This is a genomic window from Azospirillum aestuarii (assembly GCF_016632405.1).
Taxonomy (GTDB): Bacteria; Pseudomonadota; Alphaproteobacteria; order Azospirillales; family Azospirillaceae; genus Azospirillum; species Azospirillum aestuarii.
In genome coordinates this window covers 146,493-261,835 of sequence record NZ_JAEPIV010000004.1, presented here as the reverse complement: position 1 = coordinate 261,835, position 115,343 = coordinate 146,493, and the positions used below count along the sequence as shown (strand labels likewise).

General features: G+C 69.2%; 91 protein-coding genes and 2 pseudogenes (2 of these 93 cut by a window edge). 57 read left to right on the top strand and 36 right to left on the bottom strand.

Annotated elements, in window-relative coordinates; genetic code table 11:
- Positions 1-949, bottom strand: the 5' portion of a protein-coding gene (locus JJL56_RS12245; RefSeq protein ID WP_145624292.1) for a serine hydrolase domain-containing protein. It extends 110 nt beyond the left edge of the window; only the first 949 of its 1,059 coding nucleotides appear in the window; its start codon is at positions 947-949; its stop codon lies beyond the left edge, outside the window.
- A gap of 237 nt (positions 950-1,186) precedes the next feature.
- Positions 1,187-1,336, bottom strand: a pseudogene (locus tag JJL56_RS12240) (IS256 family transposase); the annotation flags it as partial.
- A gap of 393 nt (positions 1,337-1,729) precedes the next feature.
- Here JJL56_RS12240 and JJL56_RS12235 point away from each other — a divergent pair.
- On the top strand, positions 1,730-2,335 hold the full coding sequence (locus JJL56_RS12235; protein WP_145624294.1) for a DedA family protein: 606 nt from the start codon (positions 1,730-1,732) through the stop codon (positions 2,333-2,335).
- 39 nt (positions 2,336-2,374) lie between these two features.
- Here JJL56_RS12235 and JJL56_RS12230 read toward each other — a convergent pair whose 3' ends face one another.
- Positions 2,375-2,578, bottom strand: coding sequence for a DUF3008 family protein (locus JJL56_RS12230; RefSeq protein ID WP_145624296.1), 204 nt, complete (start codon positions 2,576-2,578; stop codon positions 2,375-2,377).
- A gap of 368 nt (positions 2,579-2,946) precedes the next feature.
- Between JJL56_RS12230 and JJL56_RS12225 the strand changes: the two genes are divergently transcribed.
- From JJL56_RS12225 to JJL56_RS12190, 8 genes are all read left to right on the top strand, one after another.
- Positions 2,947-15,552, top strand: coding sequence for a non-ribosomal peptide synthetase (locus JJL56_RS12225; RefSeq protein WP_200485252.1), 12,606 nt, complete (start codon positions 2,947-2,949; stop codon positions 15,550-15,552).
- A gap of 17 nt (positions 15,553-15,569) precedes the next feature.
- Entirely contained in the window at positions 15,570-16,550 is a 981-nt protein-coding gene (locus JJL56_RS12220) for a TauD/TfdA family dioxygenase (protein ID WP_247891044.1), read from the top strand.
- The gene (locus tag JJL56_RS12215; protein ID WP_145624302.1) at positions 16,547-18,196 is read left to right on the top strand and encodes an ATP-binding cassette domain-containing protein; all 1,650 of its coding nucleotides are present in this window, start codon (positions 16,547-16,549) and stop codon (positions 18,194-18,196) included. Before JJL56_RS12220 ends, JJL56_RS12215 begins: the two co-directional genes overlap by 4 nt.
- Positions 18,193-19,845: a cyclic peptide export ABC transporter gene (locus tag JJL56_RS12210; protein WP_145624304.1), complete on the top strand. Its 1,653-nt coding sequence runs from the start codon at positions 18,193-18,195 to the stop codon at positions 19,843-19,845. Before JJL56_RS12215 ends, JJL56_RS12210 begins: the two co-directional genes overlap by 4 nt.
- Positions 19,845-20,606, top strand: coding sequence for a thioesterase II family protein (locus JJL56_RS12205; RefSeq protein WP_211111841.1), 762 nt, complete (start codon positions 19,845-19,847; stop codon positions 20,604-20,606). The genes JJL56_RS12210 and JJL56_RS12205 overlap by 1 nt, the downstream gene beginning before the upstream one ends.
- Before the next feature lie 370 nt (positions 20,607-20,976).
- Positions 20,977-21,627 carry a YcjF family protein gene (locus tag JJL56_RS12200; RefSeq protein WP_145624309.1) on the top strand — a complete coding sequence of 217 codons (651 nt, stop codon included), beginning with the start codon at positions 20,977-20,979 and terminating at the stop codon, positions 21,625-21,627.
- A gap of 119 nt (positions 21,628-21,746) precedes the next feature.
- Positions 21,747-21,944: a hypothetical protein gene (locus tag JJL56_RS12195; RefSeq protein ID WP_145624311.1), complete on the top strand. Its 198-nt coding sequence runs from the start codon at positions 21,747-21,749 to the stop codon at positions 21,942-21,944.
- Positions 21,941-23,047, top strand: a complete 1,107-nt coding sequence (locus JJL56_RS12190) for a prohibitin family protein (RefSeq protein WP_145624313.1) — start codon at positions 21,941-21,943, stop codon at positions 23,045-23,047. The genes JJL56_RS12195 and JJL56_RS12190 overlap by 4 nt, the downstream gene beginning before the upstream one ends.
- Positions 23,048-23,081: 34 nt before the next feature.
- Here the strand turns inward: JJL56_RS12190 and JJL56_RS12185 are convergent, their stop codons facing one another.
- Positions 23,082-25,076, bottom strand: a complete 1,995-nt coding sequence (locus tag JJL56_RS12185) for a methyl-accepting chemotaxis protein (protein ID WP_145624316.1) — start codon at positions 25,074-25,076, stop codon at positions 23,082-23,084.
- Between the two features lie 348 nt (positions 25,077-25,424).
- Here JJL56_RS12185 and JJL56_RS12180 point away from each other — a divergent pair, with 348 nt between their 5' ends.
- Positions 25,425-27,419, top strand: a complete 1,995-nt coding sequence (locus JJL56_RS12180; protein ID WP_145624318.1) for a methyl-accepting chemotaxis protein — start codon at positions 25,425-25,427, stop codon at positions 27,417-27,419.
- Between the two features lie 81 nt (positions 27,420-27,500).
- Here the strand turns inward: JJL56_RS12180 and JJL56_RS12175 are convergent, their stop codons facing one another.
- Positions 27,501-27,872, bottom strand: a complete 372-nt coding sequence (locus JJL56_RS12175; RefSeq protein WP_145624321.1) for a c-type cytochrome — start codon at positions 27,870-27,872, stop codon at positions 27,501-27,503.
- Positions 27,873-28,166: 294 nt separating this feature from the next.
- Positions 28,167-29,453, bottom strand: coding sequence for a pentapeptide repeat-containing protein (locus JJL56_RS12170; protein ID WP_145624325.1), 1,287 nt, complete (start codon positions 29,451-29,453; stop codon positions 28,167-28,169).
- Positions 29,454-29,928: 475 nt separating this feature from the next.
- Between JJL56_RS12170 and JJL56_RS12165 the strand changes: the two genes are divergently transcribed.
- The 4 genes from JJL56_RS12165 (at position 29,929) to JJL56_RS12150 (ending at position 38,186) form a co-directional block, all read left to right on the top strand.
- The gene (locus JJL56_RS12165; protein WP_186452854.1) at positions 29,929-30,312 is read left to right on the top strand and encodes a response regulator; all 384 of its coding nucleotides are present in this window, start codon (positions 29,929-29,931) and stop codon (positions 30,310-30,312) included.
- 141 nt (positions 30,313-30,453) lie between these two features.
- Positions 30,454-35,388, top strand: coding sequence for a HAMP domain-containing protein (locus JJL56_RS12160; RefSeq protein ID WP_247891043.1), 4,935 nt, complete (start codon positions 30,454-30,456; stop codon positions 35,386-35,388).
- 10 nt (positions 35,389-35,398) lie between these two features.
- A complete protein-coding gene (locus JJL56_RS12155; protein ID WP_200485250.1) occupies positions 35,399-37,483 on the top strand; it encodes a response regulator in 2,085 nt (694 codons plus the stop codon).
- A gap of 118 nt (positions 37,484-37,601) precedes the next feature.
- Entirely contained in the window at positions 37,602-38,186 is a 585-nt protein-coding gene (locus JJL56_RS12150) for an RT0821/Lpp0805 family surface protein (RefSeq protein ID WP_200485249.1), read from the top strand.
- Between the two features lie 6 nt (positions 38,187-38,192).
- On the opposite strand, the gene JJL56_RS12145 is transcribed toward JJL56_RS12150, so the two are convergent.
- From JJL56_RS12145 to JJL56_RS12125, 5 genes are all read right to left on the bottom strand, one after another.
- Positions 38,193-38,987, bottom strand: a complete 795-nt coding sequence (locus JJL56_RS12145; RefSeq protein ID WP_145624333.1) for a DUF3108 domain-containing protein — start codon at positions 38,985-38,987, stop codon at positions 38,193-38,195.
- Positions 38,988-38,997: 10 nt separating this feature from the next.
- Positions 38,998-39,294 (bottom strand): GNAT family N-acetyltransferase, encoded by a 297-nt coding sequence (locus JJL56_RS12140; protein ID WP_109469081.1) that lies wholly within the window; start codon positions 39,292-39,294, stop codon positions 38,998-39,000.
- A complete protein-coding gene (locus JJL56_RS12135; protein WP_247891042.1) occupies positions 39,291-40,919 on the bottom strand; it encodes an alpha-amylase family glycosyl hydrolase in 1,629 nt (542 codons plus the stop codon). The genes JJL56_RS12140 and JJL56_RS12135 overlap by 4 nt, the downstream gene beginning before the upstream one ends.
- Before the next feature lie 10 nt (positions 40,920-40,929).
- Positions 40,930-41,715: an SDR family oxidoreductase gene (locus JJL56_RS12130; RefSeq protein WP_200485248.1), complete on the bottom strand. Its 786-nt coding sequence runs from the start codon at positions 41,713-41,715 to the stop codon at positions 40,930-40,932.
- A 73-nt stretch (positions 41,716-41,788) separates the two neighbouring features.
- Positions 41,789-42,745, bottom strand: coding sequence for a DMT family transporter (locus JJL56_RS12125; protein WP_345772568.1), 957 nt, complete (start codon positions 42,743-42,745; stop codon positions 41,789-41,791).
- Positions 42,746-43,011: 266 nt separating this feature from the next.
- Here JJL56_RS12125 and JJL56_RS12120 point away from each other — a divergent pair, with 266 nt between their 5' ends.
- Positions 43,012-43,194 (top strand): hypothetical protein, encoded by a 183-nt coding sequence (locus tag JJL56_RS12120; protein ID WP_145624339.1) that lies wholly within the window; start codon positions 43,012-43,014, stop codon positions 43,192-43,194.
- An 8-nt stretch (positions 43,195-43,202) separates the two neighbouring features.
- On the opposite strand, the gene JJL56_RS12115 is transcribed toward JJL56_RS12120, so the two are convergent.
- The 3 genes from JJL56_RS12115 to JJL56_RS12105 form a co-directional block, all read right to left on the bottom strand.
- Positions 43,203-43,499, bottom strand: coding sequence for a DUF1289 domain-containing protein (locus JJL56_RS12115; RefSeq protein WP_145624341.1), 297 nt, complete (start codon positions 43,497-43,499; stop codon positions 43,203-43,205).
- 91 nt (positions 43,500-43,590) lie between these two features.
- Complete coding sequence (locus tag JJL56_RS12110; RefSeq protein WP_145624343.1) at positions 43,591-43,935, bottom strand: hypothetical protein; 345 nt, start codon at positions 43,933-43,935, stop codon at positions 43,591-43,593.
- A 15-nt stretch (positions 43,936-43,950) separates the two neighbouring features.
- Positions 43,951-45,639, bottom strand: a complete 1,689-nt coding sequence (locus JJL56_RS12105) for a methyl-accepting chemotaxis protein (protein ID WP_247890384.1) — start codon at positions 45,637-45,639, stop codon at positions 43,951-43,953.
- A 423-nt stretch (positions 45,640-46,062) separates the two neighbouring features.
- On the opposite strand from JJL56_RS12105, the gene JJL56_RS12100 reads away from it, so the two are divergent.
- Entirely contained in the window at positions 46,063-46,626 is a 564-nt protein-coding gene (locus JJL56_RS12100) for a manganese efflux pump MntP (RefSeq protein WP_145624345.1), read from the top strand.
- A 26-nt stretch (positions 46,627-46,652) separates the two neighbouring features.
- Here JJL56_RS12100 and JJL56_RS12095 read toward each other — a convergent pair whose 3' ends face one another.
- Both JJL56_RS12095 and JJL56_RS12090 read right to left on the bottom strand, forming a co-directional pair.
- Positions 46,653-47,078: a hypothetical protein gene (locus tag JJL56_RS12095; protein ID WP_145624347.1), complete on the bottom strand. Its 426-nt coding sequence runs from the start codon at positions 47,076-47,078 to the stop codon at positions 46,653-46,655.
- Positions 47,079-47,169: 91 nt separating this feature from the next.
- Positions 47,170-47,538 (bottom strand): hypothetical protein, encoded by a 369-nt coding sequence (locus JJL56_RS12090; protein ID WP_145624349.1) that lies wholly within the window; start codon positions 47,536-47,538, stop codon positions 47,170-47,172.
- 283 nt (positions 47,539-47,821) lie between these two features.
- Here JJL56_RS12090 and JJL56_RS12085 point away from each other — a divergent pair, with 283 nt between their 5' ends.
- Complete coding sequence (locus tag JJL56_RS12085; protein ID WP_145624351.1) at positions 47,822-48,511, top strand: alpha/beta fold hydrolase; 690 nt, start codon at positions 47,822-47,824, stop codon at positions 48,509-48,511.
- Positions 48,512-48,548: 37 nt separating this feature from the next.
- Here JJL56_RS12085 and JJL56_RS33080 read toward each other — a convergent pair whose 3' ends face one another.
- Positions 48,549-48,728, bottom strand: coding sequence for a hypothetical protein (locus JJL56_RS33080; RefSeq protein WP_247889348.1), 180 nt, complete (start codon positions 48,726-48,728; stop codon positions 48,549-48,551).
- Between the two features lie 256 nt (positions 48,729-48,984).
- Between JJL56_RS33080 and JJL56_RS12075 the strand changes: the two genes are divergently transcribed.
- The gene (locus JJL56_RS12075) at positions 48,985-49,806 is read left to right on the top strand and encodes a tellurite resistance TerB family protein (RefSeq protein WP_145624353.1); all 822 of its coding nucleotides are present in this window, start codon (positions 48,985-48,987) and stop codon (positions 49,804-49,806) included.
- A 128-nt stretch (positions 49,807-49,934) separates the two neighbouring features.
- Complete coding sequence (locus JJL56_RS12070; RefSeq protein ID WP_145624355.1) at positions 49,935-50,528, top strand: O-methyltransferase; 594 nt, start codon at positions 49,935-49,937, stop codon at positions 50,526-50,528.
- A gap of 12 nt (positions 50,529-50,540) precedes the next feature.
- On the opposite strand, the gene JJL56_RS12065 is transcribed toward JJL56_RS12070, so the two are convergent.
- Both JJL56_RS12065 and JJL56_RS12060 read right to left on the bottom strand, forming a co-directional pair.
- Positions 50,541-53,951 carry an acyl-[ACP]--phospholipid O-acyltransferase gene (locus tag JJL56_RS12065; protein ID WP_200485247.1) on the bottom strand — a complete coding sequence of 1,137 codons (3,411 nt, stop codon included), beginning with the start codon at positions 53,949-53,951 and terminating at the stop codon, positions 50,541-50,543.
- Between the two features lie 3 nt (positions 53,952-53,954).
- Positions 53,955-54,536: a TetR/AcrR family transcriptional regulator gene (locus JJL56_RS12060; RefSeq protein WP_145624359.1), complete on the bottom strand. Its 582-nt coding sequence runs from the start codon at positions 54,534-54,536 to the stop codon at positions 53,955-53,957.
- Between the two features lie 175 nt (positions 54,537-54,711).
- Between JJL56_RS12060 and JJL56_RS12055 the strand changes: the two genes are divergently transcribed.
- The 9 genes from JJL56_RS12055 (at position 54,712) to JJL56_RS12015 (ending at position 63,274) form a co-directional block, all read left to right on the top strand.
- The gene (locus tag JJL56_RS12055) at positions 54,712-55,884 is read left to right on the top strand and encodes a M20 aminoacylase family protein (protein WP_145624362.1); all 1,173 of its coding nucleotides are present in this window, start codon (positions 54,712-54,714) and stop codon (positions 55,882-55,884) included.
- A 375-nt stretch (positions 55,885-56,259) separates the two neighbouring features.
- A complete protein-coding gene (locus JJL56_RS12050) occupies positions 56,260-57,585 on the top strand; it encodes an NAD(P)/FAD-dependent oxidoreductase (protein WP_145624364.1) in 1,326 nt (441 codons plus the stop codon).
- Positions 57,586-57,587: 2 nt separating this feature from the next.
- Positions 57,588-58,100 carry an L-2-amino-thiazoline-4-carboxylic acid hydrolase gene (locus JJL56_RS12045; RefSeq protein ID WP_145624366.1) on the top strand — a complete coding sequence of 171 codons (513 nt, stop codon included), beginning with the start codon at positions 57,588-57,590 and terminating at the stop codon, positions 58,098-58,100.
- A gap of 83 nt (positions 58,101-58,183) precedes the next feature.
- On the top strand, positions 58,184-59,296 hold the full coding sequence (locus JJL56_RS12040; protein WP_145624368.1) for an ABC transporter substrate-binding protein: 1,113 nt from the start codon (positions 58,184-58,186) through the stop codon (positions 59,294-59,296).
- 47 nt (positions 59,297-59,343) lie between these two features.
- On the top strand, positions 59,344-60,258 hold the full coding sequence (locus tag JJL56_RS12035) for a branched-chain amino acid ABC transporter permease (RefSeq protein WP_040136279.1): 915 nt from the start codon (positions 59,344-59,346) through the stop codon (positions 60,256-60,258).
- Positions 60,245-61,273, top strand: a complete 1,029-nt coding sequence (locus JJL56_RS12030; RefSeq protein WP_200485246.1) for a branched-chain amino acid ABC transporter permease — start codon at positions 60,245-60,247, stop codon at positions 61,271-61,273. Before JJL56_RS12035 ends, JJL56_RS12030 begins: the two co-directional genes overlap by 14 nt.
- Positions 61,270-62,037 (top strand): ABC transporter ATP-binding protein, encoded by a 768-nt coding sequence (locus JJL56_RS12025; RefSeq protein WP_059399535.1) that lies wholly within the window; start codon positions 61,270-61,272, stop codon positions 62,035-62,037. Before JJL56_RS12030 ends, JJL56_RS12025 begins: the two co-directional genes overlap by 4 nt.
- Positions 62,034-62,759, top strand: a complete 726-nt coding sequence (locus tag JJL56_RS12020) for an ABC transporter ATP-binding protein (RefSeq protein ID WP_145624370.1) — start codon at positions 62,034-62,036, stop codon at positions 62,757-62,759. Before JJL56_RS12025 ends, JJL56_RS12020 begins: the two co-directional genes overlap by 4 nt.
- 11 nt (positions 62,760-62,770) lie before the next feature.
- Entirely contained in the window at positions 62,771-63,274 is a 504-nt protein-coding gene (locus tag JJL56_RS12015; protein ID WP_200485245.1) for an L-2-amino-thiazoline-4-carboxylic acid hydrolase, read from the top strand.
- Between the two features lie 93 nt (positions 63,275-63,367).
- Here JJL56_RS12015 and JJL56_RS12010 read toward each other — a convergent pair whose 3' ends face one another.
- Positions 63,368-65,335, bottom strand: coding sequence for a methyl-accepting chemotaxis protein (locus tag JJL56_RS12010; protein WP_145624375.1), 1,968 nt, complete (start codon positions 65,333-65,335; stop codon positions 63,368-63,370).
- A gap of 410 nt (positions 65,336-65,745) precedes the next feature.
- Here JJL56_RS12010 and JJL56_RS12005 point away from each other — a divergent pair, with 410 nt between their 5' ends.
- Complete coding sequence (locus JJL56_RS12005) at positions 65,746-66,336, top strand: NADPH-dependent FMN reductase (RefSeq protein ID WP_145624377.1); 591 nt, start codon at positions 65,746-65,748, stop codon at positions 66,334-66,336.
- A gap of 104 nt (positions 66,337-66,440) precedes the next feature.
- The gene (locus JJL56_RS12000) at positions 66,441-67,940 is read left to right on the top strand and encodes an L-lactate permease (RefSeq protein ID WP_200485244.1); all 1,500 of its coding nucleotides are present in this window, start codon (positions 66,441-66,443) and stop codon (positions 67,938-67,940) included.
- A 3-nt stretch (positions 67,941-67,943) separates the two neighbouring features.
- Here the strand turns inward: JJL56_RS12000 and JJL56_RS11995 are convergent, their stop codons facing one another.
- From JJL56_RS11995 to JJL56_RS11970, 6 genes are all read right to left on the bottom strand, one after another.
- A complete protein-coding gene (locus JJL56_RS11995; protein ID WP_145624380.1) occupies positions 67,944-68,741 on the bottom strand; it encodes a DeoR/GlpR family DNA-binding transcription regulator in 798 nt (265 codons plus the stop codon).
- A 74-nt stretch (positions 68,742-68,815) separates the two neighbouring features.
- Complete coding sequence (locus JJL56_RS11990) at positions 68,816-69,892, bottom strand: ABC transporter ATP-binding protein (RefSeq protein ID WP_200485243.1); 1,077 nt, start codon at positions 69,890-69,892, stop codon at positions 68,816-68,818.
- 4 nt (positions 69,893-69,896) lie between these two features.
- On the bottom strand, positions 69,897-70,730 hold the full coding sequence (locus JJL56_RS11985) for a carbohydrate ABC transporter permease (RefSeq protein ID WP_145624384.1): 834 nt from the start codon (positions 70,728-70,730) through the stop codon (positions 69,897-69,899).
- 4 nt (positions 70,731-70,734) lie between these two features.
- Complete coding sequence (locus JJL56_RS11980; RefSeq protein WP_425599128.1) at positions 70,735-71,637, bottom strand: carbohydrate ABC transporter permease; 903 nt, start codon at positions 71,635-71,637, stop codon at positions 70,735-70,737.
- Positions 71,634-72,917, bottom strand: coding sequence for an ABC transporter substrate-binding protein (locus tag JJL56_RS11975; RefSeq protein WP_200485242.1), 1,284 nt, complete (start codon positions 72,915-72,917; stop codon positions 71,634-71,636). The genes JJL56_RS11980 and JJL56_RS11975 overlap by 4 nt, the downstream gene beginning before the upstream one ends.
- An 85-nt stretch (positions 72,918-73,002) precedes the next feature.
- Positions 73,003-73,638, bottom strand: a complete 636-nt coding sequence (locus JJL56_RS11970; protein ID WP_145624388.1) for a class I SAM-dependent methyltransferase — start codon at positions 73,636-73,638, stop codon at positions 73,003-73,005.
- Between the two features lie 201 nt (positions 73,639-73,839).
- On the opposite strand from JJL56_RS11970, the gene JJL56_RS11965 reads away from it, so the two are divergent.
- The 13 genes from JJL56_RS11965 (at position 73,840) to JJL56_RS11905 (ending at position 88,200) form a co-directional block, all read left to right on the top strand.
- Positions 73,840-74,895: an AAA family ATPase gene (locus JJL56_RS11965; RefSeq protein WP_211111840.1), complete on the top strand. Its 1,056-nt coding sequence runs from the start codon at positions 73,840-73,842 to the stop codon at positions 74,893-74,895.
- Positions 74,885-75,742: a ParB/RepB/Spo0J family partition protein gene (locus JJL56_RS11960; protein ID WP_200485241.1), complete on the top strand. Its 858-nt coding sequence runs from the start codon at positions 74,885-74,887 to the stop codon at positions 75,740-75,742. The genes JJL56_RS11965 and JJL56_RS11960 overlap by 11 nt, the downstream gene beginning before the upstream one ends.
- Positions 75,743-75,873: 131 nt before the next feature.
- The gene (locus JJL56_RS11955; protein WP_145624394.1) at positions 75,874-76,344 is read left to right on the top strand and encodes a hypothetical protein; all 471 of its coding nucleotides are present in this window, start codon (positions 75,874-75,876) and stop codon (positions 76,342-76,344) included.
- 79 nt (positions 76,345-76,423) lie between these two features.
- Positions 76,424-77,275, top strand: a complete 852-nt coding sequence (locus tag JJL56_RS11950) for a hypothetical protein (protein WP_200485240.1) — start codon at positions 76,424-76,426, stop codon at positions 77,273-77,275.
- 70 nt (positions 77,276-77,345) lie between these two features.
- A complete protein-coding gene (locus tag JJL56_RS11945; RefSeq protein ID WP_200485239.1) occupies positions 77,346-77,918 on the top strand; it encodes a hypothetical protein in 573 nt (190 codons plus the stop codon).
- Positions 77,919-78,210: 292 nt separating this feature from the next.
- Positions 78,211-78,951, top strand: a complete 741-nt coding sequence (phbB, locus tag JJL56_RS11940) for a beta-ketoacyl-ACP reductase (protein WP_200485238.1) — start codon at positions 78,211-78,213, stop codon at positions 78,949-78,951.
- Between the two features lie 434 nt (positions 78,952-79,385).
- Positions 79,386-80,507, top strand: a complete 1,122-nt coding sequence (locus JJL56_RS11935; RefSeq protein ID WP_211110822.1) for an acyltransferase family protein — start codon at positions 79,386-79,388, stop codon at positions 80,505-80,507.
- Positions 80,508-80,577: 70 nt separating this feature from the next.
- A complete protein-coding gene (locus JJL56_RS11930) occupies positions 80,578-81,777 on the top strand; it encodes a lipid II:glycine glycyltransferase FemX (RefSeq protein WP_145624406.1) in 1,200 nt (399 codons plus the stop codon).
- A 49-nt stretch (positions 81,778-81,826) separates the two neighbouring features.
- Positions 81,827-82,867 carry an SIS domain-containing protein gene (locus tag JJL56_RS11925; protein ID WP_200485237.1) on the top strand — a complete coding sequence of 347 codons (1,041 nt, stop codon included), beginning with the start codon at positions 81,827-81,829 and terminating at the stop codon, positions 82,865-82,867.
- Between the two features lie 120 nt (positions 82,868-82,987).
- Positions 82,988-84,199 carry a hypothetical protein gene (locus tag JJL56_RS11920; protein ID WP_200485236.1) on the top strand — a complete coding sequence of 404 codons (1,212 nt, stop codon included), beginning with the start codon at positions 82,988-82,990 and terminating at the stop codon, positions 84,197-84,199.
- Positions 84,196-84,885: a GDSL-type esterase/lipase family protein gene (locus tag JJL56_RS11915; RefSeq protein ID WP_200485235.1), complete on the top strand. Its 690-nt coding sequence runs from the start codon at positions 84,196-84,198 to the stop codon at positions 84,883-84,885. Before JJL56_RS11920 ends, JJL56_RS11915 begins: the two co-directional genes overlap by 4 nt.
- A gap of 42 nt (positions 84,886-84,927) precedes the next feature.
- Positions 84,928-86,070, top strand: a complete 1,143-nt coding sequence (locus JJL56_RS11910) for a THUMP domain-containing class I SAM-dependent RNA methyltransferase (RefSeq protein WP_200485234.1) — start codon at positions 84,928-84,930, stop codon at positions 86,068-86,070.
- A 27-nt stretch (positions 86,071-86,097) separates the two neighbouring features.
- Positions 86,098-88,200: a molybdopterin-containing oxidoreductase family protein gene (locus JJL56_RS11905; protein ID WP_200485233.1), complete on the top strand. Its 2,103-nt coding sequence runs from the start codon at positions 86,098-86,100 to the stop codon at positions 88,198-88,200.
- A gap of 161 nt (positions 88,201-88,361) precedes the next feature.
- On the opposite strand, the gene JJL56_RS11900 is transcribed toward JJL56_RS11905, so the two are convergent.
- Positions 88,362-90,131, bottom strand: a complete 1,770-nt coding sequence (locus JJL56_RS11900) for a protein arginine N-methyltransferase (RefSeq protein ID WP_200485232.1) — start codon at positions 90,129-90,131, stop codon at positions 88,362-88,364.
- Between the two features lie 227 nt (positions 90,132-90,358).
- Here JJL56_RS11900 and JJL56_RS11895 point away from each other — a divergent pair, with 227 nt between their 5' ends.
- The 3 genes from JJL56_RS11895 (at position 90,359) to JJL56_RS33070 (ending at position 93,088) form a co-directional block, all read left to right on the top strand.
- Positions 90,359-91,525 (top strand): OpgC family protein, encoded by a 1,167-nt coding sequence (locus tag JJL56_RS11895; RefSeq protein WP_247891041.1) that lies wholly within the window; start codon positions 90,359-90,361, stop codon positions 91,523-91,525.
- Entirely contained in the window at positions 91,522-92,277 is a 756-nt protein-coding gene (locus JJL56_RS11890) for an SGNH/GDSL hydrolase family protein (RefSeq protein ID WP_145624422.1), read from the top strand. Before JJL56_RS11895 ends, JJL56_RS11890 begins: the two co-directional genes overlap by 4 nt.
- 121 nt (positions 92,278-92,398) lie before the next feature.
- On the top strand, positions 92,399-93,088 hold the full coding sequence (locus JJL56_RS33070) for an SGNH/GDSL hydrolase family protein (RefSeq protein ID WP_486598830.1): 690 nt from the start codon (positions 92,399-92,401) through the stop codon (positions 93,086-93,088).
- A 31-nt stretch (positions 93,089-93,119) separates the two neighbouring features.
- Here the strand turns inward: JJL56_RS33070 and JJL56_RS11880 are convergent, their stop codons facing one another.
- On the bottom strand, positions 93,120-93,938 hold the full coding sequence (locus JJL56_RS11880) for a cytochrome c oxidase assembly protein (RefSeq protein WP_200485230.1): 819 nt from the start codon (positions 93,936-93,938) through the stop codon (positions 93,120-93,122).
- An 81-nt stretch (positions 93,939-94,019) separates the two neighbouring features.
- Positions 94,020-94,825 (bottom strand): annotated as a pseudogene (locus JJL56_RS34065) (FCD domain-containing protein).
- Between the two features lie 385 nt (positions 94,826-95,210).
- Between JJL56_RS34065 and lldP the strand changes: the two are divergent.
- From lldP to JJL56_RS11850, 5 genes are all read left to right on the top strand, one after another.
- On the top strand, positions 95,211-96,899 hold the full coding sequence (lldP, locus tag JJL56_RS11870; protein WP_145624430.1) for an L-lactate permease: 1,689 nt from the start codon (positions 95,211-95,213) through the stop codon (positions 96,897-96,899).
- 329 nt (positions 96,900-97,228) lie between these two features.
- Positions 97,229-100,102 (top strand): FAD-binding and (Fe-S)-binding domain-containing protein, encoded by a 2,874-nt coding sequence (locus tag JJL56_RS11865; RefSeq protein WP_200485229.1) that lies wholly within the window; start codon positions 97,229-97,231, stop codon positions 100,100-100,102.
- A gap of 20 nt (positions 100,103-100,122) precedes the next feature.
- Positions 100,123-100,893: a (Fe-S)-binding protein gene (locus JJL56_RS11860; protein WP_200485228.1), complete on the top strand. Its 771-nt coding sequence runs from the start codon at positions 100,123-100,125 to the stop codon at positions 100,891-100,893.
- On the top strand, positions 100,886-102,325 hold the full coding sequence (locus JJL56_RS11855) for a LutB/LldF family L-lactate oxidation iron-sulfur protein (RefSeq protein ID WP_200485227.1): 1,440 nt from the start codon (positions 100,886-100,888) through the stop codon (positions 102,323-102,325). The genes JJL56_RS11860 and JJL56_RS11855 overlap by 8 nt, the downstream gene beginning before the upstream one ends.
- On the top strand, positions 102,318-102,989 hold the full coding sequence (locus JJL56_RS11850) for a LutC/YkgG family protein (RefSeq protein ID WP_200485226.1): 672 nt from the start codon (positions 102,318-102,320) through the stop codon (positions 102,987-102,989). Before JJL56_RS11855 ends, JJL56_RS11850 begins: the two co-directional genes overlap by 8 nt.
- 719 nt (positions 102,990-103,708) lie before the next feature.
- Here the strand turns inward: JJL56_RS11850 and btsR are convergent.
- From btsR to JJL56_RS11830, 4 genes are all read right to left on the bottom strand, one after another.
- The gene (btsR, locus tag JJL56_RS11845) at positions 103,709-104,428 is read right to left on the bottom strand and encodes a two-component system response regulator BtsR (protein WP_145624440.1); all 720 of its coding nucleotides are present in this window, start codon (positions 104,426-104,428) and stop codon (positions 103,709-103,711) included.
- Positions 104,425-106,134 (bottom strand): sensor histidine kinase, encoded by a 1,710-nt coding sequence (locus tag JJL56_RS11840; RefSeq protein ID WP_145624920.1) that lies wholly within the window; start codon positions 106,132-106,134, stop codon positions 104,425-104,427. Before JJL56_RS11840 ends, btsR begins: the two co-directional genes overlap by 4 nt.
- A 122-nt stretch (positions 106,135-106,256) precedes the next feature.
- Positions 106,257-106,667 carry a hypothetical protein gene (locus JJL56_RS11835; protein WP_200485225.1) on the bottom strand — a complete coding sequence of 137 codons (411 nt, stop codon included), beginning with the start codon at positions 106,665-106,667 and terminating at the stop codon, positions 106,257-106,259.
- Between the two features lie 138 nt (positions 106,668-106,805).
- A complete protein-coding gene (locus tag JJL56_RS11830; protein WP_145624444.1) occupies positions 106,806-107,324 on the bottom strand; it encodes a septal ring lytic transglycosylase RlpA family protein in 519 nt (172 codons plus the stop codon).
- 561 nt (positions 107,325-107,885) lie between these two features.
- Between JJL56_RS11830 and JJL56_RS33665 the strand changes: the two genes are divergently transcribed.
- The 3 genes from JJL56_RS33665 to JJL56_RS11815 all read left to right on the top strand — a co-directional run bounded on the left by JJL56_RS33665 (position 107,886) and on the right by JJL56_RS11815 (position 110,984).
- A complete protein-coding gene (locus JJL56_RS33665; protein ID WP_200485224.1) occupies positions 107,886-109,637 on the top strand; it encodes a M10 family metallopeptidase in 1,752 nt (583 codons plus the stop codon).
- A gap of 107 nt (positions 109,638-109,744) precedes the next feature.
- Complete coding sequence (locus JJL56_RS11820; protein WP_014241764.1) at positions 109,745-110,101, top strand: Lin0512 family protein; 357 nt, start codon at positions 109,745-109,747, stop codon at positions 110,099-110,101.
- Positions 110,102-110,162: 61 nt separating this feature from the next.
- A complete protein-coding gene (locus tag JJL56_RS11815) occupies positions 110,163-110,984 on the top strand; it encodes a hypothetical protein (protein ID WP_200485223.1) in 822 nt (273 codons plus the stop codon).
- 24 nt (positions 110,985-111,008) lie between these two features.
- Here JJL56_RS11815 and JJL56_RS11810 read toward each other — a convergent pair whose 3' ends face one another.
- Positions 111,009-111,269, bottom strand: a complete 261-nt coding sequence (locus tag JJL56_RS11810; protein WP_145624450.1) for a hypothetical protein — start codon at positions 111,267-111,269, stop codon at positions 111,009-111,011.
- 154 nt (positions 111,270-111,423) lie between these two features.
- Here JJL56_RS11810 and exbB point away from each other — a divergent pair, with 154 nt between their 5' ends.
- From exbB to JJL56_RS11795, 3 genes are read left to right on the top strand one after another with little or no spacing between them, the layout of a single operon-like run.
- Entirely contained in the window at positions 111,424-112,377 is a 954-nt protein-coding gene (gene exbB / locus JJL56_RS11805) for a tonB-system energizer ExbB (RefSeq protein ID WP_247891038.1), read from the top strand.
- A 4-nt stretch (positions 112,378-112,381) separates the two neighbouring features.
- Positions 112,382-112,804 carry a TonB system transport protein ExbD gene (exbD, locus tag JJL56_RS11800; RefSeq protein ID WP_014241770.1) on the top strand — a complete coding sequence of 141 codons (423 nt, stop codon included), beginning with the start codon at positions 112,382-112,384 and terminating at the stop codon, positions 112,802-112,804.
- A gap of 2 nt (positions 112,805-112,806) precedes the next feature.
- A complete protein-coding gene (locus tag JJL56_RS11795; protein ID WP_345772567.1) occupies positions 112,807-113,646 on the top strand; it encodes an energy transducer TonB in 840 nt (279 codons plus the stop codon).
- A 47-nt stretch (positions 113,647-113,693) separates the two neighbouring features.
- On the opposite strand, the gene JJL56_RS11790 is transcribed toward JJL56_RS11795, so the two are convergent.
- Together JJL56_RS11790 and JJL56_RS11785 are read right to left on the bottom strand one after the other, a co-directional pair.
- On the bottom strand, positions 113,694-114,320 hold the full coding sequence (locus tag JJL56_RS11790) for a response regulator transcription factor (RefSeq protein WP_200485221.1): 627 nt from the start codon (positions 114,318-114,320) through the stop codon (positions 113,694-113,696).
- A protein-coding gene (locus tag JJL56_RS11785) for an ATP-binding protein (protein ID WP_247890530.1) crosses the window boundary here: on the bottom strand, positions 114,304-115,343 show its 3' portion. Its footprint extends 619 nt past the window's final position; 1,040 of the gene's 1,659 nt are visible here — the last part of the coding sequence; its start codon lies beyond the right edge, outside the window — the gene reads right to left on this strand; the stop codon is at positions 114,304-114,306. The genes JJL56_RS11790 and JJL56_RS11785 overlap by 17 nt, the downstream gene beginning before the upstream one ends.

Here is a 115,343-nt window from a genome sequence, read left to right as displayed (position 1 = left end):
TCAGCCCCAGGCCGGGCACCAGATAGAGCATCTGCCCGCCGTAGCCGCGCGCGTAGGCGATGCGGTGCCCCTTCGCCTTGGCGAGGAACCAGCCGTACCCGTAGTCGTCGCCGGAGAAGGGGGAGCGGGTGCGCGGCACCCAGGACGCCTCCACCCAGGCGGCGCTGATGACCGGCTGTCCGTTCCACTGCCCGCCCTGCCGCCACAGCTCGCCGAAGCGGAAGAGGTCGAGCGGCGACAGCGCCATGTTGTTGCCGCCGAGATAGAAGCCCTGCGGGTCGCGCGTCCAGGACGGCACATCGATCCCCAGCGGCTCGCCCAGCCAGTCCCGCGCCAGGGACAGCAGGCTGCGCCCCGACGCGCTGGACAGCGCAGCGCCCAGCAGGTGGTAGCTGCCGGTCGAATAGAGCATCCGCGCGCCCGGCTCGGTGACGAAGGGACGGCGTAGCGCGTCGGCGACCCAGTTGCGGCTGTTGATCCAGCGGCCATAACCCGGCCCGGAAGTCGGCTCCAGACCGGCCTGCATGGTCAGAAGGTCGGCGATGGTGATCCGGCGCACCCGCGGATCGACGGCCGCCGGAACCAGCCCCGGCGCCGCCTCGGCCAAAGGAACATCGACGCCGCGCAGGACCCCGCGGTCGATGGCGATGCCGACGAGCGAGGCGGCGATGGTCTTGGACACCGACTTGACGTTCACGGCGCGGTTCACCGCCGGCCCCCGGAAGGCCTCCGCCGACACCACTTCCCCATGCCGCCCGATGACCAGCGCGTGGATCTGATCGAGCCCCGCCGCCTGCTTGATCGCCCGGTCCAGCAAGGCCGGATCGAACGCGGCCCCGGCCGCCGGTTGGGCGGCAAGCAGCGGGCGCGCCAGGGCGCAGCCAAGGGACGCGACGGTAGCGGCGAGGACGGTGCGGCGGCCGAGCCGGAACGGCGGATTCGAGATCATCCCGGATATGTGGTCCCGCTTCGGTGCCATCCAAGATTGGGCTCTTCCAAGTTTTGCGTGGATCACCGGGGGCGTGTTCTGGGTTTCGAAGTTCGCGTCAGGCGCGGCCGAGGACCCGACCACGCAGCAGATCGAAGCCGGCCCGGCCATACATCGCGCGCTTGATCGCCTTCAGCCGGTTGACCTGCCCGCTGCTCCCCGGCTCGCTCGGCGCGGCACGCACCGCGTCCTCGTCGCGGCGGAGCGTTCGCCATGAGCGGCGCCGGTCAGCCCTTGGACTTCCAGTTCCATCAAGCGCTCGGCGGCAAAGCCGATCATCTCGCGCAGCAGATCGGCATCCGTGCCCTTCTCAAGCATCGCGCGAAACGCCATCACCTCGTCGGTCATCGTGGTCACCCTCGGTCGAGAATGTGTTGTGGTGACCAGACTCCACCGAAGAACCATGATGGCCGCCTGCTGTGGACAACCGGCCCGCCTACGCCAGCTCCGGGGGCGCTTCGGCGGGCCGGGTCCCCACAGCTCCTGCACCACATCAGGGGGCACGACCAAAGCACGGAAGCACGGAAGCCAGAGTCTTGCGAAAGACGATGTCACCATATATGGCACGGCCAGCTTGGAAAGACAGGAATTGTGGCAAATTTGACCACTTCCTCTGACTCGCGCTGACAGAAAATCAATGAGTTAGCAGAAATTTCCGACCGCGTTATGTGACAGCGCACAGAGCCGGTGAACTCCCGCGGCGCTGGCGGGTTATCCAGGCAACCGGAACCGGAGGACCGCGTGTTCGAGTGGATCACAAACATGGTCGAGAGCGGCGGCTACGCCGGCATCGCGCTTCTGATGCTGCTGGAGAACGTCTTTCCGCCCATCCCATCGGAACTCATCATGCCGCTGGCCGGCTTCGTCGCGGCCCGCGGGGATCTCAGCCTGCCGCTGGTGGTGCTGGCGGGCACCGCGGGTTCGGTGGCGGGAGCGTTGTTCTGGTACTATGCCGGGCTGTGGCTGGGCAGCGCGCAGCTGAAGCGGTTGGCCTCCCGGCATGGCCGATGGCTGACGGTGGCGCCCGCGCAGGTTGACGAGGCGACGGGCCGGTTCCGCCGGCACAGCGCGGCGTCGGTGCTGATCGGGCGCCTCATCCCGGCGGTGCGCACGCTGATCTCCGTTCCGGCCGGGATCGCCGGGATGGGGTTGGCCCGCTTCCTGGTCTATTCGACCATCGGAACGGCGCTGTGGTCGCTGGTCCTCGCCGGTGCGGGCTATCTGCTGGAAGGCCAGTACGACAAGGTGTCGGGTTGGATGGACCCGCTGGCCAAGCTGGTCATCGCCGCCATCGCCGCCTGGTACGCCTACCGCGTCGCCACGTTCCGTCCGCAGGAACAGAACTGACGGGGTCACCCCCGTCAGTGTCCCCAGAGCAGCCTGACATCAATCCTTCGCGTCATCCTTTGAACCACGAGTGGGCAGGTCCTTGCGCTTCGCGGACGCCATCTCCCGCAGTTCCTTTTCACTCATCGACTTGACCATTTCTTTTGACGCGCCGCGCAGGCTGGATTCCGGCTGCTCCCCGCGCTTGGCCGCCAGCGCCGCGCCGGCGGCCATCTGTTGCTTCTTGGACTCCGCCTTGCTCATGCGATCCCTCCACCCGTGATGTGAACGCTCCTTCCATCAACAGGGTTGGCGCGGATTCCGTTCTTGCAGGCCGGCGCTGCAACCTTTGATGAACCAGCCGCAACCCATCCGATCCGCCGTGACGGCAGCGATTCCCGTCGGAACGGAATAACCACACGTTGGTGTGTCCGAAGACGTTCCATGTCCGTAATGCGGCTTTTCCGTTTGTCAAAATCTCTTTAAGTTGTATCATTCGTTGACAATCCCTCCTTAAGACGTATTTTTGGCGATCTAATCCCTTTTTGGGACGCATATGACGTTTCTGTAAAAATTCGCCGCGAATTGTCCCGTCGGATCATTGCAACGCCGAAGGAATAGTGGGGACTTCGATGCCCGACACCACGCCGCACCTCCCCAACGTCGACCTTCCTCTGTCCAAAAGTTTCGGGCCGGTCAGACACTGGCCCGATCTTCGTCTGCACGAGGGGTTCGAACGGCTTGTGGAGCGGCATCCCAACGCCCCGGCGGTGGTGACGGAGGCCGTCATCCTCGACTATGCCGGGCTGGACGCGGGAGCCAACGCATTGGCCCATGCGCTGCTGGCCCTCGGGTTGGACAGGGAAGAGCCGGTCGGGGTGCTGGCGGAGCGGTCAGGCTATCTGCCGCAGACGTTCCTCGGGATTCTCAAGGCGGGCGGCGTCTACGTGCCGATGGTCGCCGACCTGCCGCCGGAGCGGCTGGCGAACATGGCGCGGCAAGCGGGGATGCGGCTGCTGATTGCGCTGGACGGTCTGATACCGCCGGACGCGCTGGCCGATGCCCTGTCCGCCAACGGCGGGGCGGAGCGGCCGCAAGCCGTCCTGCGCCCCGAATCCCTGGACGGGGACAGCCTCGCCAAGTCCATGGAACGCCCGAACCGTCCCGGCCCGGCGAACGGTCTGGCGAACGGGCTGGCGGTCATCCTCTTCACCTCCGGCTCGACCGGCCAGCCGAAGGGCGTGCTGATCCGGCACGACGCCTGCGTGAATCTGGCGCTCGGCCACACGGAGGCGCAGGGCGTCGGGCCGGGCGACCGGGTTCTGCTGTCCACCTCCCCCGGTTTCATCCTGGGCTTCCGCGAGCTGTGCCTGCCGCTGCTCTCCGGTGCCGCCTATGTCCCGGCCTCGCGGGCGCTGATCGACGATCCGGCGCGACTGCTCGAACACATGGCCCGGCTGAGGGTGACCATCGCCCTGTTCACGCCGTCCTACCTGCGGCTTCTGCGCGGGGCGGTGCCGGCGGGGCTGCGCATGATCCTGACCGCCGGAGAGCGGCCGAACCCCGACGACGCGCGGCATTACGCCCGCCACCTCGACTATTGGAACATGCATGGCGCCACCGAGGTTTGCGGCACCATCTGCATGCACAAGGTAAGCCCCCATGGCGACGGCCCGCTGCCAAGCGGGCGCCCCTTCATCAACAACGCCGTCCATCTGCTCGACCGCCACGGTAACGAAGTCCCCGACGGCGCGGTCGGGGAGATCCACGTCGTCGGGCGGGGCGTCTCGCGCGGCTACCTGAACCAACCCGAGCTGTCGGCGGAGAATTTCGTGGAAACGCGCTTCGGGCGCGCCTACCGCACGCACGACCTGGGGCGCTGGAACGCGGACGGCGAGCTGGAGACGCTGGGCCGCGCCGACGACATGGTGAAGGTGTCCGGCCAGTCGGTGTCGCTGGGCGAAATCGAACGGACGCTGCTGCGCCACCCGCTGGTCAGCCGCGCCGCCGTCCTTCAGCACCAGGGCCGCCTGACCGCCATCGTCGAGAGCGCCGATCCGGAGGCCGCGCAGGGGGAGGACTGGCGCGCGTTCCTCGGCCGCACCCTGCCCGCCTACATGGTCCCGGCGCGGGTCCGCGCCGTGGCGCGGATGCCGATCAGCTCCGCCGGCAAGACCGACCGCCGCGCCCTGCTGGCGCTCGCCGAGGAGGCTCTGACCGCGCCACGCGCCACGGGTGGAACACCGCCGCAGGGCGACCTGGAACGGGCCATCGCCGCGGTGTGGGAAGAGGTTCTGGACACCCGCCCGGTGATGCGGGACGACCCGTTCTTCGCCATCGGCGGCAGCAGCCTGCTCGCCATCGCGGTGGGCCAGCGCCTCCACGCGCTCGGCCATCCGGTGACGGTGCCGGTGATCCTGGCCTCTCAGACGGTGGAGGCGCTGGCCCGCCGCATCGCAGAACAGACAGACGAGGACACCGCCGCGCCGGACCTGACCAGTGGTCCCGCCACCGCCGGTCAGGAGGATTTCTGGGTCGCCGCCAAGCTCGGCCTCGCCGCCGTCGGGTCGCATGTCGTGCGCGTCCTGTCGGTGCGCGGCCCGGTTCCGGAGGTGGAGCGCTGGCGCGCCGCCTGGGCCGCGCTGCTCGAGCGCCACCCCGCCCTGCGCACCGCCTTCCACACCGATGCCGACGGGCGGGTGCGCTGGCGCACGGTTCCCACCGCCGGTTTGCCGTCCTCCGTCGGCTTTTCCGTCGACCGCTGCCACGTCCCGGAGGAGGCGCGGGAGCTGATCGCCGGCTACGCCGGGACGCCCTTCGCACTGACCGAGGCGCCTCTGGCCCGCGCCGGCCTGATGTTCATCGAATCCGGCAATGAGACGCTGTTCTGGTTCGTGCTGCACCACGCGGTGGTGGACGGCCAGTCCGCCCGCACCGTGCAGGAGGATGTCCTTACCCTGCTGCTGGGCCGCCCCTTGCCCTCGGCGCCGCACGGCGTCGCGCAGGCCGCGCGGGACGAGGCGCATCACCACCGTTCCGGCCGGGCGGAGCAGGACCGCGCCTTCTGGCGGGCCAAGCTGGACGCCCTGCCGCCGGAGGCGTTCGAGGAGCTTCCGCTCGACCGCCCCCGCCCAGCCACACCCGGCGGGCGCTCCGCACCACCCCTGGCGGAGCGGCTGGACGCCGCGACCACCGCGGCCCTCGCCGCCATCGCGAAGGCGCAGGGCGTCGGCCTGCACGGCCTGCTGCTGGCGATCCTGGCGGCGGAGACGCGGCGGCGCGGCGGACGGACCGACCTGATCCTGGGAACCGGCGTTTCGCTGCGCCCCGCAGGAGCCGAGGACGCCGTTGGGCATTTCGTCAATCTCGTGCCGGTCGTCCTGCCCGGCGTCACCGGAGCGTTGGCCGGACAGGTTCGCGCCGCCCAGGACGCGCTGACCGAGGCGGTCGGACACGCCGGCCTGCCCGCCAACCTGATCCAGCGTGAATTCCGCCAGCGCCGGCCCGACGCGCTGCCGCCCGCCCGCCCCAACCTCTTCGCGATGGCGCTGACCGCCAACCCGCCGCGAACCAGCATTGATCCGGCCAGTGGCCTGTCCCTCGCCCCGCGCCGCCTGCCTAGTGCGCTCGCCCACCCCGCCGCCGGCCTCGACCTCGCCTTCAGCCACGAGCCGGTGACGGCGGAGGACGGCGAAGGGCTGGAACTGGCGCTGTTGTGGAATCCGGACGTTTATACGGAGGACACCGCGCGCTCCTGGCTGGTCGGCTTCGCCGCCTGGGCGCGCTGGCTGGCCGCCGAACCGGCGCGGCTGGCGTCCCCGCTGCCCGCCCTGCTGCCGGAGGAGTCGGCCCTTCTGGAGCGCTGGGAGCATGGCGAGGAGCGGCCCCGTCCGGCCCACCGTGCCCATGAGCTGTTCGAAGAGATTGCCGCCCGCCTGCCGGACCGCCCCGCCGTGGTCACCCACAGCGGCGTGCAGACCTATGGCGACCTGAACCGGGACGCCGACCGCATCGCCGCCGCCCTGCTCCGCTGCGGTGTGGCGCGGCAGGAGCCGGTGGCGGTCCTGACCGGCTGCTCACCGGACCTGCCCGCGGCGGTGATCGGAATCTGGAAGGCCGGGGCGGCCTATCTGCCGTTGGCCCAAGACCTGCCGCCGGAGCGCATGGCCTATATGGTCCGCGACGCGGGCGCCCGGCTGCTGGTCGCGCTGGACGGCCAGCCCGTCCCGCCCGCCCTGGCCGATGCCATTCCCACGCTGATCCGTCCCGAATGGCTTGAGAGTTCCCCCGAACGGACCTCCGTGGCCGGGGCGCCGGACGACCTCGCCTACATCATCTACACCTCCGGCACCACCGGGCATCCGAAGGGCGTGGCGGTCCGGCACGACGGCTTCGTCAACGCCGCGCTGGCGACAGGGGAGACGGTCGGCTTGCTGGCGGACGACCGTATGGCGCTGACGGCGACGCCGGGATTCGACGCCTCGCTGTGGGAACTCGGGCTGGCACTGCTGCACGGCATGGCTCTGGTTCCCGTGCCGTCGGACCTGCGCGACGATCCCTGGGCGCTGAAGGACGCCTACGCGGCGTTGGGCGTCACCGTGGCCTTCCATGCCCCCTCCTATCTGCGGGTCAGCAAGGAGAAGCCGTTCCGTGGCCTGCGCATCCTGCTGACCGGCGGAGAGGCGCCGAACGCCGACGATGCCCGTCACCACTCCGCCGGGCCGGCCTTCTGGAACGCCTACGGCCCCACCGAGGCGAGCATCCTCGCGACCATGGGCCGCATCCTGCCCGACAGCGGGCGCAGCGGCCCGGTGCCCGCCGGACGCCCGCTGCCCAATGTCCGTGTCACGCTGCGCCGCCCGGACGGGACGCCGGTCCCGCCCGGCCTGCCGGGGGAGGTGTGGCTGAGCGGAGTGGGTCTCGCCCGTGGCTATCTGAACAATCCGGAGCTGACCGCCCGTTCCTTCGTCGAGACGGCGGAGGGCCGCTTCTACCGCACCGGCGACTTGGGGCGCTGGACGGTGGACGGCCAACTGATCCTGTGCGGCCGCATCGACCATCAGGTGAAGCTGCACGGCCAGCGCGTCGAGCTTGCCGAGATCGAGCAGGACCTGCTGGCCCACCCCGCCGCCGCACAGGCCGTCGTGCTGGTGGACGCCGCGGCCGAAGGCACCAAGGCCCTGCGCGCCTTCGTCCGCGCCAAGGACAGCGCCGCCCTTCCCGACGAGGAGGGGTGGCGCGCCTTCCTCGCCGACCGCCTGCCCGCCTTCATGGTGCCGGCCAGCGTGACGGCGGTGGACAGCCTCCCGCTGACGCCGGCGGGCAAGATCGACCGCGACGCCCTGCTCCGCCTCGCCCATTCCCATTCCGATGGCCACGCCGCCACGGCGGAGCGGGAGGCGCCACTGGACGGACTTGAAAGCCGCATCGCCGCCCTGTGGGGCGGTCTGCTGGGCGAGGAGGTCGCGCGTACCGACAACTTCTTCGCGCTCGGCGGCAACAGCCTGCTGGCGGTGACCATCGCGCACCGGCTGTCCCAGGAGCTGGGCGTGACCGTTCCGGCGCGCGCCCTGTTCGCCGCACCGACCCTGGCCGGCTTCACCCGCAAGGTGGCGGAGTTGCGCGATGCGGCAGCGCCCCAGGCCGACGCGGATGGCTCCGACCTCGCCACCGAAGGGGAACGGGAGTTCCGGGTGGCCGAAGCGGCGGGGCTGGACACGCGCCCCTTCATCATCCCGGTGATCCGCACCGTGGAGGGGGAAGTCCCGGACCCGGCACGCTGGTCGGACGCCTGGACAGCGCTCGTGGAGCGGCATGAAGCGTTGCGCACGACCTTCGCGGAGGACGCGGAAGGGTGCCTGCACCGCCGCGTCGCCGCCACCGTCGATGGTGCGCTGGAGCTGTCCACCCAGACCGGCCGCACCGCGGCTCTCGCCCACATTCGCGCCCGCCAGGGGGAACCCTTCGCCATGGCGACCGCGCCGCTGTGGCGGGCCGGGCTGGTGAGGCTGGCGGACGGCGGTTCGCCGCTGTTCTGGATGGCAATGCATCATTCGATTGGCGACGGACGCTCGGTCGGCATCCTGCTGGAGGAGTTGACCGCCCTTCTGGCCGGCGAACCCCTGCCACCCTTGTCTGCCCGCTACGCCGCCATAGCCGCCCGCGAGTTGCGCTATCTGGACGGCCCGGACCGCGCGGCGGACGAGGCCCATTGGCGGGAACACCTGTCCGCCCTGCCCCCCGAGGCCTTCGAGGACTGGCCGCTCGACACGCCGCGCGCCGCCGGGGCCACACCGGGCAGCCACCGGTTCGAGCTGCGTCTGGACCCGGCCACCGCCGCCGGGTTGAAGGCGGTCGCCCGCCGGCACGAGGCCAGCCTGCACGCCATCCTCCTGACCCTGTTGGCGCGCGAGGTGCGGCGGCGCACCGGACGCGGCGCCTTCACCATCGGGACCACCGGCGACATACGGGAAACCGCCGAGGACATGCGCGTCGTCGGCTATGGCGTGAACATGCTGCCGCTGGCCTTCCATCCTGTTGCCGGCATCCCCTTCGGGGCGGAGTTGCGCGCCACCCAGGCGGCTCTGGTCGGGGCGCTTCAGCACGCCCGTCTGCCCTTCGCACGGATCTGCCACGGCTTCTGGGCGGATCATCCGCAGCACCGCGACCCGGCGCGCTACCCGCTGTTCGACATCGCGGTGACGGAGAATCCGCAAGGTGCCCCCGCCGCCGGCCCGCTGCGCCTCGTCCGTCCCAATGGCGAAGGGCCGACCTATGAACGCACCGGCCACTCGCCGGGCCAGGACATGGTGCTGACCCATGAAGGGCTGGCCGACGGCGGGTTGCTGCTGCAATGGCACGTCAACGCCGTGCTCTACGCCCAGGACACGGCGGAACGCTGGTTCGACGCGCTGACCGGCTGGGCGCGCTGGCTGGGGGGCGACGAGGCCCGCGCCGAGGCGACGCCGCCCGCCCTGCTGCCGGAGGAAGAAGCCACTCTCGCTTCGTGGGAGCATGGTCCGGCGGCGGAGCGCCCTACGCTGCCCTTCCACGCGCTGTTCGAGCGGCTGATCGACCGTCCCGGCACCGGCCAGGGCGGACGCCCGGCGGTCATCGGTGCCGACCGCGTTTTGACCTACCGCGCGGTGGAGGCGGAGGCCAACGCCATCGCCCACGCCCTGCGTGAGCGCGGGGTGGAGCGGGGAACCGTGGTCGGCGTGCTGACCGGCCGCTCCCCCAACCTGCCCGCCGCCCTGCTGGGCGTGTGGAAGGCTGGAGCGGTCTATCTGCCGCTGGCCTCCGACCTGCCGGCCGAGCGGCTGGCCTTCATCGCCGGGGACGCCGGAGCGGCCCTGCTGCTGGCGCTGGACGGCGCGGCGGTTCCGGACGCGCTGTCCGCCCTGCCCGTTCTGCGCCCGGAAGACCTGTCCGCCGATTTCCGCGCGGCGCACGCCCACCGTTCGCAAGCCGCGACCGGACCGGAGGACACCGCCTACATCCTCTACACCTCCGGCTCCACCGGCCGCCCCAAGGGCACGCCGGTCAGCCACGGCGCCTACGTGAACATGGTCTTGGGCGCTGTCGAGACCTTCGGCCTGACCGCCGAGGACCGGACGCTGATGTTCGCCTCGCCCTCCTTCGACGTGTCGCTGTCGGACATCGGCGTGCCGCTGGCCGCCGGGGCGGCGCTCTGCGCCGTTCCCTACGAGGTGCTGAGCGCGCCGGCCCGCCTGATCGCTTTCCTGGCGGAGCAGCGGGTGACCGTCGCCGACCTCACCCCGACCTATCTGCGCCTGTTCGACGGGGCGGAATTGCCGTCGCTGCGCATCCTGGTGACCGGGGGCGAGGCGCCGCTGGCGGCGGACGTGCGGGCCTATGCCGGGCGGCTGCGCTATTACAACGCCTACGGCCCGACCGAGAACACCATCACCAGCGCCATGGGGCTGTTAAGCGCGGAGGACCGGGGCTTCCTGCCCGTCGGCCGCCCACTGCCCAACACGTCGGTCCACATCCGCGACGCGGCGGGCCGGCCGGTGCCGCCGGGGGCGGTGGGGGAGATCTGGCTGGGCGGCGCCAACCTCGCCTGCGGCTATCGGAACCGTCCGGAGCAGGAGGCAGCGGCCTTCATCGGGACGGGAAGCGGACGGCTCTACCGCTCCGGCGACCTTGGGCGCTGGCGCGCCGACGGCGAGTTGGAGGTGCTGGGCCGCATCGACGATCAGGTGAAGCTGAACGGCATCCGCATCGAACTCGGAGAGATCGAACAGGCGCTCAGCAGCCACCCCGACGTTGCGCAGGCGGTGGCCCTGGTGCAGGGCAAGGCCGGCGCGGCGCAGAGCCTGTGGGCCTTCGTCCGCCCCGTGCCGGGCAGGCCGGTTCCGGCCGAGGAGCCCTGGCGCGGCTGGCTGGCCGAGCGGTTGCCCGCGGTGATGATCCCGGCCGGGCTGATCGCGGTGGAGACGGTGCCGGTCACGGCGTCCGGCAAGGTGGACCGCGCGGCGCTGCAAGGGCTGATCGCCGGCCACGCCCCGCAGGGTGCGCAGATGGCGCCGCAGGGCCGGCTTGAGGAGACCGTCGCCCGCGTCTGGGCGGAGCGGCTGGGCCGCGGCCCGGTCTGGCGCGACGACAATTTCTTCGCGCTCGGCGGCCACAGCCTGCTCGCCATCGCCGTCGCCCATGCGCTGGAGACGGAACTGGGGCGCCCCGTCTCCGCCCGCGACCTGTTCACCGAGCCGATGCTGCGCGGCTTCGCCGCCCGCCTCGCCGCCGCCGCTCCTGCGGATTTCCCATCCGATGCCGAATCTGACCGCGCGACCGAAGGCCAGCGGGAGTTCTGGGTGGCCGAGCAGGCCGGGCTGGACGTCCGCGGCTTCAACATCCCCCTGACATTGGCGGTGGAGGGCGACCTCCCGTCCGACGACCGCTGGCGGGACGCCTGGACCACCCTCGCCGAGCGGCACGAGGCCCTGCGCACCGGCTTCCACGAAGATGAATGTGGCACGCTCCGCCGTGTCGTCCTTCCCGTGACCGACGTTCTGGAGATGCGGACGGCCCCCGACCGCACTGCCGCGCTGGACCTCATCCGGGAGCGCCAGACGGCGCCCTTCGCCATGGCCGCTCCGCCGCTGTGGAGGGCCGGGCTGGTGCGGGTGGCGGACGGCAGCGGCGCCCTGTTCTGGCTGGCCCTGCACCATTCCATCGGCGACGGCCTGTCCCTCGGCCTGCTGGCAGACGACTTGGCCGCATTGCTGCGCAGGGTGTCCCCGCCCGGCCGTGCGCCCGGCTTCGGCCGATCCGCCGCGCGGGAGGAAAACCACCTCGCCAGCGAGGCCGCCAAGGCGGACGCGGAGCATTGGCAAAACCTGCTCGCCGGGATCAACCCCGCCGCCTTCGAGGAATGGCCACTCGACAAGCCCCGTCCGCCGGTGCGCAACGCCGAAACGGCCAAGGGAAGCCATTGCCACCGCGTCCGCCTCGCCCCGGATGTGGCGGAGGCGTTGCGCGCCCTCGCCCGGCGCAACGGCGCCAGTCTGCACGCCCTGATGATGACCCTGATGGCGTGGGAAGTGCGGCGCCGCACCGGCCGGGCGGCGTTCCTGATGGGCACAGCCGCCTCCACCCGCGAAACGGTGGAGGAGGCGGGCGTCGTCGGCTACTATGTCAACATGCTGCCGGTGCCTTTCCAGGTGGACCGGAGCGAGCCGCTGGAACAGGCCGTCAAGGCCACGCAAAGCCGTCTGGCGGAAGCCTTGCGTCATGGCCGCCAGCCCTTCGCCCGCATTCATCAGGAGTTCCGGCGCCACCAGCCGCAGGCGCATCACCCCGCCCGCTACCCGCTGTTCGATTTGGCGGTGACGGAAAATCCGGCGATGGCCGCCCCACGGGGTGACGGGCTTCGCTTCGCGGCCATTGATGCCCTCACCAGCGGCGGCATCCAGTACGAGCTGCGCCACAGCGCCCCCGCCCAGGACCTCGTCCTGGTGCATGAGGGGCAGGCGGACGGTGGCTTGGTCCTCCAGCTCTACGCCAACGCCGCCCTCTACGAGCGGGAGACCGCCCAGGCCTGGACCTCGGCGCTGGCCGGCTGGGCGCGTCGGCTGGCCGATCCGCAGCGAGCGCGCGGCGAACCGCTGCCCGCCCTGCTGCCGGATGAGGAGACGCTGCTCGCGGCGTGGGAGCGCGGTCCGGCGATGCCGCACCCGGTTCCCTGCTTCCACCACCAGTTCGCCGCGCTGGCGCGCTCGCAGCCGGACCGGCCCGCTCTCATCACCGACAACGGGGAAGCCAGCTACGCCGCGATGAACGCCCGCGCCAACGCGCTGGCCCACGCGCTGCTGGCGCAGGGCTTGCGGACCGGCGAAGCGGTCGGCGTCCTGACGGAGCGCTCGCCCGCCCTGCCCGAAGCGGTGCTGGCGATCTGGAAGGCCGGGGCCGCCTACCTGCCGCTGACCCGCGACCTGCCGGCGGACCGGCTGGCCTTCATCGCCCGCGACGCCGCCATCCGCGTCGTCGTGGCGCTGGACGGCCACCCCCTGCCCGACGCGCTGGCGCAGGCCGGTTACGCCGTTCTTCGCCCGGAAACCCTGACCGAGGACTTCCGCGCCGCCCATTCCCATGAACCGGAGGCCGGGCAACGCAGCGGTCCAGGCGATCCCGCCTACATCATCCACACCTCGGGGTCCACCGGGCTGCCGAAGGGGGTCGTGCTGCATCATGGCGGGCTACTGAACCTCGGCCTGTCGATGGCGCGGATGATGGGCGTCCAGCCGGACGAGCGGACGCTTCTCAGCTCCTCCCCCTCCTTCGACGCCTGGATCTCCGATTCCGTGATGACCTGGGCGACCGGCGGCGCCCTCGTTCCCATCCGCCGCGCCGAGATGGACGACACCGCCGGGCTGCGCGCCAAGATGGAGCGGCTGGGCGTCACCTCCGCCACCCTGCCGCCCTCCTATCTGCGGCTGTTCGAGCAGGCGGACCTGCCGACCCTGCGCATCCTGATGACGGTGGGTGAGCCGCCAAACGCCGCAGACGCCCTGCACTACGCGGCGCGGCTGCGCTACATCAACGGCTACGGCCCGACCGAGAACACCGCCGCGGCCAGCATCGGCATCCTGCGCCCGGACTCGCCCTGGATGAGCGCAGGGCGCCCGCTGCCCAACACCGCCATCCACATCCTGGACGAGGATGGCGAGCCGGTGCCCCCCGGCGCCATCGGCCATGTCTGGCTGAGCGGCATGGGGCTGGCCATCGGCTACCTGAACCGGCCCGACCTGACCGCCGCCGCCTTCGTCGAGACGGCGAAGGGCCGCCGCTACCGCACCGGCGACCTCGGCCGCTGGCTGCCGAATGGCGAGTTGCTGGTGCTCGGGCGGTCGGACGGCCAGGTGAAGCTGCGCGGCCAGCGCGTGGAGCTGGGCGAGATCGAGCACCGGCTGGAATCCTACCCCGGCGTCCAGCAGGCGGTGGCCCTGGTGGACACGCCACCGGGGGGCACCCAGACGCTGTGGGCCTTCGTCAGCCTCGCCCCGGACGCCGCGGAACCGACGCAGGCCGCCTGGGCCGCCCATGCGGCGGCGGCGCTGCCCACCTATATGGTGCCGGCGGCGGTGATCCGGGTGCCGGCGATCCCGGTGACGGTGGCCGGCAAGGTGGACCGCAAGGCCCTGCTGCTGGCGCTGGCCGACCACGCCCCATCCGAAGGCGCCGCCTCCGGCGCCTACACCCCGCCGCGCAACGCGGTGGAGCAGCGGGTGGCGGAGTTGTGGGCCGAGCAGCTTCAAAGGCCCGTTCCGGGGCGCGAGGCCGGCTTCTTCGAACTGGGCGGCGACAGCCTGCGGGCGATCGCCGTGGTCAACCGCCTGCGCCGCGAATTCGCCTGCAAGATCAACGACCTCTACGAAGCCCCGGTGCTCGCCGACTTCGCGCTGCGGCTGCGGCCCCAGCCGGACCATCTTCACCGCGTCATCGCCGCCGTCCGATCCCATTGGCGGGACTATCAGGCGACCCTGCCCGCCTTCGACGCCGCCCGCGACCGGGCGCTGGCCGAGCAGCAGCGGGCCTACGAGGCGCGCAACGCGGCCTACGACGCCTTCGACGGAACGGAGCGGCGCGACTATGGCGAGGCGCTGCTGACCGGGGCCACCGGCTATCTCGGCGCCTATCTGCTGCGGGAACTGCTGTCCGATCCGGCGCGGCGGGTGACCGCCCTGGTCCGCGGGGGCGACGACGGGGCCGCCCGCGCCCGGCTGGACCGCGTGCTGGCCGGCTATTTTGGGGCGGCGGGCGGGGCCGCGCTGATCGGCGATCCGCGCCTGACCGTGCGGGCCGGCGACCTGCGCCGCGACGGGCTGGGCCTCCCCCCAACGGCGCACGGCGCACTGGCGGAGGGGGTGCGGGCGGTCTTCCACTGCGCAGCCAACGTCAACCATTTCGGCCACTACGCGGAGTTCCACGCCGACAATGTGGAGGCGACGCGCCGGCTTCTCGACCTCGCCGCCGCGCGGCGCGGCGACCCGGCAGACTTCCACCTGATCTCCACCCTGTCGGTCACCGGCAAGGCGCCGGAGGACGGCTTCAAGCTCGTTACCGAATACGACGCGGTGCCGGAGACGCTCGACGATAACTACTATGTCCGCAGCAAGCAGGAGGCGGAGCGGCTGGTCACGGCGGCGCGCAGCGACCTGCGCAACGCCAGCATCCACCGCGTCGGCAACGTCGTCTTCGCGGCGGAGGGCGGACCGCTGCAGTTGAACCTGCGGGACAACGCCTTTTTCCGGCAGCTGGCCGCCTTCGTGCGGCTGGGGGTGGTGCCCGACGATTCGCACGTCTGGCTGTGCCACGTTGACCGCGTCGCCTGCGCGGTGGCTTTGCTGGCCGGCGCCGCCGGCCTCGCCAACGAGACGCACCATGTGGAGAACCACCGCCGCGACACGCTGGCCGATTTCGTCACCTCGGCGGCGGGCATGGCGGGCGCGGTGCGGGCGGTCGGCTTCGACACCCTGCTCGACCGGCTGGAACGCGCCATCGGCGAACCCGACATGGACGGTGCGCTGGCTCAGACGCTGGAGGGCTTCGGCCTCTACAGCGGGCGCTCCCCCCAGATGCGCGGCAGGCGGCAGGAGCTGACCTCAGAACGCACGCAAGGTCTGCTCGGCCGCATGGGCTTCGGCTGGCCGCCGGTCCCCCGCGCCGGGCAGGCCGACATGCTGCGCGCCGCCGCAGACCTTTTCTCCCAATGAACGCCTGGGGACCTTTCATGCTGAACCACCTCCAAGACCTGGGCTTCCGCTGCGGAGAATTCACCGTCGAGCCGCTGCCCGACGCGGAAACCGGGCGGGTCCTCGCCGTCCTGGCCGCCCGCCACGGGACGGAGACCGACGCCGCCGCCCTCGTCCCGGACGGGCGGGAAACCGAGCTGCGCGGCGAACTGGCGGAGGCCGCCCCCGGCCTGTCCGCCCTGGCCACGGCGATCCGCGACCGGCTGGAGACCAGCCATAGCGGTGTGCTGATCCGCCACGCCCATCTCGGCCGCCACGACCTCGACACCCGCCGCCGCCTGCTCTACGCGCTGGCGGTCGGCATCGGCGCACCGACCGCGACCGACCGGATCGACCGTAAGGTGGTGTGGGACATCAAGGTCCGGCCCGAGTTGGTCCGCAGCGGCGGCGCCTCCACCTTCTCCGAGCACGCCGACGAGGCCGACTTCCACACCGACACCCAGTATTTCCCGACCCCCGAACGCTACATGCTGCTCTATTTCGCCCGGGCGGCGGCCTGCGGCGGCGGGCGGTCCAGCCTGCGCGACGCCCGCTGTGTCCGCGCGGCTCTGGCCGGCAGCGACGAGGGGCGCTGGGGGCTCGACCTGCTGTCGCGAACGGCGCTGCCCTTCCGCATCCCCGCCACCTTTACCCGCACCGGATCGCGGGACGCGGTGGAGGTGACCTTCGCCACCGTCTTCGGCGACCGTCCGCTCATCCGCTTCCGCACCGACACGCTGCGCCGCGGGCTGGCCGCCTGCCCGGAGCACGACACGCCGGAGGTCCGCCGCGCGCTCGCCATCCTCCAGGCGGAGTTGGACAACCCGGCGCGGCGGCTGGAGACCTTCATGGAGTCCGACAGCCTGCTGGCGATGAACAACCACGAGGCGCTCCACGGGCGCGGCGCCTTCGCCGACCCGGATCGTCACGCATTGCGCATCCGCATCGACGATGGCGCTCCGCAGGATCAGGCGCGATGAACCTCCTCCGCTTGCTGGGACGGCTCGGACCGGCGCCGCTGCGCCGGCTGGTTCTCTACGCGTTGGGGTCGGCCCTCTTCTCCACGCTGGTGCTCGCCCTGGTCAACCGCGGGGCGGAGGAGATCGCCGCGGAGAAGGCCGACGTCGTCAACGTGCCCCTGGCCGCCGCCTTCGTCGTCAGCGTCCTCCTCTACATGCTCCTGGAAGGCCGCATGGTCGCCCATTTATCGGCGGATGCGGAGGAGGTGGTGGACAGCCTGCGCATGCGGCTGCTCGACCAGATCCGCCGCGCCGACCTGTGGAAGCTGGAACGCTTCGGCCAGACCCCGCTGTTCGAGAGCGTGACGCAGAGCAGCCAGCTCATCTCGCAGAACTCGCAGTTCCTGGCGCTGACGGTGCGTTCGGTCCTGCTGACCGGAACGATCCTGCTCTACATCGCCACCATCTCGCCGGTCGCCTTCCTGCTGATCGGCGGGCTGCTGGGCGCCGGGACGTGGTTCTACGTCCGGCTGGGCCGCGCGCTGGAGGAACGGCAGCGCGCCATGATGGCCGAGGAGGCCGCCCTGTTCGAAGGCGTGTCGGACCTGTTCGACGGCTTCAAGGAGCAGCGTCTGAACAGCGCCCGCAGCCGCGACCTGAACGCCGCCTTCGGCACCGTGTCCGGCCGCACCACCACGGCCCGCGGCGCGGTTCATCTGCACACCTGGCAGCAGTTCGTGTTCGGCGAATGCGCCTTCAACCTGATGCTGGGCGTGGTTGTCTTCGTCGTGCCTACCTACTCCAGCGCCATCTCGGCGGAGCTGGTGAAGATCACCGCCGCCATCTTCTTCATGTCGGCCCCGGTCTTCGGGCTGATGCAATCACTGGCGGTGATGAGCGCCGCGGAGGCCGCCGCCGGACGCATGATGGCTCTGGAGGGCCAGCTTTCGGAACTGGCGGAGGCCGGAAGCGACGGCCCCACCCTGCCGGTGCCGGTCAACTTTGCCGAAGTGCGGATGGAGGGGGTGGAGTTCGCCTTCCCCGCCCCGCCGGGCGAGCCACCCTTCGCGGTCGGTCCCTTCGACCTGACCATCCGGCGCGGCGAGGTGATCTTCATCACCGGCGGCAACGGGTCGGGCAAATCGACCTTCATCAAGCTGCTGACCGGCCTTTACCACCCTCTGCGCGGGCGGATCACGGTGGACGGGGTGCCGGTCGGGCCGCAGCGCATCGCCGCCTACCGCGAGCTGATGGCGACCGTCTTCGCCGACTTCCACCTGTTCGCCCGCCTCTACGGCCAGGACGCCATCAACCCTCTGGAGGCCACCGACCTGATGCGCTGGCTGGAGATGGAGCGGGTCACCGCTCTGGAGGGCGACCGCTTCGGGCGGCGCGACCTGTCCGCCGGGCAGCGCAAGCGGCTGGGTCTCGTCGCCGCGATCCTGGAGAAGGCGCCGATCCTGATCCTCGACGAATGGGCCGCCGACCAGGACCCGCATTTCCGCTTCAAGTTCTACCGGGAGGTCGTGCCGGAGTTGAAGCGGCGCGGCCTGACCATCGTGGCGGTGACCCATGACGACCATTATTTCGACGTCGCCGATCGCCGCCTGCACATGGAGGAAGGCCACCTGATCGAACTGACCCTCGCGGCGGAGGGCGTGGCATGAGGCTGGCCGCCATCGTCCTGCGCGAGCTTCCGGAGAATCTGCGCACGCTCGCCCTGATGAACGTCCTGTCGGCGATCGCGACCGCGGCGCTGCTGTGGCTGGTCGACGCCGCCGCCAAGGATGCCGCCAAGGGCATCGTCAGCCCACGGCTTCTGGTGATGTACGCGGTCACGGTGACGCTGTTCGGGGTGACCCACAATTACGCGCTGATCACCGCGTCCCAGGACGCCGAACGGCTGATCCACAAGATCCGGCTGCGCCTGTTCGACCTGGTGCGCCGCGCCGACCTCGTGACCGTGGACCGCATCGGGCGGGCGTCGCTGCACGGCGTGCTGACCCAGGACACCCAGACGCTGGCCCAGACCCTGCCGCTTCTGGCGATCGGTGGGCAGCAGGCGGTGATGCTGGTCTTCCTGGCGGTCTATCTGGCTTGGCTGTCGCCGCTGGCCTGCGTGATGGCCTTCGCCTTCGCCGGGATCGCCGTGGCGGTGAAGGTCGCGCGGGTGCAGCGCCTGCGCCGCAGCATGATGGAGGCCGCGGCGGCGGAGTCGCGTGTCTTCGACGGGCTGACCGACCTGTTGCGCGGCTTCAAGGAGGTGCGGATGAACCGCCGCCGCGGCGACGGGCTGATCCGCGACCTCGCCGACGCCTCGTCCCGGGCGCGCGCGGTGAACGTGGACATGAAGGAACGGTGGGGCCGCAACTTCGCGCTGGTCGAGGCGATGTTCTACACGCTGATCGGCATGATGGTCTTCGTCGTGCCGCTGTTCACCACCGGCTATCACGCGGTGGTGGTGGCGGCGACCACGGCGGCCCTGTTCATCGTCGGGCCGGTCAGCACCGTCTCCTTCGTCACCCCGCTGGTCGCCCAGACCGAGATGGCCCTGTCCAACATCGAGGCGATGGAGGAGCGGCTGCGCGCCGCCGCCGGCAGTGCCCCGGACGAAGGGGCGGAGCGGCTGCCCGGCCCGCCCGCCGGCATCGCGCTTAAGGACGCCAGCTTCGCCTATCACGACGGCGAGGGCACGCCGGTCTTCGCGGTCGGGCCGCTGTCGGCGGAATTCCGGGCGGGGGAAATCACCTTCGTCACCGGCGGCAACGGCTCCGGCAAATCCACCATGCTGCGCCTGCTGACCGGGTTGATGCCGTTGAGCGGCGGCGAGCTCCTCGCCGACGGGGAGCCGGTGGCGGCGGAGCGGATGCAGAGCTACCGCGACATGATCTCCGCCATCTTCTCCGACTATCACCTGTCGCGCCGCCTCTACGGCGTCGCCGATACCGACCCGGCGCGCGTCAGCGCCCTGCTGGAGCGGCTGGAGATGCAGGACAAGGTGACGGTCGCGGACGGCGGCTTCAGCACCGTCGCCCTGTCCACCGGCCAGCGCAAGCGCCTCGCCCTCGTGGTCGCGCAGCTGGAGGACAAGCCGGTCATCGTGCTGGACGAATGGGCCGCCGACCAGGACCCGCATTTCCGCCGCGTCTTCTACGAGGAACTGCTGCCGGAGCTGAAGGCGTTGGGGAAGATCGTCATCTGCGTAACCCACGACGAGCGCTGGTTCGGCCTCGCCGACCGCGTTTATCACATGAACGAGGGCCGCATCGAGGAAAGCCACGCCCACCATCACCTGTTCGCGCTGGAACCGGCGTGATGGCCCCCACCCCATCCCCCTGGCTGCAAGGCTTCCGGCCGGTTTCGGCGCCGCGCCGCACCCTGGTCTGCTTTCCCTATGCCGGGGCCGGCGCCGCAGTCTTCCGGGACTGGGCGTCGGACGTCAGACCGGACACGGAACTGCTGGCCGTGCGCCTGCCGGGCCGGGAGAACCGCATCGGCGAGCCGCCACTGAACCGGGTCGAGGACGCCGTGCCCGCCCTCCTGGGCGCGCTGGACCCGCTGGAGGACCGCCCGCTGATCCTGTTCGGCCATTCGCTGGGCGCAGCGCTGGCCTACGCCACCGCCCGCGCCTTGGTGGAGCGGGGGCGTCCGCCCGCCCTGCTGGCCGTGTCGGGGCGTCGGGCGCCGCACCGGACGTCGCGGCGGCCACCCGTCGACGGGCTGGACGATGCGACCTTCCGCGCCCGTCTCGCCGCGCTGGGCGGCACTCCGCCAGAGGTGCTGGCTTGCGACGACCTGATGGAGCTGATGCTTCCCATGCTGCGGGCCGACTTCGCCATGTCCGACGCCTTCCTCGAACCTGATCCGCCGCCGCTTCCGGTGCCGGCCCTGGCCTTCGCCGGGGCGGAGGACACCGAAGTGATGGTGGAGGAGGTCGCCGGGTGGGAACGGCTCGCCGGCGCGGGTTTCACGCTGCGCACGCTTCCCGGCGGCCATTTTTTCCTGCACGAGCAGCGCGCCTCGATTGTCTCATGCCTGACGGAGGTGGCGTTCCGGGATGAACGAAAAGCGCAATAATTCTCTTTAATGGCAAATCCTTTGACGAAAACAACCGTATTCGTTAGCCCATATGACGGTGCCGCCGGCAACCACCGGCGGCGTTTTCGGAGCGGGCCGTCCCTTCGGGGTCAAGGTCATCACATTTGGCATTCCTTAGCCCTCTCCCCTCCGGGGAGAGGGTGGCCCGCAGGGCCGGTGAGGGGGTCGCGCGTGGCGGTACGTCCGGCAAAAGCGCATCCCCCTCACCCTAACCCTCTCCCCAGAGGGGAGAGGGGATTCCAAATGCGCTGGTCTTGCCTTCGGGGCCGAGTGTCGCCGCGAATCATCGGGTGCGCGGCGTTCATTGCTGATTTTCTCTCGACAATGTCCCTTTTTGGAGCACCACAGCATGGTCAGTGAGAAGGAAACACCGGGCGGCAAGGCGAAGCCGGAAACGGCGGTCGCCCCACCCGCCACCACGACCCCCACCCCGGCTCCGGAGGCCGTGACGGCCGCCCCCGACACCGCGAGCACCTCCGAGGCCGCCCCGGAAACCACCCCGTCCGCTCCGGTCTCCACCGAGGCGCAGGCGGCGGAGATCATCCGCAAGCACGTGCTGCTGTCCGCCGCCGCGGGCGTCATCCCGTTGAACTTCGTGGACACCGCGGCGCTCGCCGTCGTCCAGCTTCGCCTGCTCAAGGAGCTGTCGGAACTGCACGGCGTTGACTTCCGCGGCGACATCGGCCGGTCCGCGGTCGGCACGCTGTTCGCCACGGTGGCCCCGACCGCCCTGGCCGGCGGCCTGCTCGGCTCCATGGCGTTCAACATGGCCCTGCGGTCGGTGCCGGTGATCGGCACGGTGACGCGGCTGGCCACCCAGCCGGCCTTCAACAGCGCCTTCACCTATGCGCTGGGCAAGGTCTTCCAGCAGCACTTCGCGTCGGGCGGCACCTTCCTGACCTTCCAGCCGGAAAAGGTGAAGACCTATTTCCGCGAGAAGTTCGAGGAGGCCCGCCGCCGCAAGGGTGCCGCGCCGGAGGCCGCCGAGGCCGCGGCCTGACCGCACCATCCGGACGCTGCCGCGAACCGTAAGGACGGGCGGGGACGCCTCCACGCTTCCCCGCCCCCTCCGGACGTCGTCACCCTTCCGCCCTGTTCCCCTTCCAAGGCCGGACGCGCATGCCCCTCATACTCGTCATGCTCTATCTTCTCGCCTGTCTGGTGTGCGCCGTCATGGGCCGCAACACCACGATCGGCTTCATCGGCCATTTCCTGCTGGCCTTCTTCCTGACTCCGCCGGTGAACTTCGTAATCCAGGCGGTGGGCCGCCCCAGCACGCGGGAACGTGAGAAGATGCTGACGACGAGACCGCGATGACCACGCTCGACCAGTCGGCCGAGGGGAGCGTCGCCCGCACGCCCTTGCCAGCGCGTGCCCGCCACTGGCTGAAGCGGCGCAGCGTGTCGATCTATGCGCTGGCGCTGGCCCTGATCCTGGGCTTTCTCGCCATCGCCCCCGCCGTCTTCGTGGAGGTGCCCTCCGGCCATGTCGGCGTGCTGTGGCTGCGCTTCTTCGGCGGCACGGTCACCGACCGGGTCTACAGCGAGGGCACCCACCTGATCTTCCCGTGGGATCGGGTCACGATGTACGACGTGCGCCTGCGCACCGACATCCGAACCTACGAGGCGGTGGCGGCCAACGGCATGTCGATGACGGTGAACGTGGCGCTGCGCTACCGCGTCAACCCGCCCGCCGCCGGTCTGGTCCACAAGCTGGCCGGGGACGATTACGCGGAAAAGCTGGTGCACCCGGAGATCGCCAGCCTCGTCTACGAATTCGTGTCGAAGCACAACCCGGAGAATTTCTATTCGATCAACCGCGCGGACATCCAAGGCTTCCTGCTGCGGGAAGCCCGCCAGCAGTTCCCCACCCCGCCGACCGATCTGCAATCCTTGAAGCTGCCCCCCGGCACGACGGCGGACGATTACAGCTCCGTGATGATCCGGATCGAGGACGTGCTGGTGGCCGGGGTCAGTTTCCCGCCGCTGGTCCGCCAAGCCATCGACCGCAAGATCGAGCAGCAGCAGATCATGGAGGAATACGACTTCCGCATCGCCCGCGAGATCAAGGAGCGTGACCGCAAGCGGATCGAGGCGGAGGGCGTGCGCGACTTCCAGGACATCGTCGCCCGCAACATCACGCCGGAGTATCTGCGCCTGCGCGGCATCGAGGCGACGCGGGCCTTTGCCACCTCATCGAACGCCAAGACCATCATCATCGGCGGGCGGGACGGTCTGCCGGTCATCCTGAACACCGGGGACGACGCCAAGTCGGGAACGGCGGCCGGTTCGGCGGCCGGTTCGGCGGCCGGTACCGCCGCCAAGGAGCCGGACGGTCTGGCGGGACGCCTGTCCACCCTGGACGAACCGCCGCCTGAGAACACCGCGTCGGAAGCTCCGCCGGACACCGCCGGGCGCTGACGCCCGGCGGGACCGCCCTCGCCAAAGGGGCCGGCTACTCGGCGGCCTCGGCGAGGGTCCGGGCGAAATCGCGCTCCATCTCGTCCAGCAGGCGGACCACCTCCGCCGAGGCCCGCTTCATCTCGGCGGCGTGGCGTTCGGCCTCCGTGCGGTTGCCGGCCTGGAGGGCGAGCAGAGTCTCGCGGCCCGACTCATGAACGGTCCGGTGCGGCGTGGCCATTCCCTTGTAGGTGGGCAGGCGCATCGTCCTGGGATCGTTCACGCTGTCGTACCAGCGGCCGAGGCGGCAGGAGTGATGGGTGGACAGGTCCGCCGGCAGCAGCGTGCGCTGGCCGCCCACCGCCTCCATGATCTTGTCCACGAAGGCGAGATGGTCCTGCTTGGCCAGCCGGACCAGTTCGCCCACTCCGTCGCGGCTCATGCGGTCCACCTCCTCGCGGCCGATCTTCCGCTCGTCGAAGCGGATGTGCAGCCGGTTGTCGTGCCGCGCCACCACCGAGCCGCGCAGGGACAGCTTGTAGCCGGGAAGCGACACGGTGACCTGCCCGCCGGTGGGCGCCACGCCTTTCGTCTCGGCGTAGCAGCCGCATTCGGAGATGTCGCGGACCAGCGCGGGCGTCTGGTCCACGCTGCCGTCCAGCAGGACCGGACGGCGGCGCGTGTGGCGCCGGTTCGCCAGATCGGAGGAGGTGCGGATGGCCCGCGCCAGCAGGGACGGCAGCGTGTCCAGCGCCTCCTGCATGCGGTTGGCGCTTTCGCCGACGGTGTAGGCCGCGGTGGTGGCGCGCTGCGTCTCGCCGCTGACCTCGGTCATCCGGCTGGCGATGCCGCGGAAGATGCCGGCGACCTCGCCGATGTTGCGGGCGATCTCGCGCGAGGCGGAGGACTGCTCCTCCACCGCCGCGGCGATCGAGGAATTGATCTCCTGCATGGTGGTGATGGTGGTGGCCACCCCGTCCATGCCGGTGATGGCCTGCTCCGCCACCGCCTGGATGGCGCCGACCTTGGCGGCGATCTCGTCCGCCGCCTTGGCCGACTGTCCGGCGAGATTCTTCACCTCCGTCGCCACCACGGCGAAGCCCTTGCCGGCTTCCCCGGCCCGCGCCGCCTCGATGGTGGCGTTCAGCGCCAGCAGGTTGGTCTGCCCGGCAATGGCACGGATGATGTTCAGGATGCCGCCGATCTCCTGCGCCGCGGTGCTGAGCTGGGCCATGATCTGGCGGGCCTCGCCGCTCTTCTCCACCGCCTCGCCGGCGATCCGGGAGGCGCCGCCGACCTGCTCCGAGATCTCGCCGACCGCGGCCTGAAGCTGCTCCGCCCCCGCGGCGACGGTCTGGGCGGCGTCCAGCGCCTCCGCCGTGTCGGCGGAGGTGCCGGCGATGCTGTCCTTCACCGCCGCGCAGACGCTGTCGAGATCGCCGACCGTGCGGCGCAGGTCCGCGGTGTAGCTGGCGACGCTGTCCACCACGTCGTTGGCCTCGTGATCGATCGAGTCGACCATCGCATCCACCGCCTGGAGCCGCTCGTCGATCAGGCGGTCCCAGTAGACGGACAGCGCGGCGTCCAGATCCATCAGCACCGCCGACACCACGGCGCGCTGCAGGGTCACGATGGCACCCAGCCGGCCGCCGGTCAGCAGGGTCCCGCCCATGCTCTGCGCCAGGGCCGCCATAATTTCCCCCAGGATGAAGGCGTAGCCGCCGACGTACCAGCTCGGGCTCAGCCCGATGCGGTGGTGGGCGATGCCGACCGCGCGCACGGACTCCTTGTAGCCGTCGTCGAAGCGGCCCTCGAACAGCCGGGTCCAATGCGCGATCTGGGCGCGCTTGGCCCCCTCGACCTGCGCCGGATTGGCGAACAGGCCGGCCAGTTCGGGCTGGGCCATCGTGCGGGCGTAGAAGCGGTCCAGAATTCCCGGCAGGGCCCTGGAGATGATCGGCAACGCCTCCCGCAGGCTGCCGACCGATTCCGGTCCCAAATCGAAATAGGCGGTCTTGGCGACATCAAGGGCGCGCAGCGAGTCCGGCATGGCGAATGTTTGTATTCTGTAATGAAGGAACGCCAACCGATAACATCTCCGCCACATCAAAGGTATCGCTAAAAGGAATTCGCATGCGGCATGCTGTCCCACTTCATGATTAACAGATGGTTTAATTTGTGCACCGCCGAACAAGATCGCAGTGAATAAGCCTGATAATACAATCACTTTCCTCAAAATAGGCGACCAATACCGCAACGACACCTTCACATTGTACCGCCGCGGTGCGTCCAGCGGCTGACAAAACTATTTGTTACAAATACGGGACAAAGGTTACCAATGCGCCGCCTTCCCGGTGCCTCCGGGACGACCCGACGGTTTTTAAGGAGTTCATGGCCGATGAATCCCCTCCGCACGTTCAGCCTTGCGACAAAGCTGACCATTCTGTGCACGCTCGGCCTGATTGCCCTGTCCGGTGCCCTGACCTACGCGACGATCGTCAAGGTCACCGCCAGCATCGGCAAGGACGCGGCGGAACGGAGGGAGCAGGCCATCACCAACTTCCGGATGCTGCTCGACCAGAAAGGGTCCGAGTACCGGCTCAAGGACGGCGCGCTGTACATCGACGAATTCAAGCTGGACGGCGCGAACGACATCGTCGACACCGTCCGCAGCGTGACCGGCGGCGTGGCCACCATCTTCCGCGGCGACACCCGCGTGGCGACCAACATCCACAACGCGGACGGCAGCCGGGCCGTCGGGACGAAATTGGCCCGCGGCCCCGTCTACAGCGCCGTCATCGACGGTAAGGAGCCCTTCCGCGGCGAGGCCGACATCCTGGGCGACGCCTATTTCACCGCCTACGACCCGCTCATCGACCAGAATGGCGAGGTCATCGGCGTCCTGTTCGTCGGCCTGAAGAAGAGCGTCGCGCTGCGCGTGCTGGACGAGGTGGTTCCCAACATCATCCAGGTGGCGGCGGTCATCACCGCCGGCATGGCCCTGGTGATGCTGCTGGTGGTCCGGCGCCAGTTCCGCACGCTGGACCAGATCCGCGGCACCATGTTCCAGCTGGCCGAGGAACGGTACGAGGTGACGGTGCCCGGCCTGGACCGCCAGGACGAGATCGGCGCCATGGCCAAGACCGTCGAGATCTTCCGCCAAAAGGGCATCGACAACCAGCGCCTGCGCGAGGCGCAGGAACGCGAGCGCCGCGAGGCCGAGGCCGCCAAGATCGCCGCCCTGGAATCGATGGCCCGCACGGTGGAGCAGGAAACCCGCACCGCCGTGGACCGCGTCGCCGAACGCTCCGTCTCGATGGACAGCAACGCCCAGGCGATGGCCAACTCGGCCGAGACCGTCTCCGCCAACTCCCAGAGCGTGGCGGCCGCGGCGGAACAGGCGTTGGGCAACGCCCAGGCCGTGGCGGCGGCCACCGACCAGCTCACCGCGTCCATCGCCGAGATCACCGGCCAGGTTACCTTCGCCAGCCAGATTTCCCGCCGCGCCGTGGAAAGCGGCCGCCGGACCGAAGACGTGGTGCTCTCCCTGTCCGAGGCCATCGGCCACATCGGGGAAGTCGCCACCTTCATCCAGGACATCGCCAGCCAGACCAATCTTCTGGCGCTGAACGCCACCATCGAGGCCGCAAGGGCCGGCGAGGCCGGCAAGGGTTTCGCCGTGGTGGCCCAGGAGGTGAAGAACCTCGCCACCCAGACTTCCAAGTCGGCGGAGGAGATTTCCCGCCAGATCACCGACCTGCAGAGCATGACCGCCGGGGCCGTCGACGCGGTGCAGGACATCGGTCGGACCATCACCGAGATCGACGGGGTCGCCAGCAGCATTGCCAGCGCCATGGACGAGCAGGGTGCGGCGACCAGCGAGATTTCCCGCAACGTCGGCCAGACCGCCGCCGCCGCGCAGGAGGTGTCGTCCCGCATCGCCCATGTGTCGGAGGAAGCGGCGGTGACCGGCAGCCGCGCCGACGAGGTGCGCCGGGTCGCGTCCGATGTGGCGGGAAGCATCGACCAATTGCGCCAGATGCTGGTCCGCGCCGTGCGCACCGCGACGCCCGAGGTGGACCGCCGGCGCGCTCCGCGGTTCGAGGTCAACCTGTCCTGCACCATCGCCGGGGCGGTGGGATCGCTGACGGGACAGCTCACCAACCTGTCGGAAGGCGGCGCCACCATCCACGGCCTGGACCGGATGCAGGTGGGCAGCCGCGGCGTGCTGACCATTCCCGGCTGCGCCATCTCCATTCCCTTCGCGGTGCTGGGGGGCAAGGAGCAGGATCTGCACGTCCGGTTCGAACTGACCCCGGATCTCGCCGACCGCTTCGCCGCGGATTTCAAACGCCTCACCGCGGGACTGCACCCGCTTCCGGCGGTCGCCTGAGCCGGAAGTCTTCAAGACTGGCGGCACTGGAGGGGCAACCGTGCCCCTCCCGGCCGCGCCATGCGTGGTCTATCGGACGTTTCAGCTGTTCTTCTTCAGGAAGGCGATCAGGTCCTTGCGGGCCTGCTCGTTCTTCACACCGGCGAAGGCCATCTTGTTGCCGGGGACGGTGCCCTTCGGATCGGCCAGATACTTGTCGAGATTGGCCTCGTCCCAGGTGAGCCCGGCGCCCTTCATCGCGTCGGAATACTTGAAGCTCTCGATGGAGCCCGACGCACGGCCGGCGACGCCATGCAGGTTCGGGCCGACGCGGTTGGGACCGCCGGCCTCGATGGTGTGACAGGCCTTGCACTGGTTGAACACCTTCTCGCCCGCATCGGCGTCCTGCGCCAAGGCGATGCCGGGAAGGGCGGCGAACAGGCCGAAGGCCAGAACGGCAACACTACGCTTCATTGCGCTATCCTCATTTTCCAATGCCCAAAAGACAGGCACGACCACCCAAGCCCCACAGGACGTCCTGTGCTATTCGCCTCGTCACGATCAATATTCATCGCATCGGCGCGCGGCGTCTGCCGGTCCGTTACTTGGCCTCGATCATGACAGGCGGCTTGGGAAACCAGCCGTCACCTCGGCCGGCGTTTTAATCCCGGTATGCTGGCATGCACAATGCCGGGCATGGGCGGCGGGCGCGACATGCGACAAAATGTCCAACTCTTTGCGAAAATTTTTTGGGATTAAAATTCGCGGTCACTTCATGCGGCAATGGACCAGCGTCGTCCCGGTGGTGTTGGCCGTCTCGATGTCGGTGTCGCGCAGGTCGGCGCCTGACAGGTTGCAGTTGGTCAGGTCCGCCCCGGTCAGCCGCGCCCCCCGCAGGTCGGCGCCGCGGATGTCGCTGTCGGCCAGCAGGGTGTTGCGCAGATTGGTCGGCCACATCCGTCCGGTGGGCTGGCCGTCCGCCGCCAGAAGCTCGATGGCGCGCATCACCGCGTTGCGCATCATGGCGCGGGTCAGGTCGCAGCCCTCGAAACTGGCACCGGACAGCTCCGAATTCTCGAAACAGGTTTCGCGCATGCGGCAGCCGGGAAACTGGGCAATCTGCAGCTTGCTGTCGCGGAAGCTCGCCCGCGTGAAGTCGCAGTTGCGGAAGATCGCCCCGCTCAGGTCGCAGCCATCGAAGTCAGTTCCGACAAAGGCCCCGTCCGACACGTCGAACCGCTTGCCCTGCTTGCCGTTGCTGTTGATCCACCGGACATGGCCCTCCAACCCCTCCCGGATTTCCGGTGGTAAGGCGGATTGGTCTCGATGGAAGATGGCGCCTGCCATCCGCGCCTCCGCCCAGTCGGCGGTGGCCATGGCGACGTTGCGCAGTTCGGCGTCACGCAGGTCGGCGCCCTGGAAGGTGGCCCCGGCGACAGCGGCGTTGTTCAGGATGGCGCCCTTCAGCTTCGCCATGCTGAAATCCGCGCCGCGCAGATCCGCGCCGCTGAGGTTGACGCCGAACAAGGCGGCGTTGCTGAAATCCGCCCCTTCCAAACTGGCGCGGGTCAGGTTGGCGCCGGTCAGATCGGCGTCGGTGAAGTTCGCGTTGACCAGGACGGCTTCCCGCAACGCCGCCTCCTGCCGGGCCTTGCGCCGATCCTTCCACAGCACCAACTGGCCGGGGCGAAGGTCAGCCCGCTCGAACAAGGTGTTGCGCAGGCACGCCTTGGTGAAGTTCGCCCCGCGCATGTCCGCCCCGACCAACGAGGCTTCCCGCAGGTCGGCGGACACGAAGCTGGCACCGAACAAATCCGCTCCATCGAAGTTGCAGCGCTGGAGAACACTGCGCCGGAAATTCGCCCCGGTCAGGATGGCGTCGGACAAAACCAGCCCCGACAGGTCGAAACCGGTCAGGTCCGCCGCCTTCAATTGAAGACGCAGTCCGTTCGGGCGCGCCGCCAGATAGAGCCGGTGGGCTCTGATGGCCTGCGCGAGATCTTCCAGGCTCAGGTCCGCCCCATCGCCCGGCCCGCCTGTCGGGGCAACACTCATCCCGGTCCCCAGCACCCCTATGGTCGACTCCACGCCCGCTTCGTGGACAGATACAAGATTGCACGAAAAATTATTTGAAAATTAATTAATAAACCCGCATAAGCCTACATGGCAGCCCCGCGTTTGTGCCGCGCGTTCCAATCGATGCAAAGAATAGGCGCCTCAAGCGCCCCCAATTCACGCTATTCCATATCAAAGCTAAGGAATAGGACCGCCCTCTTTTGGGGTGCGCCCACTCTATCGGGCATAACCTGTAGGGGGTATTTGACCTTTTCTCCCTTAATTGCCTCACCCCTCCGTGCTACTCGTCCCGGTCAGCTTCGCCGGTATCCGACGTCTCCGCTCGGGTTTCGGCGGCGGGCGGGATGCGCGTCTCATCGACGCCGTTCCGGCATCGCAGCCGGCAGAACGACAAGAGGGATAAGGGATGACCAACCCGATCAACAGGTCACCACAGGCCCGGACGGATGAGACATTGATCGCTGATGCCGCTCCCGTCCGTGTCCTGGTCGTCGAGGATGAGACGATCGTCGCCATGTATCTGACCGATATGTTGGAGGAGTTGTCCTACGAGGTCTGCGGCGTCGCCGCCAACGCCGCCGACGCGCTGAAGATCGCGGAACGGGAGCGCCCCGCCCTGGCACTCGTGGACATCGGCCTTGCCGGGCCGCAGGACGGCATCGAGACGGCGCAGGCGTTGCGCGAGCGCTTCGCCGTGGGCAGCATCTTCATGTCCGGGGCCAGCGATCCCGTCCTTCTGGAACGCGCCCGCGCCGCCGGCCATCACGGCTTCATCCAGAAGCCCTACGACGAGCGCCAGTTGAAGACCCTGTTGAACAACGCCGCCCCCCGGCATTAGCTTCCGCCGCCTCCCGCTTGCCGTCCCGTGGCTGCGCCGCTCCGGCGCGCGGCCATTCCGGCGTTCCGCCGGACGCGCCGTCGATCGTGCGCAAGGGGACATCCGAGACACAGGCCTGGACTTCTTAGGGACCATCGCGTCATGACGATGACGGACGCTCACGACCGGCTCTCCCCCCAGCTTCTCCTGCGCGCGCTGCGCCAGTTCCGCAAGGGCGACTTCTCCGTACGCCTGCCGCTGGACCTGGACGGGCTTGACGGCGAGATCGCCGCCGCCTTCAACGACGTGGTGGAGATGAACGAAGCCCTGGTGGAGGACGTCGGCCGGGTCAGCGTCGCCATCGGCAAGGAGGGGCGAATCGGCCAGCGCGTCCGCCTGCCCACCGCCTCGGGCGGCTGGGGAGCCTGCGTGGACAGCGTCAACGCCATGGTCGCCGACCTGACCCAGCCGACCCAGGAGATGGCCCGCGTCATCGGCGCGGTCGCCAAGGGGGACCTGTCGCAGTCGATGCCGCTGGAGGTCGACGGGCGCCCGCTCCAGGGCGAATTCCTGCACACCGCCCGCACGGTCAACCGGATGGTCGAGCAGCTCGTCACCGTGACGGCGGAGCTGACGCGGGTGGCGCGCGAAGTCGGCATCGAGGGCAAGCTGGGCGAGCAGGCCCAGGTGAAGGACGTCGCCGGCACCTGGAAGGACCTCACCGACAACGTCAATCTGATGGCCGCCAACCTGACGGCCCAGGTCCGCAACATCGCCGACGTCACCACGGCGGTGGCCAAGGGCGACCTGTCGCGCAAGATCACCGTGGACGTGAAGGGCGAAATCCGCGAGCTGAAGGACACCATCAACACGATGGTCGACCAGCTCAACAGCTTCGCCAGCGAGGTCACTCGCGTCGCCCGCGAGGTCGGCAGCGAGGGCAAGCTCGGCGGACAGGCCCAGGTGAAGGGTGTGGCCGGCACCTGGAAGGACCTCACCGACAACGTCAACCTGCTGACCGGCAACCTGACCAATCAGGTCCGCAACATCGCCGACGTCACGACCGCCGTCGCCAACGGCGACCTGTCGCGCAAGATCACCGTGGACGTGAAGGGCGAAATCCGCGAGCTGAAGGACACCATCAACACGATGGTCGACCAGCTCAACAGCTTCGCCAGCGAGGTCACCCGCGTGGCGCGCGAGGTCGGCACCGAAGGCAAGCTGGGCGGGCAAGCGCAGGTGAAGGGGGTGGCTGGCACCTGGAAGGACCTCACTGACAACGTCAACGCGATGGCGACCAACCTGACCAGCCAGGTCCGCAACATCGCGGAAGTCACCACCGCGGTGGCGAAGGGCGACCTGTCGCGCAAGATCACCGTGGATGTGCGGGGCGAGATCCTGGAGTTGAAGGACACCATCAACACGATGGTCGACCAGCTCAACAGCTTCGCTTCGGAAGTCACCCGTGTGGCGCGCGAGGTCGGCAGCGAGGGCAAGCTCGGCGGGCAGGCCCAGGTGAAGGGTGTCGCCGGCACCTGGAAGGACCTGACCGACAACGTCAACCTGCTGACCGGCAATCTGACCAATCAGGTCCGCAACATCGCCGACGTCACCACGGCGGTGGCCAACGGCGACCTGTCGCGCAAGATCACCGTCGATGTGAAGGGCGAGATCCTGGAGCTGAAGGACACCATCAACACGATGGTCGACCAGCTCAACAGCTTCGCTTCGGAAGTCACCCGCGTGGCGCGCGAGGTCGGCACCGAGGGCAAGCTGGGCGGACAGGCCCAGGTGAAGGGTGTCGCCGGCACCTGGAAGGACCTGACCGACAACGTCAACATGATGGCCGCCAACCTGACCGGTCAGGTGCGCGGCATCGCCGAGGTCGTGACGGCGGTCGCCGAGGGCAACCTGAAGCGCAAGCTGACCGTCGCGGCGCGCGGCGAGATCGCGGCGCTGGCCGACACCATCAACGGCGTGATCGAGACGCTGGCCATCTTCGCCGATCAGGTCACCAACGTGGCGCGCGAGGTCGGCATCGAAGGCAAGCTGGGCGGTCAGGCGAAGGTGCCCGGCGCCACCGGCGTCTGGGGCGACCTGACCGACAACGTGAACCAGCTCGCCGCCAACCTGACCACCCAGGTGCGCGCCATCGCCGAGGTGGCGACAGCGGTGACCAAGGGCGACCTCACCCGCTCCATCGCCGTCGAGGCGTCGGGCGAGGTGGCGGCGCTCAAGGACAACATCAACGAGATGATCCGCAACCTGCGCGACACGACGCAGAAGAACGCGGAACAGGATTGGCTGAAGACCAACATCGCCAAGTTCACCCGCATGCTCCAGGGCGAACGCGATCTGGTCACCGTCACCAACATGATCCTGTCGGAGATCGCGCCGCTGGTGAACGCCCAGCACGGCGTCCTCTACGTCACCACCCGTGACGGCGACGAGCCGGTCCTCGATCTGGTCGCCAGCTACGCCCTGAAGGAGCGCGACGGGCTGGGCACCCGTTTCACGCTGAAGCAGGGGCTGGTCGGCCAGTGCGCCCACGAGAAGAAGCCGATCCTGCTGACCAACGTGCCGAAGGACTATGTCCGCATCAGCTCCGGCCTCGGCGAGGCAGCGCCGCTGAACATCATCGTCCTGCCCGTGCTGTTCGAGAACGAGGTGAACGCCGTGCTGGAGCTGGCTTCCTTCGGCCATTTCAGCGAGACGCACCGCTCCTTCCTGGAGCAGCTGACGGAGAGCATCGGGATCGTCCTGAACACCATCGCCACCAACATGCGGACCGAAGGGCTGCTGAAGCAGTCGCAGCGCCTGACCGCCGAGTTGCAGAGCCAGCAGGAGGAGCTGAAGACCACCAACGAGCGGCTGGAGCACCAGGCCGCCTCGCTCCGCCAGTCGGAGGAACTCCTGATGGCCCAGCAGGAAAAGCTGCGCCAGACCAACGAGGCGCTGGAGGAGAAGGCGGAGCAGCTCTCCCTCACCTCCAAATACAAGTCGCAGTTCCTGGCGAACATGAGCCACGAGCTGCGCACCCCGCTGAACAGCCTGCTGATCCTGTCCAAGCTGCTGTCCGACAACGGCGACCACAACCTGACACCCCGGCAGGTGGAGTTCGCCCGCACCATCCACGCCGCCGGGTCCGACCTGCTGAACCTCATCAACGACATCCTCGATCTGTCGAAGATCGAATCCGGCACGGTCACGCTGGAGATCGGCGCGGTGGTGCTCGACGACCTGCGCGGCCATGTGGAGCGCACCTTTGCCCAGCTGGCCGAGGAAAAGGGGCTGCGCTTCGACATCGACATGACCCCGCCGCTGCCCGCCGCCATCCAGACCGACCAGAAGCGGCTGGAGCAGGTGCTGAACAACCTGCTGTCCAACGCCTTCAAGTTCACCGAAACCGGCGGCGTCACTTTCCGGGTGGAGCTGGCCGGCGAGGGCTGGAGTGCCGCCCACCCCGTGCTGAACGCGGCGGAGGGGGTGCTGGCCTTCACCGTCGTCGACACCGGCATCGGCATCCCCGAGAACAAGCAGCGCATCATCTTCGAGGCCTTCCAGCAGGCCGACGGCACGACCAGCCGCAAATACGGCGGCACCGGCCTCGGCCTGTCGATCAGCCGCGAGATCGCCCGCCTGCTCGGCGGCGAGATCCGCGTGCAGAGCGAGTCCGGGGCGGGCAGCGCCTTCACGCTCTATGTGCCGATGGAGTTCGACGTCGCCCGCTACGGCGATCCGGCGCCAAAGCTGGCCCCCTTCCCGACGCCGACGCGGCCCATCGTGGTGCCGGGACCGGAGGAACGGCTGGCGCTGCCGCAGCAGCACGCCGTCGCCGACGACCGCGAGCGCATCCGTCCCGGCGACCCGGTGGTGCTGATCGTCGAGGACGACGTGAAGTTCGCCTCGATCCTGGTCGATCTGGCGCGGGAGAAGGGCTTCAAGGCGATCCTCTCCCACGCCGGAAGCCCGGCCATGCCGATGGCGCGCAAATACCGCCCGGACGCGGTGATGCTGGACATCGGCCTGCCGGACATCGACGGCTGGGCACTGCTCGACCTGCTGAAGCGCGACCCGCACACGCGCCACATCCCGGTGCACGTCATCTCCGCCAAGGAGGAGCGGCGCCGCGGCCTTGCCATGGGCGCCTTCGACTACACCGAGAAGCCGGCCGACCGCGAAGCGATCTTCGCAGCACTCGCCAAGGTCAAGGGCTTCGTGGAGCGGCACCAGCGCCGGCTGCTGATCGTCGAGAAGCTGCCCAACCCGGAAACCGGCGGCATCGCCGGCCTGATCGACCACGACAAGGGCGAGGACGACATCGCCATCAGCACCGTCAGCTCCGCCGAGGCCGCCCGCGCCCTGCTGGCGCGGGAGCGGTTCGACTGCATGGTGCTCGACCTGACGATCCCCCAGCCCAGCGATTTCGAGCTGATCGACAGCCTGCGCACCCGCGACTCCACCGCCTGGATGCCGGTCGTCGCCTATGTCAGCGACGCGATCGCGCCGGAGGACGAGGCGCGGCTGCGCCGGCTGGCCGAAACGGTGGTGCTGCGCAGCGTGCATTCCCCGGACTCGCTGCTTGACGAGACGGCGCTGTTCCTGCACCGGGCGGTGGACCGGCTGCCCGACGACAAGCGCAACGCGCTCGACCAGATGCGCCAGCGCGACCCCGTTCTGGCGGGGCGCAAGGCGCTGATCGTGGACGACGATTTCCGCAACATCTTCTCGCTCGCCAGCGTCCTGGAGGCCCACGACATGACGGTGCTGCACGCCGAAAGCGGGCCGGAGGGGCTGGACCTGCTGAAGGCGCACCCCGACCTGGACGTGGCGCTGGTGGACATCATGATGCCGCTGATGGACGGCTATCAGACCATCCGGGAAATCCGCGCCACCGCAGCCGGGCGCGGCCTGCCGGTGATCGCCGTCACCGCCAAGGCGATGAAGGGCGACCGCGAGAAGTGCATCGAGGCGGGGGCGACCGACTATCTCGCCAAGCCGGTGGACATCGACCACCTGCTGTCGCTGCTGCGGGTCTGGGCGGGACGCCGGCAGGACGACGGCCCCGCCGTAAGCCACAACGCCGGACGGGAGTGAGGAGAAGCCCATGCCCCACACCCAGATTCCCAGCATCACCGAGATCGAGGACGCCACCCTGCCGCCGCCGGAGGTCCGCGTGCTCGTCGTGGACGACGATCCGCGGAACCTGCTGGCGATGCGGGAAACGCTGGCCGACCTCGACGCCACGGTGATCCTCGCCCGCTCCGGCGAGGAGGCGCTGAAGCGCGTGCTCGACCAGGACTTCGCGGCGATCCTGATGGACGTCCACATGCCCGGCATGGACGGCTACGAGACGGCGGAGCTGATCCGCAACCGCCGCAAGTCGCGGCACATCCCCATCCTGTTCCTGACCGCCATCAACAAGGACGAGATGCACATCTTCCGCGGCTATTCCGCGGGGGCGGTCGATTACATGTTCAAGCCGGTGGACCCGGTCATCCTGCGCAGCAAGGTCACCGTCTTCGTCGAACTGTACCGCAAGACGGAGGAGGTCAAGCGGCAGGCCGCCCTGCGCGAGCGGCTGATGGCCGAGAACTACCGCGTGCGGGCCGAGAAGCTGGAGGCCGAACAGGCGCTCCGCCGGTCGGAGGAGCGGCAGGCGATGATCGCCCGCTCCCTGCCGATCCTGCTCTACACCGCCGGGCCGGAGCGCGGCACGCCCTTCCGCTACGTCACCGAGAATGTCGAGGCGCTGTTCGGCTTCCCCGCCGAGCGCTTCCTGACGGACGGCGGTTTTTGGGAATCGCGCCTGCATCCGGACGACCGCGAGCGCGCCGCCGTCCAGTTCGACGCGATGCGGCAGGGCGGCGTGTCCACCGTCGAATACCGCTGGCGCGCCGCCGACGGGCAGTACCGCACGCTTCTGGAGAAGGCGATGCTGTTGCCGGGCGAGGACGGACGGCCGCCGGAACTCTGCGGCACGGTGCTGGACGTCACCGACACGCGCGAGCTTCAGCTGCAGCTCGCCCATGTCCAGAAGATGGAGACCATCGGCCAGTTGACCGGGGGCATCGCCCACGACTTCAACAACATGCTGACCGTGGTCATCGGCAGCCTGGAGCGGCTGGGCCGCATGACCTTCGACGACCCCAAGGCGGCGCGGCGGGTGGAGATGGCCCTTCAGGCGTCGCTGCGCTGCTCCGACCTGACGCGGCGGCTGCTCGCCTTCGCGCGGCGCCAGCAACTCCACCCCGAGAGCGTGGACATGGAGGCGCTGGTCCGCAACATGGGCGAGCTGATGGAGCGCACGCTGGGCTCGGCGATCACCGTCGAGATCGACAGCGCGCCGTCCCTGTGCCCGGCGCTGGTGGACCGCACGCAGGCGGAATCGGCCCTGCTGAACCTCGTCATCAACGCGCGCGACGCCATGCCCGCGGGCGGAAGGCTGACCATCGCCACCGCGATGGTGGAGGCCGAAGAGGGGGATGCGGAGTTGCGCCCCGGACGCTATGTGCGGATGACCGTGAGCGACACCGGCTGCGGCATGCCGCCGGAGATTCTGGCCCGCGCCTTCGAGCCCTTCTTCACGACCAAGGAGATCGGCAAGGGCACCGGGCTGGGGTTGAGCATGATCCACGGCTTCGTGAAGCAGTCGGGCGGGCTGATCCGGGTGGAGAGCGAGCCAGGGCGCGGCACCTCCTTCCACCTCCATCTGCCCTGCGCGCCGGCGGCCGTCCGCCAGGCGAAGACGCCGGAGGAGAGCGAGGACACCGGTCCGCTGCCCGGCCAGGGCGAGGTGATCCTGGTGGTGGACGACGACCGCGACGTGCGTCAGGTCGCCGTCCTGACCCTCCAGGATCTGGGTTACACGGTGGTCGAGGCGGAGAACGGGCCGGAGGCGCTGGCCGTGCTGGCCGGGGAGCCGCGGGTGGACCTGCTGTTCACCGACGTGGTGATGCCCGGCGGCATGAACGGGCTGGAACTGGCCCAGGAGGCGCAGCGCCGATATCCGGCCTTGAAGGCGCTCTATGCCTCCGGCTACGCCCACGGCGTGGCCGGAGGGCTGAGCGGCGAGGGGCTGAGTGCCGAGTTCCTGATCAAGCCCTACCGCGACCGCGATCTCGCCCGCGCCGTCCGCAAGGCGCTGTGCGGCGCCGTGGCTGATGCCTTCCCGGAGTTGAAGAGCGCCTGACGATTGCCATCTCTATCAGACGCCGTCTCTGAATGGTCATTGTCGCCCTTTTGCCCCAACCTTGAGCGGGGCCGCGGTGTTCAGATGACGGTCGCGTTGCAATAAAGGAGTAGCCGACGTGTCCGCTGTCCGCCTGTCCGGGATTCGCTTCGCCTCGGTCCTGTGCCTTGGCCTGTCCGTCGCCCTTCCCCTGACGTCCGCGCCCGCCACGGCGCAGGTGTTCACCCAGGGCGGTTACGGCGCGCCGACCCAGACCGCTCCCCAGCCCAACGGCGGAAACACCACCTTCGGCATCGACAACGGCCTGCTGGGCAAGCTTGGCGGGGCCGCCGTGGGAGCGCTCGCCGGATCGCAGATCGGCAAGGGCTCGGGCAATCTGCTGGCCATCGGCGCCGGCGGCCTGCTCGGCTACTTCGCCGGCGGCTATCTGATGGAACAGCTGAGCCCCGGCAGCCGCGACGCGGCGCAGAGCGCGGAGACCCGCGCGCTCGACGCGCCGGTCGGTCAGACCATCCGCTGGAACAGCCCGGACAGCGCGAACACCGGCGGAACCATCACCCCGATCCGCGCCGGGCGCGATTCCGCCGGGCGGGAGTGCAAGGAGTTCCAGCACAAGGTGACCATCGACGGCCGCCAGGAATCCGCCACCGGCACCGCCTGCCGCGGCGACGACGGCCAGTGGCGCCTCGCCCCCAATCCGTAACGCAGGTTACAATCCAGCCTTCACGCCGACGGTGTGGACGAGCACCGTCATCGTGTCGGTCGGCACCTCCACCGTCACGGGAACGACGCGCCCGCTCTCCGGCGCGCGGGCGAACCACACCGTCGCCTTGCGCTCCACCCCCTCGGCGAAGAAACGGTCCCGGTCTCGGTCGCCCTGAAAGCCGGCCACCGGGCGGACGGTGACCGCGCAGACCTCCGCCGTTCCCGTGGCGATGCGGTAGCGCGACGACGGCAGGTCGCCCTTGCCCTGCGGCGTCATGATGATGTCGTAGCGGCGGCGCCCGTCATAGACGGGATAGCGTCCGCCGCAGCCGCCCGCCCGGCTGGCGGTCAGGATCACCGCCGCCCCGGCGCTCAACGGATCGATGCTGCCCCGGCGGCTGTCCGGCGGCACCCGCGCCGCCTTGTCGGGGCTGAGCGGCGGGTCGGCGGTCACATCCACCCCGTCGGGGCCGAAGGACAGGGTCATGATATCCATCTTGCGGCGCAGACGCCGTTCGCCACGGAAGCGATCCGGCTCGGCGGCGCCCGCCTCCAGCCTTCCGGCGGACTCGGCGCGGTAGCGGAAATTGGTGAAGAGGCCGAGCCAGGGCACCGCTTCCGCCTCCAGCGCCGCCCGGTAGCGACTGTTTGCCCCCTCCGCCTCCTCGGTCAGCACGACGCTGCCGCGCGCCAGGGACACGCCGCCGCCATAGGCGGCGAAGTCCAGCTCCAGCGTCGCGGCCCGGCTAGCCGTCGGCAGAAGAGACAGCAGGCCGGCGGCCAGGAGAATCCGCTTCACGGCGATCGCCTCACGTCGATGGTCCGCCCTCCGCGACGACCAGATCCTGGTACTCCGGGTGGCGCTGGATGTATTTGGCCACGAAGGGGCAGACCGGCACAACCTTCTGCCCGCTGGAGCGCGCGTCCTCCAGCGCGCCGCGCGCGAGGGCGGAGCCGATGCCCTGCCCGGCCATGCTCTCCGGAACCTCCGTGTGGGTGAAGACGATGGCCCCGTCGCGCTTTTCGTACTCCACCACCGCGGTGGCGTCGCCCACGGTCAGCTCGTAACGGTTCCTGGCCGCGTTGTTCTTCACGTCTCCGCTCATTCCCCACCCTTTCCCTTGTCGTCGAAGCCGATCACCACCCCTTCATCGGGCCGCAGGCGAAGGATGCCGGACACCGGTTCCCCGCCGCGGTCGAGATGGGTGGACAGCCGGATATGGGCACCGCCCGGCACCGCGTCCACCATCCGCTCCTCCGCCGACAGGCTCAGCAGGATGCGGAAGCGGCCGGTTCCATGGCGTCTCTCATAGGCCAGGACGTCGTCCTCCGCCGACACCGGATCGTAGCGCCCGACCGACAGGGCCGGCTCGGCCCGCCGCAGCGCCAGCAGGGCGCGGTGCAGTGCCAGCATGGAGGATGGGTCGGCCGCCTGCGCCGCGACGTTCACCCGGTCGTGGTCGGAACCGAGCGGCAGCCAGGGCTCGCCCGTCGTAAAGCCGCCGTGCGGGCTGCCGTCCCAGGGGATCGGCGTGCGCACCGGATCGCGGCCCAGCCCCAGGCCGGGGATGTTCTTCTCCCAGGGGTCCTGCACGCGGTCCGGCGGAATGGGCACGTCGGTCATCCCGATCTCGTCGCCCTGGTAGAGCGTCGGCGTGCCGCGCAGGGTCAGCAGGAGCATGGCCGCCACCCGCGCCTGCCCCGCCCCCAGCCGGCTCGCCACGCGGGAGCGGTCATGGTTGCCGAGCACCCAGTTCGGCCAGCCGCCGGGCGGCAGGGCGGCCTCGTAGGTGCGGATCAGGGCGGCCAGCGCCTTCGCCTCCCACGGGGTGGACAGCAGGTGGAAGTTGAAGGGAAGCTGGAAGCCGGTCAGGTCGGCGCCGTAATAGGCCATCAGTTGATCAATGGGCAGATAGGCCTCGCCGATCAGCACTCGGTCGGGCCCGTAGCCGTCCGCCACGCGGCGCATGGCGGCGATGGCGTCATGCACCTCCGGCTGGTCCACGGTGTGGAGGCGGATCACCCGGCGGACCGGCGACATGCCCTCCCGCCAGCCGGGGTTCGGCGGGTTGTCGCGGAACTGCGCGTCCTTGATCAGATGGTGGATGGCGTCCACCCGGAAGCCGTCCACCCCGCGGTCCAGCCAGACGCGCAGCACGTTGAGCATGGCCTCACGCAGCGCCGGGTTGCGCCAGTTGAGGTCCGGCTGCTCCTTCAGATAGGCATGGTAGTAGTATTGGCCGGTCGCCGCGTCCCATTCCCAGGCGCTGCCGCCGAACTCCGACAACCAGTTGTTTGGCGGCCCACCATCGGGGGAAGGATCGTGCCAGATGTACCAGTCCCGCTTGGGATCGCTGCGGGACGAGCGGCTGGCCTGGAACCACGGGTGCCGGTCGGAGCTGTGGTTGGGCACGAAGTCCAGAATGAGCGTCATGCCCCGGCGGTGCAGCTCCGCCAGCAGCCGGTCGAAGTCCTCCATCGTCCCGAACAGCGGATGGATGCCCGTGTAATCCGACACGTCGTAGCCGAAGTCGGCCATCGGCGACGGGTAGATCGGGGACACCCACAGCGCGTTCACCCCGAGCGTTTCGAGGTGGTCGAGCCGGGCCAGGATACCCGGCAGGTCCCCCACCCCGTCGCCGTTCGAATCCTGGAAGGAGCGCGGGTAGACCTGATAGATCACCCCGCTTTGCCACCACGCGAAGCCGTCCGCCATGAAGCTGTCCGCCATAAGCGGGCCCTCAACCGATCAGCAGGGATTCGGCGCCGTCGATCCAGACGGGGGTGCCGGTGATGTGCTTCGACCGGTCCGACGCCAGAAACAGGGCCAGCTCCGCCACGTCGGCGCTGCTGCCCGGCTTGCCGCGGGTCAGCGGGATTTCGCCGTCGGGATACTCGGCGGCCTCCTCGGCCTTCTCGGTGTTGCGCGACTGGGTGTTGTCCTGGATCGCGGTGTCGATCATCCCCGGACAGATGGCGTTGACGCGGATGCGGTGTTTGGCAAGCTCCAGCGCCAGCATCTGGACCATGGCGACCTGCGCCGCCTTGGTGCAGGAATAGGCGGTGGCCCCGGCGTTGCTGAACACTCGCGTGCCGTTGATCGAGGCGGTCACCAGCACCGACCCGCCGCCCGCCGTCTTCAGATGCGGCACCGCGTGGTGCAGCGTCAGGTAGGTGCCGCGCAGGTTGATGTTGATGGTGCGGTCCCATTCCTCCGGAGTCAGCTCGTCGATGGGCGCCCAAACGCCGTTGATCCCGGCGTTGGCGAAAACGATGTCCAGCCGCCCGTATTCCTGGACCAGCCGGTCCACCGCCCGCTTCACCGCCTCGCTGTCGGCGACGTCGGCGACCAGGGGGATGGCCTTGCCGCCCGCCGCGGTGATCTCCTCCGCCGTCTTGCGGATCTCGTCCTCGGTGCGGCTGAGCACGCCGACGCTCGCTCCGGCGCTGGCGAACAGGATGGCCGACGCCTTGCCGATGCCCGACCCCGCCCCGGTGATGAGGGCGACTTTTCCGTTCAAATCCATGATGAAGCCGGCTCCGCTGCTTGTGCTGGGACAGCAGAGCCAACCGATGGGGACCGGGGCGGTTCCCGTCTTTCTACACGCCTGCGGCGGGGGCGCGGCGGTTCACCAGCCAGATGCCGGCGCAGACCAGCAGCATCGCCGCGGCGAGGCTGGCGCTGACCCGCTCGCCCAGCAGCAGGGCGCCGGACAGCACGCCGAACAGCGGCGTCAGGAAGGTGAAGGCCGAGAGGCGGGCCGCCGGGTAGCGGGCGACCAGCCAGAACCAGGCGAGGTAGGAGGCGAAGGCCACCACCACGATCTGGAAGGCGAGGCAGAGCAGCGCCAGCGGGCCGGGCGCGGTCACCCCCGCCTCCCCCATCAGAAGCGAGGCAGCCGGCATCATCGCCCCGGACACGGCGAGCTGGTAGAACAGCACCTTGGTCGAGCTGGCCCGGACCAGCTTGCTGCCCTTGATCACCAAGGTGGTGGCCGCCCACAGCACCGCCGCCGCCAGCACCATCAGATCGCCGATCATCTCGCGGTTCGTCGGCAGGCGCAGCCCGTCGGCGAAGGCCACCGCCACACCGACGAAGGCGCAGGCCAGTCCGGCCGCCTGGACGCCGCGCATCCGCTCCCCCGGCAGCAGCAGATGCGCGCCGACCGACACCAGGAAGGGTGCGGTGTAGAGGAACAGGATGCTGCGCGACACCGTGGTGTAGGACAGCCCGGCATAGACCAGCAGGAACTCCCCGGCGAACAGCAGCCCGGCCAGCAGGCCCAGCCCAAGAGTCCCGTCCCGCTCGAACAGGCGCATGCCGCGCAGCGCCGCCCAGGCCCACAGCAGCGCCAGCGCGCCCAGCGAGCGCAACCCGCCCTGGAGCACCGGCGAGAATCCGGTCATGGCGACCTTGATGGCGACCTGCTGCAAGCCCCAGAGCAGACAGAGCAGAACCAGAGTGGCGGAGGCGCCGCCGTCCAGCTCCGCGCGGCGTTCGGTCATGGCGATGGCGGTCATGATGTTGGCTGCGGTGGCGCGGCGGTCTGTCGCCACCCCTCACCGCATGTCCTCCCCGTTTTCTTGCTTCGGCACACAGAATGGGGCGGCGCCGGGAAGCCGGTCAACGAACGCCTGCGAAGGGCTGACCCGCGCCGGGGAGCGATGGCCCGAACGCACTTTTGTGCAATGCGGTACGCAGGCATGCCCACAATGCGCAGCTCACCGCCGTCCCGAGGTTCATATTGAACGGGCAATTGACGACGGCGCCAATGTGGCGCTCGCCAATTTCATGACAAGTTCACACGACAGAAGGAATGGACGTGATCCACAAGATCATGGACAAGATCGACCGCGTCATCGCCCAGAAGCGCGAGGCCGGCGAACTTGATGCTTGGCTGTCCAACGGTACCGCTCGCCGTTACTGCCAGGAACTGACGGTTTCACAGAAGCACTATTATCCCGCCCTGCTGCTGTATGTGGAACGGCACGCCGGGATCGGGTGAGGCGGCGGTCACTCCGCCGCTTTGGCGGACGGCCCCTCCAGTTCCAAACGACGGGCGCGCAGGGTGGCGAGCTTCGCCTCAATCTTGCGGATTTTCCTGTCGAGCTTCTTCGCGCGCCTGCCGTCCTTCTTGGAGATGGTGCCGCCGCGCGCGGCGATGCGGGCGTTGATCGCCGCCTTCGTCTCGTCCGGCAGGCGCTTCCAATGCTTCACCTCCGCGCGGGTGCGGAAGCAGCCCATGCAGCGGTCCGCCGCGTCGTAGCGGCAGAGCTTCGTGCAGGGATTGCGGGTGTCGTGCGTGCTCATAGCGCCATAGGATGGGTGCGGCAGGGACGTTGGAAAAGCCCCGGCCGCCCCGTCCTGCGGGCGTTTCTCAAAAAAGGCGGGTTTCAAACGATCAGGGGGTCACGCGCCCGGACAGGCAGGACGCCCGCGCCCGCTCGTCCACCGCCGCCGCGGCGGCGCTGGCCGCACCCTCCCCGCCATAGAGCGCGATGGGAAGCGGCCGGCCGGTGGCCCCGCCCTCCTTGCGGTGCCAGGACAGGATGCAGGAGCAGACCCGCACCGCCGCCTCCGTGGAGCCGGTGTTCCGCGCGGCGAAGGGGCTGGCCTCGCAGGCCGCCAGGAAATCCCGGTTCGCGTCGGTCCGCCCGCCGTCCGGCGGGTCGCCGCTGAACACCAGCAGGGCCGCCAGCGACGCGAAGAAGAACACGAACAGCAGCGAACGCGGGTTGCGGAACACGGACTACCCCTCCCGTCAGGCCGAACGGATTTGGCGCAGGAACGCGCCGGCCTGCTCGCGCAGGGCCAGCGCCTGCCGGCCCAGATCGGCGGCGGCGGACCGCACCTCCGACGCCATGGTGCCGGTCTCGTGCGCGGAGGCCGACACGTCGCGGACGCTGTGGGTCACCTCCGACGTACGGTCGGCGGCGCGCTGGACGCTGCGGGCGATCGCGCCGGTGGTGGCATTCTGGCGGTCGGCGGACTCGGCGATGCGGCCGACCAGATCGCTGACCGCGACGACCGAGCGCCCGATGCCGCCGATGGCCGTCACCGCGCTGCCGGTCACCGCCTGGATTTCCGCGACCTGCTGGGCGATCTCGTCGGTCGCCTTGGCCGTCTGGTTGGCGAGGCCCTTCACCTCGTTGGCGACGACGGCGAAGCCCTTGCCGGCCTCCCCCGCCCGCGCCGCCTCGATGGTGGCGTTCAGCGCCAGCAGGTTGGTCTGCGCCGCGATGCTTTGGATCAGCGTCACCACCTCGCCGATCTTGCCGGCGGCGGCGGCGAGCCCTTCCACCGTGTGGTTGGTGCGTTCCACCTCCTCAACCGCGTTGCGGACCATGCGGGAGGATTCGTCGATCTGGCGGGACACCTCGACGATGGAGGCCGTCAGCTCCTCGGTGGCGCCGGCCACGGTCCGCACGTCGTCGCTCGCCTCGCCCGCAGCGCCGCTGACCGCGGCGGCCTGCCCGCTGCTGCTCTCGGCGATGCCATGGAGGCGCTGGGCGTTGGATTCGAGCTGGGCCGTGGTGGCGCTCAGCGTCTCGACGACGCTCAGCATCGTCCCTTCGAAGGAACGGGCGACCGACTCCAGCGCGTCGCGGCGGTCCCGCTCGGCGCGGGCGCGCTCCTCCGCCTGGGCGGCGTCGAGCCGGGCGACCCGCTGTGCGTTCTCCTTGAAGACGCTCAATGCCTGGGCCATGCCGCCGATCTCGTCCTTGCGGTCCAGCGCCGGGACGGCGACCGACAGGTTCCCCGCCGCCAGCTGCTCCATGGCGCCGCGCATGGTGGTCAGCGGACGGAAGATGCGCCGCGACACCAGCAGGCAGCCGCCGGCCACCAGAAGCGTCACCACGGCGCCGAGTCCGCCGATCATCGTCTGGGTGTCGCGGATCGGGGCGAAGAACTCCACCTTCGGCACGCCGACATAGAGCACGCCGACCACCGTGCCGGACCGGTCCTTGATCGGGTCGTAGGCGGTGTAGAAGGGAACGCCCAGGATGTCGGCCTGCCCGCGGTACGGCTCGCCCCGCACCAGCACGGCGTCATAGACCGGCCCCTTGGCCAGCTTGGTGCCGACGGCCCGCGCCCCATCCGGCTTCTGGACGTTGGTGGTGACGCGGGTGTCACCCATGAACAGCGTGGCGGTGCCGCCGACCAGCGTCTTCACGCGGTCGACCGGCTCGAAGAAGCCGTTCAACGCCCGGTCGCCGGCGTAGAGCGTGCCGTCGCGGACGCTGATGTCGCGCCCATACTGGTTCAGCACGTCCCAAGCGACGCGCATGTTGGTTTCCTGCCGCTCGACCGCCATGCGCTCGGCATAACGGCTCAGCAACGTTTCGTTGACCAAAAAGGTGACGCCCGTCAACAGCGCCAATCCACCGACACACAGCGACACCGTCTTGCCCGAAAGCGACAGCGAGCCGACCCCCGTCAGCAACCCCATGACGAACCCCCGCGCCCAATGATGCCCATTGAATCCAAGCGTTTCGTACCCCAACGAACCGCACCGGCATAAAGGCGTCAGAGGCTCTTAACAAATCGTTCCGCGTTGCACCATGCTCCGTCCAGGGCGGCGCGCAGCCATGCCTTTTTAGAGCGATTCAAATATATATGAACACCTATTCATATAGATTGACACCCAGACTTACCGGCGTTAGGGTCGGCCCCGTCATTGGGGAGTAGCCACCCTCCGTCGAGAGGGGCGCGTGCCAACAGACTCGGGACCGTCCTGCATCAGGCCGTCCCGTGGCGCGCGCGGCAGCCGGACAGCGTCCGGCCGGTTCGGCAAGACCGATGGTGCGGACGCTCCCGAAGGCCAACCGGGTGCAGACGTGCTGTCGTGTCCGTTTGGCCGGAGCCTGTTGCCATGTTCGGTGCCACCTCCCTCGTCCTCGCCGTCAGCCTCTCCATGGACAGCTTCGCCGCGGCGCTCGGTCGCGGCGCCGTTCAGAAGCGTCCCGGCCTGTCGGAGGCCTTGCGCGTCGGCTTCGCCTTCGGCGCCTGCCAGCTGTCGATGGCCGCCATCGGCTGGGCGGTGGGTTCGGCCTTCGCCGGCTTCGTCCAGGCGGTGGATCACTGGATCGCCTTCGGCCTGCTGCTGATGATCGGCGGCTCGATGATCCGCAATGCGCTTGCCGGAGAGAAGGATGACGAGGCGGCGGCCACCCGGTCGGGCTGGCTGGCCCTGCTGACCGTGGCGGTGGCGACCAGCATCGACGCCAGCGCGGTCGGGGTCGGCCTCGCCATGGCGGATGTGAACATCGCGGTGACCGCCAGCCTGATCGGCGTCGTCACCTTCCTGATGGGCTTCGGCGGCGTCCTGCTGGGCCGGGCCGCGGGCCCGCTGCTGGGCCGCCGGGCGGAACTGATCGGTGGCCTCGGCCTGCTCGCCATCGGCACCAAGATCCTGGTCGAGCACACCCTGCTGTAACGTCCAATCTTCGGCGGTCGCTGCCCTCAGGCGGCGACGGCGTGGCTGGTGTGGCCGGCGGCGGCGGCGGCCACCGTCTGGGCGATCAGGCCCGGACGCTCCTGAACCCGGTCGCAGACGGCGCTGAAGTCGATGGACAGCGCCCGCTCACCGCGGTCGCTCAATTCGCCGCAGCGCCGCCCGGCATGCTCCAGCGTCGCCACGGCGGCCCGGATGACCCCGGCCGCGATCTTCAACCGGCTGGCCCGCGTGGCCTCGGCGATGCGCGGTTCGTTCTGCGCCAGCCAGTGGGACAGCCCTTGTGCCGCCAGCGCGAACTCCCGCTCCAGCGCCGCCGGGTCGCACAGCACGGCACCGTCGGGCAGATGCAGCCGGCCGTTGGCCGACGGGAGCGACAACGCCGCCGCGATGATCGCGGAGGCCAGCTCCTGCCCGGAAAATGGCGTCGTCATACAATCGCTCATCATGCAGGCGTTCATCATACAAGCGTTCATCGATTCGCTCTCCAGCAGGACCCGGCGCCCGGTCAGGGCACGGACAAGGTCAGGGCACGGACAATTGCGCGCGGGCCATGCCACCGTGCAGCGTGTCGAAGCAGACCACGCACTCCGGCGAGTCGGCGATGTAGGCCAGAACGTCCGCGTAGGGACCGTCGATGTGGATGAGTTCCGCGCCGCGATCCTCCGCCGCCCCCCGGCTGTGGGTGATCGTCAGCATGTCCATGCGCGGGCCGCGCCCGCCGGTGGTCGCCGCCAGCACCGCGGCCCGCTGCCGGTGATCAGAATGGCGATGATCGGACGGCCGGTGATCGGGGCGCAGGGCGACCACGACGCCGGCGGGAGCGGCATCGTCGGCGCCGCGGACGGCGTTCGAGCGGCTTCCGGGACGGACGGCGGAAAGGGTCTTGACCATGGCTCACCTCAAGGGCTCGGGCTGGCGATACGGATGGACGGTCTGGCTTGGCGGAAGGGACGGACAATCGCCCCGCCTCACTGTTGGTATACCGTATCCCAGAACAATCTTAGTCTCAAGAGCGATTTTGCGAAATTTTCATCCCGCTCCGCAGCAAGACACCCTTTGACCTCAGCGTCGGCGTGGCTTTTCCGCAGGGAGGAAAAGCGAAGGCTCCGCGCTGGACAGGCGGGCGTGGTCGTGGTCAGAGGATAGGGTCGGTCACTGTCACGGGAATCGGTCCATGGACCCGGTCGCCACTTCCGTCATCCTCGTCCACGGCGCTTTCGCCGACGGCTCCGCCTGGAGCCGCGTGATCCCCCTGCTCCAGGCCCAGGGGCTGGAGGCGATCGCCGTACAGAATCCGCTGACCTCGCTGGAGGAGGATGCCGCCCACGTCCAGCGCGCCATCGACCGCGCCAAGGGGCCGGTGGTGCTGGTCGGCCATTCCTGGGGCGGGGCGGTGATCACCCAGATCGGGAATCAGGACAAGGTGAAGGCGCTGGTCTATGTGGCGGCCTTCGCGCCGGGGATCGGCCAGTCGCCGAACGACACGCTGAAGCCCTTCCCGCCCTCGCCCGGCCTGTCCAGCGTGTCGATGGACCGCACCGGCTATCTGCATCTGCCGGCGGAGAGTCTGGCGGCGAACTTCGCCCAGGATGTGCCGGCGGCGGAGGCGGCGCTGCTGGCCGCGACCCAGGGGCCGGTCCATGCCGGCTGCTTCCGCACGCGGGTGACCGCCGCGGCGTGGGAGCATAAACCATCCTGGTACATCGTCGCCAGCGAGGACCGGATGCTTCCCCCGGCCTTCCTGCGGGCGACCGCCGAACGCATCGGCGCGCGGACGGTGGAGGTCGGGGCCAGCCACATCCCTCACGCCTCCCGGCCCGACGCGGTGGCGGCGGTGATCATCGAGGCGGCGGGCGCCCGCTGACGGGCACCCGACCGCTCTCGGTCATAACATCACGGCATCATCCGGCGGCGCAGCAGCAGGCGGGCTCCGGATCGGACTCGTCGTCGTTCGCGGCGACGCAGCCGTGCGCCGTGCCCAGCAGGCGGTGGAGATAGTCGTTCCACAGCGACCCGCAGGCCGGAGCCGACGGCGGCGACGTTTGTGGCAGAGGTGGCTCCGCGTTCCGGTCGAAGGTCATGGGCGTCTCCTCCAAAATGCCGCCTGCCGACCGGCAGGCGTCGGCGCTTGCTGCGCTCTGATGCGCGCCAAGATAGCGGAAGCCGGCGCGCCACACAGCCTGTTCGAAAGCCACCCCACCTCCGGCATAGAGGCCGTCATAGAAGACGGATCGGCTGGTCAGGCCCATCATCGGCACCGATAGCTGTGCCGTGACGCCGAACCCTTTCGTCTGTTGATGAGGCGCGAAGCTGCATCGACAAGGAGAGAGGCGCGTCATGGCGAATCTACAGAACATTCTCGGCACCCTTCTGGCGACCGGCATGGGAGGGCACAGCCGCAGGAGCGCGCAGGATCTGGGCTCGATCCTGAACCGGTCGGGGATGGGCTCGGGGCCGGCGATGCACGCCCGCGGCGGCATGGGGGTCGGCCCCATGGCCGGGCTGGGCGCGCTGGCCTACCTCGCCTACCGCGCCTATCAGGAGCGTCAGCAGAATATGCCACCGTCGGGGCAGCCATCCTCCGGACAAGCACCGGCCCGCTCCGAGCAGCCGGGCGCCAGCCCGTGGGGTGCTCCGCCGACCGGCTCGGGCAACACGCCGGGGGGCATCCTGGGCGGCATCCTCGGTGGGGCCGGCGCTTCCGGCGGCGGATCGCTGGGCGAGCGGCTGTCCCAGGTCTTCCAACAGCGCTCCGCCCCTTCCCCTGACGCGACCCCGTCGGGGTCCGGCGAGGGCGCCTTTCCCGAACTCGCCATGGAGGACCAGCACGCCCTGCTGCTGATCCGCGCCATGATCGCCGCCGCCAACGCCGACGGCGAGATTTCCGCGGCCGAGCGCCAGCGCGTCATGTCCGCACTGGACGAGGCCGGCGGAGGCCCGGAGGAACGGCGGATCGTGGAGCAGGAGCTGTCCCAGCCGCAATCGCTCGACTCGCTGGTCCGCTCCGTCACCGACCCGGACATGGCGGAGCAGGTCTATCTGGCGTCGCTGATGGCGGTGGACCGCGACCATGAGGCGGAACGCGCCTATCTCACCTACCTCGCCACCCGCCTGAAGATCGCCCCGCAACGGGCGGAGCAGCTCAACCAGGCGGCGTGACGGCTCCAACCGCGATGCCCCTCCCGCCGCAGGGCGGGCGGGGGCCTTCCGTTGACCGCAGCCTATTGACCCTGCGGCCACAAGGGGCGCAGGGTCTTGGCCGTACCTCCGCCACCGGGACCCACGCCATGCTGCTGGATGACGCCATCGACCGCGTGCTCCGCGATCTCGAAAGCTATGGGCGCGACAACGACGCACGCGAGGGCGACCGCGCCCGCAAGATGCTGAATCTGGAGCGCGAGACGGCGGAGCTGCTGCACGTCCTGGTGCGCAGCGGACGCCGCCGCCGGGTGCTGGAGATCGGCACCTCCAACGGAGTCAGCACCCTATGGCTTGCCGCGGCGTTGCAGGCCGTCGGCGCCACGGAACCGCTGACCAGCGTCGAGCGCGATCCGGGCAAGAGCGCCCAGGCCGCCACCAACCTGGAGCGCGCCGGGCTGGCCAGCCGCGTCAACCTGCTGGTCGGCGACGCGACGGAGACGGTGGCCGGGCTGGACGGCCCCTTCGACTGCGTGTTCTTCGACGCCGACCGCTGGAGCGCCCCGGAGCAGTTGCGTCTTCTGCTGCCGAAGCTGGCGCCGGATTGCCTGCTGCTGGCCGACAACGCCCTGTCCCATCCACAGGAGATCGCCGGCTACATCGCGGCGGTGGAGGCCCTGCCCGGCTTCGGCTCCACCGTCTTCCCGGTGGGCAAGGGGCTGCACGTCGCCTGCCGCCCCTGACCCTGCCGGTCCTCAGGCCGTCTCGCTCGCCAGCATTTCCGCGGCCAGCCGGCTGACGGCGGGGTAATCGGTCTTGCCGGTGCCGAGCAGGGGGATCGTCTCCACCCGGAGCACGTCGCGGGGAATGGCGATCTCCGGCGCGCCCTTGGCCTTGGCCGCCGCCGCCAGCGCGTCGCGGGTCAGACCGGTGCCGGCGGTGACCAGCACGATCCGCTCGCCGCGCCGGGCGTCCGGCAGGGCGATGGCGGCGTGAGCGGCCTCCGGTTCGGCCTGGACCGCCAGTTCCTCGACCAGCCCCAGCGGGACCATCTCGCCGGCCACCTTGGCGAACCGCCTGACGCGCCCGACGATGCGGATGAAGCCATCGGCGTCGATGTTCACGATGTCGCCGGTGTCGTGCCAGCCGTCCTCCGGCGGCTCCACCACGCCGGGGTTGTCGGCGCGCATGTAGCCCTTCATCACGTTCGGCCCGCGCACCCGCAACCGCCCGCCCACGGGCACGCCGGGGACCGGAAGCAGTTCCGTCTCGATGCCGGGCAGGGCCTGCCCGACCGTGCCGGGGCGGAAGCGGGCCGGCGTGTTGACCGCGATCACCGGCGACGTCTCGGTGGTGCCGTAGCCCTCCAGCAGATGCACGCGCAGCCGTTCCGTGTAGGTGCGGCGCGTCTCCTCCTGCAACCGCTCCGCCCCGGCGAAGACCAGCCGCAGCGAGCGGAAGTCGTAGGGGTCCGCCGCCCGCGCCCAGGCGTTCAGGAAGAAATCCGTGCCGAACAGCACCGTGGCGTTGGTCTGGTAGACCAGTTCCGGAATCAGCCGGACGTGGCGCGGGTTGGGGTAGAGCACCGTCTTCACCCCGTTCAGGATCGGCAGCAGCATGCCGCCGAGCAGCCCGAAGGAATGGAAGACCGGCAGGCAGTTGAACACCACGTCCTGCCGCGTGAAATCGACGACGGAGGCCACCTGCGCCATGTTGGCGAGCAGGTTGTCATGGGTCAGCGCCACGCCCTTGGGCGGGCCCTCCGACCCCGAGGTGAAGAGGATCGCCGCCACGTCGTCCGGCTGGCCCTGCGGGGGCAGGAAGCGCTCCGGCGCCACCGACGCGGCCAGGGCACGCAGCTTGTCGCCGATGCCCAGCCCGCGCTTCACGTCCTCCAGATAAATGATGGTGTATTCGGCGGCCAGAGCCTCCAACAGCGGGCCGAGCCGTCCCATCTCCACGAAGCGGGCCGACGTGACGATGCGGCGCAGCCCGGCGGCGCGGCAGGCCGCCTTCACGGCCTCCGCTCCGGCGGTGAAGTTCAGCATCGCCGCGGGCCGCCCGTGGGCCGCCAGCCCGAAGAAGACCGCCGCGGTCGGCGAGGCGGTCGGCAGCAGCACCCCAACCGCCTCCCCCGGCTCGGTGCCGCGGGCCAGGATGCGGCCCAGCACTAGGGAGCGCGCGGTCAGGGCGCGGTAGCACAGCATCGTGAAATCACCGTCCTGAACCGCCGCCTTGCCCCAGCCGGTCTTCCGCCCGGCCTCCAGCAGGGCGAGCGCCAGCGTGTCGGGCCGCTGCCCGGCGGCGAAGACGGTCTCCGTCATGACGCGCGACAGCCAGGACTTCAGCGCCGCCCGCCGCGTCTTGCCGGCCAGCCCGGTCACGTCCGGGGTGGCGACCGGCGGCATGACCGTGATGGTGATGCGCGGGAACAGGCCCAGCCGCAGCCGCCCATGCATCCGCGACAGCAAGGAGCGCTGGGCGCCCTCGATGCAGACCGGCACGATGGGGCAGCCCGCCTTGTCGGCCAGCATGCCGGGGCCGCCGTTGATCTTCATCAGCGAGCCGGTGACGGTGATCCGCCCCTCCGGAAAGATGCAGATCTTGTGGCCCTCGGCCAGGGTGCGGGCGAGCAGGCGCGTGCCCATCGGCTTGGTCGGGTCGATGGTAACATGGTCGGCCAGCGCCAGGAAGGGCTTGGCCCAGGCCTGCTGCGCGATGAAGCTGTCCACGGCGAAGCGCATCCCCGGCAGGAAGGTGGCGAGCAGCGCGCCGTCGAGGAAGGACTGGTGGTTCGGCGTGACGACCGCCGCTCCCTCCAGCCGCTCCAGATGCTCGGCCCCGCGCAGCTCGACGCGGAAGGCCAGCCGGAAGAAGGCGCGGGCCAGCGCCCGCCCCATGCCCACCGCATCGATGGCGAGCGCCAGGACGACGGCGGCCAACATGCTCGCCCCGCCCCAGGCGGCGACGGTCAACGGCGTCACGCCCAGCGCCAGCATGGCCGCCGCGATGCCCGAGCCGACCACCATGAACAGCGCGTTGACCACGTTGGCCGCCGCGATCACCCGCGCGCGGGCCGAAACCGCCGCGCGATGCTGGATCAGCGCGTAGAGCGGCACGGCGAAGGCGCCGCCCGCCGCGGCGATCAGGAACAGGTCGGCCAGCAGCGGCATTGCCCAGGGCTGGGCCAGCAGCGCCAGCGCCGACAGCGGCTCCGCCGACGGAACGTCGGGCGTCAGGAAGGGCAGCGCCGCCCCGGCCACAGCCGCGACGAGGCCCGCCAGGGCGGCGCGGCGCGCGTCGGAGCGCGACGGCACCCGGTGCCCCAGCCCGGCATAGACCGAGCCGACCGCCACGCCGACAGCGAAGACCGCCAGCAGCAGGGTCGCCCCCTCGCTGTCGGTGCCCAGCGTTTCCCGCGCGATGGCCGGAAACTGCGCCATGACGACCGCGCCGACGCCCCAGAAGACGGAGATGCCGTAGATCGCCAGCATCGACACGCGGTCCTGCGCGGTGGCGCGCAGCACGCGCAGGGTGACCGACACCGGGTTCAGCCCGACGCGCACCGTCCGGTCGGCGTTGCCCGCGCGCGGGATCAGCAGCGACGCCGCCAGCCCGCCCAGCGCCGTCGCCCCCAGCAGCCCCGGAAGCGCCAGCGGATGGGCCAGCGCCAGCGAGCCGCCGGCGATGGTGCCGAGCAGAATCGCGACGAAGGTGCCCGCCTCCACCAGACCGTTGCCGGCGGTCAGCTCCTCCGGTTTCAGCAAATCGGGGAGCAGCCCGTACTTGACCGGCCCGAAGACGGTGGAATGGGCGCCCATGCCGACCAGCGCGACGATCAGCACGCCGAGGTCGGCGCGCATGATGCCCCAGGCGGCGATCGCCATCAGACCGATCTCCGCCACCTTCACGGCGCGGGCGATCAGCGTGCGGTCGAACCGGTCGGCCAATTGCCCGGCGGTCGCCGAGAACAGCAGGAAGGGGACGGTGAAGGCCGCCGCGGCGAGCGTCGAGACCAGCGCGCCGTCGCCCGCCGTCCCCGCCATGCCGTAGACCGCCAGGACCGCGATGGCGCCGCGCAGCACATTGTCGCCGAAGGCGCCAAGGAACTGCGTCACGAACAGCGGCAGGAAGCGCCGCGTGGCGAGAAGGCCCAGTTCGCTCATGCTTCAGGCTCCCTTTCCGGTGCACAGGCCGCGCAGCAGCGCGTCGGCGACCGTGTCGGCCAGCGTGCCGAGCGGGGCCGTCTGCCGTCCGTAAACGTGCGACTGGATGTTGAGGACGATGGCGCCGATGACGGTGTGAGCCAGAGCCTCGCGGTCGACATCGACGATGCTCCCCTCCGCGATGCCGTCGCCGACGATGGCGCAGACCACGTCCACCGGCGTTTCCAAACCGTCGGGCACCAGCGGCAGCGCGTCGTGCTGCGACAGCAGAAGGAAGCGCGCGCGGTCCGGCGCCGCCTCGGCCAGCCCGAAGGCCCAGGCGATGACGCGGCGCAGCCGCTCCGGCGCCGGACCGGTCCCCGCCGCCTCGCGCAGGTCGTGTGACAGGGCGGTGTATTCGGCGGCGAACAGGGCGGCGGCAAGATCCTCCTTGCTGGCCCAATGGCGGTACAGCGCTCCCTCCGACACCCCGGCGGCGCGGGCGATGTCCTTAATGGTGGTCGCCTTCACCCCCTTCTGGGCGAACAGCGCGATGGCGGCGTCCCGGACCTTGTTGCGTGCATCGTTGCGGACATCTTTGGACATGGCGTTCCCGTTCGTGACGGATATCATGAGTGAACGTTCACTCACATCCTGCACGGAACCGGGCCACCCTGCAAGGGTGATGTGACGGCACCGCATCGCCATGCGCTTTGCACCGCGGGTGCTTTTTTGGGCAAGATCGTTCGCACACACTCATGAAACACAGGGAATCAGGGACATGGTGAGGACGATCGACGGGACGGAGGCGCTGACGGCCGACATGACCGCGTGGCGGCGCGACCTGCACGCCCACCCGGAAACGGCCTTCGAGGAGGAGCGGACCAGCGATTTCGTCGCGGAGAAGCTGGCCTCCTTCGGGCTGGAGGTCCATCGCGGCCTCGCCAAGACCGGTGTGGTCGGCCTGCTGCGCAACGGCGAGGGGCCGGCGGTCGCCTTCCGCGCCGACATGGACGCCCTGCACATCCATGAGCAGACCAACCTGCCCCACGCCTCGCGCAATCCGGGGCGCATGCACGCCTGCGGGCATGACGGGCATACAGCGATGCTGCTGGGTGCGGCGCGCCACCTGTCAGCGCATCCGAACTTCCAGGGCACCATCGCCTTCGTCTTCCAGCCTGCGGAGGAGAATGAGGGCGGCGGGCGCGTGATGGTCGAGGAGGGGCTGTTCGAGAAATTCCCCGTCGAGCAGGTCTACGGCATGCACAACTGGCCGGGTCTGGAGGTCGGCAAGATCGCGCTGCGCCCCGGCCCGATCATGGCCGCATACGACATCTTCGAACTGACCCTGACCGGCAAGGGCACTCACGCCGCCATGCCCCATCTGGGCACCGACACGATTCTGGCCGGCACCCAGATCGTCAACGCCTGGCAGACCATCGCCAGCCGCAGCGTGCATCCCGTCGATTCCGCCGTGGTCAGCGTCACACAGTTCCACGCAGGCGACACGTGGAATGTCCTTCCCGCCACCGCCGTCCTGCGTGGAACCACCCGGACCTTCCGCAAGGAGGTGCAGGACATGGTGGAGCGGCGCATGGGCGAACTGGCCAAGGCCATCGCCGCCGGCTACGGGATCGAGGCGGAGCTGCGCTACGAGCGCCGCTACCCGTCCACGGTGAACGAGGCCGGGGCGACCGAACTGGCCCGGCGCGCCGCCGCCGGAGTCGTCGGCGAATTGGGGCTGGACCTCGACCCGATGCCCAGCATGGGGGCTGAGGATTTCGCCTTCATGCTGCAGCAGCGGCCCGGCTGCTACGTTTGGGTCGGCGCCGGGCCGTCGGACGGCGGGCGCAACCTGCACAGCCCGCATTACGACTTCAACGACGCGGTTCTGCCCATCGGCCTCAGCTATTGGGTGCGGCTGGCCGAAACGGTGCTGCCGCGCGCGGCGTGATGGTTATTGCACCCCATATTCCCTCTCCCCTCTGGGGAGAGGGTTAGGGTGAGGGGGTTGCGCTTGTGCCGAACGTTCCGCCACGCGCATCCCCCTCACCGGCTCTCAGCGGATGCCAGAGGCATCCGCCTGCCGCCGTCAGCGCTGGCTTTCAGCCAGCGCGAGAGGCCCTGCGGGCCACCCTCTCCCCAGAGGGGAGAGGGTTACAAAGGCAACCGCGTTCATTCCGGCACCTTTGTACAAACCATTCCTATCTCCCTATGGTTTGTGTATGAAACAGGAAAATTACCGCGCCCCGTCCATGGTAATTGCCCGAGTATGCAATTTGTCCCATGATCGGGCCGATTTCACCCGACAGACGTGGGACAAGGCACGGTGAAGGCGATAGAGAACAAGACCGGTGTTCCTGGAACCGGCGGCATCTGGCAGCGGCCCGACTCCCTGTGGGAGGCCACGGCCCCGCCGCCGCCGGCCCTTCCGGCGCTCAAACACGCGGTGGAAGCCGACCTGCTGGTGATCGGCGGCGGCTTCACCGGCCTGTCGGCGGCCCTGCACGCCGCCGAATCGGGCAAGCGCGCCGTCGTCCTGGAGGCGTCGGAGATCGGGCGCGGCGCGTCCGGGCGCAACAACGGGCAGGTCATCCCGACCCTGACCCGACCCGACCCCGAAGACCTCGTCGCCAAGTTCGGGCCGGAGCGGGGCGAACGCTTCGTCGCGCTGATCCGCGACAGCGCCGAGACCCTGTTCGCCCTGATCCGCCGTCTCGGCATCGACTGCGCGGCCGAGCAGACCGGCTGGGTGCAGCCGGTCCATTCGCCGGGCCGCATCGCCATCGCCGAACGGCGGGCCAAGCAGTGGGGCAGCCGCGGCGCTCCGGTGGAGCTTCTCGACCGCGCCGGCATTTCGGATCTGCTGGGCACCGACGCCTATTACGGCGGCTGGATGAACCGCAGCGGCGGCCACGTCAACCCGCTGGCGCTGGCCCGCGGGCTGGCCGGCAAGGCGGTCGAGGCCGGCGCGTCGGTCTATATCAACTCACCCGTCCTGTCGGTGGAGCGGCGCGGCGACCGCTGGGTCGCCCGCACGCCGGACGGCTCGGTGACCGCCCATGCCCTGGTGCTGGGCACCAACGGCTATGCCGCCGCCGTCTTCCCGGAGATCCGGACGGAGGTCGTGCCCGTCCTGTCCTGGCAGATGGCCACCCAGCCGCTGGACGAGGCGCAGCGGCGCAGCATCCTGCCCGGCCGTCAGGCCATGTCGGACACCCACGGCGACCTGCGCTTCATGCGCTACACCGCCGACCACCGGCTGGTCAGCGGCGGCGCGCTGCTGGTCCCCATCGACGGGGCAGACCGGCTGCGGCGCATCGTCGGCCTGCGGCTGGCCTCCATGTTCCCCACCCTGCGCGGGCTGCGGTTCGACCATGTGTGGAACGGGCGGATCGCCATGACCACCGACTACACTCCGCGGGTCCACCAGCTCGGCCCCAACGCCTTCACCTGGGCGGGCTGCAACGGGCGCGGCGTCGCCCTGTCCGTCTCGCTGGGGCGGGAGCTGGCCTACGCCGCGCTGGGCCGCGATCCGGCGGAGCTGGCGCTGCCGCTGACCGAGCCGCGTCCCCTGCCCTTCAACGACCTGCTGCAACGCATCGGGCCGTTCAAACTCCTGCAATACCGCTGGAACGACATCCGGGAAATCTGACGATGACTGAAGACACGAAGCCGCCCGCCGCCCCGGACCACGCCACGCAACTGCGCAACGCCTACGCGATGCGGGCCGCGTCCTACGCCCACATGTTCGACGTGCTGCGCGAGCGCTACGGCACCGACACGGCGCTGGACATCGGGCGCGAGGCGACCCGCCGCCTGGGCGAGGCGATGGGCGTGAAGTACGCGGCGCACGGCCCCGACGACTTGGCCGGCCTGTGCCACGCCTTCCTCGACGGCATCCCCAACCGCGATTCCATGTTCGCGCCGGAGATCAAGCGCTGCGACGGCGACGCGCTGGAAATCCATTTCCACCGCTGTCCCCTCAAGGAGGCGTGGCAGGCCCAGGGCAAGTCCGACGAGGATCTGGAACTGCTGTGCAACATGGCCGGCGCGATCGACGGCGGCCTGTTCGAGGCAGCCGGCTTCGTCTTCCGCGGCGAGACCTGGAAGCCGGGCGACGAGGGCTGTTGCCGCCTGAAGGTCCTGCCCGGCCCCAAGGCCGCCTGATCCGCCCTGCCGCCAAGCCCTACCCTACGACGCTGCCCAACACCGGCCTCGAAGCCGGCCTTCACAAGAAAGGTTCACACGCGATGACCGCCCTGAAGACCGCCTCCCTCGCCGCCCTCATGACTGCCGCGCTGGCCGGCACCGCCCTGGCCGCCGACACCGTGAAGATCGGCTACCAGCTTCCGCTGACCGGCGAGACCGCCCAGTACGGCCAGGATTTCCGCAAGGCCGCCGAGATCGCGCTGGCCGAGTTCAACGCCGCCGGCAAGCCCTTCAAGGCGGAGATCGTCTTCGAGGACAGCCGCTCCGACGCCAAGGAAGGCACCAACATCGCCCGCAAGTTCGTGGACGACAAGGAAATCGTCGGCGTGTTGGGCGACTTCACCTCGGGCGTGTCGATGGCCTCGGCGCAGGTCTACAAGGACGCCGGGATGCCGCAGCTCTCGCAGACGGCCTCGCACCCCGACTACACCAAGATCTCCAAGTACCAGTTCCGCAACATCGCCACCCAGGCGCAGGAAGGCCCCTACAACGCCAAGTGGATGCTGTCCAAGGGCTACAAGAACATCGCCGTCATCGCCGAGCAGACCGACTGGGGCCAGTCCGTCGTCTCCGGCTTCACCGACGGCGTGAAGGCCAACGGCGGCACGGTGGTCTTCTCCGAGTTCTTCAACCGCGGCCTGAAGGACTACCGCTCGCTGATCAGCAAGCTGGAGCGCGCGAAGCCGGACGCCATCTACACCGGCTTCTTCTACGAGGACGGCGCGCAGTTCCTGCGTCAGGTGCAGCAGCTCGGCATCAAGACCCCGGTCTACTCGACCTCCGCCGCCTACAGCCCGAAGCTGATCGAGCTGGCCGGCGAGGCGGCGGAGGGCGTGCACCTGACCTCCAACTTCCTGCCGACCGATCCGGCCCCGCACATCCAGCATTTCGTGACGGAGTGGAAGGCCGCCTCCAACGGCGCGGTTCCGGGCCAGTTCCCGGCCCAGGCCTATGACGCCGTGCGCATCATGCTGGCCGCGGTCGAGAAGGCCTACCCGAACCCGACCCGCGAGAAGGTGCGCGACGCCCTGGCCCAGACCAAGGACTTCGCCGGCGTGACCGGCAAGACCAGCTTCAGCGCCGACCGCGAGGCCGAGAAGGAGCTGGTGAAGGTCGAGGTCAAGGGCGGCGCCTTCGTGCCGGTCGCCGACTGATCGCCTGACCGTCCCATAGACCCAACGATCTCCAGCGAACGGCCCGCATGATCGACCCATATTACCTCCAGCAGCTCGCCATCGGGCTGTCGCTGGGGATGACCTACGCGCTGATGGCGATCGGCTTCACGCTGATCTTCGGCGTGCTGAACGTCGTCAACTTCGCTCATGGCGAGGTCTACACGCTGGGCGCCTTCGCCGGGCTGGTGCTGATTTCCGCGACGGCCCCGCCGATCTTCGCGGTGATCTTCATCGCCCTGGCGATCGGCGCCATGGCCGGATTCTCACTGGAACGGATCGCCTTCAAGCCCTTCCGCCGCTTCACCGACGAGGCGTCGCTGAAGTCGCGGGCGATGCGCGAATCCACCCTGCTCTCCTCGCTCGCCGTGTCCATCGTGGTGCGCGAGGCGCTGGAGATCGTGTTCGGGTCGCAGATGCGCTCCGTCCCGTTCGAGTATCTCATCAACACGCCGGTGCGCATCGGGCCGGTGATCCTGGTGACCGGCGACTTCATCATCTTCGGCGTGGCCGCGGCGATGCTGATCGGTCTCCAGTATCTGCTGACCCGCACCCGCATCGGCCTGTCGATCCGGGCGGTGTCGAACAACCCGCTGGGCGCCAAGTATGTCGGCATCGACACCGACCGCACCATCATCATGACCTTCGTCGTCGGCTCGATGATGGGGGCGGCGGCGGGCATCCTGACGGGGCTCTATTACGGGGCGATCTTCCCCGCCATGGGCTTCGTGCCGGGCATCAAGGCCTTCGTCGCCATGGTGATGGGCGGGCTGTCCTCCATTCCGGGTGCTGTGATCTGCGCCCTGATCCTGGGCATCTCGGAGAGCATGGCGACGACCTTCGTGTCGTCGGGCTGGTCGGACATGGTGGCCTACGGCTTCCTGATCCTGACCTTGATCTTCTTCCCCAACGGACTGTTCGGAGCGCGCCGTGAACGTGTCTGACCTGTCGGCGCCGCGGCGCGGGCAAGGCGCGCTGATCCCGCTCCTGCTCGCCCTGCTGGTCTTCGTGGGGCTGCCGGCCGTGCTGGCCGGCTTCGACCGCGGCTATTTCTATCAGATCGCCAATCTGGCGCTGATCTTCATCCTGCTGTCCGCCTCCATGCATCTGGTCACCGGGGTGGCCGGGCTGCTGCATCTCGGGCACGCCGCCTTCTACGGGGTCGGCGCCTACACCGCCGCCCTGCTCTCGACCAAGTTCGGGCTGGGCTTCACGGTGACGCTGCCGCTGTCCGGTCTGGTGGCGGCGCTGATCGCCTTCCTGGTGGCGCTGCCGACCATGCGGCTGGTCAGCATCTATTTCGCCGTGGCGACGCTGGCCATCGGGCAGATGCTCTATCTGGTCATGCTGAACTGGGTGGAGTTCACCAAGGGTCCCAACGGCATCATCGTCACCAAGGGTCTGGAACTGTTCGGCTTCAGCCTGTCGGGCCGGCTCGCCACCTACTACACGGTGGCGACGGTGGTGGCGCTGTGCGTGCTGGCGATCGGGCGGCTCAGCCACTCCTATTACGGCAACGCGCTGCGCTCGATCCGCGAGGACGACCAGTGCGCCGACGCCATGGGCGTCAGCACGGCGCGGCTGAAGCTGGAAGCCTTCACCCTGTCGGCCTTCTTCGCCGGGGTGGCGGGCAGCCTGTGGGCGCACATGACCGGCTACATCTCGCCGGGCGACTTCAAATTCTCCGAATCCATCCTGATCCTGGCGATGGTGGTGGTGGGCGGCCTGGGCAGCCTGCCCGGCGCGGTGATCGGCGCGCTTCTGCTGATCCTGCTGCCGGAGGGGCTGCGCGCCTTCGGCGACTTCCGCAACATCATGGTCGGTCTGGTGATGTTCCTGTCGATCCTGCTGCTGCCTAAGGGCCTGCTGGGCGAGGTTTCCGCGCTCCAGCTCGCGCGGCGCCAGCTGGGCGCGGCGTGGCGCAACACCGTGAAGGGCGAAGGGATCGGCTGGCGATGACCCATCTTCTCGACATCCGCAACGTCAGCCGCCGCTTCGGCGGCGTGCTGGCGGTGAACGACGTGACCGGCCATGTGGACGAGGGCGAACTGGTCGGGCTGATCGGCCCGAACGGCGCCGGCAAGACCACCCTGTTCAACCTGATCTCCGGCTTCACGCCGCTGTCGTCGGGCACCGTCGCCTTCGACGGGCGGACTATCAGCGGGCTGAAGACCAACCAGGTCGCCCGGCTGGGCATCAGCCGCACCTTCCAGAACCTGCGCGTCTTCCCGAACATGTCGGTGTTCGACAACGTGTCGGTGGGCGCGGTGGGCGCGCTGCCGCAGGGGGCGCTGGGCGCCCTGTTCGGCTCCCTCGCCGGGGGCGGCGCCCGTTCCGCCGAGATCAGCCGCCGCACCTGGGAGGCGCTGGAGGCCGTCGGCCTGACCCATGTGGCGGGCGAACTGGCCGCCAACCTGCCCTACGGCCAGCGCAAGTATCTGGAGATCGCCCGCGCCCTGGCGATGCAGCCGCGCTTCCTGATCCTTGACGAGCCGGCCGCCGGCCTCAACGACACCGAGACCCGCGCGCTGGCCGACTTCATCAAGCGGCTGCACGGCACCGGCCTGACCATCATGCTGGTGGAGCACGACATGACCCTGGTCATGAGCATCTGCCAGCGCATCCTGGTGCTCGCCTCCGGCCGCAAGATCGCCGACGGCCCGCCCGACGCCATCCGCCGCGATCAGGCGGTCCTGGAAGCCTATCTGGGGGTGGACGCATGACCCAGCCGCAATCCAATGGTCCCATTCTCTCGATCGAAAAGCTCCATGTGTCGATGGGGCCGCAGGAGATCCTGCACGGCATCGACCTGACCGTGGCGCAGGGCGCCATCGTCGCCGTGCTGGGCTCGAACGGCGTCGGCAAGACGACGCTGATGCGGGCGGTGTCGGGCGTCTACCGGGCGAGCCGGGGCGGCATCGCCTTCCGCGGCGAGCCCATCGCCAACCTGCCCGCCCACCGCATCGTCAAGCTCGGCCTGTCGCAGGCGCCGGAGGGCCGCCAGATCTTCTCCAACATGAGCGTGCGGGAGAATCTGGTGCTCGGCGGCGGGGACATCGGGCTGGGGGAACTCGACCGGATGCTCGACATGTTCCCGGTCCTGCGGGAGCGCCTGCGCCAGAACGCCGGGTCGCTGTCGGGCGGCGAGCAGCAGATGCTGTGCATCGCCCGCGCCCTGATGCGCCGCCCCGCCCTGCTTCTTCTCGACGAACCGTCGCTGGGTCTGGCCCCGATGGTGGTCGCGCAGATCTTCGATCTGGTGCAGCGCATCCGGGCGGAAGGCGTGTCGATCCTGCTCGTGGAGCAGAACGCCCGCGCCGCCCTGCGGGTCGCCGACCACGCGGCGGTGATGGAGGACGGGCGCATCGTGCTGGCCGGTCCGGCTGCCCAGCTGCGCGACGATCCCCGCATCGCCGAAGCCTATCTCGGCGGTCACGCGCATTGACGGAGACAGTGATGACCGAACCGACCGACACGCCCCCGGCCAAGCCCGTGATGGGCATGTTGGAACGCCGCGGGATCGAGGCGGCGATCCTGAAGCCGGTCTACGAGGAAATGGCCGCCCGACTGGGCGAGGCCGTGGCGCAGGAGATTCTGGGCGCCGCCATCACCCGCGCCGCCGTCGAGTCCGCCGCCGCCTTCGCCGCGACCGAGCCGAAGGGCACCAGCCTGAAGAGCTTCGCCGAGCTGCAGCCGCTGTGGACCAAGGACGACGCCCTGCGGCTGGACGTTCTGCACCAGGACGAGACGCGGTTCGACTACAACGTCACCCGCTGCCGCTACGCCGAGATGTACCGGGAGATGGGGCTGGGTCCCATCGGCCACCTGCTGTCCTGCAACCGCGACGCTGCCTTCTGCACGGGCTACGACCCGTCGATCAAGATGCAGCGGACGCAGACGATCATGCAGGGCGCCAGCCACTGCGACTTCCGCTACAGCGTGGACAAACCGCAAGGCTGACGGGAAGATGCCCGAAACGACGACGGCCCGGCGTTCCGCACGCCGGGCCGTCGCTTTTTCAGGCAAGTCTGCCGTTGGTCGGGCCGCCCTTCGTCAGGCCGCCGCCGTCGCCACCGGCTGAAGCCCGCGCGTCAACTGGCCGAACGCATCGCGGAAGCGCGGCAGGGCGACATCGCCTTCGGCGAAGCGGACATGAACCGCCGCCTTGTCGATGGCCCGCACCTCGAAGGCGACGGACAGGCCAAAGCGGTCGAGCCGCAGGGTGCCGCGGTCGCCCACGCCGAGACCGCCGATCCCGCTCAGCATGGCGCCGCCGTTCGACAGGTCGGTCAGGGTGCCGGACTGGTCACGCCCATGCACCACGACGCCGCAGGCCTCGTTCACCCGGTAGCGCGGGCTGCGGCGGCGGTCGGCGTCGGTCGTGGAGGTGCGGACCACCCGCACCAGCACCCGGCGCAGCTCGTCGATGCTGCTCGCCACCTCGTCCGAGCCGGCCCGCACGCCCGACGCCTGCGAACCGGTCTGGTCGGCGTCGCTGGAGACGGCGGCGATGCGCACCGACACCTCCTGCGCGGCATTGGATGTCTCCACCACGTTGCGGCTGATTTCTTGGGTGGCGGCAGCCTGCTCCTCCATCGCGGCGGCGATGGCGCTGGAGATCTGGTCGATCTCGCCGATGGTGTCGCCGATCTCCGCCACCGCGCCCACGGCGGTGCTGGTCACACCCTGGATCTCCGCGATCAGGCGGGTGATCTCCTCGGTGGAGCGGGCGGTCTGGTTGGCGAGGTTCTTCACCTCCTGGGCCACCACCGCGAAGCCCTTGCCGGCCTCGCCGGCGCGCGCCGCCTCGATGGTCGCGTTCAGCGCCAGCAGGTTGGTCTGGCTGGCGATGTCGGTGATCAGCTTGACCACCTCGTCGATGCGGCCGACCGCCTCGGACAGCGACTGGATGGTGCCCTGGGTACGCTGGCCGTTCTCCACGGCGCGGCGGGTGACCGCGCTGGAATGGGCGATCTGCGCGGAGATCTCGCGGATCGAGGCCGCCAGTTCCTCCGTCGCCGCCGCCACGGTCTGGGCGTTGGCCAGCGCCTCTTCCGCCGCCGCGGCGACGTTCTGCGCGTTGATGCTGACCCGCTCGGCGGAGGTCGCCATGGCGTCGGCGTCCTGGGCCATGCCGCCGGTGCGCAGGGCCACCTGCTCCACCGCGTGGCTGGCCTCGCGCTCCACCGTCTCGGCCATCGACTGGAGGGCGGTGATGCGCTCCTCCTCCGCTTGGCGCTGGCGCTCCGCGCGCTCCTGGGTGGAGTAATTCAGCTTCGCCTTCACGGCGCGGATCTGCGACCGGATGCGGGCGAATTCCGCCACGCCGGAGCTGGGAACGTTGGTCATCAGGTCGCCGCGGGCGATGGCGTCGAGATGGGTTTCCACAAGTCCGAGCGGGCGCCGCACCGTGCCCAGCACGCTGAGCGTGCCGAAGCCGGCCACCAGCAGGCCGAACAGCATCAGCCCGGCGAAGATCCCGACGCTGTCACCGCCCGTCAGGCTCACCCCACCGAGGGCGATAACGGTCAGCAGCAGAAGGCCGGTGGTCGCCAGGATGCGCCCGGCGATGCTGGACGCCAGAGCGCCCAACCAGACGCCGAAGCCGCGGCGGACGATCTGCCCCTCCAGCAGCCCGTACTGCTGGCCGCGCCCGGCGCGGATCTCGGCGTAGATGCGCTCCGCCTCCGCCACCGCGTCGCGGCTCGGCTTGGACCGGATGGAGATGTATTCTGTCACCACGCCCTTTTCGGTGATCGGGGTGACGTTCGCCTTGACCCAATAGTGGTCGCCGCTTTTGGATCGGTTCTTGACCAGCCCCTCCCACGGCCTGCCGTCCTTGATGGTTTCCCACAGGTTGGCGAAGGCCGCCGGGGGCATGTCCGGATGGCGCACAACATTGTGAGGTGCACCAAGTAATTCGGTTTCTGAGAAACCGCTAATATCAACAAATGCTTTATTGACGAACGTAATTTTGCCGCGGGTGTCGGTCCGCGACACAAGCAGCGTGTCTTCGGACATTTCGATTTCGCGGTTTGTAACCGGTCCATTGTCGCGCATAAGCCAGCACCCCGTCGCGGAGAACACGCATAAAACACTACTTAAATGCTACTTCTACTGTATTAATGGCGGAAAATCATCACCATATTGGCGCACCGTCCCCGACCATGGTTGGGCGCATGCACGGCGCGCCCCCTGCGCTAGACCACTGCACATGTTGAGAAAATCGCCGATTTATCTTGTATTTTAAGCGTTTTCGCAGCGCTGCCGGCCCTATTGTGGATTCTACGGAGTCCGCTCCGTTTCAGGGTGGATCACGGTCCATCGCCCCTCCGATCCTCAGGGTTGCGGCCCGATGACAGGGGCGGCACCATCCTCCATGCGCGCCGTTGGAACGGACATCCCTCTCATACCGCATCAGGACAGCCACGATGACCGACACCGCCACGCCCGTCCGCCTTCTCGGCCTTTCCGGCAGCATCCGCCGCCACTCCCACTGCACCGCGGTGCTGAACACGCTCGCCGACTCGCTGGGCAACCGGGCGGGCGGCAAGGCGGAGATGACGCGCTTCCCGCTGAACGACATCCCACCCTACGATCCCGACCTGGACGCGGAGAACACCCCCGCCCCGGCCACCGCGCTGCGCGACGCCATCGCCGCGGCCGACGGGCTGGTCGTCATTTCCCCGGAATACAATTACGGCATGTCGGGCGTGCTGAAGAACGCGCTGGACTGGGCGTCGCGCCCGGCCATGAAGTCGCCGGTGCGGGGCAAGCCGATCCTCATCATGACGGCCTCCCCCGCCTTCACCGGCGGTGTGCGCGCCCAGCACGAGATGCGCGAGACGCTGTCCGGCATGATGGGCCGGGTCATTTCCCGCCCGCAGGTGGTCATCGGCACGGTTCACGAGAAGATCACGGACGGACGGCTGACCGACCGGGCCGCGCTGGACTTCGCTCTGGCCGCCATCGACGATCTGCTGGCGGAAATCGCCCTGTTGCGCGGCGCCAAGGGCGCCTGAGCCTCCCGAAAGGCGGGGCAGCCGCGCAAAGACCGATGGGGCTGGCCGAAGCGTGTCGATATTAGTATATCAGCACGCTTCATTCACGGTCCCCAGTCTCGATCATGCCCCTGACCCTCCATTTGCTGCCGCTCGCCGCCACCGTCGCCCTTCTGGTGTCCCGGCGCGTCAGCATGCTGACCGCCGGAACCACGGGCATGGCGCTGGCCGCCGCGGTGCTCCTGGTGATGCTGAGCGCGGCGCAGCCGGGCGGCACTACCGCTCCGGACTGGCTGGCCCAACTGCCGGGCCTGTTGCCCACACTGGCTCTGAAGGCCGGCGAAGGGGCTTGGCTGGCGTGGCACGCCATGTCGATCATCGCGGCGGGCCTGCTGTTCCACCGCGCCTTCGAGGCACGCGCCGTCAAGGCCGGGGCGCAGGCCGAAGCGAAGACACCGGCCGAGCGCCGCCGCGCCGTCTTCGTCGCCTGCCTGCTCGCCGGTCCCTTCGCCGAATCGGTGACGGGGTTCGGCGTCGGGCTGGTGGTGGCGCTCGCCATGCTGCGCCCGCTGAACCTGCCGCCGGCCCACGCCGCGGCGCTGGGCCTGTTCAGCCAGATGCTCGCCCCCTGGGGCGCGCTGGGCGTCGGCACGCGGGTCGGGGCGGAGTTGATCGGCGTATCCTTCACCGAGCTGGGAACGGCTAGCGCCGCGCTAATGGTGGTCGTGCTGCCCAGCCTGCTGCTGGTGTTCTGGCGGCTGATCCACGGCGCCGGGCTGACCTCCAGCCTGACCGACCGGGCGAGGGACCTCGCCCTGATGCTGGCGCTGGCCGGGCTGCTCTGGCTGACCAACCGCTTCGTCGCGCCGGAGCTGGGCGGCGGGCTGGCGACGGCGGTGCTGCTGGTGGCGGTGGAGGCGCGACGCCTGCCGCGCGACGCCGCCGGCCTGTCGCGGCTCCTCGCCCTGCTGTGGCCCTACGTGGTTCTGGTCGGCGGGCTGATGGCGACGCGGCTGGTGCCGCCGCTGTCGGGCTGGACGGCGGACCGGCTGGTGCTCGACCCCTTCGGCGGATTGGCGCCGATGCCCCTGCTGCGCCACCCCTCGACATGGCTGGTCGCCATCGCCCTGGTCATGCTGGCCGGCCTGCCGCGCGGGCGCGCCCTGCACGTGGCGGGACCCGCCCTGCGCGCGGCGCTGGTGCCGATGGCGGCGACTCTGGTCTTCGTCGAATTGGCCGCCTTCATGGCCGCTTCCGGCGGGGCGGCGGCCTTCGGGCAGGCGTGGCAGGAGGTGGCGGGCTCCGCCGCCGTGCTGGCGGTGCCGGTGCTGGGGGCGGCGACGGGCATGCTGACCGGCTCCAACACGGCATCGAACGCCCTGATGATGCACATCCAGATCAATCTGGCGTCCGGCAGCAGCCTGCCGCTGATCGCCGCCGCCGCGATCCAGGTGGTGGCCGGCAGCGTCTGCACCCTGCTCACCCCCGGCCGGATCGTTCTGGCCTCCAGCATTCTGGGGCTGACCAAGGCGGAATCCGCGATCTACCGGCTGGCGCTGCCCATCGGCGTCGCCTCCACGGCGTCGCTACTCGCCGTCGTCGTCACCTGGGTCTGGCTGGTGTAGGAGTCAGTCCTGGGGTTCCGGCTCCGTCGCGCGGTCGGGGAACAGTTCCTCCACCCGCACGCCGGACTCCCGGCAGATGCGGGCCAGCCGGTCGGAGGGAAGGACGTCGGTGACGAAGGTGTGGACCTGCGAGATGTGGCCGATGCGCACCGGGGCGGTGCGCTCCAGCTTGCCGCGATCGGCGACCAGGATGACGTGGCGGGCGTTCGCCATGATCGCCTGCGACACCCGCACCTCGCGGTAGTCGAAATCGAGCAGCGCCCCGCTCTCGTCGATGGCCGAGGCGCCGATCACCGCGAAGTCGGCCATGAACTGGTTGAAGAAATCGATGGCGGCCTCCCCGACGATGCCACCGTCCGACCGCCGCACCACCCCGCCGGCCACGATCACCTCGATGTGCGGTTCGGGGCGCAGCAGGTTGGCGACGTTGATGTTGTTGGTGATGACCACCAGCCCGCTGCGCCCCTGGAGGGCGCGGGCGACTTCCTCCGTCGTCGTGCCGATGTTGATGAAGAGGGAGGAACTGTCGGGCACCAGTTCCGCCGCGCGGCGGCCGATGGCGCGCTTCTCGTCCTGGGCGATCAGCCGCCGCGCCTCGTAGCCGAGATTCTCCACCCCCGATCCGGCGACGGCGCCACCATGGACGCGCTGGAGGAGGCGGCGGTCGCACAGCTCGTTCAGGTCCTTGCGGATGGTCTGCGGCGTGACGTTGAAGCGGGCGGCCAAGTCGTCCACGACCACGCGCCCCTGCGTGCGGGCGAGCGCCAGGATGTCGGTCTGCCGGGGAGTCATGATGTCCATGGCGGCATTCAAGCCGACCGCCGCTTCGCCCGCAAGTTCATTCGAAAGCAGGACGGCGCGCTCCACCCCTGTTTTTAGAGCCTCCGCCCGTCGGGGCCGAAGAGGTGCGCGGTTTCGCCCCGCAGGTTCAAGCGCAAGCGCTCGCCCGCCGCCACCGGCCGGTCCCCGTCGAGGCGGACCAGAAGCCTTTGCGCATCCTCCAGCGCGGCGTGGCAATGGGTTTCGCCGCCCAGCCGCTCCACGGCCAGGATGGTGGCGACCAGCCCGGCCCCGCCATCGGCCAGCCCCACATGCTCCGGCCGCACACCCAGCGTCAGGGGCGCGCCCGCCGGCGGTGCCGCGCCACCCACGGCGACATCCAGCGGCACCCCGCCGGGCAACCACACCCGCACCGACCCGTCCGCCCGCCCTTCCGAGACCACATCCAGGAAATTCATCGCCGGCGAGCCGATGAAGCCGGCGACGAAGCGGTTGCGCGGTCGGTGGTACAGTTCCAGCGGCGTTCCGGCCTGCTCCACACGCCCGGCGTTCAGCACGACGATGCGGTCGGCCAGCGTCATCGCCTCCACCTGATCGTGGGTCACATAGATCATGGTGGCGCGCAGGTCGGCCTTCAGCTTGGCGATCTCCAGGCGCATCTGCACGCGCAGGCCGGCGTCGAGGTTCGACAGCGGCTCGTCGAACAGGAAGACCTGCGGCTCGCGCACGATGGCCCGCCCGATGGCGACGCGCTGGCGCTGCCCGCCGGACAGGTCGCGCGGCTTGCGGTCGAGCAGGTCCTCGATCTGCAGCAGGCGGGCGGCGGCGCGCACCCGCTCCGCGATGGTACTCTTGTCGGTCCGCGACAGGGTCAGGCCGAAGGCCATGTTGTCGTAGGCCGTCATGTGGGGATAGAGCGCGTAGGACTGGAAGACCATGGCGATGCCGCGCGCCGCCGGCGGCCGGTCGTTCACCCGCTGCCCGCCGATGGACAGGTCCCCGCCGCTCGGTTCCTCCAGGCCGGCGATCAGTCGCAGCAGGGTGGACTTGCCGCAGCCGGACGGGCCGACGAAGGCGACGAACTCCCCGTCCGCGACATCCAGATCGACGCCGTGGATGACCTCGATCCGCCCGAAGCTTTTGCGCACCCCGCGCAGCGTGACGCCCGCCATCGCCCTACCCCTTCACAGCTCCGGCGGTCAGGCCGGAGACGATCCGCCGCTGGAACAGCAGCACCAGCCCGATCAGCGGCACCGTCACCACCACCGACGCCGCCATGATCTGGCCCCAGGGCAACTCGTACTGGCTGGCCCCCGACATCAGCGCGATCGCCACCGGCACGGTGCGCGCGTCGTCGGTCAGGGTGAAGGTCAGGGCGAACAGGAACTCGTTCCAGGCGGCGATGAAGGCCAGCAGCCCGGTCGCCGCCAACGCCGGCCCCATCAGCGGCAGGAACACCCGCGTCACGATCACGAAGGGACCGGCGCCGTCCACCATGGCGGCCTCCTCCAGCTCCTTCGGCAGTTCGCGCATGAAGGTGGTCAGCACCCAGACGGTGAAGGGCAGCGTGAAAATCAGGTAGGACAGCACCAGCGAGCCGATCCGGTTGTAGAGGCCGAGCCAGCGCACCAGTTCGAACAGGCCCGACAGCACGGCGACCTGCGGGAACATCGAGACGCCCAGCACCACGAACAGCAGCAGTCCCCGCCCGCGGAAGCGCACCCGCCCCAGCGCGTAGGCGGCCAGAACCGCCAGCCCCAGCGACAGCGCCACCACCGAAGAGGCGGCCAGCAGGGAGTTCAGGATGTTCCGCCCGAAGGGCTGCTCCTTGAAGATGGCCGTGTAGTTCGCCAGCGAGGGCTGCGACGGCCAAGCCTCCACCGTGAACAGCGCGCTGCCGGCTTTCAGCGAGGTGACGATGGCCCAGGCGAAGGGAAACACCGCCCAGGCGACGATCCCGAGAACCAGCAGGGCGAAGGCGACGCGGCCGATCATGCGTTTCAGGCCCATTCCCTCACCTCCCCGCATCAACGCGCACGCGGCCCAGCGTCACCGCCAGCACCGTCGCCACCGCCAGCACCAGGACCAGCAGCGTCGCCGCGGCGGAGCCGTAGCCCACATCCTGGAAGTCGATCAGATATTGCCGGGCATAGACCGACATCGACATGGTCGACCGGCTGTTGCCGGTCAGCACATACATCAGGTCGAACACGCGCAGCGCGTCCAGCGTGCGGAACAACACCGCCACCATCAGCGCCGGACGGATCAGCGGCAGGGTGATGCGGAAGAACACCTTGACCGGATGCACCCCATCCACCCGCGCCGCCTCGTAAAGGTCGCGCGGCAGCATCTGGAGGGCGGCCAGGATCAGCAGCGCCATGAAGGGCGTGGACTTCCAGACATCGACCGCGATCACCACCGGCAAGGCCAGATCGGGATCGGCGGTCCAGGCCCTCGGCTCGGCGATCAGCCCCAACCCCATCAGGATCGCGTTCACCACGCCGTAGAGGTCGTGGAACATCCAGCCCCACATCTGGGCCGACACCACGGTGGGGATCGCCCAGGGGATCAGCACGGCGGCGCGAAGCAGGCCGCGTCCCGGCAGATGCGCGTTCAGGATCAGCGCGATGCCCAGCCCCAGCGTCGTCTCGATCCCCACCGAGACGACGGTGAACAGCAGGGTGTTCCACACCGCCCGCCACCAGACGGGGTCGCGCAGCAACCACAGGTAATTGTCCAGCCCCACCCCCTGGAAGCCGTCCAGCGTGGCGAGCGTCGCGTCGGTGAAGGAGAAGAAGACGGTGCGAAACAGCGGCCATCCCGCCACCCCCGCCAAAACGACCAGCATCGGCAGCAGGAACAGCCACGCCGCCCGGCGCCTCTGCCGTTCCAGGCTGGAATGCGGAAGACCGCTCACCAGCGCCCTCCCCGGCTGATGCGGACGAGAGCCTCCGTCAGGTCCGGCAGCATCGCCTTGGCGTCGCGGCGTCCGGTCAGCACCTCATGGACGTTGGCGTAGAACTCCGCGGACACCTGATTGTAGCGCATGCCCGTCGCCTGGGCCGGGCGGTTGACCGCGTTGGCGATGGAGTCGGCCAACTCCGCGAAGAAGGGGTTGGCGGCCACCACCTTGGCATCCTCGTAGAGCGCCGGGATGGTCGGGTTGGAGGCGCCGTGGATCGCCCGGCGTTTTTGTTCGACCACACCGGTCAGGTGCAGCGCCAGGTCCGCAGCCTCGTCCGCATGGGCGGAGAATTTGCTGACCGCCAGCAACTGCCCGCCCAGTGTGGACGTGTGGCGCCCGTCCGGCCCGCCCTTGGGCAGCGGCACCACGGCGACCTTGCCGCCGACCGCGCTGTCCGCCGCGTTCACCAGCGTCCAGGCGTAGGGCCAGTTGCGCATGAAGACGGCGTTGCCGGATTGGAAGACGCCGCGCGCCTCCTCCTCCATGTAATTGAGGACTCCGGGCGGGCTGATCGAGCCGACCCAGCCGTGGGCCATGTCCAGCGCCTCCGCGGCGCGCGGGTTGTCGATGGTGATGGCGCCGTCCGGGTCCACGATGGTGCCACCGTTGCGGCTGGCGATCCATTCCAGCGCGTTGACCGTCAGCCCCTCATAGGCACGGCCCTGCCAGACATAGCCCCACATGCGGTCGCGCCCGGCGGCACGCTCCGCCCGCTGGATCAGGGCGGCGGTGTCCTGAAGCTCTTCCCAGGTCTGCGGCACCGGACGCCCGTAGGCTTCCAGCAGGTCCTTGCGGGCATAGAGGACCCCGGCGTCTGCGAACCAGGGCATCGCGACCAGCCGCCCCTTTACCGTCGCGGCCTCGATCATCGCCGGAAGATGCTGGCGGACGATGTCCGGCCCGGCGCGGTCCTTCAGATCGATGAAGTAGTTTCCGAGGATGCCCGGCCAGACCACGTCGATCTGGAACACATCGATGTCCGGCGACCCGGCGGCGAGAAGCTGCTGGTAGAGCGCCAACTGCTCGCTCGCCCCCTTGGGCGGGGAGACGAAACGCACCTCGTTTCCGCTGCGCCGCGCCCATTCCTGCGCGCCGTCGCGGCACAGGTCGAAGCTGATGCCGAGCCCGCTGCAGGCGAGCGTCACCGTCGCCCCGGCGGCGGGCAGCGCCGAGAAGGCCGTCAGCACTCCACCCAGGAGCAACGCGCACCGCCGCGCCCACCGCCGCGCCATGGGGCTCCTTCCATTCCCGGTCGATCCAGGTCCGGAAGGGAAACTCCAATGGCCGCGGTCGAGTTCCCTGCGCGGGTGTGCCGCATCAGGCGGGGGTGGCGGCCTCGCGGCGGCAGTGCAGCAGGCTGAACAGGCCGAAGGGCGGGACGGTCTGCAACTCCTCCACCTTCAGGCGTGAACCGGACATCAGCGTGTCCAGCGTGAAGTCGGGCCGCCAGCCCAGCTTCTTGGAGAAGGGCGCCATCCAGTTCTCCACCGAGCGGCGAACGCCCGGCTTGTCGGCGGCGAAGTGGTTGACGATCAGGATGTCGCCGCCGGGACGGCAGACGCGCTCCAGCTCGTTCATCGTGCCCTGCGGGTCGGGGACCACCGTCATCACATACATGGCGACCACGAGGTCGAAGCTGCCATCGGCGAAGGCCAGCGTGCCGGCGTCCATCTCCAGCAGCCCTTCCACATTCTCCAGCCGCTCGCGGTCCACCCGGTCCTGGGCGACGCGCAGCATGTCCGACGACAGGTCGATGCCGACCACGCGGTTGTCCTTGCGGTAGTCGGACAGGGAGATGCCCGTGCCCACGCCCACCTCCAGAACGCGCAAGCCGCCCCGCCGGTTGATCCACTTCACGGCGGCGTGCCGGCCGGACGCCAGCAGGTTTCCGAACACGGGGTCGTAGAAGCGCGCGTAGCGCCGGTAGGCGGCGCGGATGGAGTCGGCGTCCATTGGGTCTCCCTCACGATTCCTGGCGCAGGATTTTCGGCCGCGACCATAGCGGCCTTTCGCACCACAGGAAAGCCGCAGCGCGCCCCCCTTGTTCCACGCCGGGCCGCAGTTCCGTGTCCGCTTCGGATCGTCATCACATGTGCGGCACGGATGTTGACACCACCATCAACATGACTCATGGTGCCCGCGCGATCACCCCAAATGAGGGATGCCCCCGTGGCCCACGAGATGAGCGGCGAGGAGCTGCGCCGCTACCGCGAACAGCGCGGCATGAACCAGCAGGCCCTGGTCGGCTGGCTGAACGAGCGGCTGAACCGGCGCTACGACCGCGCCAAGATCTCCCGCTGGGAAACCGGGGCGGAGCGGATTCCGCAGATCGTCGCGGGCGCCCTGAAGACCGTGACGGAGCCGGTGGGCATCCCCGCCGCGGCGGTGCGGGCCGCTCCGGTGGTGTTCTGCGCCGCCAACCAGAAGGGCGGAGTCGCCAAGACGACCACCTGCGTCAACGTCGCGTGGCTGCTCGCCCAGTCTGGGCAACCCAACTCGGGGAGGCGCGTGTTGCTGATCGACTGCGACCCGCAGGCCAACGCCACCGTGCATCTGGGCGTCGATCCGCACGAGCGGGAGCTGGCCAAGGCCACCCTGACCCACGCGCTGAAGGCCAGCCGCCCGATGAGGGAGTTCATGACGCCGGTCTGCGACGGGGCGTTCGACCTGCTGCCCTCCTCCATCTCGCTGGCGGCGACCGACCGGGAGCTGCTGCGCCAGCCCAACGGCACGCTGATCCTGCGCGCCAAGATTGCGCAACTGGCTGGCCAGTACGACTTCGTGGTGCTGGACTGCCCACCGCATCTGGGCGAGCTGACCGTCTCGGTGCTGAACGCCGCCGACCAGCTGCTGATTCCGACCCAGACGGAGATGCTGTCGATGATGGGCATCCCGCAGTTGTTCGAGACCATCGCCGGCGTGCGCGAGCTGGTGAACCCACGCCTTCAGATCCTCGGCATCCTGCCGACCATGTACAGCCCGCGCCGCCTCCAGGACGAGACGGTGATGAAGGAGCTGCGGGAGCTTGCGGCGGCGGAGCAGCTCCGCCTCTTCTCCCCCGTCAAGCGCGCCGCCGACTATTCCAAGAGCGTGATGGCCGGGCGCCCCGGCCTCGCCTACAACCCGAACTCGGCGGGGGCGGAGAGCTTCCGCGAGATCACGGATGCCCTGCTGGCCCTCGCCGGGGAGGAGATGCGCCATGGCGCGTAAGCTCGACACCTCCAACGCCGGCTTGTTCAAGCGGGCGCTCAGCCGCACCGGCAGCGGCGGCGGCAGCAACGCCGCCCTGTTCGGCCTGTCCGGCAAGATGCGCCACCGCGAGATCCCGCTGGATCAGGTGGAGCCGAACCCCGACCAGCCGCGGCGCAACGCCCGCGGGGCCGACATCGCGGCGCTGGCCGCCTCGATCGGCGAGCGGGGGTTGCTGCAACCGATCAACGTGCGGGAGGTCGCCCCCGACCGCTTCCAGATCGTGGCCGGGGAACGGCGCTACTGGGCCTTCCGCGCGCTGGAGCGGGAGACCATCCCGGCGCTGGTCATCGACACCGACGACGTCCAGGCGCTGGCCCTGATCGAGAACGCCCAGCGCGTCGACCTGCACCCCATCGACCTCGCTTTGACGCTCGCCAAGCTCATCGGGGACAAGGGGCTGACTCAGGAGCAAGCCGCCGTCCTGATCGGCAAGTCGCAGGAGTATGTGGCCCGCCTGTTGGGCATCCTGCGCCTGCCCGCCCGCATCCTGGAAGAAGCCCCGGACCGGTCCGCCGTCTCCGTCTCCCTCCTCATGGAGTTGGCGGAGTTGCCCGACGAGGCGATCCAGCTCGCGCTCTGGGAGCGGGCCGGCGACGGCCTGACCGTGAAGGACGTGCGCAGCGCCAAGCAGGAGCGCAAGGCGGCCCGCCCGGCCGCCCCCTCCGCGACACCCGCGTTGCGCGCACTGCGCAGCAACGTGGACAAGATCCACAGTCTTCGCGCGTCCGGCCATGCGCTGGCCGAGGACCAGCGGCAGGAGCTGCGCGACCTCCGCGACGCCATCGACGCGCTGCTTCACGAGTGAGCGCCTCACGAAAATCCATGAATTAGAAATTTGTCGTCACACTTTCGTGTCGATGGCGGTCATTGGACAGAACTCGACTCTTGCGCGATGCTTGGTAATGTTACGCCATCCGTCCCCAGAAGGGTGCAGCCATGTCCGATACCGCCGTCGCCGAACCGACCGCTTCGACCATTCAATTGCCGGCGGTTCAGGCGCCCGCAGCGCCGTCCGCACCGCCGCCGAGCGGCGCCGCGGTCATCCAGAACGAGCAGGGCAAGGCGAACTCCCTGCTGAACACCATCGCGGACAAGCTGGAACGGCTGGTGACGCTGACGGTGGTGACCGCGATCGCCGACATCGACGTTGTCCAGGACGATCCCAATCAGGTCGGCTTCACCTGCCGTCCGAAAGCCGGCACGACCATCGAGGCGTTCCAGACCCAGGTCAATCTGGTCACCGGCGACATCGAGAACCTGGTCAGCCGTGATTTCGCGACCAACACCGCCTACCACAGCCTGACCGAGTTCCATCTCGCCCAGGTGACCAAGAGCAGCGACATCGTCAGCACCAACCTGAAGGCGATCCGCGATCTGGCCGTCCAGATCTCCGGCCGCCCGAGCTGACCCGCCTCCCGGGCGGCGGGGAGCCCTTCCCTCTCCCCGCCGCTCCCCCGACGCCCTCCCCTACTCTGCAAGGTGGCCGATGTCCCAGTTCGTCGATCTGGCGCGCAACCTTCTCGCGCTCGAAATCAACACCGTGCTGAAGACCGGCATCTCGGCGGAAAAGATGCCGCTGGCGGGGGATGCGCTGATCGATCTGGCGCAGGAATACTATGTCTTCCTGTGCGAGCAGTTGGACACCTTCGGCAGCCGCGAGACGGCGATCCTCGCCCCCTGGGCCGGCCGGATCTCGGAGACGTTCCATTGGGGGCTGGCCCCGTTCGCCCCGCCATCCGACACCGCCCGGCCCGACCGCTACGACCCGTTCTTCTTCAGCCGCGACCTGCCGGGCAACGACCCCGCCCGCGGCACCACGCTGAAGGTCTTCGACGACCTGCGCGAGGTGGCGAGCTGGCTGCGCGAGATGACCGACCGCACCCTGGACGCCGCCCGGCAGCCCGGCGCCACCGCCGACGTGGTGTCCGCCGCCGCGATGATCGACGGGGACGCGCCGCCGATCCTGATGCGCATCCAGCGCAACTCCGACCAGATCAACGACGTGCTGCGGCGGCGCGGGCTGGAAACCGTCAGCTATCTGCGCGGCATGGCCGAGGAGGTCCGCCGCATGCCGGCGCTGAAGACGGCGGACGTGGTGACCATCCGCAAGGCGTGGGACGTCGGGACCGAGCTGGTGGTCATGCAGTCGACGATCCAGATCGACGGCGACGTGGTCACCCGCCTGCTGAAGGGCCGGGACAACGCCGGCAGCAGCGTCATGATCGGCGTCCACAAAGACGCGGTGGACGTCTCCTTCCGCTATTGGAGCTTCCTGATCGACGCTCTGGGCCGGTTCGCCGGGAAAGCCGTGAACACCCTGGTAGGAGACACGGGGTAGCCCGCTGCGCCGGCGCTTCCTCAGCGACCTGCCGCATGGCTTCGCCTGGCGGCGCGACGCCCTGACCGAGATGGTCGGGCGGTTGCGCCGGGGCAAGGCCGGCCTGATTCCCCGGCGCGGGCATGGCATTGCGCTAACTCTTCAGTTCTTCGCCCAGGGTGGACGGACGATCGTCCTGCGTGTGCCGGCAGACGCGCATTCAACCGGAAATAGAAATAACGGCGCCCTGCGCACCATCCCGGTGCGCGTCTCGATCCAGCCGGACGGCGATGTCCTGGTCGCCCTGCCCCGCGCCGAAGTCGAAAGCGGGCGGTTCGACGCCGCATCCGCGGCGCGCCTGACCGCGCAACTGCGCCGGCTGGTGGGGCGGGTCACCACGACGAACCCGCTGTGGGGAATCGACGCGCTGCAGGCGCTGGGGGAGGCCGTCACCGCCGTGGCCGGCCTGTGCAGCGGCGCCGTTCTGCTGTGGAACGGGTTCGAGCGGATGACCGCCGGCCAATGGGCGCACAGCGGCGCGACGCTCACCCTGCTCGCCGCGCCGGCCGCGCTGGCGAAGCTGCGACCCTGGCTTCTCGGGGCGGTGGCGCCCAAGCTGTTCCCGCTCGCGCTCAAGGCCGGCGGGCGAATCCTGCGGATTTGAGTCGAATCCAGCTGGCCACACCACTTGGTGCGTTGCAGTAAGGCTCTGAAAATTCATTTCTTATTGACATTCCTGTGAAAAATCGCATCCGCTCGCATCTGCGATGTTGCAGCGCATTGGCCCGGGGCCGGACTTGTTCTATGTTATGCCTGCCGCCGCGGTTGATGGCCCCCCCCATAAGGACCATTGGCACGACAGCATCCGTAACAAGAAGCAACCCCTTTGCTTCTGCGGTTCACCAGCGGGCTTGCCTCACCAGGAGCTGGCCGTTTCTATTACTGGAGCGATTGTAATGTCTCAGAAGATCGCGCTCGTCACCGGTGCCATGGGTGGTCTCGGCACCGCCATCTGCCAAGCCCTGGCCAAGGACGGTTACATCGTGGCGGCGAACTGCCTGCCGAACTTCGAGCCGGCCGCCGCCTGGCTCGGCCAGCAGGAAGCCCTCGGCTTCAAGTTCTACGTGGCGGAAGGCGACGTTTCCGACTTCGAAAGCTGCAAGGCGATGGTCGCCAAGATCGAGGCCGACCTGGGTCCGGTGGACATCCTGGTGAACAACGCCGGCATCACCCGCGACAAGTTCTTCGCCAAGATGGACAAGGCCCAGTGGGATGCGGTCATCGCCACCAACCTGAGCAGCCTGTTCAACGTCACCCAGCAGGTGTCGCCGAAGATGGCCGAGCGCGGCTGGGGCCGCATCATCAACATCTCCTCGGTGAACGGCGTGAAGGGCCAGGCCGGCCAGACCAACTACTCGGCCGCCAAGGCCGGCGTGATCGGCTTCACCAAGGCGCTGGCCGCGGAGTTGGCGACCAAGGGCGTCACCGTCAACGCCATCGCGCCGGGCTACATCGGCACCGAGATGGTCATGGCCATCCGTGAAGACATCCGCCAGGCGATCACCGACAGCGTTCCGATGAAGCGCCTGGGCCGTCCGGACGAGATCGGCGGCGCGGTGTCCTACCTCGCGTCGGAAATCGCCGGCTACGTCACCGGCTCGACCCTGAACATCAATGGCGGCCTGAACTACCAGTAATCTACTGGCGGCAAGGCGCTGGCAGGACACTGCCGAGCCGGCAAGCACACGGCCCGTCCCCGGCCTGACCGGGGGCGGGCCGTGTGCCATTCGCTCTTCGCAGCACCCCTTCAAAGTAAAACGCCCGGGATCGGGCCGACCGTTCGCGCCGCGCACCTCCCCTTTGTGCCATGGCTTCGGTAACGGCCGGTCATCTGAACAGTATACTCCCGCAGATTTCCTGTTGAATCCGTTCGGGCCCCTGTACCCGCGCCCACCAGCGAGTATGCTCCCCAGCAGCACGCAAGTTGCGTCCTGAGGCTGCACCGCGCTCGTCTTCCGGAATCAACAGACGTCGAGAACCTGCACATGGGCACGTCCCATGCAGGAAGGGAGGAATCGTGCCTGAAACGCCGATACAGCACACTCTGCCGGGGGGCGGGCATGCCCGCCAAATGTCCGGGGCCGATTACGTCTACGGGATCGACATGGTGCGGTTCGCCGCGGCTTTGCTGGTCACCGGCTTTCACCTGACCTGGCGCGACCCCGCGGTCGCGGACGTCATGTGGTCCGGTTGGGCCGGGGTTCAGGTCTTCTTCGTGGTGTCGGGCTTCGTCATCGCGAATTCAGCCAACAACGCCACCCCGATCGCCTTCATCCGGTCGCGTCTGCTGCGCCTCTATCCGGCAGCCTGGGTCTGCTCCATCCTGTGCCTCGTCGCCCTTGTGCTCATGCCCGGACCCGACCCGGATCTGGCGCGGCGCTTCATCGCCTCCTTCACGCTGGCGCCCGCCGGCCCCTACATCGCGTCGGCCTACTGGACACTCCCGGTCGAGATCGCCTTCTACGCCGCGGTGTTCCTGCTGCTGTTCAGCGGCAACTTCCACCGGCTGCCCCATTTCGCCCTCGCGCTGACCGCCGCCAGTTCGGCCTATCTCGGCGTCTACAGCCTGCACGTCTTCGGCGTCGTCAGCCTGCCGTTCCTGGAGTTCGAATACGGCATGCTGAACATGACGCTGCTGCGCCACGGCGTGTTCTTCGCGCTGGGGATTTTCCTCTGGCTGTGGTCCTGCGGCAAGCTGACCCGGACGGGCATGGCCGGCGCCCTGCTGGCCCTGATCGCCGCGCCGCTGGAGATCACCGCCCGGTCGGTGGAGTTCGTGGAGCGCTCGCCCGTCCCGTTGAACCTCGCCGATCTGTGGATGAACCCGCTGCTGATCTGGGGCCTGTCGCTTCTCGCCATCGCCGCCTCGGCGCGCTGGCGGGCGGAGATCGCCGCACTGCCGCAATCCCTGCTGTCCCTGCTGCGTCTCATCGGGCTCGCCACCTACCCGCTCTACCTGCTGCACGAGGTGATCGGCGGCTCGGCCAAGGCGCTGGCGATGCAGGCCGGGGCCTCCTCCATGGCCGGGGCGGTGACGGGCGGCGCCCTGTCCATCGCCGTGGCCCTGCTGGTCGCCGCGGTCCTGGAACCGGCGGTGCGCGACCGGCTGCGCCGTCTGCTCGATATCCCGCAGGCCGCCTTCTCGGCCCGCCCGGCCTTCAGCACCTTCTACCGCTCCGGCGGAACCGTGTGACCAAACGTCCAACCGTTACCAAACGCTTCCACAAAAAACGATCGCCGTGAATTCCAGGGGAGATACCTGAATGTACACCGACGCGCTTGGTGGCGATGTCCTGTGCCCCGCGTCCTCCATCGAGATCGACCGGGTCGACCGCAGCGGCTGGTACGCCATTCTCGATGGCTTCGACGACGCCAACATCTTCCAAACCTGGGATTATGGCCGCATCGCCCACGCCGGGCGGGAGTTGAGCCACCTCGTCGTGCGGCGCGACGGGCGTCCGGTGGCCGCGGTGCAGGTGCTGCTGCGCCGCGTGCCGGGCGTCGGCGGCTTGGCGCTGGTGATGTGGGGGCCGATGTGGCACCCGCGCGGCCAGGGGCCGGACCACGCCGCCCTGATGACCGCGCTGCACGCGCTGAAGGCGGAGTACGCGGACCGGCGCGGCCTGCTGCTGCGCCTGCTGCCCCATGTTTCCCAGACGGACGGGGAGACGGTGACGGCCGCCCTGGCCTCGCTGGGGATGCGGTTCCGGGAGGAGAAGGCCCCCTACCGCACCTTCATCACCGACCTGACGCCGGACGAGGCGGGCCTGCGCTCCAATGTGTCCCACCACTGGCGACGCGGGCTGAACAAGGCCGAGCGGATGGGGATCGAGGTCGTCGAAGGCTCCCATACCGAACTGCTGGAAACCATCGACGACATCTTCGTCGAGACGCAGCGCCGCAAGGGCTTCAAGGCCTACGACAGCCGCACCTTCACCCGCATCAACGACGCGCTGCCGCCGCGCCAAAAGATGCGCGCCTTCCTCGCCATGCATGAGGGGCGGCCGGTGGCCGGGGTGGTCGTGTCGCTGTTCGGCACCACCGGGCAGATGCAGAACTCCGCCACGCTGGAGGCCGGGTTGCGGGTCAACGCCGCCTATCTGCTGCAATGGCGGGCGATGCTGTGGATCAAGGCAAACGGCGGGCTGCGCTACGACCTGCACGGGGTGAATGCCCAGACCAACCCCGGCGTCTACCAGTTCAAGCGCGGTCTCGCCGGCAAGCATCCGGTCGAGACGCTTCACATCGGCACCTTCGAGACGCCCGGCCCGCTGCCCAGCCGCCTGCTGGTCCAGGGCGGCGAATCGATGCGCGCCCAGGCCGACCGCTGGAAGTCCCAGGCCGGCGCGATGGTGAGCCGGCTGCGCAACTGGAAACCTCCCCAGGCCGAGCCCGCCCCGGCGGAGGAGATGGACGCCTCAGACGCCGCCGTCCTGGCAAAGGCCCCGACCGGCCCGGCGTGAGATTGGCGGAACGACCGTGTTATGATCGGCCTGGAACGGAGGCCGACCCATGACCAGCATTCCCCTGATGATGCAGGAGGCCGCAGCCGCCCCCGCGGCGGTTCGGCGCCTGCTGGACTCCGACGTCGAAGCGGTGGCGGCCCTCGCCGGTCGGCTGCGGGCCGTGCCGCCGCCCTTCGCGATGACCATCGCGCGGGGCAGCAGCGACCACGCCGCCGGTTACGCCCGCTACCTGTTCGAAACGGCGCTGGGGCTGGTCACCGCCTCGGCGGCGCCGTCGGTCGTCACGGCCTATGGCGCCGGTCTGCGGGTGAAGGACGCCTTCGTTCTGGCCATCTCCCAATCGGGCCAGAGCCCCGACCTGCTGCGCGTCGCGGAAGCGGCGCGGGCCGGCGGCGCCTTGACCGCCGCGCTGGTCAACGCGGAAAAGTCACCGCTGGCGGGGCGGGTCGCCCACCCCCTGCCGCTGCACGCCGGACCGGAACTGAGCGTCGCCGCGACCAAGAGCTTCGTCGCCAGCCTCGCCGCCATCGCCCGGCTGACCGCCGTCTGGACGGATGACCGGACGCTTCTCGACGCGCTGTCACGGCTGCCCCAAGAACTGGAACGGGCCGGTGACGCGGACTGGTCGGCGGCGCTGCCGGTGCTGGAATCCGTGTCCAGCCTGCTGATCGTCGCGCGGGGCCGCAGCTATCCCATCGCCCAGGAAATGGCGCTGAAGTTCAAGGAAACCGCCGCCACCCACGCCGAACCCTTCAGCGCGGCGGAGGTGATGCACGGCCCGATGGCGCTGGTCGAGCCGGGTTTCCCCGTGCTGGTGGCGGCGGTGCGGGACGAGACGCTGGACGGCGTGCTGGACACCGCCCGCGCATTGAAGGAGGCCGGCGCCCATCTGCTGGTCGCCTCCGCCGAGGGGCGGGCGCTCGCTCTGGCCGACACGCCTTTGCCCCTGCCGCCGCCGCTGCACCCGGTGCTGGACCCCATCGCGGCGATCCAGGCCTTCTACCCCTTCATGGCCCGGCTGGCGGTGGCGCGCGGCTTCGACCCCGACCGGCCCCGCCATCTGCGCAAGGTCACCCGGACGGTTTAGGAATTACCTCGAATTCGCGGTGATCTTTTCGGCGCCGCCGCCACCGCCCGTTGACGCACCCCGACCGGCTCGCGCTAGGCTTGCCGAAACCACGGCTTGGCAGCGAAACGGGACAACAGCATGACCATCGGCATCGGTGCGGACGACCTTCTGCGGTTCGAAAGTCTCGGCGACAATTGCGAATTCGGCTTCGTCCTGCGCCGGTTGTCCTGCGAGGCGGGGAGCCTGTTCCGTTGGGCCTCGATGAAGCCGGACCAGCTTCTCGCCAAGCTGCGCGCCAACTTCGAGGGCATGTACCGGTTCGAGAATCTGTCGCCGCTGCGCACCGGCATGGTGCTGGATTCCGCCTACGGCATCGGCTGGCACAGCGATATGAAGTCCGACGTCACCGGCGGGCGACTGGTCTTCCGCGACGACGAGGCGACGCGGCGCGCCCTACACCGCCGGGAGACGCGCAAGATCCAGTATCTCCAGGCCAAGTTCACCGCGCGGGCGGCGATGGGCGGGGTCATTTTCGTCGTGAAGTCGAACCCCGGCATCGCCCCCGCCACCATCGACGGGCTGTACGAGGCGCTGGCTGCCCTGGCCGGCCACGACGACTTCGCCCTGCTGGAGGTGCAGGCGACGGACGATCCCGCCCGCATCGGCCGTGTGGACTGGCAGCGGCCCGGCCTGATGCGCGGCTATGTCAGCGGCTTCGCGCCTTATCATCAGGCGGACGACATTGACGCCGCGGCGTGGTTCGCCATCGTCCAGGGCGCGCTGCGCCTGTTCCCCTGCCACGACTGGGCGCAGCGCCACGCCGGTATGCGCATCGGCACGCCGGACGCGCTGGTTCAGCTCCGCTTCCCCTTCGGCCCCGATCAGGACCTGAGAAAGCCCATCATGGGCGACCTGCGCGCCGGAGCCGCCCGTCTGCTGAACGGAAACAGCTGGTGCCGTCCTTACGAGGGCCTGTTCCGCCTGCACGGCCCCGACCCGGAGCGGCCCGGCACCACGCTGCGCTGGACGGGGGTGCACGCACCCGGTCCCTTCCATCTCGGCGCCACCCTGCGCTGTCCCCTGCGCGATTCCGTCCCGCTCCGCGTCGTCGTGAGCATCGCCACGGAGGACGGCGCGACGCTGGCGGAGGAGCGGTTCGAGGTGCATCCCGGCCGGGCCACCGACCTTGTGCTGGACGTACCCACCCCGAAGGGTCCGCTGACCGTCGCGCTGACCGTGAACGCCGTGCGCCCGCTGGCCGAGGGGGAGCGCGCCGTGCTGGACCTGTCGCCGCCCGCCCTGCACCCGGAACAGGTTTCAGTCCTCACCCTGCCGGCGAAGGCCGCGTGAGTCGGATCACCCGGCCGGGATGGGCCGGGATCGCCGCTCTGCTGGCGTTTCTGGCCGTTCCGGCCCATGGCGAAACGCACGGCGAAATGCCCGTCGGGCCGCGCACGCAGCCGCCCTACCCGGACTGGCTGACGACGCGCATGGAGACGATGCGGCGGCAGGACCCGAAGGCGATGCTGCTCGGGGACTCCCTGGTCGCCGGCTGGCCGCCCGACCTCGCCCGCCGGCTGTTCGACGCGGAGCCGATGAATTTCGGGGCTGGAGGTGACACCACGGGAAACCTGCTCTGGCGGGTGCGGCAGTCCTTCGGACCGGGCATGGGGCTGACGTCCGCGCTGGTCCTGATCGGGACGAACGACCTGCCAAACCGCTCCGCCGCAGAGATCGCCGCTTCCATCGTAACCATCGCCACGGACGTGACGCGCTTCGCCCCCGGCGCCTGCGTCACCCTGCTCACCCTGTTGCCGCGGCGCGACGGCAACGCCGCCTTCGCCGAGCGCATCATGGACGTGAACCGGCGGCTGACCGCCCTTACCGGCTCTGGCCTGCGCGTAGTGGACGCTTATGAGCCGCTGCGCGACGCCTGTCCGGCGGAGGGCGCCTGCCCGCTTTACAAGGACCCGGTGCATCTCACCCGCGCCGGCTACGAGCGTCTGACCACCCTCATCGGCAAGGCTGGCTGCTAGAAAGATGTCGAAGGCGGCGGGGCTTCGGGATATCTAGGGGCCATGACCAGCGACACCGCCGCCGCCGACCGTACCGGCACCGATTTCGAGATCTTCATCGTCACAGCACCGGGCCTGGAATCCGTGCTCTGCGCGGAGGTGAAGGCCAAGGGCTTCCGCGACGCCACCGCCATCAAGGGCGGCGTCACCGTCCGTGGCGGCTGGCCGGAGGTCTGGCGGGCGAACCTGGAACTGCGCGGGGCGACCCGCGTGCTGGCCCGCGTCGCCTCCTTCCGGGCCTTCCACCTCGCCCAACTCGACAAGCGGGCGCGCCGGGTGCCCTGGGCCGAGTTCCTGCGCCCCGACGTGCCGGTCCGCGTCGAGGCGTCCTGCAAGGGCTCGCGCATCTACCACGCCGGGGCGACCGCCCAGCGCATCGAGCGCGCCATCACCGAAGAGCTGGGCGCCACCATCTCCGCCGAGGCGGAGGTCTCCATCAAGGCCCGCATCGACGACGACCTGTGCACCATCAGCGTCGACGCCTCGGGCGAATCCCTGCACAAGCGCGGCCACAAGGAGGAGATCCACAAGGCCCCGCTGCGCGAGACGCTGGCCGCCCTGTTCCTGCACCATTGCGGCTTCGACGGCACCGAGCCGGTGGTCGATCCGATGTGCGGCTCCGGCACCTTCGTCATCGAGGCGGCGGAGATCGCCGCCGGCCTGCACCCCGGACGCAGCCGCCGCTTCGCCTTCGAACAGCTCGCCTCCTTCGACGACACGGCGTGGCAGGCGATGCGCACCGCGGGTGGCAATGCTTCCACGCCCGCGTTTCGCTTCTACGGCAGCGACCGCGACGGCGGGGCCATCGCCATGAGCCGCGCCAATGCCGAGCGCGCGGGCGTCGCCGCTTTGACGGACTTCCAGAAACACGCGGTCAGCGACCTGATGCCGCCGGAAGGACCGCCGGGCCTCGTCATCGTCAACCCGCCCTACGGCGCGCGGATCGGCGAGAAGAAGCCGCTGTTCGCCCTCTACGGCGCGCTGGGTCAGACGTTGCTGTCGCGTTTTTCCGGCTGGCGGGTCGGCCTCGTCACCAACGAGGCGTCGCTCGCCCAGGCGACCGGCCTGCCCTTCCAGCCCTCTGGCCCCTCGGTGTCGCACGGCGGCCTGCGCGTGACGCTGCACAGCACCACCGCCCTTCCCTGACCCCGTCCCGCACCCATTTGTAGAATTATGTCCAACCGCACCGCCCCCCGCCTGCACGCCTCGGCCTGCCCGCATGACTGCCCGTCCACCTGCGCGCTGGAGGTCGAGGTGCTGGACGAGCGCCGCATCGGGCGCATCCGCGGCGCCGCCGACAACAGCTACACCGCTGGTGTGATCTGCGCGAAGGTCGCCCGCTACGCCGAGCGGGTGCACCATCCCGACCGGCTGACCCAGCCGCTGCGCCGCACCGGCCCCAAGGGCTCCGGCCAGTTCGCGCCGATCCCCTGGGACGAGGCGCTGGACATCGTCGCCGACCAGTTCCTGGAGGCCGAGCGCCGGCACGGGCCGGAGACGGTCTGGCCCTACTACTACGCGGGCACCATGGGGCTGGTGCAGCGCGACGGCATCAACCGGCTGCGCCACGCCCGCCGCTGGTCGGGCTTCTTCGCCACCATCTGCACCAACCCGGCCTGGGCCGGCTGGCTGGCCGGCGCCGGAAAGCTGGCCGGGGCCGACCCGCGCGAGATGGCGACGTCCGACCTCGTGGTGATCTGGGGGACCAACGCCGTCTCCACCCAGGTCAACGTGATGACCCACGCCATCCGCGCCCGCAAGGAGCGCGGAGCGAAGATCGCCGTGGTCGACGTCTACCGCACCCCGACCATGGAGCAGGCGGACATCCCCCTGCTGATCCGTCCGGGCAGCGATGGAGCGCTGGCCTGCGCGGTGATGCATGTGCTGTTCCGCGACGGGCTGGCCGACCGCGCCTATCTTGCGAGCCACGCCGACGACCCCGCCGGGCTGGAGGCGCATCTTGCCAGCCGGACTCCCGAATGGGCGGAGGCCATCACCGGCCTGCCGGCGGCGGAGATCGAGGCCTTCGCCCGGCTGGTCGGGCGGACGCCGCGCAGTTATTTCCGGCTGGGCTACGGCTTCACCCGCTCGCGCAACGGGGCGGTGAACATGCACGCCGCCTCCTGCATTCCGGTGGTCAGCGGCGCCTGGAAGGTCGAGGGCGGCGGCGCCTTCCATTCCAACAGCGGCATCTACGGCTGGAACAAGACGCTGATCGAGGGGCTGGATCTGCGCGACCCGACCGTGCGCATGCTCGACCAGTCACGGATCGGCCCGATCCTGGAGGGCGACCCGGAGGCGCTGGCCGGCGGCCCGCCGGTGACGGCTCTGCTGATCCAGAACACCAACCCGGTGACCGTCGCCCCCGATCAGGCCCGCGTGCGCCGGGGCTTCGCCCGCGACGACCTGTTCGTCTGCGTGCACGAGCAGTTCATGACCGAGACGGCGCGCATGGCCGACATCGTGCTGCCCGCGACCATGTTCCTGGAACACGACGACCTCTATCAGGCGGGCGGCAACCAGCACATCCTGCTCGGGCCCAAGCTGGTCGATCCGCCCGGCGACTGCCGGCCCAACCACGCCGTGATCGGGGAGCTGGCGCGGCGGCTGGGCAGCGACTCCCACCCCGGCTTCGCCATGACCGAGCGGGAGCTGATCGACGCCACGCTGCGCGCGTCCGGCCACGGCACGCTGGAGGCGCTGGAGGCTGCGCGCTTCCTCGACGTCCAGCCGGATTTCGAGACGGCGCATTTCGTGAAGGGATTCCGCTGGCCGGACGGCAAGTTCCGCCTGAAGCCGGACTGGCCGACGGTCCCCTACGCCGCCCCGTCCACCTTCGGTCCGGTCGATACGATGCCGACCTTCCCCGACCATTGGGCGGTGACGGAGGAGGCCGACGACGAGCATCCCTTCCGGCTGGTCACCGCGCCGGCCCGCAACTTCCTGAACAGCAGCTTCACCGAGACCCCGACCTCCACGGGGCGGGAGCGCCGCCCGAGCCTGATGCTGCACCCCGAGGACGCGGCGGCGCTGGGCATCGCGGATGGCGACCGGGTGGAGGCCGCCAACCGGCGCGGCGCGGTGCTCCTGCACGCCCGGCTGTTCGACGGGGTGCGGCGGGGCGTGGTCATCGCCGAATCCATATGGCCCAACGCAGCGCACGATGGCGGACGCGGCATCAACAGCCTGACCGGCGCCGATCCCGTGGCACCCTTCGGCGGCGCTGCCTTCCACGACAGCCATGTGCGGGTGCGCAAGGCCGACGCCGCCGCTTGAGCAAGCCCATTCCAGGAATGGCGGGTGCACGGACGGACAACGGCATTCCTAAAGCGGATTTCAATCCGCTTTGGACCGCAACTGCGGTCCCGGCCGCAAGTGCGGCCGAAGCCCGGCCGGCAAATGAGGCCATATGAATCTAAAGCGAATGAAAATTCGCTTTAGCGCGTCAGGGCCTCGCGCCAGGACTGGCCGGGCCCGGTGACCGGCGGCAGAGCCGGCAGGGGGCAAGGGCGTCCTTCCGGCAGCCCCAGAAGGTTCAGGGACACCACGCCGGGAAAGGCATCGTATCGATTGCCCGCGTGGTTGGCCGGGTTGTAGATCGGCACGATGTGCCACCAAAGTCGGTAGCCGAGTTCCTGGAGCATGGCGATCAGATCGGCGGATTGCTCTTCCCGGTCGTTCTCCAGATAGAGCGCGGGTCGGCAACGGGCGATGCTGCGGACCGCCCCCTCGATCACCATCGCCTCCATGCCCTCCACATCGGCCTTCAGCAGGGCCAGCCGCTCCAGGCCAAGCCCGTCGATCGTCTCGACCGGCACCACCTCGCCGTCGAGGGCCCCCATGCTGACGGCGCCGAAGTTGCCGGGCCGCCCATAATCGGGAATCGGAACGGTGACATGTCCGGGTGCGTTGCCGACCGCCGCCCGGTGCAGGACGACGTTGCCGAGCCCATTGGCGGCGAGGTTGTGGGCCAGCAGATCGTGAACCGCGCGTTGCGGTTCGAATGCGTGGACAAGCCCGGTGGGGCCGACCGACCGGGCCAGCGGAACGGTGTGGGAACCGATGTTCGATCCCGCCTCCACCACCACGTCGCCGGCAGCCGCCAGCATCGCGGCAAGGCGATGCTCTTCGTCCGAATACTCGCCGTAGTGCCCGAGGGAGAACCCGACATAGGCGTCCTGCGGGAAGAAACGCATCAACCCGTGGCGGCAGGGCCGTTCGGCCAGCATGGGACGGCCCGGCTCGGCCGGCAGGAAGGCAACCGCAGGAGGGTAGACCGGTTGTCGCGTTGCCACGGCGACGCCGTCCGCCCGCAATTGCAAAGGCGGCTTGGCGGACGGCGGAGCGTCCTGAATGACCGGTGCCCCCTTGAGAACCAGAGCTTCGGCGGACCACAGGGCGGCCTCGGCCGGGTCGCGCGGCGCCAGCATGAGGGCCAGAGCCTCACGCACGGCGATGTGGCCGGCATCGAGGCGGGCGGCACGGCGCAGCGCGGTCAGCGCCTCCTCCATCCGGCCACTCCTGGCCAGGACCATGCCCAGATTGTGCAGGGTGAAACCGCCCGCCGGGTCGAGGCTCAACGCCCGGTGGTACATATCGACCGCCGCTTCGAAGCGGTTGGATTCCAGAAACGCGGTGGCAAGCTGGAAGCGCATTTCGGCATCCTCCGGCAGCAACGCCGCCGCGCGCCGGAAGTCCACCAGGGCCGCGGTGTACCGGGACCGCCGCAGGGACTCCTGTCCCCGCTGCTGGTGAAGCAGGGCGAGCCGGCCGCTCATGTCGCCCCGCTCGGGGGCCAGGACGCAGGCGTGGTCCAACGCCGCGATGGCGGCGTCCATGCCACCGGAATGATGCTCCGCCAGTGCCAGGAAATACCAACCCTCGGCGGAATCGGGGGCCAGCGCCAGGAGGACGGGGCGCAAGGCCGACGCGACGGCGCCCCACCGCCCCGCGGCGATCAGCGCTTTGGCATGGTCGACGCGGTAGGCGGCCATGCCGGGAGCCTCCCGGACCGCAAGGCCCAGCCGGTCGAGCGCGGTGTCGAGGCGGTCCGTCTGGCAGGCCAGCATCCCCGCCAGATGCAAGGCGGGCGCGTTCAGAGGATCCACGTCAAGGATGCGGCTGTAAATGGCCTCGGCTTCCGCCAAGCGACCGGACGCGTGATGGTCGATCGCGATGCCGAGCGCTTCTTCAATGGTCGCCATCATGGGTCCTTCGCCTGACCGGCAGCGGCGCGGTGCCGCCGAGCGAAACCGGTTGCGCGCGGTGATAGCACAACACGCGACGATTTGCATGGCGCCGTACGTCCGGGAGCTCCGGCGACAGCCCCGCCGCCGAGCCGATTGCCAAGACGAATACGCCGTGCCACGGTGCGCCGCACACGAAACCAGAGCGGGACGAGGCGGTGGCGTCGGGCGGGATGCGCGATCTTCGGTTGGACTTTTTCCGTGGGCTGGCCCTGTGGTTCATCTTCGTGGACCACATCCCGGGCAATCAGATCGCCTGGGTGACGATGCGCAACTTCGGTCTGAGCGACGCGACCGAAGTATTCGTCTTCATCTCCGGCTACACGTCGTCGCTGGTCTATTCACGGATACTGGACCAGCACGGCTGGCGGTTCGCGGCGGCCAAGGTGCTGGACCGCTGCTGGACGCTCTACATCGCCTATCTCTTCCTGTTCATCGCCTTCACGGCGCAGGTCGCCTACACCGCGCGGGTCTTCGACAACCCGCTGTTCACCGAGGAAATGGGCATCGCCGGCTTCTTCGCCGATCCCGCGGTGTCGCTGGTGCAGGCGCTGGCGCTGAAGTTCCGCCCGGCCAACCTGGACATCCTGCCGCTCTACATCGTGTTGCTGCTGTCCCTCCCGGCGGTGCTGCCGGTGCTGCGGCGCTGGCCGCTGGGCCTCCTGGCCGGGTCGGTGACGCTCTACACGGCGGCGCGCGTCCTGGACTGGAACCTGCCGACCTATCCGGACGGCGGCGTCTGGTTCTTCAACCCTTTCGCCTGGCAGCTCCTGTTCGTGCTGGGGGCCGTCATGCAGCGGCTGCCCAAGGTGGCGGCCGCCCTGACGAGGCGGCGGACGGCACTGCTGTGGCTGGCGGGGAGCTATCTCCTTGCCTCGCTTCTGCTGGTGATCTCCTGGCAGATCGCGCCGATGGCCGCGCTGATGCCGGTGTGGCTGGCGGAGGTCCTCTACCCGATCAGCAAGACCGACCTCGACCTGCTGCGGCTCGCGCATTTCTGCGCGCTGGCCTACGTCGTCCTCCAGATCGCGCGGTTCGACAGCGCGTGGCTGCGCCGGCCGGCGCTGGCGCCGGTAATCCTGTGCGGGCGGCAGTCGCTCCAGGTTTTCTGCCTGGGCATCTTCCTGTCCTTCGCCGGCCAGACCGTGCTGAACCACTGGTCCGCCTCGCTTTTGGCCCAGTTTTCGGTCACACTCGCCGGCATCGCCGTGATGGTGGCCGCCGCGCGGGTGCTGACCTGGTATCAGTCCGTGGGACGGCCGCCGCGCCACCCGGCGTCCGCCCCGCCCGCGGCACCCGCCGCTCCATTGGCGCCCGCCGCCCCAATGGCCCCTGCCAAGGACCCGAGCGCATGAAGCGCGCGACCGTCTTGACCCTGGCCGTCCTCGCGGGACTGACCGCCACCAGCACCATCGCTCGCGCGGCGTCGGAGACACCCACCGATCCCTGCACTGTTCCGGAAACCGTCTACACCGTCGATGGCGCCCTGCCGCGCGCCTGGGAGCGGCTGAAGCGCGGCGGCGCGCTGCCCATCCTGGTGCTGAACTCGGCAGGTTCGCGCCCCGACACCGCCTATCCGGCCCTGCTGGAAAAGGAGCTGGCGGCCCGGCTTCCCGACCGCAAGGTCAGCGTGACCGTCCGCAACGCGCCGGGGGCGACCGCGCAGGAGATGCTGCCCATCCTGAACCGGGAACTGGCCGCTTCCTCCGCCTCCCTGCTGATCTGGCAGGTGGGAACGGCGGACGCCATGCGGAACATCGGGCCGGACAGCTTCGGAGAGGCGCTGGGCCTCGGCATCGCGGCGGCCCAGGGGCGCGGCGCCGACGTGATCCTGATGGACATGCAGTACAGCCCCCAGACGACGCAGCTCATCACCTTCCAGCCCTACCTGGATTATGTGGAGTGGGTGTCGCAGAACAGCGACGTGGTTCATTTCCCCCGTTTCGAGATGATGCGGCATTGGTTCGAGGACGACCGCGTCGGCTTCGCCCCCGACTCCAAGGAGGAAAAGCTGCAGGCCTATCAGTTCGTCCACCGCTGCCTCGGCCGCATCCTGGCCGACACCGTGTCCACCATGATCGACCGCGCCGGGAGACCCGCTCCGTGACAGGCACGCCCGCCCCCCGGACCCGTGGCCGGAGGGCCGCCGTCCTCTCCGCCACCCTCTTGTCCCTCGTCCCTTTTCTCGCCGGCCTGACGGCCAGGCCCGATCCGGTGAAGGCGGCGGCCTGCGCCGTGTCCGTGCAGACCGCCGGCCTTGCCGTGCCGCTGCCGCGCAGCGCGCGGGCGCTGGCCGCCGGCGGTCCGCTGCGCATCGTCGCCATCGGCTCCTCCTCCACCGCCGGGGCGGGGGCCGGCAAACCGGAGCACAGCTACCCGGCGCGGCTGGCCGAGCATCTTGGAGGGCGCTACCCCAGCCTCGCCCTGACCGTTCTCAACAAGGGCGTCAACGGGAAACCGGACCCGACATGCTGAAGCGTTTCCAGCGCGACGTGCTGGACGAGTCGCCCGATCTGGTGATCTGGCAGGTGGCGGCCAACACCGTCCTGCGCGGCGACGATCCCGACGCAGCGGAGCAGGTGATCCGCAGCGGCGTGCGGACGCTGAAGGACGCCGGTGTGGACGTCGTGCTGATGGACCTGCAGTACGCCCCGGCCATGCTGGCGAAGCCCCGGCACGAGGAGATGGAGGAGCGCATCGCCCGCGTCGCGGCGGAGGAAGGGGTGGGCCTGTTCCATCGCTACGCGGTGATGCGCCAGTGGGTGGAAACCCGGCAGGCCGCCATGAACGATCTGGTCGGTCCGGACGGCATTCACCAGAACGACTTCGGCTACGACTGCGTGGCCCGCACGCTGGCCGCCTCGCTGCACGACGCCCTCAGCCTGCGGACCGCGGGGACGGTGTCCGCGCGTCCGTGAGAGGCGCGGAGACGGCAACGGCGGTGTCCCGTCAGGTGTTCTGCCGCTCGGGCACCATCAGCCAGCGCGCCAGGGCATAGAGGTTGATCGCCACATAGACCGCCGCCCCAACCACCCCCATGATGAGGCCGCCGAGTTGCTGATCGGCCAGGGCGGACAGGCCCCAGGGCGCCGTCGTATCCAGATGGTAGAGGAACAGCGGCTGCGGGGCGAAGATCAGCAGCGCCGCCAGGATGGCGAGATGGACCGAGGTGCCGAAGGCCGACAGCAAGCCCCTCCCCCGCATCGCCGGGCCGTCCGGGGCCAGCACGGTCCGCCACGCGGCGACCGCGCCGACGAACAGGCTGGCGTGCATGCCCCACAGCACCGCGTCGAAGCGGAGAGCCGCCATGTAGGGACCCGGCAGGTGCCAGACCCAGAGGAACAGCCCGAACAGACCCCAGGCGATCTCCGGAACGGCCAGGGGTGAGGCGAGGGTCCGCACCCGGCTAGGCCAGCGCACCGCGCCCATCGGCCAGGACAGGACCAGCAGGGGCGCCGCCACCTGGATGGTCAGGAGATGCTGGACCACCCGCGCCGAGAACAGGGCGGAGGTCAGGTTGCACAACGGCGATACGAAGGCGGCGAACAGCACCAGCCACCCGGCGGCGAAACACCAGGGCTGGTGCCGCGCCATCCCCGCCCCATGCCGCCGCACCACCATCGCGTATCCCATGGCGGCCAGGGCGAAGACGGACAGCAGGACCGGGTCGCCGTTCCAGGCGCTCCAGAACCCCTCCGGCACCGGCGGGGCACCGCAGTAGGGAATGACGGACGGCAGCGTTTCGGCAAGTGGCGTTGCGGCGGGCACGGCTGGACCTCCCTTGGCCTACAGCCGTGTAAAACCGCGAATGGCCTTCGGGTTCCCGAATGACGGACGACCGAACGGGGCTCAGGTCCGTTCGGCGGTTTCGATCAGGTCCGTGCGCCCGATGCGGCGCAGGGAAGCCTCCAGCCGCGTGTCGTCCTCGCGGATGTCACGCAGGGTGTGCAGCGTGAACATCACATGCGCCTCCGCCGCCGCATGAGCGGCCTCGGCATCGCCGGCCAGCACCGCGTCGACGATGGCCAGATGCTGCGCCAGCAGCAGGTCGCGCACGCCGGGCCGGGTGTAGAGCCGGTCGCGGTTGTAGAACACGTCGTTGCGCAGCATCTCCGACAGCGCGCCCATGATGTGCAGCATCACCGTGTTGTGCGCCGCCTCGTAGAAGGCGAGGTGAAGTTGGGCGTCCACGTCGGCCTCTTCCGACGGGTCGTCCTTCCCGTGGGCGTCGCGCATGCGCTGGGCCAGACTACGGATCGCCTCGCGGTCGAGGTCGGTCGCCCGCTGCGCGGCCAGCTTGGCGGCGGCCGCCTCGATCGAGCTGCGGAACTCCAGATAATGGAAGGGCGCGTCCGGATCGGATTGCAGCAGCGCCGCCAGCGGGGCGGCGATGGGGGCCAGGAACTGCGCGATGTGCGTGCCGTTGCGCCCGGAAACGAGCAGCCCGCGCTCCTCCAGCTTCTCAAGGGCTCGCGCAGGGACGGGCGCGAGACGTCCAGCTTGAGCGCCAGATCCCGTTCCGGCAGCAGCTTCTCCCCCGGACGCAAGACGCCTTCCCGGATCAGCGCCTCCAGATGGTCAGCGATGGCATCCGCCAATTTGGCCGGCTTTATCATTCCCTTGCCTTGCCCCTTGCTTTGCCCCGTGCCCTGCATCCGCAGAAATCCCGCCTTATCCAGAAGGTTAGATATCGTCACGGCATTCGTACGTCCAGCCCTGCCGAGATCCATGACACCGTTTACCGGCGGCTCCACCATCGAATGGGTCTAGTGGTAATACCACGGGCAAGAAAAAGTCTCTCGCCACGCTGACGGTAAATTGAATTTTCCCTATTGCCAACCATTGCGACCCAATGTATCCGTTCTGAGCCTTTGGTCATAATTTTTGACCGGAGCCCAACCCAAAAAAAACTGATCTCCATGGTCAAATAGCCATGGAATGACAGGCGGCGCGCGTCCGGATAAGACGCGCGGGTCCGGGCTCCATTCACGGTCGCAGGCCAAAGCGCAGAACCGAGAATCTGCGGCATAGGTAGGAAACATGCAGCCCTGGACACAAGTCTACGATCCCGCGGGTAACCTTTGGCTTTCGGCACTTGTGGCCGCGTTGCCGATCATCTTCTTCTTCATTGCGCTGACGATGCTGCGCATGAAGGGCCACATCGCGGGCACCATCACCGTCGCCATCTCGCTGGCCGTCGCCATCCTGTTCTACAAGATGCCGGTCGGCATGGCGCTGGCGTCCGCCGGATACGGCTTCCTCTACGGTCTGTGGCCCATCGCCTGGATCATTGTGGCCGCCGTGTTCCTCTACAAGATCACGGTCAAGACCGGCCAGTTCGAGATCATCCGCTCGTCGGTGGTGTCGATCACCGAGGACCAGCGGCTTCAGATGCTGATGGTCGGCTTCTCCTTCGGCGCCTTCCTGGAAGGTGCGGCGGGCTTCGGCGCGCCGGTCGCCATCACGGCGGCGCTGCTGGTCGGGCTGGGCTTCAACCCGCTCTACGCCGCCGGTCTCTGCCTGATCGCGAACACCGCCCCGGTGGCTTTCGGCGCCATGGGCATTCCGATCATCGTCGCCGGTCAGGTGACCTCGCTCGACCCGTTCAAGATCGGCGCCATGGCCGGCCGCCAGCTTCCGCTGCTGTCCGTCTTCGTGCCCTTCTGGATCATCATGATCATGGACGGCTGGAAGGGCGTGCGCGAGACTTGGCCCGCCATCCTGGTCGCCGGCGGCACCTTCGCCGTCACGCAGTACTTCACCGCCAACTTCATCGGGCCGGAGCTGCCGGACATCACCTCCGCGCTGGTCAGCCTCGTCAGCATCACCGTCTTCCTGAAGTTCTGGAAGCCGAAGGCGATCTTCCGCTTCGCCAATTCCCCGCTGGCGTCGGGTCCGGTGCCGCAGTCGGTCGGCGCCATGGCGTCGAGCGAGTTCAACGCCCAGCGCGGCTACAGCGCGGGTGAGATCGCCAAGGCCTGGTCGCCCTTCCTGATCCTGACCGTGGTCGTCACGATCTGGAGCCTGAAGCCCTTCAAGGCCCTGTTCGCCAAGGGCGGCGCGCTCGCCGACACGGTGCTGTACTTCCCGATCGCCGGGCTGGACAAGCTGGTGCTGAAGGCCGCCCCGATCGTCGCCTCGCCGAAGCCCATCGACGCCGTCTACAAGCTCGACCTGCTGGCGGCCACCGGCACGGCCATCCTGATCTCCGCGATCATCACGATGGTCATGCTGAAGATGCGCCCGGCCGACGGCGTGAAGACCTTCGTCGAGACGGTCGGCGAGTTGAAGCGCCCGATCTACTCGATCGGCATGGTTCTGGCCTTCGCCTTCATCGCCAACTATTCGGGCCTGTCCTCGACCCTGGCGCTGCTGCTGGCCGGCACGGGCTTCCTGTTCCCGTTCTTCTCGCCGATCCTGGGCTGGCTGGGCGTGTTCCTGACCGGGTCCGACACGTCGAGCAACGCGCTGTTCTGCGGCCTGCAGGCCACCACGGCGCAGCAGGTGGGCGTGTCCGACGTGCTGATGGTCGCGGCCAACACGACCGGCGGCGTCACCGGCAAGATGATCTCCCCGCAGTCGATCGCCGTGGCCTGCGCCGCGGTGGGTCTGGTCGGCCGCGAGTCCGAACTGTTCCGCTTCACCGTGAAGCACAGCCTGTTCTTCGTCGCGATCATCGGTGTCATCACCATGATCCAGGCCTACATCCTGCCCTGGATGATCCCGTAAGCGTCAACGTCCAAGCCCCTTCTCCTCCCCCCGGGGAGAAGGGGCGTCATCCACTGCCGAGCTATATTCCCTACGGCGCCGCTCGGCCTTCCATCCGGTCGGGAGGCGCCGCTTTCTTTGTGCATTGCAGCAGCGCAGCGCTGCGTTTGGTCAATTCATTTTACCATTGCGGTCGCCCAGCAAATCGATTATCCGACGTACTGACTGTGGCACACAACAAGCCGTCCGTCCGACGGGCGGAAACAAACGTCGCCCCAGCACCCGCAACCCGGACCGGCGATCACGGAGGAGTCGTCGCGCGGTCCCAGATCCGGAGGCCCCGAGAACCGATGCTGCCCGCGCCCTATGACCGCCTGCACGCGGCCCTCCGGGAGTTCATGCCGGACGAACGCCTCGTTACCGACCCGCTGCGCACGCTGGCCTACGGGACCGACGGCAGCTTCTACCGCCTGATCCCGAAGATCGTCGCCATCGTCGAGGCCGAGGGCGAGGTGGTGCGGCTGCTCAACCTCTGCCGGGAGTTGAAGACCCCGGTGACCTTCCGCGCCGCCGGCACCAGCCTGTCGGGTCAGGCGGTGACCGATTCCGTCCTGGTCCTGCTGGGCGACAGCTGGCGCGGCTGCACCATCCCGCCGGGTGCGGCGACGGTGACCCTCCAGCCCGGCGTCATCGGGGCGGAGGCGAACCGCAAGCTGGCTCCCTTCGGGCGCAAGATCGGTCCGGACCCGGCCTCCATCGCCACCGCCAAGATCGGCGGCATCGCGGCGAACAACGCCAGCGGCATGTGCTGCGGAACCGCCCAGAACAGCTACCGCACGCTGGCCTCCATGCGGCTGGTGCTGGCCGACGGCACGCTGCTGGACACCGGCGACGCCGCCAGCCGCGCCGCCTTCGCCGTCAGCCACGGCGCCCTGCTGTCCGGCCTGTCCGATCTGGCCGCCCGCACCCGCGCCGACGACACGCTGGCGGAGCGCATCCGCAACAAGTTCCGCATCAAGAACACCACCGGCTACAGCCTGAACGCCCTGGTGGACTTCGAGGAGCCGGTCGAGATCCTCCAGCACCTGATGATCGGGTCGGAGGGCACGCTCGGCTTCCTGTCCGAGATCACCTACAACACGGTGCCGGAACACGCCCACAAGGCGAACGCCCTGCTGATGTACCCCGACATCGGGGAGGCCTGCCGCGCCGTCGCGCTGATGAAGCCGACGCCGGTGTCGGCGGTGGAACTGATGGACCGCGCCTCGCTGCGCTCGGTCGAGGGCAAGCCGGGGATGCCGGACTTCATCGGCGGGCTGGGGCCGGACGCCTCCGCCCTGCTCGTGGAGATCCGCGGCGAGGACGCGGCGGCGCTGGACGCCAACATCGCCGCCGTCGGCGCGGTGATTGCCCAGACCCAGACCCTGTTCCCGCCGACCTTCACCACCGACGCCAAGCTTGGCGAAAGCTACTGGAAGATCCGCAAGGGGCTGTTCCCGGCGGTCGGCGCCATGCGCAAGGTCGGCACCACGGTCATCATCGAGGACGTGGCCTACCCGCTCGACCGGCTGGCCGAGGCGACGGTCGAGCTTCAGGCGATGTTCCTGAAATTCGGCTACACCGAGGCGATCATCTTCGGCCACGCGCTGGAAGGGAACCTGCACTTCGTCTTCACCCAGGCCTTCGACACCGACGAGGAGGTGGACCGCTACCGCCGCTTCATGGACGCGGTGTGCGATCAGGTGGTCCGCAAGTACGACGGCTCGCTGAAGGCGGAGCACGGCACGGGCCGCAACATGGCTCCCTTCGTGGAGATGGAGTGGGGTCCGCAGGCCTACGGCCTGATGAAGGAGATCAAGGCGCTGCTCGACCCGCAGGGCCTGCTGAACCCCGGCGTCATCCTGAACGACGACCCGGAGGCGCATCTCAAGAACCTGAAGGCGATGCCCGCCGCCCACCCGCTGGTGGACACCTGCATCGAGTGCGGCTTCTGCGAGCCGACCTGCCCGTCGCACAAGATGACGCTCTCCCCCCGGCAGCGCATCGTCGGCTGGCGCGAGATTTCGCGTCTTGAGTCCACGGGGGCGGACGCGGCGCGGCTCGGCGCCCTGCACGAGGCTTACGACTACCAGGGCATCGACACCTGCGCGGCCTGCGGCCTCTGTTCCACCGCCTGTCCGGTGGGGATCGAGACGGGGCTGCTCATCAAGGCGATCCGCGGCGACCGTCGCGGGGCGGTGGCCCAGGGTTTCGGCACCTACGTCGCCGGCCACACCGCCGGGGCCTTGTCGGTCGCCCGCACCGGCCTGAAGCTGGCCGATCTGGCGAAGCGGACGCTGGGCGACGACATGGCGAACGGACTGTTCGAGAAGCTGCGCACCGTGACGGGCCAGCGCCTGCCGCATCTGCCCCGTTCGCTGCCCACCCCGACCAACTTCACGCCGCTGCCTCAGGCCAAGGCGTCCGCCGACGCGCCGACCGTCGTCTATGTGCCGAGTTGCACCAGCCGCAGCATGGGTCCCGCCGCCAACGATCCGGAGAAGACCCCGCTGCCGGTGAAGGTGGAGGCGCTGTTCCGGAAGGCCGGCTACCGCGTCGCCTATCCGGAGCAACTGGCCGCGCTGTGCTGCGGCATGCCGCTGGAGAGCAAGGGGCTGGCGGCTCAGGCCGACGCCAAGGCGGAGGAGATGGTCCGCGCCATCTGGGCGGCCAGCGCCGACGGCACGGCTCCGGTGGTGCTCGACACCAGCCCTTGCTCTTTCCGGCTGAAGAAGCATCTGAAGGATGCCGGACTCCAGGTCCTGGATCTGGTGGAGTTCATCCACGACCATCTGCTGGACCGGCTGAATTTCACCAGGCAGACGGAGCCGGTGGTTCTGCACCTGACCTGCTCCACCCGCCGCATGGGGTTGGATGCCAAGATGAAGGCGGTGGCCGCCGCCTGCGCCACCCAGGTGGTGGTGCCGGAGGATGTCGGCTGCTGCGGCTTTGCCGGCGACAAGGGCTTCACCACGCCGGAGCTGAACGCCCACGCCCTGCGCCACCTGTCCAAGGACATCCCCGCCGGGGCCAAGGCCGGCTATTCGAACAGCCGGACCTGCGAAATCGGCCTGTCCGACCACTCCGGCTTGCCGTACCGTTCCATCGTCTATCTGGTCGATGCCTGCTCGACGCCGAAGGCTTCCGCCACGGCCTCCGCACGCGCGTCGGAACCCGCGTTCTGAGGCGGGAGGGAGGAAAAATCATGACCCACGACGGCACCATAAGCCGGCCCGCCATCGAACGCCCCGACAGCGTCTATTTCTTCGGCACCTGTCTGGTCGATCTGTTCTACCCGGAAGCCGGCATGGCCGGCATGGACCTGCTGAAGCGGCAGGGCGTCCGCGTCGTCTTCCCGCAGGGGCAAAGCTGCTGCGGCCAGCCCGCCTACAACTCCGGCTATCGTGAGGAGGCGCTGAAGGTCGCGCGCGCGCAACTCGACTATTTCCCCGGCGATTGGCCCATCGTCGTGCCGTCGGGCTCCTGCGCCGGCATGATGAGCAAGCACTGGCCCGACCTGTTCAAGGGTGAGCCGGACGAGGCCCGCGCCTGTCAGGTGGCCTCGCGCGTGTGGGAGCTGACCCAGTTCCTCGTCCAGGTCCTGAAGGTCACGTTCGAGGATCAGGGGCCGCCGGTGAAGATCACGTGGCACGCCTCCTGCCACGCCCAGCGCGAAATGGGTGTCACCGACGAGCCGAAGGCCCTGCTGCGCCAACTCGCCAACGTCGAACTGGTGGAGTTGCAGCGGGAGAAGGAATGCTGCGGCTTCGGCGGCACCTTCGCCGTGCGCCATCCGGAGATTTCCGCCGCCATGGTCGGCGACAAGGTGGCGGACATCGAGAACACCGGGGCGAAGGCCGTGGTGTCCGGTGACTGCGGCTGCCTGATGAACATCTCCGGCGCGTTGGAAGGCGGCAAGAAGCCCGTCCGCGGCGTCCACATCGCCCAGTTCCTGAAGGAGCGCACCCATGGGTGAGACCGCCCTCAAAACCAATGGCATCAACTTCGCCAAGGCGTCCAGCGCGGCGCTTCAGGACCAGCAGCTTCGCGGCAATTTCCGCCGCGCCATGGACGGGCTGATGTCCAAGCGGGCGGTGCAGTTCGCCGACACCGCCGAGTGGAACGGGGTGCGGACGCTCGGCGCCTCGGTCCGCCTGCGTGCCCTGTCCAAGCTGCCGGAACTGCTGGAGAAGCTGGAAGCCAACTGCACGAAGAACGGCATCCAGGTCCATTGGGCGTCCACCACCGACGAGGCCAACGCCATCGTCCTGTCCATCATGCAGCGCGTGAACGCGAAGCTGGTGGTCAAGGGCAAGTCGATGGTGTCGGAGGAGATGCACCTCAACGCCTTCCTGGAAATGCACGGCATCGAGAGCCTGGAAAGCGACCTCGGCGAATACATCGTCCAACTTGATGAAGCGATGCCCTCGCACATCATCATGCCGGCGATCCACATGAACACGAAGCAGATCGCCCACCTGTTCAAGCAGAAGATCAAGGAGGCGGAATACACCGAGGACGTTGCCCAGCTCACCGACCTCGCCCGCCGCGTCCTGCGCAAGAAGTTCGCGACCGCCGATGTCGGGATCTCCGGCGTCAACATGGCGGTGGCGGAGACGGGCACGCTCTGCCTGGTGGAGAACGAGGGCAACGGGCGCATGAGCACCACCGTGCCGCCCGTCCACATCGCCGTCATGGGCCTGGAAAAGGTCGTGGAGAAGCTGGAGGACGTGCCGCCGGTCATCAGCCTGCTGACCCGCTCGGCCACCGCGCAGCCGATCACCACCTACGTCAACATGATTTCCAGCCCCCGCAAGGAGGGGGAGAAGGACGGCCCGAACGAGATCCATCTGGTGATCCTCGACAACGGGCGGTCGGCCATCTACGCCGACGAGGAGCTGCGCAACACGCTGCGCTGCATCCGCTGCGGCGCCTGCATGAACCATTGCCCGGTCTACACCAAGGTCGGCGGCCACGCCTATCAGGCGCCCTACCCCGGCCCGATCGGCTCGATCCTGATGCCGCAGGTCGAGGGGCTGGAGACGCGGGGCGAGCTGCCGCACGCCTGCACCATGTGCAACGCCTGCGTCGAGATCTGCCCGGTCAAGATCCCCATCGTGGAGATCATGGGCCGCCTGCGGTCGGAAGCCGTTCACCCCGGCGACGCCGTGAAGGGCGCCGGGTCGCACGCCAGCAAGGCGGAGGCGATGGTGTGGAAGGGCTGGTCGATGACCTACGCCTCGCCGCTCGCCTACCAGTTCGCGACGGCGCTGCTGGCCAAGCTGGGCAACGCCGCCCCCGCCAGCCTGCCGCTGCTGAAGGAGTGGACGAACGTGCGGTCCAAGCCGCGCTTCGCCAACCGCACGCTTCACGCCCTCGCCCGCGAGAAGGGGATTCCCGATGTCTGAGTCCAGAAACGCGATCCTGGGCAAGCTGCGCGCCGGGCGCGACGCCCACCCACTGACCCCGCCGGAGTCCGATTTCGCCGTCCTGCGCAACAAGCGCTGGGAAGGCGCGGAACGGCTGGAGCGCATCAAGCGCATGATGGAGGCCGTCCACACGGAGTTCCTTGAGACGACGGAGGCCGACTGGCCCGCCGACGTTCAGGCCTTCCTCAAGGCGCAGGGCACCCGCAACCTGCTGTTCGGTCCGGCGACCGAGGCCGGGGCGCGCCTGTCCGCCGAATGGGCGGCGGCCGGGATGGAGGGCGGTCCTGAGCTGGTCCCCTACGCCGACCGGGTCGAGACCTTCAAGGAGCGGCTGTTCGACGGCATCGACGCCGGCATCACCACGACGCTGGGCGCCATCGCCGACACCGGCAGCCTGATCGTCTGGCCGACGCCGGAGGAGCCGCGGCTGATGTCGCTGGTGCCGCACATGCACCTGGCGCTGCTGCGCGCCGACGCGCTGTACGACACCTTCTGGCAGGCGATGACCGAGAACCGCTGGGCCGACGGCATGCCGACCAACGCCCTTCTGATCTCCGGCCCGTCGAAGACGGCGGACATCGAGCAGACGCTGGCCTACGGCGTCCACGGACCAAAACGGCTGGTGGTGGTCGTCATCCGGTAAGTCATCGCGTTTGGCCCAATCCAACCCTCTTCCCTCTGGAGGGCTTTGCGCAATCGCCGAACGTCCTCAGTCGTGATTCCCTTCCTTGGTTCTCGGGACGGGGGCGATCATGCGTGTTGGGGTGTGCGGTCAGCTGAGGTTGGCGGACGGCCTGGTCCGGGCTCCGGAGAACGGGGTTCTGGACCAGATCGCCGATGCGGTGGACTGGGCGGCGCTGGAGGTGGTGCCTCGGTCCCTGCGCAACCGAGGCTCGCACGCCGGGGGGCTCCGCGATAACCGCCGGTGCTGCTGCGCTGCCTGCTGCTGGGGCTGTGGCGCGGCGGGCTGTCGGACGCACCATCCAGTCTTGGCGCCCCCGGCCCAAGCGACGCAACCGCAGCTTGCCCCGGTCCGCTTCGCCGTGTTCAAGGAGCGGTACGGCTTGCGTCGCCTGCGCCTTTTCACCCAAGCGCGCAATCACGTGCAGGTCCTGCTCGCCTGCTGCGCCTACACCCTGCACCGGGCCGCCGGCGTCGGGGCGGAACGATGGGCGAGATCCGTCCGCAGGCCGCCGAGCGGCGGATAAAACCCCGACTTCGGGCGCCATTGAGCCGCTTTGGCATGGGAAATCCGCGGCCAAACAGGAATGTGGTCCTGCCCCGCCGCGGACTACGCTCATAACACCCAATTTCCGGCCTTATCGCAAAGCACTCCGGAGGGGAGAGGGAACGACAAGGACATCACCCGATCCCCAGCCGCTCCTTCAGCGGGCCGAGGAAGCGGCGGCTGACCGGGATGTTCTGGCCGCCGAGCGTCTGGATTTCCGCCAGACCGTTGTCGATCAGGCGGATTTCCCGGATGCGGTCGGGGTTGACCAGATATTGCCGATGGCAGCGCACCAACGGCGTGCGTTCCTGCAAGGTCAGCAGGGTCAGCTCGGTGAAGCGCTCCTCGCCATCGGCCCCGACGACGAAGACGCCGCTCGCCTTGGAGGCCACGCACTCCACCTCGTCCAGCTTCAGCAGGGAGATGCGGTTGTGGCCGGTGCAGGGGATCAGCCGCAGCGGAGCGGCGTCCTTCAGAACAGCGAGGTCCTGCGGCGCCCGCTCGCGGCGCAGCCGTTGCAGCGTCTTGGCCAGCCGGGCCGGGTCCGCCGGCTTCAGCAGATAATCGAAGGCGTGCTCCTCGAAGGCCTGGACGGCGTATTCGTCGTGGGCGGTCAGGAAGACGATGCGGGGCATCCGCTCCGGGTCGAGCATGCTCAGCATCTCCAGCCCGCTGACGCGCGGCATTTGGATGTCGAGGAAGACCACGTCGGGCGGCTGGCGGTTGATGGCGCCGATGGCCTCGATGGCGTTGGCGCATTCCCCAGCGACCTGGAGGTCGGGGAACTCCTCCAGAAGGCGCCGCAACTCCTCGCGGGCCAGCGGCTCGTCGTCCACGATCAGGACGGTCATCATGGCGCGGTCTCCGCGACGGCAGGGATGTCCAGGGGAAGGCGCAGGGTGATGCGGGTGAGGACGTCGGCCTCGCAGGCGACATCCACCCCGTAGCCGTCGCCGAAGCGGTTGCGGATGCGGCGGTCCACGATGGACATGCCCAGCCCGTCGCCGCCCGGACGCTCCTCATAGAGGCCGGCGTTGTCCTCCACCGCCAGCAGCAGGTCGCCGCCCTCCCGCCGCGCCGCGATTCGGACGTGGCCGGGGCCGAGAAGCTGCGAGGTGCCGTGCTTGATGGCGTTCTCCACCAGCGGCTGGAGCAGGAAGGCGGGAAGCCGGGCATGGCGCAGCTCGTCGGGCACGTCGATCTCCACCGACAGGCGCCCGGTGAAGCGCGCCAGCTCGATCTGGAGATAGGCGCTGACATGCTCCACCTCGTCGGCCACAGTGGCCTCCTGGCTGGGGCGCTTCAGGTTCTTGCGGAAGAAGACCGACAGGCTCTGCACGAGTTGGCGCGCCCGCTCCGGGTCGTTGCGGATGACCGCGGAGATGGTGTTCAGCGCGTTGAACAGGAAATGCGGGTTCACCTGCGCGTGCAGCAGCTTGATCTCCGACTGGGCGAGCAGCGCCTTCTGCTGTTCGTAGCGCCCGGCGAGGATCTGGCTGGACAGCAGCCGGGCGATGCCTTCCCCCAGCGTGCGGTTGATGGTGGAGAACAGCTTGGTCTTCGGCTCGTACAGCTTCACGGTGCCGATCACCCGGTCGTCCTCCCCGACCAGCGGGATCACCAGCGAGGCGCCCAGCCGGCAGTTCGGATGGATCGAGCATTTGTAGGACACCAGATTGCCGTCGGCGTAGAGCACCTGGTTGTTGGCGATGGCCTGATAGGTCTGGGGCGAGGTGATCGGCGTGCCCGGCAGATGGTGGTCGTCGCCGACGCCGATGAAGGCCAGCAGCTTGTCCCGGTCGGTGATGGCGACCGCGCCGACCCCCGTCTCCTCGTAGATGATGCGGGCGACCCGCATGCTGTTCTCTTCGTTGAAGCCCTGGCGCAGCACGCCGTCGGCCCGCGCGGCGATCTTCAGCGCCTTGGCGGAGAAGGCGCTGGACTGCTTGTCGATCAGGGCGCGGCGGTCCATCAGGATGCGCATGAACAGCCCCGCCCCCAGCGTGTTGGCGACGATCATCGGCAGCGCCACCACCTCCACCAGATGGACCGCCGCCGGGAAGGGCTTGGCCACCAGCAGGATGATCAGCATCTGCGCGATTTCCGCCACGAGGGTGACGGCGCCGACGCGCAGCGGGTCGAACAGCGGCTCGATGCGGCCCTGGCGGACGAAATGGCGGTGCACCAGACCGCCGATCAGCCCCTCCGTCACCGTGGAGATGGCGCAGGCCACCGCCGACATGCCGCCCAGCGAGTAGCGGTGCAGCCCGCCGGTGAAGCCGACCGCCAGCCCCACCGACGGCCCGCCCAGGATGCCGCTCAGCACGGCCCCGATGGCGCGGGTGTTGGCGATGGAATCGTCGATTTGCAACCCGAAATAGGTCCCCATGACGCAGAACATGGAGAAGATGACGTAGCAGGCCAGCTTGTGCGGCCAGCGCACGGTGAGGTGCATCACCGGCAGGAACAGCGGCGTCCGGCTGAGCATGTACGCGATAACCAGATACACGCACATCTGCTGGAGCAGCAGGAAGACGAGACTGAGATGCTCGACGGTCATGGAGGCGGGCGGCGAGTGGCGGGCGGCGGGGTTGCCGGTCCGCAGCCTACCCCCGCCCGCCATGCCGCGGTATGATTCCAATCAATGGATGCGGCCGGAGCCTCCGGGCCGCGGTGCGGTCGCTATGCGGCCAGCGCGCGGGCCTGTTCCGCCGTTGCCGGGACGATGCCGGTGTTGGCGGGTGGCAGGCGCAGGCGGCTCGCCAGCCCTTCCAGGGAATCGTGCAGGCGGCGGCAGGGGGTGCCGTCCTCCCCCGGCTCATAGATGCCGACGAAGGGCGCGCCCGGCTGGTTGGGGTCGAGATGCAGCTCGACGATGTGGGTGCGCGACGCGCAACCGCGGATCAGCGGATCGGCGGGGATCACCGTCCAGCCGCGCCGCAGGCAGCGTTCGGCCAGCCCTTCCAGATAGAGCGAGGCGGATGGAACGCGCTTCAGCGCCTTCAACTCGGCGATGAGCTGGCGGACGTTGTCCACCTGCTCCAGGAACAGGCCGGCGGCGTGATGCGTATCGCGGATCACCAGCTTCAGCATGGTTGAAACCTCCTCTGTGCGCACGGCTCCGTCACCCGTGGGGGCGCGTCGGCGGCCTTCGCGGCGCCGCGCCGATCGGGCGGAAGCCTGCGCGCGTTGTGCGTTCGGGCGGAAACCCTCGGGCGGGACGCGGTCCCGCTATTCGGCGGCGCCCAGATCGGTGTCGGCCATATCCGATTCGGGACGCTCGGCGACCGTCACGGGCGGTTCGGATGCGGGTTTGCGGTCGGGGTAGACGGCGGCAACCATGTTTTCCAGCCGTCGCCGCAGGGAGCGGTTCGGCTGGTCGGAGGGGCGGGCTTCGACGCGGACATTCACCACACCGTCCTCGATCATGCCCAGTTCGCCAGCGGCTTTCCGGGAAAGGTCGATCACCCGGCCTTTCACGTAGGGGCCGCGGTCGTTGATCACGACCTCCACGCTGCGCCCGTTGTCGGCGTTGGTCACCGTCACCCGGCTGCCCAGCGGAAGCCGGCGGGACGCGGCGGTCAGCCGGTTCTGGCTGAAGCGCTCTCCCGACGCCGTGGTCCGGCCATGGAAGAAATCGGCGTAATAGGACGCCTTCCCCTTGTGAACATAGACCGGTTCGATGTCCGGAGCGTCCGGCGCCGATGGTTCTTCGAACGCGATCTCCTGCGGCACCGGGTCCTGCGGCATTGGCGGGACGGAGGCGATCTGTGCACCGGTCGAGCATGCCCCAACAGAAACAGCACAAATGGCGAGCGCAACACAGCCATACCGCACTCTTTTTCTCCCCCGTTGTTGTTCTGCGGCAACGGTTGCGGAATCTCTCCATTCTGTCAATCCACGAATCCACGCCTATGCTGTGACAGGATTGCGTCTTAATATTCTTTAACGATTTTATTTTGATTTTATCGTGGCGAGTGAGGGGTGGGTCGTGAGTTTCATTTGCGGCGACTGTTCTCGATCTCCTTTTGCAAATCCTGCCAGTCATCCTCCCCGCGGAACCCGCCCCCATCGCAACCCCGCGAATGCGTGAAAGGAAATTCCCGGCATCGTCACAAAGCGCTGAAAATTCGTTGAAAAAATTCTTTCTTCGAATGTTGGGAGGGCTGACTGATCCATTGAAGGCCGGCAAGCTCTTGTCCATAAATACTGTCTGACTGAAAGACGAACGCTGATCGTTTTTGCCAAACATCATCGAAATTCGGAACGAATTTAGCGAAACACCGGTCCACCCAGACGGAGTGCGCGGACATGAGCGAGTTTCGTATTTCCCGCCCCGGCGAGAATGGAGACGGAATCGGCGACGATCGATCAGCCTTCGATGAGGACATTTCAGGCCCGGCGATGGAGACGGCCGGACGGACGACGGGGGGCGCCGGCGATCCGCTGTTCGTCCGAGCGTTCGACAGCGGGCGCCGCTGGGGCACACCGCCGGACGGTGCCGCGACGGCGCCCTACAGCCTGACCTACGGCTGGGTCGTGGACGCCGGCATCCGCTACGTTCCCGGCTTCCGACCCCTCAACGACAGCCAGAAGGCGATGGCGTTGCAGGCGATGGGGGAATGGAGCGCCGTCGCCAACCTCGCCTTCGTGGAAACGGCGGCGCCGATGACCGCCAACCTGCAATTCCACATGAGCCAGCTCGACGCCTTCGGCGCCTCCGGCATGGCCTACTACCCCAACCCGGCGGGCTCCTACATCTACCTCGACCCCGAATCGGCCGGTTACCGCACCTATGTGCACGAGATCGGCCACGCGCTGGGCCTGAAGCATCCCGGCGACTACAACGGCACGGGCGGCGGCACCCCGCCCTTCCTGCCGCCGGCCGAGGACAACCGGACCAACACGGTCATGTCCTATTACGGCGTCTGGCCCGGCGGGCTGGGAGTCTACGACGTCGCCGCGATCCAGCGCCTCTACGGCCCCAACCCCACCGTGCGCGCGGGCGATGACCTGTATCTCCTAACACCGGGCGCGCCGGGGCAATATCTCTGGGATGGCGGCGGCAACGACACCCTGTCCGCGGCGGGATCGGATGTTCCCGTCACCATCGACCTGACGGGCGGCTGGGGATGGTTTTCGGCGCAGGCCCCGTCGATCCTGACCCGGAACCAGGTCTTCGTCGGCTACGGCACCCGCATCGAGACCGTCATCGGGGGATCGGCGGGCGACCGGTTGACCGGCTCGGCCTTCGCCGACACGCTGATGGGCGCTGCGGGGGACGACACGCTGGCCGGCGGGGGCGACGACGATCGTCTCGACGGCGGAACCGGCGACGATACGGCTCTGTACGACTTTCCCTCCGCCAACGCTTTCGTGACCGGCGATCCGTCGGGAAGCGGAGCGGATCTGACCGTCATCGGGGCCGGCGGCACCGACCGGCTGCGCGGCGTCGAGCGGCTGGTCTTCGCCGACCGCACGGTCACCCGGCAGGAGGCCGCGGCCGCCCTGCCCCGCGCCGCGCCGGACCAGCGCGCCCTCGTTCAGGATGGCGCCATGAGCTACGAGGTGCGGATGGCCGCCTACTCTGGTCCGGTCGCCGGCCTGAAAAACCAGTTCGTGGGAACGGCATCCGGGGAGGCGGTCGTCGGCAGCGACCAAGGCGATTTCATGAATTTGCTCGGCGGGAACGACGCCGCGCAGGGCGGGGGCGGAGACGACGTGCTGGACGGCGGCGCGGGCTCCAACTTCCTGACTGGCGGAGCCGGCACGGACACCTTCTACCTCGACGGGCGGGGTGAGGGCGTCGCATGGTCCACCGTCACTGATCTGCAACCGGCGGAATGGGCCATCGCCTGGGGCTGGACGGACGCCGTCTCCCGGTTGACCTGGGAGGATCTGGCGGGCGCCACCGGCCATCAGGGGGCCACGGCAAGGCTCGACCTGGACGGCGACGGCGGCACTGATCTCAGCCTGACCTTCGGCGGACAGACGCCCGGCGGGCTGCTCGCCATGCCCGGCCAAGTCGGGACCGACAGCTACCTTGCCTTCCGGATCGGCTGACCGCTTTCCGCAATTCGAAAAAGCGGCCAATCCGAAGGCCGTGCCGCGTCGATCCTGCCGCATCCTCGGCGGCAGCGCTGAGCAAGGAATATGGGGGACCCACGATCATGAAGCAGGTGATGTTCGTTGAACTCGGCATGGGTGCCGATCTGCATGGGCAGGACGTGACGAAGGCCGCCGTGCGCGCCGTGCGCAACGCCATCGAGCGCAACTCCATGCCCGGCATGCGCGCGCTGGTCGATGGCGACACCAGCCGGATGCAGGTCCGCGTCCATCTCGCCGTTCCTGCGGACGCCGACCGACTGGACCTGGAGGCCGTGCGGGCCGTCTTCCCCTATGGTCAGGTATCCTTCAACGTGGTGTCGGGCGGCATGCTGGCGCCCAGCGGCATCTTCCTGGCCGACAAGAACGACCGCAACGAGATGATCTACATCGTCAACGCCGCGGTGGAGGTCGGCGTCTGAGCTTTGGCGCTTGAGTCCGGAGCGGTTGCCCCCGCCCCCCGTTTCGTGCCAGCGTCGGGGCATGAAGCGCGCGCTCCGAACCGCCCTGATCGCCGTCGGCATCCTGGCCGGCGGCCTCGTCACCCTGACCGTGGGGGTGGTGGCCGCCCTGCCGGTGATCGCCGACCACATCCCGCTGGAACTGTCGCGAGTCGTGATGAGCGACGGCCGGCGGCAGGTGGAGATGCAGGGCATGGTCCATGTCGCAAAGCCGGATTTCTACAGCGGCATCGCCCGGCACATCGCCCAGCGGCGCCAGGACGGCTGGCTGGTCTTCTACGAGGAGGTCCGTCCCGACGACGCCTCCAACCCCGCCGGGGTGGCCGACGTGTTGCGCCGGCTGGGCGCGGACTGGAATCCGGACAGCAAGCAGCATCCCTATGAGATGATGGCGAGCCTGCTCGGCGACGGGCTGGTGCTTCAGGACAACCGCGCCCTGATCGGCCCGCCGGGGCCGGACGCCCGCAACGTCGACGTCACCCTGTCGCAGCTGCTGGCCGCCCTGCCACCCGACGCCCCGGACGACGCCGATCCGGAGACCATCGATCTGGCGCAGCTCCGGGACGAGTACAACACGTTGCCGGGCTGGGTGCAGCGGCGCGTCCAGGCGGCCATCCGCATCATGCTGGCCGCCACCGCGTCGGGCTCCATGGTGCGCGAGGCCCTGCCGCCCGCGCTGACCACCCTGCGCGAGGACAAGGTGGTGGCGGCGATCAAGGCCGAGCCGGACCGCAACATCCTGATCCTCTACGGTCAGGTTCACATCGGCCACATCCAGACCATGCTGAAGGAGGCCGACGGCCGGTGGCGGACGGACTCGTCGCAGGCGATCCAGGCGTTCTGAGCCCTCCCGTCGCCGGATTTCAGATCACCAGATTTTGCGGGCGAGATCCTCGCCGCGGGCGGTCAACTCCTCGAACCGGCGGCGGGCGTCGCCCTCGGCGCTCCAATCGCCGGGAGCGACGACGGCTTCGGCGGCGTCCGGGCGATCCGGCGCGCTGGGACGGTCGCCCGCCTCCCCATGGAGACCGTAGACTTGGCCGTCGCGCGCTTCGATCACGGCGTAGCAACCGTCCCGCTCGACAAGCCGGAAGCTGCCATGTTCCGACACGGTCCGGACGTTGGGCATCGCAATCTCCCCTTGCGGTTCACATCTCACGCCGTGAACAACCGGCGTGCCGCCCGTTTGTCGCATAGCAGCAATATAGCACTTTATGGGTGCAAATGAGAGTCGTTCGCACTATACAGGAAGGAAGTCAGCCGCAAAGAAGTTCGAACCGCCAATGCTCACTGCGCTTCACACCCGTTCCATCGCTGCGATGGCCGCCGCCGGCACCTTCCTGTCGAGCGGAGTTGGCTGGGCGCAGGGCGTCCCCGCAACCAACGGCGGCGCTCCCGCGGCACCGGCTTCCATGGCGGCTTCCATGGCGGCACCCATGGCGGCTCCTGCCGCCGACACGCTGGCGGCACCGCTGGCGGCACCGGACGCCGCGGCTGGAGCGGCCGCCGGGCTGGAGCATGTGACCGCCGCGACGGCGACGCTGCCGCACGACCTGTCCCCCTGGGGCATGTTCATGGCGGCGAGCCCGGTGGTGCAGGCGGTGATGATCGGGCTGGCGCTGGCCTCGGTGGCGACCTGGACCATCTTCCTCGCCAAGTCGGTGGAACTGTCGAAGGCCAAGCGCAAGGCGCGGGCCTCCCTGGCGGCGCTGGAGCAGGCGCGTTCGCTGACCCAGGCGGCCGAGAGCATCGGCTTCGAGAAGACCCCGGCCACCGCTTTCCTGCGCGCCGTGATCGCCGAGGCGCACCAGTCCGCCGACGCCCCCTCGCAGGAGGGTCTGAAGGAGCGCGCGGCCTCCCGCCTGGAGCGGATCGAGGCGGCGGAGGGGCGGCGCATGATGCGCGGCACCGGCATCCTCGCCAGCATCGGCTCCACGGCACCCTTCGTCGGGCTGTTCGGCACGGTGTGGGGCATCATGGTCAGCTTCATCGGCATCGCCAAGTCGCAGACGACCAACCTCGCCGTGGTGGCGCCGGGCATCGCCGAAGCGCTGCTGGCGACGGCCATCGGCCTCGTCGCGGCCATTCCGGCGGTGGTCATCTACAACGGCTTCGCCCGCTCCATCGGCGGCTACCGCGCCCAGCTCGGCGACTCGTCGGCGGCGGTGCTGCGGCTGCTGAGCCGCGACATGGATCGCCGCGCCCTGCCGCGCACCGTGTCCAAGGCGGCGGAGTAAGGCCATGGCGGCGCGTCTGGACGACGGCGACGATCTCACCGAGTCGCACGACATCAACGTCACGCCCTTCATCGACGTGATGCTCGTGCTGCTCATCATCTTCATGGTGGCGGCCCCGCTGGCGACGGTGGACGTGCCGGTGGACCTGCCGGCCTCCACCGCCCAGCCGCAGCCGCGGCCTGACAAACCCCTGTTCCTGACCATCCAGGCGGACAAAAGCCTGTCGGTGGGCGACACGCCGGTGGCGCGGGAGTCCCTGGCGGCGGCGCTGGACGGGGTGACGAACGGCGACAAGGGCGCCCGCGTCTTCCTGCGCGCCGACCGCAGCGTGGACTACGGCGCGCTGACCGAGGTGATGAACGCGCTGCGCGCCGCCGGCTATCTGAAGATCGCCCTGGTCGGGCTGGAAGGCGCGGCTGCGAAATGAGCGTGGCGACCTTCGATCCCAACGACCTGCCGGACGGTGAGGAGCGCACGGCACCCACCCTGGCGCGCTGGGGCGGCAGTCTGGTGGTCGTGCTGGGCGCCCATGCCCTTCTGGCGCTCGCCGCGCTGTCCTGGCATGTCGCGATGGAGGAAGCTCCGGCCGCGCCGCCGGCGGTGATGCTCGACCTGCCGCCGATGCCGGAAACGCCGGCCGCGGAACCGCCGCCGACATTGGAATCGATGCTCCCCGAACCGGAGCTGCCGCCCGAGCCGGTGATCGAGCCGGAACCGGAACCCGAGCCCATTCCCGAGATCGCCCCGGAGCCGCCCCCGCCCGTCCCGGCGGAGGTCGCCCTGCCGGAGCCGCCGCCCAAGCCGAAGCCCAAGCCCAAGGAAGAGCCCAAGCCGAAGCCCAAGGCCGAACCACCGAAGCCGCGCCCGCAGCCGCAGACGCCCCCGAAGCCGGTGACGGAAGCCCCGGCCAACGCCGCCCCCGCCGCCGCCCCGCCCGCGGGTGCCCCGGCGCCGGCGGCGCCGGTGGTGCGCAACAGCAACGCGCTGCCCACGTGGCACGGCGCCGTGCTCGGCCATCTGGAACGCTACAAGCGCTATCCCCGCATCGCCCAGATGCGGCGCCAGCAGGGCGTTCCGCAGGTTCACATCACCCTCGACCGGCAGGGCCGGGTGCTGGCGGTGCGGCTGCACAAGGGCTCCGGCTTCGAGGCGCTGGACGAGGAAACGATCGCTCTGGTCGAACGCGCCTCCCCGCTCCCGGCCCCGCCGCCGGACGTGGCGCAGGACCGCATGGAGCTGGTGGTGCCGGTGCAGTATTTCCTGCGCTGAACCGGCGCACGCTTCGACCGCTCAAGCGTCGGAGCGATGGATGCGCATCACGGTGTGTGCATCCAGAGGCGCATGAGTTCCGGGACCGTGCGAATGTCGAGTTTGCTGAGAATGTTCGCCCGGTGCGTCTCCACCGTGCGGACGCCGATCCCGAGGCGGATCGCGATGGCCTTGTTGGCGCAGCCCTCCACCATCAGCGCCGCGACATCCCGTTCGCGGGGGCTGAGAAGGGCCAGCTTCGCCAGGGCGGACTCCGCGGCGGAGCGGTCCCGGCGCTGGTGGGCGTCGCGCTGCAAGGCCTCGTGGATGCGGCGCAGGAAAACACCGTCGTCGAATGGCTTTTCCAGGAAATCGACGGCTCCGGACCGGAAGGCGGTGACGGCGGAACTCACCTCGCCATGGGCGGTGATGATGATGACCGGCAGGCCCCAGCCGCGCCGGGACAGTTCCTCCTGAAGCTCCAGCCCGTCCATGAAGGGCATGCGGAGGTCGGCCACCACGCAACCCGGCTGCTCCGGGCTGTAGCGGTGCAGGAATTCCAGCGCGTTGACGAAGGTGCGCACGGACAGGCCGGCCACTTCGACGAGGACGGAAAGCGCGTCACGGACCGCCTCGTCGTCGTCGATGATGAAGACGGTCGGTTCGCCGGTGAGGGATCTATCGGTCTGGGTCATGGGACGGCCGGGTGTCTGGACGGGCTGCGGGCAGAAATACCTGGAACACGGAACCGGTCGCACCGGTGCGCCCGAGCGACAGCCGGCCGCCGTGGCTTTCGACAATCGAGCGGCAAATGGGCAAGCCGAGCCCCATGCCCGCCGGCTTCGTGGTGGCGAACGGCGAGTACAGATGGTCGACCATGCCCGCCGACACGCCGGGGCCGCTGTCCTCAACCTCGAAGGTCAGGCCGTCCGGCGGCGCGGCCCGGACACGCAGGACGACCTCGCGCACCGGGCTGTCGGCCGCAGCGATGGCCTCGATGCTGTTGTGCACGAGGTTGAGGAGAACCTGCTCGATCTGGATGCGGTCGCACAGCACGAGGGGAAGCGGCTCCGCCATGTCCACCCGAAGCTGGACCCGGTTGTAGGCCGCGTCCCCCCGCACCAGCGTCAGCGTCTCCCGCAGGATTTCGCTGGCCGATTCCGGCGCCAGCTGTAGCGACCCCTTGCTCAGGAAGGTGCGCAGCCCGCGAATGACCTCGCCCGCGCGTTCCGCCTGGATCACCGCCTTGTCGATGAGGTCGTGGGCGCGCGGCGGCGTGTCGTCGCCTTCCAGCAGGCGCTGGGCGGCGCGCGCGTAGCTGATGGCGGCCAGCAACGGCTGATTCAGCTCGTGGGCCAGGGCGGACGCCATCTCCCCCGTCACCGTGAGGCGGGAGAGATGGGCCAACTCGGTCTGGTGTTCGCGCAGCCGGACCTCGATCTCGCGCCGCTCGCTGACCAGGGCGCCGAGGAACAGGGCCGTGATGGCCAGGGCGAGCATCAGCGTCTGATGATAGACCACCGCGCCCAGGGGAAGGCCGATCGCCTGCAACCCGGCGATCAGCCCGCTCTGAATGGCCAGGGCCGCCAGCACCGCGCCCGGCAGGCCATGCGACACGGCCACCCAGACAAGGGGCAGGAACAGGACGTAGAACAGGTTGAACTGACCGTCGCCGATGGGCAGGAAGACCAGCAGCAGGGCCGCGGCGATGGCGGCCG

Coding starts and splice junctions, on each gene's coding strand:
- JJL56_RS11970 (WP_145624388.1), bottom strand. CDS start 73,638: ATGGACGCCGACTCCATCCGCGCCGCCTACCGGCGCTACGCGCGCTTC.
- JJL56_RS11865 (WP_200485229.1), top strand. CDS start 97,229: ATGCTGCCCGCGCCCTATGACCGCCTGCACGCGGCCCTCCGGGAGTTC.
- JJL56_RS12005 (WP_145624377.1), top strand. CDS start 65,746: ATGACCGACACCGCCACGCCCGTCCGCCTTCTCGGCCTTTCCGGCAGC.
- JJL56_RS11960 (WP_200485241.1), top strand. CDS start 74,885: ATGGCGCGTAAGCTCGACACCTCCAACGCCGGCTTGTTCAAGCGGGCG.
- JJL56_RS12045 (WP_145624366.1), top strand. CDS start 57,588: ATGACTGAAGACACGAAGCCGCCCGCCGCCCCGGACCACGCCACGCAA.
- JJL56_RS12175 (WP_145624321.1), bottom strand. CDS start 27,872: ATGAAGCGTAGTGTTGCCGTTCTGGCCTTCGGCCTGTTCGCCGCCCTT.
- JJL56_RS12225 (WP_200485252.1), top strand. CDS start 2,947: ATGCCCGACACCACGCCGCACCTCCCCAACGTCGACCTTCCTCTGTCC.
- JJL56_RS11860 (WP_200485228.1), top strand. CDS start 100,123: ATGACCCACGACGGCACCATAAGCCGGCCCGCCATCGAACGCCCCGAC.
- JJL56_RS12115 (WP_145624341.1), bottom strand. CDS start 43,499: ATGAGCACGCACGACACCCGCAATCCCTGCACGAAGCTCTGCCGCTAC.
- JJL56_RS11840 (WP_145624920.1), bottom strand. CDS start 106,134: ATGACCGTCGAGCATCTCAGTCTCGTCTTCCTGCTGCTCCAGCAGATG.
- JJL56_RS33665 (WP_200485224.1), top strand. CDS start 107,886: ATGAGCGAGTTTCGTATTTCCCGCCCCGGCGAGAATGGAGACGGAATC.
- JJL56_RS11890 (WP_145624422.1), top strand. CDS start 91,522: ATGAAGCGCGCGACCGTCTTGACCCTGGCCGTCCTCGCGGGACTGACC.
- JJL56_RS11935 (WP_211110822.1), top strand. CDS start 79,386: ATGTCCGGGGCCGATTACGTCTACGGGATCGACATGGTGCGGTTCGCC.
- JJL56_RS12070 (WP_145624355.1), top strand. CDS start 49,935: ATGCTGCTGGATGACGCCATCGACCGCGTGCTCCGCGATCTCGAAAGC.
- JJL56_RS12210 (WP_145624304.1), top strand. CDS start 18,193: ATGAGGCTGGCCGCCATCGTCCTGCGCGAGCTTCCGGAGAATCTGCGC.
- JJL56_RS12205 (WP_211111841.1), top strand. CDS start 19,845: ATGGCCCCCACCCCATCCCCCTGGCTGCAAGGCTTCCGGCCGGTTTCG.
- JJL56_RS11975 (WP_200485242.1), bottom strand. CDS start 72,917: ATGGCGCGGCGGTGGGCGCGGCGGTGCGCGTTGCTCCTGGGTGGAGTG.
- JJL56_RS11990 (WP_200485243.1), bottom strand. CDS start 69,892: ATGGCGGGCGTCACGCTGCGCGGGGTGCGCAAAAGCTTCGGGCGGATC.
- JJL56_RS11835 (WP_200485225.1), bottom strand. CDS start 106,667: ATGCTGAAGCTGGTGATCCGCGATACGCATCACGCCGCCGGCCTGTTC.
- JJL56_RS11815 (WP_200485223.1), top strand. CDS start 110,163: ATGAAGCGCGCGCTCCGAACCGCCCTGATCGCCGTCGGCATCCTGGCC.
- JJL56_RS12170 (WP_145624325.1), bottom strand. CDS start 29,453: ATGAGTGTTGCCCCGACAGGCGGGCCGGGCGATGGGGCGGACCTGAGC.
- JJL56_RS11950 (WP_200485240.1), top strand. CDS start 76,424: ATGTCCCAGTTCGTCGATCTGGCGCGCAACCTTCTCGCGCTCGAAATC.
- JJL56_RS12010 (WP_145624375.1), bottom strand. CDS start 65,335: ATGTCCGAAGACACGCTGCTTGTGTCGCGGACCGACACCCGCGGCAAA.
- JJL56_RS11920 (WP_200485236.1), top strand. CDS start 82,988: ATGACCATCGGCATCGGTGCGGACGACCTTCTGCGGTTCGAAAGTCTC.
- JJL56_RS12180 (WP_145624318.1), top strand. CDS start 25,425: ATGAATCCCCTCCGCACGTTCAGCCTTGCGACAAAGCTGACCATTCTG.
- JJL56_RS12155 (WP_200485250.1), top strand. CDS start 35,399: ATGCCCCACACCCAGATTCCCAGCATCACCGAGATCGAGGACGCCACC.
- JJL56_RS12140 (WP_109469081.1), bottom strand. CDS start 39,294: ATGAGCGGAGACGTGAAGAACAACGCGGCCAGGAACCGTTACGAGCTG.
- JJL56_RS12095 (WP_145624347.1), bottom strand. CDS start 47,078: ATGACGACGCCATTTTCCGGGCAGGAGCTGGCCTCCGCGATCATCGCG.
- JJL56_RS11925 (WP_200485237.1), top strand. CDS start 81,827: ATGACCAGCATTCCCCTGATGATGCAGGAGGCCGCAGCCGCCCCCGCG.
- JJL56_RS11945 (WP_200485239.1), top strand. CDS start 77,346: ATGGTCGGGCGGTTGCGCCGGGGCAAGGCCGGCCTGATTCCCCGGCGC.
- JJL56_RS11905 (WP_200485233.1), top strand. CDS start 86,098: ATGTCCAACCGCACCGCCCCCCGCCTGCACGCCTCGGCCTGCCCGCAT.
- JJL56_RS12020 (WP_145624370.1), top strand. CDS start 62,034: ATGACCCAGCCGCAATCCAATGGTCCCATTCTCTCGATCGAAAAGCTC.
- JJL56_RS12220 (WP_247891044.1), top strand. CDS start 15,570: ATGCTGAACCACCTCCAAGACCTGGGCTTCCGCTGCGGAGAATTCACC.
- JJL56_RS12200 (WP_145624309.1), top strand. CDS start 20,977: ATGGTCAGTGAGAAGGAAACACCGGGCGGCAAGGCGAAGCCGGAAACG.
- JJL56_RS12015 (WP_200485245.1), top strand. CDS start 62,771: ATGACCGAACCGACCGACACGCCCCCGGCCAAGCCCGTGATGGGCATG.
- JJL56_RS12105 (WP_247890384.1), bottom strand. CDS start 45,639: ATGGGGTTGCTGACGGGGGTCGGCTCGCTGTCGCTTTCGGGCAAGACG.
- JJL56_RS12185 (WP_145624316.1), bottom strand. CDS start 25,076: ATGCCGGACTCGCTGCGCGCCCTTGATGTCGCCAAGACCGCCTATTTC.
- JJL56_RS11955 (WP_145624394.1), top strand. CDS start 75,874: ATGTCCGATACCGCCGTCGCCGAACCGACCGCTTCGACCATTCAATTG.
- JJL56_RS12100 (WP_145624345.1), top strand. CDS start 46,063: ATGTTCGGTGCCACCTCCCTCGTCCTCGCCGTCAGCCTCTCCATGGAC.
- JJL56_RS12195 (WP_145624311.1), top strand. CDS start 21,747: ATGCCCCTCATACTCGTCATGCTCTATCTTCTCGCCTGTCTGGTGTGC.
- JJL56_RS12190 (WP_145624313.1), top strand. CDS start 21,941: ATGACCACGCTCGACCAGTCGGCCGAGGGGAGCGTCGCCCGCACGCCC.
- JJL56_RS33080 (WP_247889348.1), bottom strand. CDS start 48,728: ATGACCTTCGACCGGAACGCGGAGCCACCTCTGCCACAAACGTCGCCG.
- JJL56_RS12090 (WP_145624349.1), bottom strand. CDS start 47,538: ATGGTCAAGACCCTTTCCGCCGTCCGTCCCGGAAGCCGCTCGAACGCC.
- JJL56_RS12025 (WP_059399535.1), top strand. CDS start 61,270: ATGACCCATCTTCTCGACATCCGCAACGTCAGCCGCCGCTTCGGCGGC.
- JJL56_RS12040 (WP_145624368.1), top strand. CDS start 58,184: ATGACCGCCCTGAAGACCGCCTCCCTCGCCGCCCTCATGACTGCCGCG.
- JJL56_RS12130 (WP_200485248.1), bottom strand. CDS start 41,715: ATGGATTTGAACGGAAAAGTCGCCCTCATCACCGGGGCGGGGTCGGGC.
- JJL56_RS11790 (WP_200485221.1), bottom strand. CDS start 114,320: ATGACCCAGACCGATAGATCCCTCACCGGCGAACCGACCGTCTTCATC.
- JJL56_RS11930 (WP_145624406.1), top strand. CDS start 80,578: ATGTACACCGACGCGCTTGGTGGCGATGTCCTGTGCCCCGCGTCCTCC.
- JJL56_RS12160 (WP_247891043.1), top strand. CDS start 30,454: ATGACGATGACGGACGCTCACGACCGGCTCTCCCCCCAGCTTCTCCTG.
- JJL56_RS11965 (WP_211111840.1), top strand. CDS start 73,840: ATGAGGGATGCCCCCGTGGCCCACGAGATGAGCGGCGAGGAGCTGCGC.
- JJL56_RS12060 (WP_145624359.1), bottom strand. CDS start 54,536: ATGTCCAAAGATGTCCGCAACGATGCACGCAACAAGGTCCGGGACGCC.
- exbD (WP_014241770.1), top strand. CDS start 112,382: ATGGCGGCGCGTCTGGACGACGGCGACGATCTCACCGAGTCGCACGAC.
- JJL56_RS11850 (WP_200485226.1), top strand. CDS start 102,318: ATGTCTGAGTCCAGAAACGCGATCCTGGGCAAGCTGCGCGCCGGGCGC.
- JJL56_RS11910 (WP_200485234.1), top strand. CDS start 84,928: ATGACCAGCGACACCGCCGCCGCCGACCGTACCGGCACCGATTTCGAG.
- btsR (WP_145624440.1), bottom strand. CDS start 104,428: ATGATGACCGTCCTGATCGTGGACGACGAGCCGCTGGCCCGCGAGGAG.
- JJL56_RS12075 (WP_145624353.1), top strand. CDS start 48,985: ATGGCGAATCTACAGAACATTCTCGGCACCCTTCTGGCGACCGGCATG.
- lldP (WP_145624430.1), top strand. CDS start 95,211: ATGCAGCCCTGGACACAAGTCTACGATCCCGCGGGTAACCTTTGGCTT.
- JJL56_RS12215 (WP_145624302.1), top strand. CDS start 16,547: ATGAACCTCCTCCGCTTGCTGGGACGGCTCGGACCGGCGCCGCTGCGC.
- JJL56_RS12135 (WP_247891042.1), bottom strand. CDS start 40,919: ATGGCGGACAGCTTCATGGCGGACGGCTTCGCGTGGTGGCAAAGCGGG.
- JJL56_RS11830 (WP_145624444.1), bottom strand. CDS start 107,324: ATGCCGCAGGACCCGGTGCCGCAGGAGATCGCGTTCGAAGAACCATCG.
- JJL56_RS11855 (WP_200485227.1), top strand. CDS start 100,886: ATGGGTGAGACCGCCCTCAAAACCAATGGCATCAACTTCGCCAAGGCG.
- JJL56_RS11810 (WP_145624450.1), bottom strand. CDS start 111,269: ATGCCCAACGTCCGGACCGTGTCGGAACATGGCAGCTTCCGGCTTGTC.
- JJL56_RS12085 (WP_145624351.1), top strand. CDS start 47,822: ATGGACCCGGTCGCCACTTCCGTCATCCTCGTCCACGGCGCTTTCGCC.
- JJL56_RS11995 (WP_145624380.1), bottom strand. CDS start 68,741: ATGGACATCATGACTCCCCGGCAGACCGACATCCTGGCGCTCGCCCGC.
- phbB (WP_200485238.1), top strand. CDS start 78,211: ATGTCTCAGAAGATCGCGCTCGTCACCGGTGCCATGGGTGGTCTCGGC.
- JJL56_RS12065 (WP_200485247.1), bottom strand. CDS start 53,951: ATGAGCGAACTGGGCCTTCTCGCCACGCGGCGCTTCCTGCCGCTGTTC.
- JJL56_RS12000 (WP_200485244.1), top strand. CDS start 66,441: ATGCCCCTGACCCTCCATTTGCTGCCGCTCGCCGCCACCGTCGCCCTT.
- exbB (WP_247891038.1), top strand. CDS start 111,424: ATGCTCACTGCGCTTCACACCCGTTCCATCGCTGCGATGGCCGCCGCC.
- JJL56_RS11900 (WP_200485232.1), bottom strand. CDS start 90,131: ATGATGGCGACCATTGAAGAAGCGCTCGGCATCGCGATCGACCATCAC.
- JJL56_RS12055 (WP_145624362.1), top strand. CDS start 54,712: ATGGTGAGGACGATCGACGGGACGGAGGCGCTGACGGCCGACATGACC.
- JJL56_RS11820 (WP_014241764.1), top strand. CDS start 109,745: ATGAAGCAGGTGATGTTCGTTGAACTCGGCATGGGTGCCGATCTGCAT.
- JJL56_RS12035 (WP_040136279.1), top strand. CDS start 59,344: ATGATCGACCCATATTACCTCCAGCAGCTCGCCATCGGGCTGTCGCTG.
- JJL56_RS12230 (WP_145624296.1), bottom strand. CDS start 2,578: ATGAGCAAGGCGGAGTCCAAGAAGCAACAGATGGCCGCCGGCGCGGCG.
- JJL56_RS11985 (WP_145624384.1), bottom strand. CDS start 70,730: ATGGGCCTGAAACGCATGATCGGCCGCGTCGCCTTCGCCCTGCTGGTT.